The organism is Microvirga aerophila, from assembly GCF_003332305.1.
In the GTDB taxonomy this organism is placed as follows: Bacteria; Pseudomonadota; Alphaproteobacteria; order Rhizobiales; family Beijerinckiaceae; genus Microvirga; species Microvirga aerophila.
Genome location: NZ_QOIO01000012.1, coordinates 1 through 115,343, shown reverse-complemented (window position 1 = coordinate 115,343; position 115,343 = coordinate 1). Strand labels below are relative to the sequence as shown.

Annotated in this window: 101 protein-coding genes, 3 tRNA genes and 2 pseudogenes (1 of these 106 running past the window's edge); 73 read left to right on the top strand and 33 right to left on the bottom strand. The window is 61.9% G+C overall.

Going from position 1 to position 115,343, the window contains the following annotated elements; translation table 11 throughout:
• From DRB19_RS09000 to DRB19_RS08960, 10 genes are all read left to right on the top strand, one after another.
• On the top strand, positions 1 to 681 hold the final stretch of the coding sequence (locus DRB19_RS09000; protein ID WP_114185699.1) for a DUF2793 domain-containing protein. It extends 855 nt beyond the left edge of the window; 681 of the gene's 1,536 nt are visible here — the last part of the coding sequence; the start codon falls outside the window, past its left edge; its stop codon occupies positions 679 to 681.
• On the top strand, positions 681 to 1,238 hold the full coding sequence (locus DRB19_RS08995; protein WP_210207458.1) for a glycoside hydrolase family 108 protein: 558 nt from the start codon (positions 681 to 683) through the stop codon (positions 1,236 to 1,238). The genes DRB19_RS09000 and DRB19_RS08995 overlap by 1 nt, the downstream gene beginning before the upstream one ends.
• Entirely contained in the window at positions 1,235 to 1,444 is a 210-nt protein-coding gene (locus DRB19_RS30745) for a hypothetical protein (RefSeq protein WP_210207457.1), read from the top strand. The genes DRB19_RS08995 and DRB19_RS30745 overlap by 4 nt, the downstream gene beginning before the upstream one ends.
• A 77-nt stretch (positions 1,445 to 1,521) precedes the next feature.
• Positions 1,522 to 1,836, top strand: a complete 315-nt coding sequence (locus tag DRB19_RS08990) for a PepSY domain-containing protein (protein WP_114185698.1) — start codon at positions 1,522 to 1,524, stop codon at positions 1,834 to 1,836.
• Between the two features lie 14 nt (positions 1,837 to 1,850).
• Entirely contained in the window at positions 1,851 to 2,522 is a 672-nt protein-coding gene (locus DRB19_RS08985) for a response regulator transcription factor (protein ID WP_114185697.1), read from the top strand.
• Complete coding sequence (locus DRB19_RS08980; RefSeq protein ID WP_245439351.1) at positions 2,519 to 3,916, top strand: sensor histidine kinase; 1,398 nt, start codon at positions 2,519 to 2,521, stop codon at positions 3,914 to 3,916. The genes DRB19_RS08985 and DRB19_RS08980 overlap by 4 nt, the downstream gene beginning before the upstream one ends.
• Positions 3,917 to 3,985: 69 nt before the next feature.
• Positions 3,986 to 5,083 (top strand): c-type cytochrome biogenesis protein CcmI, encoded by a 1,098-nt coding sequence (gene ccmI / locus DRB19_RS08975; RefSeq protein WP_114185696.1) that lies wholly within the window; start codon positions 3,986 to 3,988, stop codon positions 5,081 to 5,083.
• Positions 5,080 to 5,538, top strand: coding sequence for a cytochrome c maturation protein CcmE (gene ccmE, locus DRB19_RS08970; RefSeq protein WP_114185695.1), 459 nt, complete (start codon positions 5,080 to 5,082; stop codon positions 5,536 to 5,538). The genes ccmI and ccmE overlap by 4 nt, the downstream gene beginning before the upstream one ends.
• A gap of 18 nt (positions 5,539 to 5,556) precedes the next feature.
• Positions 5,557 to 7,539, top strand: a complete 1,983-nt coding sequence (locus DRB19_RS08965) for a heme lyase CcmF/NrfE family subunit (RefSeq protein WP_114185694.1) — start codon at positions 5,557 to 5,559, stop codon at positions 7,537 to 7,539.
• A 3-nt stretch (positions 7,540 to 7,542) separates the two neighbouring features.
• Positions 7,543 to 8,001 (top strand): cytochrome c-type biogenesis protein, encoded by a 459-nt coding sequence (locus DRB19_RS08960; RefSeq protein WP_114185693.1) that lies wholly within the window; start codon positions 7,543 to 7,545, stop codon positions 7,999 to 8,001.
• Between the two features lie 11 nt (positions 8,002 to 8,012).
• Here DRB19_RS08960 and DRB19_RS31475 read toward each other — a convergent pair whose 3' ends face one another.
• Complete coding sequence (locus DRB19_RS31475; RefSeq protein ID WP_276330603.1) at positions 8,013 to 8,138, bottom strand: hypothetical protein; 126 nt, start codon at positions 8,136 to 8,138, stop codon at positions 8,013 to 8,015.
• A gap of 176 nt (positions 8,139 to 8,314) precedes the next feature.
• Here DRB19_RS31475 and DRB19_RS08955 point away from each other — a divergent pair, with 176 nt between their 5' ends.
• From DRB19_RS08955 to DRB19_RS08935, 5 genes are all read left to right on the top strand, one after another.
• Entirely contained in the window at positions 8,315 to 9,532 is a 1,218-nt protein-coding gene (locus DRB19_RS08955) for a S1C family serine protease (protein ID WP_114185692.1), read from the top strand.
• Positions 9,533 to 9,768: 236 nt separating this feature from the next.
• Positions 9,769 to 10,467 carry a winged helix-turn-helix domain-containing protein gene (locus DRB19_RS08950; protein WP_114185715.1) on the top strand — a complete coding sequence of 233 codons (699 nt, stop codon included), beginning with the start codon at positions 9,769 to 9,771 and terminating at the stop codon, positions 10,465 to 10,467.
• Between the two features lie 40 nt (positions 10,468 to 10,507).
• Entirely contained in the window at positions 10,508 to 11,935 is a 1,428-nt protein-coding gene (locus tag DRB19_RS08945) for a HAMP domain-containing sensor histidine kinase (protein WP_114185691.1), read from the top strand.
• An 82-nt stretch (positions 11,936 to 12,017) separates the two neighbouring features.
• The gene (locus DRB19_RS08940; protein ID WP_114185714.1) at positions 12,018 to 14,975 is read left to right on the top strand and encodes a bifunctional [glutamine synthetase] adenylyltransferase/[glutamine synthetase]-adenylyl-L-tyrosine phosphorylase; all 2,958 of its coding nucleotides are present in this window, start codon (positions 12,018 to 12,020) and stop codon (positions 14,973 to 14,975) included.
• A 1,136-nt stretch (positions 14,976 to 16,111) separates the two neighbouring features.
• Entirely contained in the window at positions 16,112 to 19,900 is a 3,789-nt protein-coding gene (locus tag DRB19_RS08935; protein WP_162815629.1) for a beta strand repeat-containing protein, read from the top strand.
• Positions 19,901 to 20,009: 109 nt separating this feature from the next.
• On the opposite strand, the gene DRB19_RS08930 is transcribed toward DRB19_RS08935, so the two are convergent.
• Together DRB19_RS08930 and pepN are read right to left on the bottom strand one after the other, a co-directional pair.
• Positions 20,010 to 22,337: a sensor histidine kinase gene (locus DRB19_RS08930; RefSeq protein ID WP_114185689.1), complete on the bottom strand. Its 2,328-nt coding sequence runs from the start codon at positions 22,335 to 22,337 to the stop codon at positions 20,010 to 20,012.
• A gap of 189 nt (positions 22,338 to 22,526) precedes the next feature.
• The gene (gene pepN, locus DRB19_RS08925; RefSeq protein WP_114185688.1) at positions 22,527 to 25,175 is read right to left on the bottom strand and encodes an aminopeptidase N; all 2,649 of its coding nucleotides are present in this window, start codon (positions 25,173 to 25,175) and stop codon (positions 22,527 to 22,529) included.
• A gap of 196 nt (positions 25,176 to 25,371) precedes the next feature.
• Between pepN and DRB19_RS08920 the strand changes: the two genes are divergently transcribed.
• The 6 genes from DRB19_RS08920 to DRB19_RS08895 all read left to right on the top strand — a co-directional run bounded on the left by DRB19_RS08920 (position 25,372) and on the right by DRB19_RS08895 (position 31,894).
• Complete coding sequence (locus DRB19_RS08920; RefSeq protein ID WP_114185687.1) at positions 25,372 to 25,812, top strand: VOC family protein; 441 nt, start codon at positions 25,372 to 25,374, stop codon at positions 25,810 to 25,812.
• 119 nt (positions 25,813 to 25,931) lie between these two features.
• Positions 25,932 to 27,419, top strand: coding sequence for a xanthine dehydrogenase small subunit (xdhA, locus tag DRB19_RS08915; RefSeq protein ID WP_170148917.1), 1,488 nt, complete (start codon positions 25,932 to 25,934; stop codon positions 27,417 to 27,419).
• A gap of 3 nt (positions 27,420 to 27,422) precedes the next feature.
• Positions 27,423 to 29,750, top strand: coding sequence for a xanthine dehydrogenase molybdopterin binding subunit (gene xdhB / locus DRB19_RS08910; protein ID WP_114185685.1), 2,328 nt, complete (start codon positions 27,423 to 27,425; stop codon positions 29,748 to 29,750).
• Entirely contained in the window at positions 29,747 to 30,718 is a 972-nt protein-coding gene (xdhC, locus tag DRB19_RS08905; protein ID WP_114185684.1) for a xanthine dehydrogenase accessory protein XdhC, read from the top strand. The genes xdhB and xdhC overlap by 4 nt, the downstream gene beginning before the upstream one ends.
• Positions 30,715 to 31,200, top strand: coding sequence for a nucleoside deaminase (locus DRB19_RS08900; RefSeq protein ID WP_114185683.1), 486 nt, complete (start codon positions 30,715 to 30,717; stop codon positions 31,198 to 31,200). The genes xdhC and DRB19_RS08900 overlap by 4 nt, the downstream gene beginning before the upstream one ends.
• A gap of 70 nt (positions 31,201 to 31,270) precedes the next feature.
• Positions 31,271 to 31,894: an urease accessory protein UreE gene (locus DRB19_RS08895; protein ID WP_114185682.1), complete on the top strand. Its 624-nt coding sequence runs from the start codon at positions 31,271 to 31,273 to the stop codon at positions 31,892 to 31,894.
• A 205-nt stretch (positions 31,895 to 32,099) separates the two neighbouring features.
• On the opposite strand, the gene DRB19_RS08890 is transcribed toward DRB19_RS08895, so the two are convergent.
• Positions 32,100 to 32,906, bottom strand: coding sequence for a phospholipase A2 family protein (locus DRB19_RS08890; RefSeq protein WP_114185681.1), 807 nt, complete (start codon positions 32,904 to 32,906; stop codon positions 32,100 to 32,102).
• Between the two features lie 231 nt (positions 32,907 to 33,137).
• Here DRB19_RS08890 and dusA point away from each other — a divergent pair, with 231 nt between their 5' ends.
• The 3 genes from dusA to DRB19_RS08875 all read left to right on the top strand — a co-directional run bounded on the left by dusA (position 33,138) and on the right by DRB19_RS08875 (position 35,547).
• Positions 33,138 to 34,151 (top strand): tRNA dihydrouridine(20/20a) synthase DusA, encoded by a 1,014-nt coding sequence (dusA, locus tag DRB19_RS08885; RefSeq protein WP_114185680.1) that lies wholly within the window; start codon positions 33,138 to 33,140, stop codon positions 34,149 to 34,151.
• Positions 34,152 to 34,409: 258 nt separating this feature from the next.
• A complete protein-coding gene (locus DRB19_RS30740; RefSeq protein WP_210207456.1) occupies positions 34,410 to 34,688 on the top strand; it encodes a hypothetical protein in 279 nt (92 codons plus the stop codon).
• Between the two features lie 52 nt (positions 34,689 to 34,740).
• On the top strand, positions 34,741 to 35,547 hold the full coding sequence (locus tag DRB19_RS08875) for an ADYC domain-containing protein (RefSeq protein ID WP_210207455.1): 807 nt from the start codon (positions 34,741 to 34,743) through the stop codon (positions 35,545 to 35,547).
• Positions 35,548 to 35,556: 9 nt separating this feature from the next.
• On the opposite strand, the gene DRB19_RS08870 is transcribed toward DRB19_RS08875, so the two are convergent.
• Genes DRB19_RS08870 through cobS form a run of 3 tightly spaced genes read right to left on the bottom strand, consistent with a single transcriptional unit; the run spans position 35,557 to position 37,301 of the window.
• Positions 35,557 to 36,270, bottom strand: a complete 714-nt coding sequence (locus DRB19_RS08870; RefSeq protein WP_114185678.1) for a retropepsin-like aspartic protease family protein — start codon at positions 36,268 to 36,270, stop codon at positions 35,557 to 35,559.
• 4 nt (positions 36,271 to 36,274) lie between these two features.
• Positions 36,275 to 36,475, bottom strand: coding sequence for a DUF1289 domain-containing protein (locus tag DRB19_RS08865; RefSeq protein WP_114185677.1), 201 nt, complete (start codon positions 36,473 to 36,475; stop codon positions 36,275 to 36,277).
• Positions 36,476 to 36,491: 16 nt separating this feature from the next.
• Complete coding sequence (gene cobS, locus DRB19_RS08860; RefSeq protein ID WP_114185676.1) at positions 36,492 to 37,301, bottom strand: adenosylcobinamide-GDP ribazoletransferase; 810 nt, start codon at positions 37,299 to 37,301, stop codon at positions 36,492 to 36,494.
• Positions 37,302 to 37,420: 119 nt separating this feature from the next.
• Here cobS and cobT point away from each other — a divergent pair, with 119 nt between their 5' ends.
• The 7 genes from cobT (at position 37,421) to DRB19_RS08825 (ending at position 41,789) form a co-directional block, all read left to right on the top strand.
• Positions 37,421 to 38,446 carry a nicotinate-nucleotide--dimethylbenzimidazole phosphoribosyltransferase gene (gene cobT, locus DRB19_RS08855; protein ID WP_114185713.1) on the top strand — a complete coding sequence of 342 codons (1,026 nt, stop codon included), beginning with the start codon at positions 37,421 to 37,423 and terminating at the stop codon, positions 38,444 to 38,446.
• Between the two features lie 2 nt (positions 38,447 to 38,448).
• On the top strand, positions 38,449 to 38,967 hold the full coding sequence (locus DRB19_RS08850) for a thermonuclease family protein (RefSeq protein WP_114185675.1): 519 nt from the start codon (positions 38,449 to 38,451) through the stop codon (positions 38,965 to 38,967).
• Positions 38,968 to 39,006: 39 nt separating this feature from the next.
• The gene (locus DRB19_RS08845) at positions 39,007 to 39,642 is read left to right on the top strand and encodes a uracil-DNA glycosylase family protein (RefSeq protein ID WP_114185674.1); all 636 of its coding nucleotides are present in this window, start codon (positions 39,007 to 39,009) and stop codon (positions 39,640 to 39,642) included.
• Positions 39,643 to 39,994: 352 nt separating this feature from the next.
• Positions 39,995 to 40,342, top strand: a complete 348-nt coding sequence (locus DRB19_RS08840) for a hypothetical protein (RefSeq protein ID WP_147021693.1) — start codon at positions 39,995 to 39,997, stop codon at positions 40,340 to 40,342.
• 153 nt (positions 40,343 to 40,495) lie between these two features.
• Positions 40,496 to 40,711: a hypothetical protein gene (locus tag DRB19_RS08835; protein ID WP_114185672.1), complete on the top strand. Its 216-nt coding sequence runs from the start codon at positions 40,496 to 40,498 to the stop codon at positions 40,709 to 40,711.
• A 68-nt stretch (positions 40,712 to 40,779) separates the two neighbouring features.
• On the top strand, positions 40,780 to 41,571 hold the full coding sequence (locus DRB19_RS08830) for an enoyl-CoA hydratase-related protein (protein ID WP_114185671.1): 792 nt from the start codon (positions 40,780 to 40,782) through the stop codon (positions 41,569 to 41,571).
• An 11-nt stretch (positions 41,572 to 41,582) separates the two neighbouring features.
• The gene (locus DRB19_RS08825; protein WP_114185670.1) at positions 41,583 to 41,789 is read left to right on the top strand and encodes a hypothetical protein; all 207 of its coding nucleotides are present in this window, start codon (positions 41,583 to 41,585) and stop codon (positions 41,787 to 41,789) included.
• 161 nt (positions 41,790 to 41,950) lie between these two features.
• Here DRB19_RS08825 and DRB19_RS08820 read toward each other — a convergent pair whose 3' ends face one another.
• From DRB19_RS08820 to moaA, 3 genes are all read right to left on the bottom strand, one after another.
• Positions 41,951 to 42,817, bottom strand: a complete 867-nt coding sequence (locus DRB19_RS08820) for an NAD(P)-dependent oxidoreductase (protein WP_114185669.1) — start codon at positions 42,815 to 42,817, stop codon at positions 41,951 to 41,953.
• 117 nt (positions 42,818 to 42,934) lie between these two features.
• Positions 42,935 to 43,738: a transporter substrate-binding domain-containing protein gene (locus tag DRB19_RS08815; protein WP_114185668.1), complete on the bottom strand. Its 804-nt coding sequence runs from the start codon at positions 43,736 to 43,738 to the stop codon at positions 42,935 to 42,937.
• Positions 43,739 to 43,816: 78 nt separating this feature from the next.
• Positions 43,817 to 44,854, bottom strand: coding sequence for a GTP 3',8-cyclase MoaA (gene moaA, locus DRB19_RS08810; protein WP_114185667.1), 1,038 nt, complete (start codon positions 44,852 to 44,854; stop codon positions 43,817 to 43,819).
• Positions 44,855 to 44,942: 88 nt separating this feature from the next.
• Between moaA and DRB19_RS08805 the strand changes: the two genes are divergently transcribed.
• A complete protein-coding gene (locus DRB19_RS08805) occupies positions 44,943 to 45,305 on the top strand; it encodes a gamma-butyrobetaine hydroxylase family protein (protein ID WP_114185666.1) in 363 nt (120 codons plus the stop codon).
• A gap of 178 nt (positions 45,306 to 45,483) precedes the next feature.
• On the opposite strand, the gene DRB19_RS08800 is transcribed toward DRB19_RS08805, so the two are convergent.
• Complete coding sequence (locus DRB19_RS08800; protein WP_114185712.1) at positions 45,484 to 46,068, bottom strand: L,D-transpeptidase; 585 nt, start codon at positions 46,066 to 46,068, stop codon at positions 45,484 to 45,486.
• A gap of 247 nt (positions 46,069 to 46,315) precedes the next feature.
• Between DRB19_RS08800 and DRB19_RS08795 the strand changes: the two genes are divergently transcribed.
• A tRNA-Val gene (locus DRB19_RS08795) sits at positions 46,316 to 46,390 on the top strand.
• 66 nt (positions 46,391 to 46,456) lie between these two features.
• Here the strand turns inward: DRB19_RS08795 and DRB19_RS08790 are convergent.
• Complete coding sequence (locus tag DRB19_RS08790; protein WP_114185665.1) at positions 46,457 to 47,146, bottom strand: HAD family hydrolase; 690 nt, start codon at positions 47,144 to 47,146, stop codon at positions 46,457 to 46,459.
• A 90-nt stretch (positions 47,147 to 47,236) separates the two neighbouring features.
• On the opposite strand from DRB19_RS08790, the gene DRB19_RS08785 reads away from it, so the two are divergent.
• From DRB19_RS08785 to DRB19_RS08775, 3 genes are all read left to right on the top strand, one after another.
• Entirely contained in the window at positions 47,237 to 47,695 is a 459-nt protein-coding gene (locus tag DRB19_RS08785) for a hypothetical protein (RefSeq protein ID WP_114185664.1), read from the top strand.
• A 130-nt stretch (positions 47,696 to 47,825) separates the two neighbouring features.
• Positions 47,826 to 48,521 (top strand): ribose-5-phosphate isomerase RpiA, encoded by a 696-nt coding sequence (rpiA, locus tag DRB19_RS08780; protein WP_114185663.1) that lies wholly within the window; start codon positions 47,826 to 47,828, stop codon positions 48,519 to 48,521.
• Between the two features lie 33 nt (positions 48,522 to 48,554).
• Positions 48,555 to 49,055, top strand: coding sequence for a DUF2059 domain-containing protein (locus DRB19_RS08775; protein WP_114185662.1), 501 nt, complete (start codon positions 48,555 to 48,557; stop codon positions 49,053 to 49,055).
• A 77-nt stretch (positions 49,056 to 49,132) separates the two neighbouring features.
• Here DRB19_RS08775 and DRB19_RS08770 read toward each other — a convergent pair whose 3' ends face one another.
• The 4 genes from DRB19_RS08770 to DRB19_RS08755 all read right to left on the bottom strand — a co-directional run bounded on the left by DRB19_RS08770 (position 49,133) and on the right by DRB19_RS08755 (position 52,741).
• Positions 49,133 to 49,672, bottom strand: a complete 540-nt coding sequence (locus DRB19_RS08770; RefSeq protein ID WP_114185661.1) for a GNAT family N-acetyltransferase — start codon at positions 49,670 to 49,672, stop codon at positions 49,133 to 49,135.
• 48 nt (positions 49,673 to 49,720) lie between these two features.
• Positions 49,721 to 51,220 (bottom strand): tripartite tricarboxylate transporter permease, encoded by a 1,500-nt coding sequence (locus DRB19_RS08765; RefSeq protein ID WP_114185660.1) that lies wholly within the window; start codon positions 51,218 to 51,220, stop codon positions 49,721 to 49,723.
• Between the two features lie 8 nt (positions 51,221 to 51,228).
• Complete coding sequence (locus DRB19_RS08760) at positions 51,229 to 51,702, bottom strand: tripartite tricarboxylate transporter TctB family protein (protein ID WP_114185659.1); 474 nt, start codon at positions 51,700 to 51,702, stop codon at positions 51,229 to 51,231.
• Positions 51,703 to 51,769: 67 nt separating this feature from the next.
• Entirely contained in the window at positions 51,770 to 52,741 is a 972-nt protein-coding gene (locus tag DRB19_RS08755; protein WP_114185658.1) for a Bug family tripartite tricarboxylate transporter substrate binding protein, read from the bottom strand.
• A gap of 138 nt (positions 52,742 to 52,879) precedes the next feature.
• Between DRB19_RS08755 and DRB19_RS08750 the strand changes: the two genes are divergently transcribed.
• From DRB19_RS08750 to gltX, 6 genes are all read left to right on the top strand, one after another.
• The gene (locus DRB19_RS08750; protein WP_114185657.1) at positions 52,880 to 54,139 is read left to right on the top strand and encodes an O-antigen ligase family protein; all 1,260 of its coding nucleotides are present in this window, start codon (positions 52,880 to 52,882) and stop codon (positions 54,137 to 54,139) included.
• Positions 54,136 to 55,521: a glutathione-disulfide reductase gene (gene gor / locus DRB19_RS08745; RefSeq protein WP_114185656.1), complete on the top strand. Its 1,386-nt coding sequence runs from the start codon at positions 54,136 to 54,138 to the stop codon at positions 55,519 to 55,521. The genes DRB19_RS08750 and gor overlap by 4 nt, the downstream gene beginning before the upstream one ends.
• Before the next feature lie 57 nt (positions 55,522 to 55,578).
• On the top strand, positions 55,579 to 55,806 hold the full coding sequence (locus tag DRB19_RS08740) for a hypothetical protein (protein ID WP_114185655.1): 228 nt from the start codon (positions 55,579 to 55,581) through the stop codon (positions 55,804 to 55,806).
• A gap of 253 nt (positions 55,807 to 56,059) precedes the next feature.
• Positions 56,060 to 57,445: a class II 3-deoxy-7-phosphoheptulonate synthase gene (locus DRB19_RS08735; RefSeq protein ID WP_114185654.1), complete on the top strand. Its 1,386-nt coding sequence runs from the start codon at positions 56,060 to 56,062 to the stop codon at positions 57,443 to 57,445.
• 379 nt (positions 57,446 to 57,824) lie between these two features.
• Positions 57,825 to 59,558 (top strand): NAD+ synthase, encoded by a 1,734-nt coding sequence (locus DRB19_RS08730; protein ID WP_114185653.1) that lies wholly within the window; start codon positions 57,825 to 57,827, stop codon positions 59,556 to 59,558.
• 193 nt (positions 59,559 to 59,751) lie between these two features.
• The gene (gltX, locus tag DRB19_RS08725) at positions 59,752 to 61,092 is read left to right on the top strand and encodes a glutamate--tRNA ligase (protein ID WP_114185652.1); all 1,341 of its coding nucleotides are present in this window, start codon (positions 59,752 to 59,754) and stop codon (positions 61,090 to 61,092) included.
• A gap of 237 nt (positions 61,093 to 61,329) precedes the next feature.
• Here the strand turns inward: gltX and DRB19_RS08720 are convergent, their stop codons facing one another.
• The 3 genes from DRB19_RS08720 to DRB19_RS08710 form a co-directional block, all read right to left on the bottom strand.
• Positions 61,330 to 62,091 (bottom strand): ABC transporter permease, encoded by a 762-nt coding sequence (locus DRB19_RS08720; protein WP_114185651.1) that lies wholly within the window; start codon positions 62,089 to 62,091, stop codon positions 61,330 to 61,332.
• Complete coding sequence (locus tag DRB19_RS08715) at positions 62,088 to 63,059, bottom strand: ABC transporter ATP-binding protein (RefSeq protein WP_245439349.1); 972 nt, start codon at positions 63,057 to 63,059, stop codon at positions 62,088 to 62,090. Before DRB19_RS08715 ends, DRB19_RS08720 begins: the two co-directional genes overlap by 4 nt.
• Before the next feature lie 62 nt (positions 63,060 to 63,121).
• Complete coding sequence (locus tag DRB19_RS08710) at positions 63,122 to 64,252, bottom strand: DUF2865 domain-containing protein (protein ID WP_114185650.1); 1,131 nt, start codon at positions 64,250 to 64,252, stop codon at positions 63,122 to 63,124.
• Positions 64,253 to 64,408: 156 nt separating this feature from the next.
• Between DRB19_RS08710 and DRB19_RS08705 the strand changes: the two genes are divergently transcribed.
• Entirely contained in the window at positions 64,409 to 64,792 is a 384-nt protein-coding gene (locus DRB19_RS08705; RefSeq protein ID WP_114185710.1) for a VOC family protein, read from the top strand.
• A 62-nt stretch (positions 64,793 to 64,854) separates the two neighbouring features.
• Entirely contained in the window at positions 64,855 to 65,361 is a 507-nt protein-coding gene (locus DRB19_RS08700; RefSeq protein WP_114185649.1) for a CreA family protein, read from the top strand.
• A 169-nt stretch (positions 65,362 to 65,530) separates the two neighbouring features.
• Here DRB19_RS08700 and DRB19_RS08695 read toward each other — a convergent pair whose 3' ends face one another.
• A complete protein-coding gene (locus DRB19_RS08695) occupies positions 65,531 to 65,857 on the bottom strand; it encodes a hypothetical protein (protein ID WP_114185648.1) in 327 nt (108 codons plus the stop codon).
• Positions 65,858 to 66,149: 292 nt separating this feature from the next.
• Between DRB19_RS08695 and cysS the strand changes: the two genes are divergently transcribed.
• The 5 genes from cysS (at position 66,150) to DRB19_RS08675 (ending at position 70,852) form a co-directional block, all read left to right on the top strand.
• The gene (gene cysS / locus DRB19_RS08690) at positions 66,150 to 67,640 is read left to right on the top strand and encodes a cysteine--tRNA ligase (RefSeq protein WP_114185647.1); all 1,491 of its coding nucleotides are present in this window, start codon (positions 66,150 to 66,152) and stop codon (positions 67,638 to 67,640) included.
• Positions 67,637 to 67,792 carry a hypothetical protein gene (locus DRB19_RS29850; protein ID WP_162815624.1) on the top strand — a complete coding sequence of 52 codons (156 nt, stop codon included), beginning with the start codon at positions 67,637 to 67,639 and terminating at the stop codon, positions 67,790 to 67,792. Before cysS ends, DRB19_RS29850 begins: the two co-directional genes overlap by 4 nt.
• Positions 67,792 to 68,301 carry a GNAT family N-acetyltransferase gene (locus tag DRB19_RS08685; RefSeq protein WP_114185646.1) on the top strand — a complete coding sequence of 170 codons (510 nt, stop codon included), beginning with the start codon at positions 67,792 to 67,794 and terminating at the stop codon, positions 68,299 to 68,301. Before DRB19_RS29850 ends, DRB19_RS08685 begins: the two co-directional genes overlap by 1 nt.
• A complete protein-coding gene (cimA, locus tag DRB19_RS08680; RefSeq protein WP_114185645.1) occupies positions 68,298 to 69,893 on the top strand; it encodes a citramalate synthase in 1,596 nt (531 codons plus the stop codon). The genes DRB19_RS08685 and cimA overlap by 4 nt, the downstream gene beginning before the upstream one ends.
• Before the next feature lie 203 nt (positions 69,894 to 70,096).
• Positions 70,097 to 70,852 (top strand): hypothetical protein, encoded by a 756-nt coding sequence (locus DRB19_RS08675; protein WP_114185644.1) that lies wholly within the window; start codon positions 70,097 to 70,099, stop codon positions 70,850 to 70,852.
• 50 nt (positions 70,853 to 70,902) lie between these two features.
• Here the strand turns inward: DRB19_RS08675 and DRB19_RS08670 are convergent, their stop codons facing one another.
• On the bottom strand, positions 70,903 to 71,502 hold the full coding sequence (locus tag DRB19_RS08670) for an LOG family protein (RefSeq protein WP_114185709.1): 600 nt from the start codon (positions 71,500 to 71,502) through the stop codon (positions 70,903 to 70,905).
• A gap of 131 nt (positions 71,503 to 71,633) precedes the next feature.
• On the opposite strand from DRB19_RS08670, the gene DRB19_RS08665 reads away from it, so the two are divergent.
• The 15 genes and pseudogenes from DRB19_RS08665 (at position 71,634) to DRB19_RS08595 (ending at position 83,919) form a co-directional block, all read left to right on the top strand.
• Positions 71,634 to 72,947 (top strand): LysM peptidoglycan-binding domain-containing protein, encoded by a 1,314-nt coding sequence (locus DRB19_RS08665; RefSeq protein WP_114185643.1) that lies wholly within the window; start codon positions 71,634 to 71,636, stop codon positions 72,945 to 72,947.
• Positions 72,948 to 73,024: 77 nt separating this feature from the next.
• Positions 73,025 to 74,935, top strand: a complete 1,911-nt coding sequence (locus DRB19_RS08660; RefSeq protein WP_114185642.1) for an ABCB family ABC transporter ATP-binding protein/permease — start codon at positions 73,025 to 73,027, stop codon at positions 74,933 to 74,935.
• A 56-nt stretch (positions 74,936 to 74,991) separates the two neighbouring features.
• Positions 74,992 to 75,693 carry a phosphatidylserine decarboxylase gene (locus DRB19_RS08655; RefSeq protein WP_114185708.1) on the top strand — a complete coding sequence of 234 codons (702 nt, stop codon included), beginning with the start codon at positions 74,992 to 74,994 and terminating at the stop codon, positions 75,691 to 75,693.
• 110 nt (positions 75,694 to 75,803) lie between these two features.
• Positions 75,804 to 76,640 (top strand): CDP-alcohol phosphatidyltransferase family protein, encoded by an 837-nt coding sequence (locus tag DRB19_RS08650; RefSeq protein WP_114185641.1) that lies wholly within the window; start codon positions 75,804 to 75,806, stop codon positions 76,638 to 76,640.
• 122 nt (positions 76,641 to 76,762) lie between these two features.
• Entirely contained in the window at positions 76,763 to 77,413 is a 651-nt protein-coding gene (locus DRB19_RS08645; RefSeq protein ID WP_114185707.1) for a Maf-like protein, read from the top strand.
• Positions 77,414 to 77,436: 23 nt separating this feature from the next.
• Positions 77,437 to 77,637, top strand: coding sequence for a DNA gyrase inhibitor YacG (gene yacG / locus DRB19_RS08640; RefSeq protein WP_114185640.1), 201 nt, complete (start codon positions 77,437 to 77,439; stop codon positions 77,635 to 77,637).
• 101 nt (positions 77,638 to 77,738) lie between these two features.
• Positions 77,739 to 77,814 (top strand) — tRNA-Phe (locus DRB19_RS08635).
• A 650-nt stretch (positions 77,815 to 78,464) separates the two neighbouring features.
• Complete coding sequence (gene groES / locus DRB19_RS08630; protein ID WP_114185639.1) at positions 78,465 to 78,779, top strand: co-chaperone GroES; 315 nt, start codon at positions 78,465 to 78,467, stop codon at positions 78,777 to 78,779.
• 45 nt (positions 78,780 to 78,824) lie between these two features.
• A complete protein-coding gene (gene groL, locus DRB19_RS08625) occupies positions 78,825 to 80,471 on the top strand; it encodes a chaperonin GroEL (RefSeq protein ID WP_114185638.1) in 1,647 nt (548 codons plus the stop codon).
• A gap of 143 nt (positions 80,472 to 80,614) precedes the next feature.
• Positions 80,615 to 81,835, top strand: coding sequence for a DUF6161 domain-containing protein (locus tag DRB19_RS08620; protein WP_114185637.1), 1,221 nt, complete (start codon positions 80,615 to 80,617; stop codon positions 81,833 to 81,835).
• A gap of 233 nt (positions 81,836 to 82,068) precedes the next feature.
• A complete protein-coding gene (locus DRB19_RS08615; protein WP_114185636.1) occupies positions 82,069 to 82,500 on the top strand; it encodes a hypothetical protein in 432 nt (143 codons plus the stop codon).
• Between the two features lie 42 nt (positions 82,501 to 82,542).
• Positions 82,543 to 82,755: a hypothetical protein gene (locus DRB19_RS08610; protein WP_114185635.1), complete on the top strand. Its 213-nt coding sequence runs from the start codon at positions 82,543 to 82,545 to the stop codon at positions 82,753 to 82,755.
• 3 nt (positions 82,756 to 82,758) lie between these two features.
• Positions 82,759 to 83,070, top strand: a complete 312-nt coding sequence (locus tag DRB19_RS08605) for a hypothetical protein (protein WP_114185634.1) — start codon at positions 82,759 to 82,761, stop codon at positions 83,068 to 83,070.
• A 20-nt stretch (positions 83,071 to 83,090) separates the two neighbouring features.
• Positions 83,091 to 83,249 (top strand): annotated as a pseudogene (locus tag DRB19_RS31675) (WGR domain-containing protein); the annotation flags it as partial.
• 148 nt (positions 83,250 to 83,397) lie between these two features.
• Positions 83,398 to 83,919: a DpnI domain-containing protein gene (locus DRB19_RS08595; RefSeq protein WP_114185706.1), complete on the top strand. Its 522-nt coding sequence runs from the start codon at positions 83,398 to 83,400 to the stop codon at positions 83,917 to 83,919.
• A 69-nt stretch (positions 83,920 to 83,988) separates the two neighbouring features.
• Here the strand turns inward: DRB19_RS08595 and DRB19_RS08590 are convergent, their stop codons facing one another.
• Positions 83,989 to 84,261, bottom strand: coding sequence for a hypothetical protein (locus DRB19_RS08590; RefSeq protein ID WP_114185633.1), 273 nt, complete (start codon positions 84,259 to 84,261; stop codon positions 83,989 to 83,991).
• A 939-nt stretch (positions 84,262 to 85,200) separates the two neighbouring features.
• Positions 85,201 to 85,614: a hypothetical protein gene (locus DRB19_RS08585; protein WP_114185632.1), complete on the bottom strand. Its 414-nt coding sequence runs from the start codon at positions 85,612 to 85,614 to the stop codon at positions 85,201 to 85,203.
• 272 nt (positions 85,615 to 85,886) lie between these two features.
• On the opposite strand from DRB19_RS08585, the pseudogene DRB19_RS08580 reads away from it, so the two are divergent.
• From DRB19_RS08580 to DRB19_RS08565, 3 genes and pseudogenes are all read left to right on the top strand, one after another.
• Positions 85,887 to 86,129, top strand: a pseudogene (locus DRB19_RS08580) (transposase); the annotation flags it as partial.
• 942 nt (positions 86,130 to 87,071) lie between these two features.
• Positions 87,072 to 87,710, top strand: a complete 639-nt coding sequence (locus DRB19_RS08570) for a hypothetical protein (protein ID WP_147021695.1) — start codon at positions 87,072 to 87,074, stop codon at positions 87,708 to 87,710.
• Positions 87,711 to 87,818: 108 nt separating this feature from the next.
• Entirely contained in the window at positions 87,819 to 96,773 is an 8,955-nt protein-coding gene (locus tag DRB19_RS08565) for a Tc toxin subunit A-related protein (protein ID WP_147021696.1), read from the top strand.
• Between the two features lie 536 nt (positions 96,774 to 97,309).
• Here DRB19_RS08565 and DRB19_RS08560 read toward each other — a convergent pair.
• Positions 97,310 to 104,386 (bottom strand): SpvB/TcaC N-terminal domain-containing protein, encoded by a 7,077-nt coding sequence (locus DRB19_RS08560; protein WP_114185627.1) that lies wholly within the window; start codon positions 104,384 to 104,386, stop codon positions 97,310 to 97,312.
• A gap of 47 nt (positions 104,387 to 104,433) precedes the next feature.
• On the opposite strand from DRB19_RS08560, the gene DRB19_RS29845 reads away from it, so the two are divergent.
• The 3 genes from DRB19_RS29845 (at position 104,434) to DRB19_RS08545 (ending at position 105,730) form a co-directional block, all read left to right on the top strand.
• A complete protein-coding gene (locus DRB19_RS29845; protein WP_147021697.1) occupies positions 104,434 to 104,862 on the top strand; it encodes a hypothetical protein in 429 nt (142 codons plus the stop codon).
• Between the two features lie 69 nt (positions 104,863 to 104,931).
• Positions 104,932 to 105,114, top strand: a complete 183-nt coding sequence (locus DRB19_RS31845) for a WGR domain-containing protein (protein WP_114185625.1) — start codon at positions 104,932 to 104,934, stop codon at positions 105,112 to 105,114.
• Between the two features lie 31 nt (positions 105,115 to 105,145).
• A complete protein-coding gene (locus tag DRB19_RS08545; protein WP_114185624.1) occupies positions 105,146 to 105,730 on the top strand; it encodes a hypothetical protein in 585 nt (194 codons plus the stop codon).
• A 403-nt stretch (positions 105,731 to 106,133) separates the two neighbouring features.
• Here DRB19_RS08545 and DRB19_RS08540 read toward each other — a convergent pair whose 3' ends face one another.
• From DRB19_RS08540 to DRB19_RS08520, 5 genes are all read right to left on the bottom strand, one after another.
• A complete protein-coding gene (locus DRB19_RS08540) occupies positions 106,134 to 106,418 on the bottom strand; it encodes a hypothetical protein (RefSeq protein WP_114185623.1) in 285 nt (94 codons plus the stop codon).
• Positions 106,419 to 106,968: 550 nt separating this feature from the next.
• Positions 106,969 to 108,399 (bottom strand): phage/plasmid primase, P4 family, encoded by a 1,431-nt coding sequence (locus DRB19_RS08535; protein ID WP_114185622.1) that lies wholly within the window; start codon positions 108,397 to 108,399, stop codon positions 106,969 to 106,971.
• A 5-nt stretch (positions 108,400 to 108,404) separates the two neighbouring features.
• Positions 108,405 to 108,590, bottom strand: coding sequence for a helix-turn-helix domain-containing protein (locus tag DRB19_RS08530; protein WP_245439347.1), 186 nt, complete (start codon positions 108,588 to 108,590; stop codon positions 108,405 to 108,407).
• Positions 108,591 to 108,690: 100 nt separating this feature from the next.
• The gene (locus DRB19_RS08525; protein WP_114185621.1) at positions 108,691 to 109,584 is read right to left on the bottom strand and encodes a hypothetical protein; all 894 of its coding nucleotides are present in this window, start codon (positions 109,582 to 109,584) and stop codon (positions 108,691 to 108,693) included.
• The gene (locus DRB19_RS08520; RefSeq protein WP_147021698.1) at positions 109,581 to 110,888 is read right to left on the bottom strand and encodes a tyrosine-type recombinase/integrase; all 1,308 of its coding nucleotides are present in this window, start codon (positions 110,886 to 110,888) and stop codon (positions 109,581 to 109,583) included. The genes DRB19_RS08525 and DRB19_RS08520 overlap by 4 nt, the downstream gene beginning before the upstream one ends.
• Before the next feature lie 159 nt (positions 110,889 to 111,047).
• On the opposite strand from DRB19_RS08520, the gene DRB19_RS29840 reads away from it, so the two are divergent.
• Positions 111,048 to 111,124 (top strand) — tRNA-Ser (locus tag DRB19_RS29840).
• A gap of 239 nt (positions 111,125 to 111,363) precedes the next feature.
• On the opposite strand, the gene DRB19_RS29835 is transcribed toward DRB19_RS29840, so the two are convergent.
• Positions 111,364 to 111,567 carry a hypothetical protein gene (locus DRB19_RS29835; RefSeq protein ID WP_147021699.1) on the bottom strand — a complete coding sequence of 68 codons (204 nt, stop codon included), beginning with the start codon at positions 111,565 to 111,567 and terminating at the stop codon, positions 111,364 to 111,366.
• Between the two features lie 45 nt (positions 111,568 to 111,612).
• Here DRB19_RS29835 and DRB19_RS08510 point away from each other — a divergent pair, with 45 nt between their 5' ends.
• The gene (locus DRB19_RS08510; protein ID WP_114185618.1) at positions 111,613 to 112,149 is read left to right on the top strand and encodes a GNAT family N-acetyltransferase; all 537 of its coding nucleotides are present in this window, start codon (positions 111,613 to 111,615) and stop codon (positions 112,147 to 112,149) included.
• Here DRB19_RS08510 and DRB19_RS08505 read toward each other — a convergent pair.
• The 3 genes from DRB19_RS08505 to DRB19_RS29830 form a co-directional block, all read right to left on the bottom strand.
• Positions 112,146 to 113,378, bottom strand: a complete 1,233-nt coding sequence (locus DRB19_RS08505) for a site-specific integrase (RefSeq protein WP_245439345.1) — start codon at positions 113,376 to 113,378, stop codon at positions 112,146 to 112,148. The two genes, DRB19_RS08510 and DRB19_RS08505, sit on opposite strands and share 4 nt — an antisense overlap.
• A complete protein-coding gene (locus tag DRB19_RS08500; RefSeq protein WP_114185617.1) occupies positions 113,359 to 113,631 on the bottom strand; it encodes a hypothetical protein in 273 nt (90 codons plus the stop codon). The genes DRB19_RS08505 and DRB19_RS08500 overlap by 20 nt, the downstream gene beginning before the upstream one ends.
• A 336-nt stretch (positions 113,632 to 113,967) precedes the next feature.
• Positions 113,968 to 114,636, bottom strand: coding sequence for a helix-turn-helix transcriptional regulator (locus tag DRB19_RS29830; protein WP_147021700.1), 669 nt, complete (start codon positions 114,634 to 114,636; stop codon positions 113,968 to 113,970).
• Positions 114,637 to 115,119: 483 nt separating this feature from the next.
• Between DRB19_RS29830 and DRB19_RS08495 the strand changes: the two genes are divergently transcribed.
• Positions 115,120 to 115,343 (top strand): transposase (locus DRB19_RS08495; RefSeq protein WP_162815625.1); only part of this gene is annotated, 224 nt, incomplete at its 3' end.

Here is a 115,343-nt window from a genome sequence, read left to right as displayed (position 1 = left end):
GTCGAGAGCGCGCAAGCAGCATCCCTGTTCGGGTTCACTAATTTTGCAGGACGCACCTTGACCTTATCGGTCGAGGATCCATCGATCCCACTTCCGGTTTCCGTCGGCACGAAGTCGGCAACGATTCCCGCCGGGGCCGGACGCCGCTCCGCGACGGTGACGCTCGATGCGTCGGAGACAGGCCATCTGACCGCTCGGCTCCAACCGTCGAGCGCCTGCACGTTCAAGCGGGTGAAGCTGGAAACTGGATCGTTGGCAACGCCCTGGATCGGTCAGCCTCTCGACATGGAAGAACTCCGTTGTCGGCGCTTCTATCAAAGGCTTGTGACAACCAGCGGCTCGCTGATCGTGCTGGGAGTGCCCGGACAACGGATTTCGAGCAACCTCATCGACATTCTCTGCCAGTTTCCGGTCCCGATGCGTGCGAGCCCGTCCCTCGTCACGAGCGGCTTTTCATGGTCAAGCGGAGCACCGGTCAATAATCAGATCGGCTTTTTCGACAATACAGGCGGGGTCTGGCTCACGCCGAGCGGCGGCCTCGCGGTCACGGCAAGCGGCACCGGGCCTTCGGCAATGGTGTTGAGGATCCAGGCCGGAACCTCGTTCACGGGCTCGGCCGGAGCCATCGGGTATCTCCATCTCGGCAGTTCGGCCTATACCGCCCTGAGCGCGGAGCTGTGATGCCCATGGTCCTACGCCCAAGGCCTTTCGACCTTCGACTTCCGGTCGTTCTCTCGCACGAAGGCGGTTTCGTCCAGCATCCGCAGGACCCCGGCGGCGCGACGAAGTTCGGCATCACCCGCGAGACCTTGGCCCGGTTCCGGCAGAAGCCCGTTTCGGTCGAGGATGTCAGAAGCCTGACAACCGCCGAGGCCGCCGCGATCTACCGCCGCCTCTACTGGGACCCGATCCGCGCCGACGAGCTGCCCGCAGGGGTCGATCTCACGGTGTTCGACTTCGCGGTCAATTCCGGCCCGTCCCGCGCTGTTCGCGCGCTGCAAAGCGCGCTCGGCGTTCTGGTCGACGGCGTCGTCGGACCGGTCACCCTGGCGGCCGCTCGGGCGGCGGATGCGGCAAGCCTGATCCGGCGGCTGACCCGCGACCGGCTCCGGTTTCTCTCCCGTCTCGCCATCTGGCCCATCTTCGGACGCGGCTGGCGCAGACGGGTGCTCGCGGTCGAGCAGGAGGCCCTCCGGCTCGCCAATTCGACCCCACAAACACAAGAAGGATCCATATGATCGATTCCAAAACCATCCTGGCCAGCCGCACCGTCTGGGCGAACTTCGTCGGCCTCGCGGCGCTGATCCTCGGCTTTCTCGGCTTCGATGCCTCCGCCCTGAACGGCGGGGAGTTCCTTGAGGCGACAGCCCAGCTGATCGCCGCCGCCAGCTTCATGGCCTCCACCATCTTCCGTATCCTGGCCACCAAGCAGATCCTCGACTAGCGACGTGGCGGCAGGCCGGCGACAGCTCTACAGTTACATTCAGACTTCGTTCAGTGCCGGACGGGCATGGTTCTCTCATGCGTCTTGTTTGGCTGATCATTGCGATGTTGGGGTGGACAGGCGCCGCCTATGCCCAGAGCGCGTCGGCTGCTCTTAAAAACTGCCTGCCGCCCCGCGAGATGCAGGAAGCCGTCGCCTCCAAGGGCGTGGTTGCGCCGGCATCCGCCGTGATGACGGCGCGGCGTGAGGTTCCCAATGCCGATGTGGTGCGGGCCAGCCTGTGCCGGAGCAGCGATGCACTGGTCTACGTGATCATGGCCTTGCAAAAGGATGGTCGCGTCGTGCAAGTGATGATCGACGGGTCTTCTGGACGCGTGAAATCGGTCCATTAAGGAAAGCTACAAGCGTGCGTCTTCTTGTTGTCGAGGATGACAATACCCTCAATCGCCAGATCGTAACCGCCCTTGAACAGGCCGGTTACGCGGTTGATGCTGCCTTCGACGGGGAGGAGGGGCAGTTCTTGGGCGACACTGAGCCCTACGACGCCGTGATCCTCGATCTCGGGTTGCCGAAGGTCGACGGGGTGTCGGTCCTCAGCGCCTGGCGGCGCGAGGGGCGCAAGATGCCGGTCATCATACTGACAGCCCGCGACCGCTGGAGCGACAAGGTCCAGGGCTTCGACGCCGGAGCCGACGACTACGTCACCAAGCCGTTCCACATGGAGGAGCTTCTCGCCCGCGTCCGGGCCCTGCTGCGTCGCGCGACCGGGCATGCCACGAGCGAGATCAGCTGCGGGCCGGTCAAGCTCGATACCCGCTCGGGCCGGGTGACGGTGGAGGGCAACCCGGTCAAGCTCACCTCGCATGAATACCGGCTGCTCTCCTACCTGATGCACCATACGGGCCGCATCGTGTCCCGGGGCGAGCTGACCGAGCATCTCTACGACCAGGATTTCGACCGCGACTCCAACACGATCGAGGTTTTCATCGGCCGGCTCCGCAAGAAGCTCGGCGTCGATATCATCCAGACCGTTCGGGGACTGGGCTACCTCCTCGACGCCGGTCAGACCAAGACGTGAGCGCCTTCCGGCCCATCCTCAAAGGATTCGCGGGCCGTTCGATCGCCGTCCGCTTGGCGGCGTCCTCCGTCTTCTGGAGCTTCGCCATCCTGCTGATCGCGGGCCTCATCCTCTCGGCCCTCTACCGGGACAACACCGAGAAGGCCTTCGACCAGCGTCTCCTGGTCTACGCCAATACGCTGGCGTCCAATCTCGTCGCACCGGGAGATCCAGACCGGGACCTCGGGCCCATCGGCGATCCCCGATTCGAGCTGCCCCTGTCCGGCTGGTACTGGCAGGTGGCCCGGCCCAACGCCACCCCGGGCGAGGTGCGCTCGTCGAAATCGCTCTTCGGCGGTCAACTCGCCAGCCTTGCGCCTGCGGACAGCCAGGCCTTCGGACAGATTCGCCGCGGCTACGGCAGGGCCCCTGACGAGCGCGGCCTCCGCCTCGTGGAGCGCGACATCGATCTGGGAGAGGACGGCCGCTTCGTCATCCGGGTCGCCGGTCCGGCAGACGAGATCGAGACGGCCGTGCGGGGGTTCCTGTTCGCCCTGACCGTGACCTTTGCGCTGCTGGGGCTGGCCCTGGGCTTCACAACCCTGCTCCAGATCCGCTTCGGCCTGCGACCCCTGGCGAATCTCCGCAGCGCCCTGGGGGCGATCCGGCGCGGCGAGGCTGAGAGAATCGCAGGCGAGTATCCGCATGACATCGCGCCGCTCGCCAACGAACTGAACCTGCTTCTCGAAACCAACCGGGAGATTCTCGAGCGGGCTAGAACGCAGGTGGGCAACCTCGCACACGCTCTCAAGACACCGCTGAGCATCGTCGTCAACGAGGCAGAGAACGCCCCGGAGGACGTTGCCGCGAAGGTCCGCGAGCAGGCCACCGTGATGCGGGACCAGGTGAACTACTATCTCGACCGCGCCCGGGCGGCGGCCCTTGCCGGCACCCTTGGCACGGTCACGGATGTGGAGCCCGTGATCGCCGGCCTCGCGCGCACCTTCGCGAAGATCTACCGGGACAAGGACCTGGCGGTCGAACTGGCGATTCCAAAGGGGTTGCGATTCCGAGGCGAGAGGCAGGACCTTGAGGAGATGGCCGGCAACCTGATCGACAACGCAGCCAAATGGGCATCGAGGCAGGTGGTGGTGACGGCCCAGGTGATCAGGGATGGGGACGACCGGTCCCGGCTCCGCCTGCTCATCGACGACGATGGTCCGGGTCTCCCGGAGGCGGCCCGAAGCGAAATGATCAAGCGCGGCCGTCGCCTCGACGAGACGAAGCCGGGCTCGGGCCTGGGGCTTTCCATCGTGAGCGACCTCGCGGCGCTCTACCGTGGTTCGCTGAGCCTGGAGGCCTCGCCGATCGGCGGGTTGAGGGCCCTGCTGGAACTGCCAGGGGATAGGAGCTAATACACAACCCAGAGCGCGTGACACCGTGCCACCATCGTGCTTGAGCAGTCCCCGAGGTAAGTAGACGTCATGGTGATCTGGATAATACTCCTGGCAATGACGGCGGCGGCCGTGATGGCGGTTCTCTGGCCGCTGTCGCGCCATTACGCCGTAAGCGGACAGGCGGATCCAAACACCCAGTTCTATCGTGAGCAGATAGACGAGATCGAACGCGACCGGGAGCGGGGCGTGCTGCTGCCCAACGAGGCCGAGGCCGCCAAGGCGGAGGCCGGCCGGCGTCTTCTGCGCGCGACCGGCATGGAGGATGTGGCCGTCGCCGTCGGAGAGCCTGCCCTGCGCCGCAGGCGCGCGGCCTCGACGCTGGCCCTCTCAGTCCTGCCGATTCTCGCCATCGCCATTTATGGAGCCTACGGCTCGCCCCACCTTCTCGGGCAGCCGCCGGTCATGGCGGCCCGGGGACCCGCCACGCCATCGGATCTCGCCACCGCCATTTCGCAGATCGAGAGCCATCTGGCCCAGAATCCGCAGGACGGTCGCGGCTGGGAGGTCATCGCGCCGGTTTATGTACGAATGGGCCGCATGGGTGACGCCGTGAAGGCCTATGAGGCCGCCCTGCGTCATCTCGGCCCCGACGCGAACCGGCTCGCGAATTACGGGGAGGCCATGGTGCTGGCCAAGGACGGGCTCGTCTCGTCCGAGGCCCAAGGCATCTTCGAACAGGCGGTGAAGCTGGATGGCACTTCGCCCAAGGCCCGATTCTATCTTGCCCGCGCGGCGGAGCAGGACGGGCAGATCGACAAGGCCAAGGCGGGATACGCCGCGCTCTTGGCGGGCTCTCCCGCGGACGCGCCCTGGACGGCCGTCGTGGAGGAGCAGCTGGCCCGGCTCGAAGGACCGCAGACGGTCTCCAGGCAGGATGCGGAACCGCAGATGGGCGCGGACGATATCCTGCGCATGGTGTCGGGTCTTGCGAGCCGCCTGGAAGCCCAAGGGGGCAGTGCGGACGAATGGGCGCGGCTGATGCGCTCCTATGCGGTGCTCGGACAGCGTGATAAGGCGGCGGACGCGGCCCAGCGCGCTCGTCAAGCCCTCGCGCAGGACGACGCCGGGCTCAAGACCATCGACATGATGGCCCGTGAACTGAAACTGACCGACGCCCAACCATGACCCGTAAACAACGCCGCCTGACTTTGATCGGTGTCGCCGGCTGCATCCTGGCGATCGCACTTGGCCTGGTGCTCTACGCCATGAACGACACTATCGTGTTCTTCAATTCGCCCGCCGACGTGCAGGCCAAGAACGTGCAGCCGGGAACTCGCTTTCGCCTCGGCGGCCTCGTGAAGGAGGGATCCGTCCAGCGGGGTGACAACCAGCAGGTCGCCTTCGAGATCATGGACGGGCAGGGATCTATCCGGGTCAACTATACGGGCATGCTGCCGGACCTGTTCCGCGAGGGGCAGGGCGTCATCGCCGAGGGCGCGCTGGAGCATTCGGGCGTGTTCCGGGCCGACTCCGTTCTCGCCAAGCATGACGAAAACTATATGCCCCGTGAGGTGGCCGACACCCTGCGGCGTCAAGGCCTTTGGCAGGGCGATTCAAAAGCCTCACAACAGACGCAGTAATTCGAGGGAGTGCCATCCGTGTTGGTCGAGGCCGGACATTTTGCGCTCGCGCTCGCGCTTGGCTTGTCCCTGATTCAGTTCCTGGTACCGCTCTGGGGTGCCCGCACGAATGATCCCGTCCTGATGTCGGTGGGGCCGTCGACCGCCCTGGCGGTGCTGGCCTGTCTCGCCTTTGCGTTCCTTGCGCTCACTGTCGCCTATGTGACGTCCGACTTCTCGGTCCTGAACGTGGTCGAGAATTCGCACTCGGCAAAGCCGCTGATCTACAAGATCTCAGGCGTCTGGGGAAACCATGAGGGCTCGATGCTCCTATGGGTGCTGATTCTGGCCTTGTTTGGAGCCGTCGTGGCGCTCGCGAAGAGCAGCGTGCCCGTGCGGCTGCAGGCGAACACCCTGGCCGTGCAGGCGGCGATCACCATCGCGTTCCTGCTCTTCATTCTCATGACGTCGAATCCCTTTGTCCGCGTGGTTCCGGCCCCCGTCGAGGGACAGGATCTCAACCCACTGCTTCAGGATCTGGGGCTCGCGATCCATCCGCCGCTTCTCTACATCGGCTATGTGGGCTTCTCGATCTCCTTCGCGTTTGCGTGCGCAGCGCTCATCGACGGGCGCATCGATGCGGTCTGGGCCCGGATCGTCCGGCCCTGGACCCTGGGCGCGTGGGCATTCCTCACCCTGGGCATCGCCATGGGGTCCTATTGGGCCTATTACGAACTCGGATGGGGCGGCTGGTGGTTCTGGGATCCGGTCGAGAACGCCTCCCTCATGCCATGGCTTGCCGGAACGGCGCTTCTTCATTCCACCGTCGTCATGGAAAAGCGCGACGCCCTGAAGGTCTGGACGATCCTGCTGGCGATCCTGACCTTCTCCCTGTCGCTGCTCGGCACATTTCTCGTCCGCTCCGGCGTCCTCACCTCGGTCCATTCCTTCGCGGTCGATCCGGAGCGCGGCAGCTTTATCCTTGGCATCCTCACCATCTTCATCGGCGGGTCGCTCGCGCTGTTTGCATGGCGCGCGCCCCTGCTGAAGCAGGGCGGAATCTTCGCGCCCGTCTCGCGAGAGGGGGCTCTCGTTCTCAACAACCTCTTCATCGCGACCGCATGCGCTACCGTCTTCATCGGCACGCTCTATCCGCTGGCGCTCGAGGTGCTGACAGGCGACAAGATTTCGGTAGGCGCACCGTTCTTCAACTTCACGTTCCTGCCGCTGGTCATTCCTCTTCTCATGCTTCTGCCGTTCGGACAGACCCTTGCGTGGAAGCGGGGCAATTTCCTCGGCACGGCGCAGCGCCTCTATGCGGTGTTCGGGGTCGTGATCGTGGCGACGCTTGTCATGCTGGCCTTCACGGCCGGCGGGCCGGTTGGAGCACCGTTGGGCATTGGCCTCGGAGCCTTCCTGGTCCTCGGCTCGCTGAATGAGATCGTGACCCGCTCCTGGTCGAGGGGCAGCCCCTTGTCGGTCACCTGGCGTAAGGCCAGGAACCTGCCGCGGTCGGCTTGGGGTACGGCACTTGCTCACGCAGGCGTCGGCGTGACGGTGATCGGCATCGCGGCCACCGCCTGGGACCTGGAAGGCATGGACACGCTCAAGATCGGCGACAGGATCTCGGCTGGTCCTTACACCGTTCGGCTGGAGCGCGTGGTGCCGCGTCAGGAGGCCAATTTCCGCGAGGATGTGGTGACTCTTCGGGTCTTCCGGAACGGCAATGAGATCGGCATGGTGGACACCATGAAGCGTCTCTACGTGACGCGCGGCATGCCGACCACGGAGGCCGGCATCGTCACCATCGGCCTGAGTCAAATCTACGCCAGCGTGGGGGAGGTTCGGCCCGATGGGTCGATCGGCCTGACCCTTTATTACAAGCCTCTGGTCCTGCTGATCTGGCTCGGCGCCGTCGTGATGGCGGCGGGCGGTGCGCTTTCCCTTACGGACCGACGGCTGCGTATCGCCGCTCCGGCTCCCGCACGGTCGATTCCCGTGGCGTCGGTTCCGGCGGAGTAGAGCATGCGCTACATCCTCGCCCTCCTTGCGGCCTTGTTCCTCGGCGGAGCGGCCTTTGCGGTGCAGCCCGACGAGGTGCTGAAGGATCCGGTGCTGGAAAAGCGGGCCCGCGCAATTTCGGCGGGGCTTCGCTGCATGGTGTGCCAGAACCAGTCCATCGACGACTCGGACGCGCAGCTCGCCAAGGACCTGCGCATCCTCGTGCGCGAGCGCCTTGTGGCTGGCGACACCGACCAGCAGGTCGAGGGCTATCTGGTTCAGCGCTACGGCGAATTCGTGCTGCTCAAGCCGACCTTCGGACGCCACACCATGTTGCTGTGGCTCGCTCCGGCTCTCGTGCTCGTGCTCGGCGGGATTGGAGCCTATGCGGCCCTGCGGCGGCGTCCGCCTTCTGCCTCAACCCTCGACGACGAGGAGCAGAAAGCCCTTGAGGCCTTACTCAAGCGCGACCAAGGCGCCTGAGCCTGTGCGGCTCAGCCCTTCGGGTTGACGCTGTTGCAGAATTGCGGGGTGTTGATGTTCCAGTTCCCGCATTTGTCACAGGCGGTGGCCACAAACCCAATGCCCACCACCAAGCCGATACGAATGAAACGCCTCATCGAAAGCCCCCAAAGGTTGTTGGGCCGGTTGTGACACCTCCGGCACGGTTCTGGCAACTGCCAAACCCGATTGAACCTTACCAACATTTCATCTTTGGGTGAGGGTGCCGTAAGGCGACAGCCCCCATGTTGTTCTCACGATGATCCCACAAGGGTTTCTCGAGGAGAGACAGAACATGTTGGATAAAGTTTCCACACCCGCCCGCAAGCGTATGACCAAATGGCTCGGCGCTGCGGCCGTTGCGGCGCTCGTTGCCGGCGGCGCCGTCGAGAGCGGTCTCGTCGCCCCCAACACTGCCCATGCTGAGCTTCGCTCGGCGGCGCAGCCCATCCAGAACGTCCCGTCCTTTGCGGACGTGATCGACCGTGTGAAGCCCGCCGTCGTGGCCGTGAAGGTCAAGGTGCAGAACGTGGCCGACCGCAGCGATGAGGACGCTGGTCCTCAATTCTCCATGCCCGATCTTCCGCCCGGGCACCCGATGGAGCGCTTCTTCCGGCAGTTCCGGGACGGCGAGCGCGGTGAGCGCGGCGACCGTGGTTCGCGTCAGCAGCGGCCTCGGCAGTTCGGTCAGTCCCTCGGCTCCGGCTTCTTCGTCTCGGCTGACGGCTATGTGGTGACCAACAACCATGTGGTTGACAAGGCCAGCGAAGTGACCGTGACCATGGATGACGGCAAGGAGCTGAGCGCTAAGGTGATCGGCACCGATCCGAAGACCGACCTCGCCCTGCTGAAGGTCGATGGAGGCGACGACTTCCCCTATGTGCGCCTTGCTGGCCAGAAGGCTCGTATCGGCGACTGGGTGGTGGCCATCGGCAACCCGTTCGGCCTCGGCGGTACGGTCACGGCCGGCATCGTGTCGGCGCAGCATCGCGATATCGGCGCAGGCCCCTATGACGACTTCATCCAGATCGACGCGTCGGTCAACAGAGGCAACTCGGGTGGTCCGACCTTCAATCTCGCCGGCGAGGTGGTCGGCGTGAACACGGCGATCTTCTCGCCGTCGGGCGGCAACGTGGGCATCGCCTTCGCAATCCCGGCGAGCACGGTCGATCAGGTCGTGACGTCCTTGAAGGATAGCGGCTCCGTGACCCGTGGCTTCATCGGCGTACAGATGCAGCCGGTCACGAAGGAGATCGCGGAAGCGATTGGCCTCAAGGAGCCGAAGGGCGCTCTCGTTGCGGAAGCCATGAAGGATGGTCCCGCCGCGAAGGCCGGCGTCCGGACGGGCGACACCATCGTGGCGGTGGACGGCCAGCCGATCCAGGAGGCCAAGGACCTGTCGCGCATGATCGCGAACGTGGCCCCCGGCAAGTCGGTGGCGCTCACCCTCTATCGCGACGGCAAGGAGCGCACCGTCACTCTCGAGGTCGCAACTCAGCCGAAGGGTGCTTAAAGCCTTTCGGACAAAGCTGGATACCGGGTTTCATGTCCCCTCGTAGCCCGGCATCCCAGAGCGTGATCAGCAAAAGTGGCGTCCGATAGTACGGCGGATCACGCTCTGTCTTTAGTGGCGCATGGACTTCAGGCCATTCCCCTCGGGCCTGATCATGCGCTGCCCACGGCAGGCCGGCCTCGTTCCCCTCCAGGGCTGGCCTGCCGCTGGGTTTCAGATACGTTAGACCCATGTCCATGCGAATTCTCATCATCGAGGACGACCGAGAGGCGGCCTCCTATATCGTCAAGGCGTTTCGCGAAGCGGGCCATGTAGCAGACCATGCCGACGATGGCCTCGACGGTTACGCCATGGCCGAGGCGGGCGATTATGACGTGCTGGTGGTCGACCGCATGCTTCCCAAGCTCGATGGCCTGTCCCTCATCCGCTCCTTGCGAGAACAGAAGGTGGAGACCCCGGTCCTGATCCTTTCCGCCCTTGGACAGGTGGACGACCGGGTGAAGGGGTTGCGGGCCGGTGGAGACGATTATCTGCCCAAGCCCTATGCCTTCTCTGAGCTGCTCGCCCGCGTCGAAGTTCTCGCCAGGCGGCGCGCCTCAGCGCCCAATGCGGAGCCGACGGTCTACCGCATCGCGGATCTGGAACTCGACCGCCTGTCCCATCGGGTCACGCGTTCCGGTCAAGAGATCATCCTCCAGCCCCGCGAGTTCAGGCTGCTCGAATACCTGATGAAGAACGCCAATCAGGTCGTCACCCGCACCATGCTGTTAGAGCACGTGTGGGACTATCATTTCGATCCGCAGACGAACGTGATCGACGTGCATGTCTCCAGGCTCCGGGCTAAAATCGACAAGGGTTTCGACAAACCACTCATCCACACCATCCGGGGCGCGGGCTACATGGTCCGGGTCGGAGCCCAGGGGGGCGAGGAATGAACCGGCCGAACGATGGACGTGGACAACGCGGGGGCGGATCATGACCGCCCTCGGCAAGCTTTTCCGCACGACAGCCTTTAAGCTGTCGTTTGCGTATCTGCTCATCTTCACCGTCTTCGCTTTCGTGTCGTTAGGGTATGTCGCCTGGAGCGCCCAAAGACTCCTCAATGACCAGTTCGTCTCCACCATTGAGGCCGAGATCAATGGGTTGTCGGAGCAGTATCGCCTTGGCGGTTTGCGCCGCCTGGTGAACATCGTCGAGCGGCGCTCCCGCGCTCCCGGTGCATCGCTCTATCTCGTCACCACGAACAGCGGCGAGCGCATCGCTGGCAATGTGGGAGCCTTGCCTCCGGGTGTGATCGACCAGCCAGGTCAGTTCGAGACGGCCTATAACCGGACGGACGACACGGACGCCGCTCCAAGCCATGCGATCGTGCGGGTCTATATCCTACCCGGAGGTTTTCGCCTTCTGGTCGGGCGGGACGTGGAGGAGCGGGCCCGGCTTCGCGAGGTGATTCAGCGCGCATTCGGATATTCGCTCCTGTTCATCGGTGTGCTCGGCTGTGCGGGCGGCTGGTTCATCACACGCAGGGTGCTCAAGCGCGTCGACGACATGACGGAGACGACCCGCAGCATCATGGCGGGAGACCTCGGAGGCCGCTTGCGCGTTGCGGGCACGGGTGATGAGCTTGACCGCCTTGCCCAGAATCTCAACGACATGCTTGATCGCATCGGCGAACTGATGCGTGGCATGCGGGAGGTCTCGGACAATATCGCGCACGATCTCAAGACCCCTCTGACCCGTCTGCGCAACAAGGCTGATGAGGCGCTGCGCACAGCCAAATCTTCTGACGAGCTGAGGACATCCCTCGAGGCGATCATCGAGGAGAGCGACAACCTTATCCGCATCTTCAACGCACTTCTCATGATCGCAAGGTTGGAGGCTGGAAACGCGCGGGAAGGCCTGGCGGATTTCAACGCGGCCGAGACCGTGCGAGACGTCGCTGAGCTTTACGATGCCTTGGCCGAGGAGGCGGAGATTCCGCTCGAAGTCACGGTCGAGGACGACTTGCCAATCCATGGCAACCGCGAGCTGCTCGGGCAAGCCATGGCGAATCTTCTCGACAATGCGTTGAAATACGGTGCTCGCACGACCTCTAATGGGATTGCTCCTGTCATCACCGTTACGGCAAAGCGGGTCGATGGGGATGTGCGGATCGAGGTGGCAGACCGGGGGCCGGGTATTCCGGAGGCGGATCGCAGCCGTGTTCTCGAACGATTCGTGCGGCTGGAGACCGCTCGTTCGCGCCCCGGTTTCGGCCTCGGCCTCAGCCTCGCGGCGGCGGTGGCGCGGCTGCACGAGGGCACGCTTCGGCTTGAGGACAACGAGCCCGGCCTGCGGGCCGTGCTGATCCTGCCCTTAAGGAGCGTCCCACTTCCGCAAGCACTTTCGCAGGCGGCCGAGTAGGAGCCCCAGGGTTCGATATTTCGGTTGCGTTCGGCAAAGGGCCGTGGACACTCGGGGCCCTCTCGAACGCAATGGATTAGCCGTGCCGGATCAGAACCAGCCCCTCCTCAGCCGCCTGACGCAGGCTCCCCCCGTTTCCGATGCCAAGCGGGCCAAGGCGCAGCTGGCGGATTTCATCGGACGGGCGCAGGAGGTGGCTGAGGCAGCCGCTCTCCTGCCGCACATGGACACTGAGCCGCTTCGGAACCTCCTTCTCTCCATCGCCGATCATTCGACCTTTCTCTGGCAGCTCATCGTGAGCGACCCGGCCCGCATGGCATCCATCTGCTTGCAGTCGCCAGAGGAGACGCATCGTTCAATCGTCGCAAGCCAAGCCGGTCTCTTTCAGGAGTTTCGATCGGGGGATCTGACAAGGGATGCGGTGGTGCGCAAGTTCCGCCGCAACCGCAATACCCATGCGCTTCTGGTTGCTCTTGCGGATATCGGGGGCATCTGGAGCGTCGAGGAGGTCACGGGAGCCCTGTCGGAATTCGCGGATTCTTCCGTGCGCGGCGGCGTTGATCTGATCCTGACCGAGACGGCCCAGTCCGGTCGCATCAAACTCCGGAATCCGGATACACCAGGGGAGGGGGCCGGCATTACGGTCTTGGCGCTCGGCAAGCACGGCGCGGGTGAACTCAATTATTCCAGCGACATCGATCTCGTGGCGTTCTTCGATCCCGAGTGCCCTGCCTTGAAGGAGGGAGCCGAGCCGGCAACCATTTATACGCGCATCGCCCAGCAGCTCGCAAAACTGCTCCAGGAGCGGACTGCCGACGGCTATGTGCACCGGGTCGATTATCGCCTTCGACCGGATCCGGCCTCGACTCCGACAGCGGTGGCTCTACCGTCCGCCTATGTCTACTATGAAACAGTTGGCCAGAACTGGGAGCGCGCCGCTCTCATCAAGGCGCGGCCGGTCGCAGGCGACATCGCCGTCGGCGAAAATTTCCTGAGCGAGCTGCGCCCCTTTATCTGGCGCAAGTATTTTGATTTTGCGTCCATCGCCGACGTTCATGCGATGAAGCGGCAGATTCATGCGGTGCGTGGTCATGACGAGATCGCCGTGGCGGGCCACGACATCAAGCTCGGACGGGGCGGCATTCGCGAGATCGAGTTTTTCGTACAGACTCAACAACTCGTCTTCGGCGGACGCCGTCCGGCGCTGCGAGGCAGGCGAACCCTCGATATGCTCGTGGCTTTGCACGACGAGGGCTGGATCACCGATAAGGCGCGGGATGAACTCTCCGATGCCTACCGCTTCCTGCGCACCATCGAGCATCGGCTGCAAATGGTGGCGGACGAGCAGACGCAGCGTCTGCCCTCCGACGAGGACGAGCTGAAGCGCTTCGCGAAGTTCTGCGGCTATCCGTCTTTGAAGGCTTTCGCCAAGGCCCTGACCGAGCAAGCGCGCATCGTTCAGGGGCACTATGCATTGCTGTTCGAGGAAGGGCCGGAGCTCGCCTCCGACGTGGGCAATCTCGTCTTCACCGGCACAACGGACGATCCCGAGACTCTCGCGACTCTTGAGCGAATGGGCTTTCATAATCCCGCCCAGGCGGCCGAGACGGTCCGCGGATGGCATTTCGGCCGCAGAGCCGCCATCACAAGCCAGCGCGCGCGGGAGGTCCTGACCGAATTGACGCCGGCACTGCTATCCGCGCTGGGAGGGACGGCCGACCCCGATGGCGCACTGGCGGCCCTCGACCGGGCCTTCGGCCGAATGCCGGCCGCCGTGGAGCTTCTCACCATCTTGCAATCGCACGATCGCCTGCGCCTCCGTTTCGCCGACCTGCTTGGCACTGCCCCGCGCCTCGCCGACACGGTGGCCCAGTCCCCGCACGTGCTCGATGCGCTCATCGATCCGGCCTTCGGCATCCCGTTCAGCGATGACGCCGCCATCGGCCAGCAAATCCGTCAGATCATCGGCACGCCGTCCGACCATGAGGACTTCCTCGACAGGGCAAGGGATGCAGCCCGGCAGATGCGTTTCATCACAGGCGCGCGCCTGCTGTCGGACATCCTCTCTCCGGCACAGGCCGGCGAGGCCTATGCGTCCATCGCGGATGCCATCGTTCGCGAATCCCTTGACGCGGTGCGGAAGGTCTTCGAAGCGGAGCACGGCACGGTGCCGGGGGCGCAAGTGGCGATCCTGGGGCTCGGCCGCCTCGGCACCCGCGAGCTGACGGCAGGGTCCGACCTCGACCTCGTGGTCATCTACGATTTCGACGAAGACAGGCGTGAGAGCACCGGGCCCCGCAAGCTCGACGTGGTGGTCTATTACACCCGCCTCACCCAGCGCCTCGTGGCGGCGCTGACCGTACCGACCCGGCGAGGCCTGCTCTACGAGGTTGACCTGCGTCTACGCCCTCAAGGAGGCAAGGGGCCCGTCGCCTCACAGTTCCGCGGCTTCCTGAACTACCAGCAATCGGAGGCGGAATTGTGGGAGCACATGGCTCTCACCCGCGCCCGCGTGCTGCTCGCCGATGGCGATTTCGGGCCGCGAGTTGAAGCCGCCATCAGAGACATCGTCGGCGCTCCCCGCAACCGCCGCAAGGTTTTCACTGAGGTTCGCGAAATGCGCGAGCTCATCGCCAAGGAAAAAGGCGACGACAACCCCTGGGACCTCAAACTCTCCCGAGGTGGCCTCACCGACCTCGACTTCATCGCACAAGCCCTCGTGCTCGCGCATGGGGCCGAGCATCCAGCCTTGATCGGCCTGCCGACGGAGGACGTTTTCGTTCAGGCACAACAGGCAGGCCTGCTTGGCGAGGAGGACGCCCGTACGCTGATTGAGGCACATCACTTGTTCAATACGATTTTCCAGTGGCAGAGGCTGATGGTGGAGGGTTCATTCGATGCCGCCACTGTGCCAAAAGCCGTGCTCCGACGACTATCTGCCGTTGCTGGCCTTCCTGCGGCCGAGTTGACGGTCACGCATCTGATCCATGTGCTTGGACATGTTACGCAACGGTTTAGTGCATTTTACAAGATTGGATAAGGAAGCGGTTTCTTCGATATTTTCATGTGGCAAATAATGATATTAATGCTTGGGATGTTATTATTTTAGCAAGGCGGACACTTTTTTATTTAATCTAATATTATTCATTAATAAGGTTTATTTGTACTTGCATTAATTATTTTACTTAAAGATGTTAAAACGCATCCTGTAACCCTTGATTGAATTTTGAAACAATGTAGCATCATGTGGATGCGAATGAGGCTGTCCATCGGATAAGCGTCCAAGACTCGGTCCAGCACGCGCTAGCCCCTCGCAGAATTGATAAACCAGAGAGGCACAATATGGCGACTTCACTCGAAGCAGAACTGGCTTGGTATTTAACCAAATTCTCTAATCCCCTCATAGCTTATGAGGGGTCTCGGCTCATTTATGGCCCGATTACAAATTTTGATTGGGAAAGCGGATATGAAGGTGAAGAGCCTCAGGACAAAGACGAAGATGGAATTATAGAACCTGAGGAAATTGCGGGCTTTAAGAGCGTAAAAGAGCAGTTCGACGGATACGCAGGACTAGACCCCTTAGTAAAGGACGAAAAGACAGTTCTTGAACAAATCACGATGGAGGATGGGGGCGTCTGGTATCTGGACTCGACAGGGCAGGTATATGTCGTGAACGAGGTCGGCCTCTTCTTCAAGGTCACGTCTGATTTGGGACGCATTCTCGATGGAACCGCTCTCGCAAATGGAGAGTTCGAGACGATAACGACCGATAGAGGAACGTACTACCTGCATTCAAGCGGCGCTCTCTACATAAGAACTTATCTTGGAAACGGTAATTGGACGGATCTGCTCCCAATCGATGACCAAGCTCCCATCCGGGATCAAGATTGGCTGATCATAACAGAACCAGGCAATGGCGATCAGCCCTGGCCAGGGATAGAGACCCAGTGGGACACAATCACCACGGACAGAGGAACATTCTGGGTCAATCAATATGGAGATACCTTCAAAGGGTTGCCTCTCTATTGGCCGCTTCCCGATGGTGAGCCAAACTATTACGAACCTCCCACATTAGTTGGTATCGGGGAAGTTTTTGGGATTGATACTCCACCTGGTGAACGCCTCAATAAGTACAGGATAAAAGGCCAGAACAGTCCGTCTAAGGACACGTTCTTCATGCGTGATCGGTCTGATGGATCAACGGATGACGGCGCAGGTGATGTGATCCGCGAAGGCTACATGATCTATCGCGGCGAATATGCCATCAAAATGATTTACGGCACATCTGCTAGCGATGTGATTGAGGGCGGCGGCTGGGTCTTGGCCGGCCTCGGTAACGATTTAGTCTACGGCAATGAGCAGGATGACACACTCATTGGAGCTGCCGGCGACGACACGCTCCAGGGAGGGGCCGGAAACGACACGCTTGGCGGCGGCGGCGGTTCCGACGAACTGCAAGGCGGCGCAGGTGACGACCTGCTCGAGGGCGAAGGCAATGACGATGTTCTCATCGGCGGCGCTGGCGACGACACGCTCGCGGGCGGCGATGCCCTTGATGACCTTTACGGCGGCGCGGGTGACGACCTGCTCGCGGGCGAAGACGGCGACGACACGCTCGATGGCGGCGCTGGCGCCGACACGCTCAAGGGCGGGGGCGGGTTCGACACTGTAAGCTACGAGAATGCTCAATCCGGTGTGGCCGCGAACCTCAAGACCGGCGGGACCTTGGGTGATGCCGAGGGTGATGTCTATGAAAATATCGAGAAGCTCATCGGCTCGCACTACAGCGACGTGTTGACCGGCGACAGTTCCCACAACGAGCTTCAGGGCGGCTTCGGCGACGATACCCTTGATGGCGGATTCGGCCGGGATACGCTTTATGGCGGCGCCGGCAACGACACGTTGATCTGCCGCACCGGCAACGAGTGGGATCTGGTCTATGTCGGCTTCGATCAGCTCAACGGGGGCGATGGCTTCGACATCGTGTCCTATGTCACGTCATCCTCCCAGGGCGTTCATGCCAGCCTGATGAAGGGTGGACGCGTGGGCCTTGAGGCAGAGACCTATTCGAGCATCGAAGGACTGGCCGGCACCTCGGGCAACGATACTCTGGAGGGTGACGCCGGCGCCAATGGCCTTTACGGCAATGGCGGCAACGACACCGTTTATGGCTATAGCGGCCAGGACACTCTCGAAGGCGGGGACGGCGATGACAGCCTCTCCGGCGGCAATGAAGCAGATACTCTTACCGGCGATGCAGGCAACGACACGCTCCATGGCGGCACCGACAACGACGCGCTGACGGGCGGGCTAGGTGCAGACCTGCTCGACGGTCAGGGTGGCTTCGACATCGCGGCGTATGACGATGCCGCCTCCGGCGTGATTGTCGATCTTGCGACAGGCGGCATGGCCGGCGAGGCGGAAGGCGACATCCTCGTCGACATTGAAGGCCTGTCAGGCTCCGCCCATGGCGACCTGCTCAGCGGCAATGACGGCGCCAACCTGCTCGCCGGCAACGGCGGCAACGACAGCCTAAACGGCGGCGCGGGCGACGACACCCTCGACGGTGGCTTCGGTGACGACAAGCTCTCTGGCGGCGTTGGAGCCGATGCCCTCGATGGCGGCTTCGGCGACGATGTGCTGAATGGCGGCCTCGGAGCCGACACCTTGATCGGCGGCGAAGGCTTCGACGTGGTGTCCTATGAGGATGCGGAAGCAGGGGTCGAGGCAAGTCTTGCTGTCGGCGCCGAGTCTAACGGTGACGCGTTCGTCAGCATCGAAGGCCTATCGGGGTCCGTACATAATGATCACCTCGTGGGTGACGCGGGCGACAATCGGCTCCTTGGCAACGCGGGTGACGACTTCCTGGAAGGCGGCGTCGGCAATGATCTGGTCGATGGCGGCGAAGGCGACGACCTTCTGTCGGGCGGCTTCGGCAACGATACGCTCAATGGCGGAGCCGGTTTCGACGTGGCGACCTATCTCCATGCCACTGGCGGCGTTATGGTCAGTCTGGCTGACGGGGTCGCGGGCGGCCATGCGGCCGGCAACGATAGCCTCACGGGCATCGAGGCCGTGGTTGGATCTCGCTTCGGCGACACCCTGATCGGCGACATGGGCGACAATTCCCTGATGGGCAACGAAGGGTCCGACCGTTTGTTTGGCGGGGCGGGCACCGATTTGCTGAGCGGCGGCACGGGAGACGACATCCTGGCTGGCGGCGCTGGTGCGGATAATCTCGTTGGCGGCTTTGGCTGGGACGTGGCATCCTATGAAGGCGCGCAATCCGGCGTCGCGCTCGATCTTTCCATGGTCGGCACGGGCGGCGATGCCGCAGGCGACAGCTTCAGCGGCATCGAGGCCGTATCCGGCTCCGCCTATGGGGATCAGCTGACAGGCGATGCGAGCGGCAACATGCTGTCCGGCAACGATGGCGATGATCTTCTTGACGGCGCAGACGGCAGCGACACGCTCGACGGGGGTGCCGGCAACGATACCCTTGATGGAGGGTTCGACAACGATACGCTCAATGGGGGCGCGGGCGCGGACATCATGTTCGGCGGGGAGGGCAACGATGCTCTCGGCGGCGGCAATGATGACGATGTTCTCGATGGCGGCAACGGCCGGGATGCTCTCGATGGAGGCTTCGGCAACGATACGCTCATGGGCGCGGCAGGGGCTGATGCCCTGTTCGGCGGCGAAGGACACGACGTTCTCGCTGGGGGTGATGGAGCCGACACGCTTATTGGCGGCGCCGGCAACGATGCTCTCGATGGCGGTGCGGACGACGACCGTCTCGTCGGCGGCGCCGGCGCCGATGCCTATATCGGAGGCGATGGCGAGGACAGCGTGAGCTATGAGGATGCGCAGTCAGGCATCGTGGCGAGCCTCGAGACCGGCGGTGTCAGCGGCGATGCGGCCGGCGACACTTTCACGGGTGTCGAGATCCTGCTCGGCTCCGCCTTCGACGACCGGCTCACCGGCGACGCCGGCAACAACACACTGGTCGGCAATGGCGGCAACGACAGCCTGAGCGGCGGTGCCGGTAACGACGTATTGGACGGCGGCAACGGGGACGATACCTTGGCGGGAGGAGCCGGAGCCGATGGTTTGATTGGCGGCGCCGGCTTCGACATGGCGACCTACCACAGCGCAGGCTCAGGGATCGTAGCCAGCCTCGCGGCGGGCGGCGCAGGCGGCGATGCAGCAGGTGACACATTCAGCCGCATCGAGGCTCTGTCAGGCTCCGCTCATGACGATCAGCTGAGCGGCGACATGGGCAGCAACCTGCTGGCCGGCAATGGCGGTGCAGATCTCCTTGAAGGGTTTGAAGGCAACGATACCCTCGACGGCGGCGCCGGCAACGATACGCTTGCAGGCGGCGCTGGCGCGGACCAGCTCAAGGGCGGCGACGGTCAGGATGTGGCGGATTATTCCTCTGCCGGCACCGGACTGCGCGTGAGCCTCAGGGCACCTTCCAGCAATACGGGCGACGCCGCTGGCGACACGTTCCAGTCGATCGAGAACTTGAACGGATCAGCCTATGACGATCTGTTGACGGGTGATGGATCCGCCAACGATCTGTGGGGCAATGCCAGCAATGACACCCTTGACGGAGCCGGGGGCAACGACACCCTTTGGGGTGATCGCGGGAGCGACGTCTTTGCGTTCGGCACGGCCTTGGACGGCGTGCACAACGTGGACCGGATCATGGAGTTCGATGCGTCCGAGGACATCATCCAGCTTAAGGCTGACATCTTCGCAGGCATCCGCTCGGGCCTACTGGATCACGCTGCCTTCACGGTGGACCGGAACGCCACGCAGACGGATCACCGCATCATCTACAACGCCGACACCGGTGAGCTGTACTATGACGCGGACGGAAGCGGTCGTGAGGAGCAGGTTATGTTCGCGGTGGTGACGCCGGGCACGGCCCTGACCTCGGATCACTTCCTGATGATCTGACGCAAGTCCACAAGAGGACGACCACCAGGACAAAAGGCGTGGCGCTCAAAGCGCCACGCCTTACTTGTTAGGCCTAAAGGCGGATGGACTGATAGCCAGAGGGAGCTGCTTAAGCTGCCGCATCCGCCAGAGCGATATCCGCGTTGGTCGCTTCGGTGAGCGGCAAGTGCACAAGAACGATGGTGCCGATGCCTTCATGGCTCTTGATGCGCAGCGTTCCCCCATGCAGTTCGGTGAGCGAGCGGGCGATCGCGAGGCCCAGTCCCGACCCCTTGTAGCTCTTCGAGAACTCGGTTTCCACCTGCTCGAAGGGGCGTCCGAGCTTCTGCAAAGCATGGGCCGGGATGCCGATGCCGTCGTCCTCGACGTAGATGTTGATGGCGTCTGCGGCCTGACGCGTGCGCACCGTGATGCAGCCGCCTTCGCTTGTGAACTTGGTGGCGTTCTGCAGCAGGTTGACAAGGATCTGATGGATCGCCCGCTCGTCCGCTGGTACGACGATGTCCTCGGGAATGACGTCGACTGACACCGAAAGGTTCTTGGCGCGGATCTGCTCGCTCACCAGCTTGATCGCCCGCTGGATCGACGCATGAACCTCGATCGGCTGCTTGGTCAGGCTGGTACGGCCGGCCTCAATGCGCGACATGTCGAGAATGTCGTTGATCACGGACAGGAGATATTCGCCGCTCGAACGGATGTCCGTGCAGTATTCCTCGTACTTGTCGGAGCCAAGCGAGCCGAAGATGCCGCTTTGCATGACTTCGGCAAAACCGATGATGGCATTGAGCGGCGTACGCAGCTCGTGGCTCATGTTGGCCAGGAACTCGGACTTTGCCCGGTTGGCGCTCTCAGCCTGCGCCTTCTGGTCGAGATAGCGCTCGGCTAGGTCGGCGAGCTGGTGCGTCTGTGCTTCAAGCTTTTGACGTGACTGCTTTAGATCGAGAACAGTCGCGATCAGTTCTTTCTCAGACTCGACCAGACGATGCTCATGGCGTTTGAGCGCCGTAATATCAGTGCCAACGGACACGTAACCACCGTCCTTCGTGCGCCGTTCGTTGATCTGCAGCCAGCGGCCGTCCTGAAGCCGCGCCTCGAACGTACGCGAGCCGACATCCTGGTTCTGCGCGCGGACAAACTGGTGTTGCACTTCCGGAGGACGTCCAAGGGCCATGACTTCGGCATAACTCATCCCCTGAAGGGCGGCATCGGCCGGCAGCTCGTGCAGCTTCTGGAACTTGGAATTGAACAGGACGAGGCGGTTGTTCGCATCCCACAGAACGAAGGCCTCTGAGATGGCTTCGATCGCGTCGTGCAGCCGAGCATCGGCCTTGGCGGTCTTCTCTTCGAGCTTGCGTTGCTCCGTTACGTCGACCGCAATTCCCACGAGATGGCTTGCTGCATCGTCGGGATCGTTCATCAACTCGGCGCGGGCGCGCAGCCATACCCAGTCACCGGTTATGCTGCGAATGCGGAACTCATAGTCGACCAACGAGGTGCTGGCGGAGGCAAGCTGCTCAGCGAGAGTATAAAGATCCTGGTCCTCGGGATGGATCATGCTGTTGACTTCGCCGAAGGACAGGAACTCGTCCTGCCGGTCGTAGCCGAGGAGTTCGTACATGGAATCGGACCAGTAGATGCGTCCGCGTCCGATGTCCCAGTCCCACAACCCGCAACGCCCACGGTTCAGGGCGGAGTCGATCCGGTCGCGCACCTTCTCGCAGACCTCGTCGGCCGCCTGTGCGCGATTCGCCTGCATGACATAGGCAATGCCGATGCCCAAGAGCACCATGATGGTTGCGCCGAGCAGAGAAACGTGACCGATGGTGCGCTTCCACCATCCCGAGAACACCTGCGGCATCGGCTGGATGATGGCGATCTGCCCGGCGGACGCCGCCAATGAGCGTACCGTGGCGATGCCCTCGCCGCCACTGGCGAGCTTGATTGTCATCACGCCGGCCCGATCAGCAAAGAGCATCAGGGGCTGCGCGTCGCCGAGCACATCGCCCAGCGTGCGCGGAGTATCTTCGTGCGCAGGGTAGACGGCCTGGACGGCGCCAACTTGATCGACGAGGAGCACGGTGCGCCCGTTTGCCAAAGCGTTCGACGGCATGCTCTTGGCAAGCTCGTTCAACAAAGCTGCCGCTGCGGCACTGTTGGCTGGCGCTGCGCGTTCCCCGAGCTTTGCCGCCGATAGGGACGCGACAATATCGATATCGCTGATGGCGTCGATGAGGGTGTCCTTGCGGCCTTCGCGAACCTGGATCCAGGCGCTCGCCGCAAGAGTAATAAGGAAGAGTGCGAGAACCGCGGGAACGGCCAGTCGAAGCAGTGGCTCGTATTGCTCAAGTCGCCGATAAGTCGGGTTCGCGTCCGATCGCGCCACCCCTAGAATCGTACCCGCGCGTGCGGGTACGCATGCGGACACCGCCCCCGCCATGCGATTCTTCCTCCGGAATCCGTTTATGTCCCTATTCGGAAGGACGTTGCCGCATCTCTCCGAATCACCATCAATAGAATCACGGGCGAGTGATTTGTCTAGCTATGCGATCATCTAGGTTAACAACTAATTTAAAGCTAGATTTCCGCAGCCCGCAAGCTAGCAATACGCAATAATATCAAATACTTGTCAGACTTGTTGCTCCTCAAGCGAACGTTGCGCAATGTCGCTCACATCGCGGGAAAGATTGGGTTTTCCAGCGATCCGAAGAAGCGCATTTTTCGCGTGTGATCGGCGCATTTTTTCCATCATTCGCCACGTGCCGAACGCCGTGAGGAGGCGCGCCGCGAGTTGAGGGTTGAGTTCATCAACGCGCAGGACAATTTCGGCCAGGAAATCGTACCCTGACCCGTCGGCGCGATTGAACTGCATCTGATTCAACATCGCGAAGCTTCCCACGAGAGAACGCACGCGGTTGGGGTTACTTATCGAAAATCCGGGATGACTCATCAGGCGACGCACGCGCTTGAGCGTTGCGTCCTCAGGAATTGCAGCCTGAAGCGTAAACCATTTGTCGAGCACGAGTGGTTCGTCGCGATACCGCTCCTCGAATGTGTCGATAGCATGTTCGCGGGCGTCGCCAGGCAGCGTCATCAACACGTTCAGCGACGCGAGACGGTCCGTCATGTTGCTCGCCGACTCAAACTGTTCGCGCGCGGTCCTCTCACCCAGATCAGGGTCTGCGCCCGCCAGGAGATCGAGGGTCACGTTGCGCAGGGCGCGGCGGCCAGCGCTGGCTGCATCCGGGCTATAAGCCCCGGTATCAGCGAGCCCTGTATAGAGTTCCTGGAGGTTACCGCGACATGCTTGTCCGATGCGGCGACGCATTTCGATGCGGGCGTGATGGATAGCATCGGGGTCGATGTCCCGACCGATCTCCTGGGCAATATCGGCCTCACTCGGAAGGGTTAGGACCAGAGCAGCGAATGCAGGATCTCGCATAGCGTCGTTGCTGATGAAAGAATTGAGCGCTGAGCTCAATCCCAACATGTCCTCGTCGAGGATCGGATCTCCCTTCGAGAGGCTTACCAACAGACGCATTGCTACGGTTTGGGATGCCTCCCACCGGTTGAACGCATCCGTGTCGTGCCGCAGCAGGACGAGAAGTTCCTCGTTCGACAAATCAAGCGATGTCTTCACAGGAGCCGAGAAACCCCGGAACACGGAAGGCACTGGGGGCGTCGCCACATCCTCGAAGGTCAGGCTGTCGGTCGTCTTGTCCAGCATGAACACGCCATGTCGGCTCACGCGCTCGCCCGTTGCTTGCAGGGGCCGTCCGTCCCGCGCGACTAGACCGAGCACGACCGGAATGGCCATGGGCTCCTTGACGGGCTGCCCGGGCGTGGGCGGCGTGACTTGCTCGAAATCGAGCCGGTATGTCTTGGCGCCCTCGTCATAGGCGCCTCTGACAGTGACCCGCGGGGTTCCCGACTGGACGTACCAGCGCGCGAAATGCGAGAGGTCGCGTCCGGTCACATCCGCGAAAGCTCTTAGGAAATCCTCCACCGTGGCGGCCGTGCCGTCGCAGCGCTCGAAATAGAGGTCCATTCCGCGCCGGAAGTCTTCGTCGCCGATGATCGTCTTGAGCATGCGCACGATCTCGGCGCCCTTCTCATAGACCGTCGCGGTGTAGAAGTTGTTGATCTCGCGATACTGGGCGGGCCGCACGGGGTGGGCGAGGGGGCCCGCGTCCTCGACGAACTGACGGGCTCGAAGGGTCTTCACCTCGGCAATTCGATGCACGGGCCGTGAGCGCTCGTCGGATGAAAATTCCTGGTCGCGGAAGACCGTCAGGCCCTCTTTCAGGCAAAGCTGGAACCAGTCGCGGCATGTGACGCGGTTGCCCGACCAGTTATGGAAATACTCGTGAGCGATGATCGCCTCGATGTTGGCGTAGTCCGCATCGGTCGCCATCTCGGGCGAAGCAAGCACATATTTATCGTTGAAGATGTTGAGGCCCTTGTTCTCCATCGCGCCCATGTTGAAATCGGACACGGCCACTATGTTGAACACGTCGAGATCATATTCCCGGTCGAAGACCCTTTCGTCCCACCGCATGGAACGCTCAAGCGCATCGAGCGCATAATCAGCGCGGTTCTCCTTTCCGGGCTCCACATAAACCGCAAGCTCCACCTCTCGGCCGCTCATGGTTGTGAAGGGCTTCGCAATCTTCCCCAAGCGCCCGCCTACGAGGGCGAACAGATAGGAAGGCTTGGGGTGCGGGTCATGCCAGACCGCAAAGTGTCGGCCGGTACCGTCCACATCTCCGGACTCCACCAGGTTGCCATTCCCGAGAAGGACGGGCGCCTCGTCCCGGCCCGCCTCGATCCGGGTGGTGTAGACCGCCATCACGTCGGGCCGGTCGAGGAAATACGTGATGCGCCTGAAGCCTTCGGCCTCGCATTGCGTGCAGTAGTTGCCGCTGGATCGGTAGAGGCCCATGAGCTTGGTGTTCGACGTGGGGTCGATCTCGGTTTCGATGGTGAGCGTGAAGGGCCGCCGGGGCGGCTGAGCGATCACCAGCTCCTGTGGCGAAGCTTCGAACTCACCGGCTGGCAGGGCCCGGCCGTCGATGGCGAGCGCCTTGAGCTTCAACTCGTCCCCGTCGAGCCTGAGCGGCGCGTCCGCGCGTCCTTCCGGATTCGGCCGCAGGGCGAGAATTGCGGTGATCCGCGTCGCCGTCGGATGCAGCCGCACATCCAGCTCGACACGGTCGATCAGGAAATCGCCGGGCCGGTAATCCTCAAGCCTCACAATCTGGGCCGTATCGGTGCGCATCGGGGAGCTTTCGTCTCGGTGTTACTTTATTTTGATTTATGGTCTGGTCGATGCAGTGCAAGGCTTTCGGATGCAGGGCTTCAAAAACTTAACGCTTATTAAACATCACCAAGCTTTCCTGGTGCTGGTGTCCCGTGGCTCTTGATCTCCTGGCCAAATGCTCCATCACGTAGCATCAGCCAATGGGGAGACCACGATGGAATACCTGCACACGATGGTTCGCGTTTCGAACCTCGACGAATCCCTCGACTTCTTCTGCAACAAATTCGGGCTTGTCGAAGTACGCCGGACGGAGAACGAGAAGGGGCGCTATACCCTTGTGTTCCTCGCGGCCGATGAGGACGTGGAGAAGGCCAAGGACACGAAGGCGCCACTCTTGGAATTGACCCACAATTGGGACGAAAATGAATACGAGGGCGGGCGCAATTTCGGCCACCTCGCTTATCGGGTCGACGATATCTACGCCTTCTGCCAGAAGCTGATGGATGCGGGCGTGACCATCAACCGTCCGCCTCGGGACGGATACATGGCCTTCGTCAAGACGCCGGACAACGTCTCCATCGAGCTCCTCCAGCGTGGCGAGCCCAAGCCGCCCCAGGAGCCCTGGGTCTCGATGCCGAACACGGGAACCTGGTAAGCCTTGCAAACCAAGGGAAAGCACGTTGGCCTCATGCCTTCGCGGCACCGCTGGCGAAAAGGTCTTGCTCCGCCATTCGACCCGGCTCACCATAGGGAGCCGGGTGTAACCGGCGGAGGATGATAGTGACACGAGAAGCGATCCGCTTTTTGCGCCAGGGACGAGTCGTAGAGGTCACGGGCTTTCACCCGCGCACGACGCTTCTGGACTACCTGAGACTTCAGGAACGCAAGGTCGGTACCAAGGAAGGCTGCGCCGAGGGCGATTGCGGCGCATGCACCATTGCGCTCGGCCGCGTGAGGGACGGGCATGTGCATTACGAGCCCGTCAATGCCTGTATCCTCCTGCTGGGCCAGATCGATGGCGCCGAACTCGTGACCGTCGAGGACTTGGCTGCGGAAGGCGATCTGCATCCGGTGCAGGCCGCCATGGTGGCGCACCACGGCTCCCAATGCGGCTTCTGCACCCCTGGCATCGTCATGAGCCTCTTCGCCCTTTACCATGAAGGCCGGCAGCCCTTGGGCCGGGACGCGATCAATGATGCGCTTGCCGGCAACCTTTGCCGCTGCACCGGCTATCGGCCCATCGTGGATGCAGCGCTCGACGCCTGCAGCCGCCCGCCCAACGATACGTTCTCGGCGAATGGCGAAGCTCGGGCGAAAGCGCTGGTGGAGCTTGCGGACGGGCAGGACATCCTGATCGACGGGGAAGACCGGTTTTTCGCAGCTCCCGCCTCCGAGGCACCGCTCGCCGCGCTCTATGAGCGACATCCCGATGCAACCGTGGTGGCAGGCTGCACGGATGTAGGCCTGTGGATCACGAAGGGGATGAAAGAGCTCGATAAGATCATCTGGCTCGGACGGGTGGCGGAGCTGGGCCTGATCGAGGAAAATACAGAGCGTCTCGTCATCGGCGCGACGGTGACCCATGCACAGGCTTATCCGGCCCTCGCACGCATCGATCCCGATCTCGGAGAGATCATGCGCCGGTTCGGCTCCGTGCAGGTTCGCGCCTCGGGCACGATCGGCGGAAGCATCGCCAACGGCTCGCCCATCGGTGATCTTGCGCCGGCTTTCATCGCCCTCGGGGCGGAGCTTGACCTGCGCCAGGGTGACGAAAGCCGCACCATTCCATTGGAGAGCTTCTTCATCGCCTACCGCCAGCAGGATCGCGCCCCGGGCGAATACGTGCGCCGCGTGGGCGTGCCGAAGCTGAAGGCGAACGAGACGTTCCGCGCGTACAAAGTTTCGAAGCGGTTCGACGAAGATATCTCGGCTGTCCTCGGAGCCTTCAGGCTCACGCTCGACGGCCGCCGCATCACGGCGGCGCGCGTTGCGTTCGGCGGCATGGCGGGGATCCCGAAGCGCGCCGCCGAGACCGAGCAGGCGCTCGTCGGATTGTCTTTGGACGACCCCTCCTCCTGGGGCGAGGCCCTTGCCGCCACCAGGCGCGACTACCAGCCCCTCGACGATCATCGGGCCTCGGCCGCCTATCGCGGGACGGTCGCCCGTAATCTCCTGTTCAAGGCCTTGAGCGAAACCGCATCCGGCCAGACCCTTGCCACCCGCATCGTCGGCCGACGCGAGACGCTCGAGGCGGCGGAGTAGGTCATGAACGCGCCGACCAAACCCGCTGACGCTGAAGCGCTCCGTCACGTTCGCCAGCCTCTGCCGCATGATTCAGGGCTCAAGCACGTCCAGGGATCGGCCCAATATATCGACGATATCCGCGAGCCCGACGGGACGCTTCATGTGGCCATCGGGCAGTCTCCGAAGGCCCGCGGACGGCTCCTTTCCCTCGATGTCTCCTCCGTTCGGGCTGTGCCCGGCGTCGTTGCGGTTCTGACGGTCGCGGATGTGCCGGGCAAAAACGATGTGTCGCCCGCCTTCGGCGACGATCCTCTCTTCGTCGAGAGCGACATCGGCTTCGTCGGCCAAGCCGTTTTCGCGGTGGTTGCTACCAGCCGGGACATTGCGCGCCGCGCGGTCAAGTTGGCCGTGATGGAAATCGAGTCGGAGAAGCCCAGCATCACCGTCGAGGACGCCCTGGAGCGGGGCGAGACCGTCTTGCCGGATTATGCCTTCGGACGCGGCGACGCGAACGCCGCCATCGCGGTGGCTCCGCGCAATCTCGAGGGTCAGTTCCATGTGGGCGGACAGGAGCACTTCTATCTCGAAGGGCAGGTTGCGCTTGCGGTCCCGGGCGAGGACGGAGACGTGTACGTCTATTCCTCGACCCAGCATCCCAGCGAAGTGCAGCATGTGGTGGCCCGTGTGCTGAACATTCCGGACGCCTACGTCACCTGCGAAACCCGCCGCATGGGTGGGGGCTTCGGCGGCAAGGAAAGCCAGGCAACCCAGTGGGCCGTCACGGCGGCGCTGGCGGCGCAGGTGACGGGGCGCCCGTGCAAGCTGCGGCTCGACCGGGACGACGACTTCATCCTCACCGGCAAGCGGCACGATTTCCGCTGCGACTGGAAGGTCGGCTTCGACCAGGAGGGATGCATCCAGGGCTATTCGGTCGAGCATCTCGCGCGCTGCGGCTACTCGGCTGATCTCTCGGGCGGCGTCGTCGACCGGGCGATGTTCCATTCGGACAACGCCTATTGGATGCCGGCCGTCCATGTAGGGTCGAAGCGCCTGAAGACCAACACCGTGTCGAACACCGCCTTTCGCGGTTTCGGCGGGCCTCAGGGGATGCTCGCCATCGAGCACGTGATGGACCAGATCGCCTGGGCGACGGGGCGCGACCCGCTCGATGTGCGCTATGCGAATTTCTACACGCGCGACGGCAACCTCACGCCCTTCGGCATGGAGGTGGAGGAGATCGACACCCTGCACGGCCTCGTGCGAACCCTGGAGCGTACCACCGACTACCGCGTCCGGCGCGAGGAGATAGCCGCCTTCAATGCATCCTCGCCCATCATGAAGCGGGGACTGGCGCTGACGCCGGTGAAATTCGGCATCAGCTTCACGCTCACGCATCTCAATCAGGCAGGCGCACTGGTGCACGTCTATCAGGACGGGTCCGTCCACCTGAACCACGGCGGCACCGAGATGGGGCAGGGGCTCTACATCAAGGTCGCGCAAGTGGTGGCCGAGGAGTTCGGTATCTCCATGGATCAGGTCCGGATCACCGCGACGACCACCGCGAAGGTGCCGAACACCTCACCGACGGCGGCCTCGTCAGGCTCCGATCTCAACGGCATGGCGGCGCGCATCGCGGCAGGCGCGATCAAGCGCCGCATGATATCTCATGCGGCCGACGCCTATGGCGTGCCGGAAGAGCAGATCGAATTCCGCGACGATCGGGTCTTCATCGGTAACGAAAGCATCTCGTTCCCGGAGCTCGCCCGCAAATGCATCCAGGCCCGGGTGCAGCTCTCGGAGGCAAGCCACTACAGCACGCCGAAGATCACCTGGAATCGGGAGAAGGCGACGGGCCGCCCGTTCTTCTATTTCGCCTATGGGGCAGCCTGCTCCGAAGTGATCATCGACACGCTGACGGGCGAGAACCGCCTGCTGCGCGCGGATATTCTCCACGATGTTGGCAAGTCCCTGAACCCAGCCATCGACATTGGCCAGATCGAAGGCGGGTTCGTGCAGGGGATGGGTTGGCTCACCACGGAGGAGCTGGTGTTCAACCGCGACGGACGCCTGCTCACGCACGCGCCCTCGACCTATAAGATCCCGGTGTCGTCCGACGTGCCGGCGGATTTCCGCGTTGCTCTTTATCCCAATGCCAATCGGGAAGAGACGATCTACCGTTCGAAGGCGGTGGGCGAGCCGCCGATCATGCTGGCGAACAGCGTGTTCTGCGCGCTGGCCGATGCGGTCCATTCGCTCGATCCATCGAAGCCTGTGCCGCTTGACGCACCGGCCACTCCCGAGGCGATTCTTCGCGCCTGCGAGGCCCTTCGCGGGAGACCGATGGGGTGAGAGTCTGGCGGCAGCTCGCCGATCTTATTGGCCAGCACGGTTCTGCGGCCCTGATTACCGTTCACGAAGTCAAGGGCTCCGCACCCCGGGAAGTCGGGGCGCATATTGTCGTGCGTCCGGATGGGGCCTTCCACGGCACCATCGGGGGTGGGCAACTCGAATTCCGCATGCTCGACATTGCCCGCGACATGCTGCGCGGGGGACGCGGGGCAGCCCGCATCGTGGATCAGGCCCTTGGGCCCGATCTCGGCCAATGCTGCGGCGGGCGCGTCAAGATCCTCATCGAGACGTTCGATGGACGCGACCTGGAAGACATCAAGCCTCTCGTCGACTCGGAGGCGCACGGCGTCTTCGAGGTCGAGTGCCGCCTCGACCAGGGCCGCGTGATCCGTGACCTGTCGTCGGCGGTTGGGGACGACAAGGCGACCCAGTGGCGGGAGACCCATGGCGAAGCCCGCACGCCGGTTCTGATCTTCGGGGCGGGGCATGTCGGGCGCGCTCTTGCTTTGGCGCTCGCGCCCCTGCCGTTCTCGGTTCGCTGGCTCGACGACCGGGAGGATGCGTTTCCTGGCCATGTTCCGGCCAATGTGGCGGCGGTGCGGATGCAGGATCCGGTCGGAGAAATCGCCCAGGCCGACCCTCGGTCGCTCATCCTGGTCATGACCCACGATCATCCTCTCGACATGGCCATTACGGCGGCTGCCTTGGGCCGGGACTTCCCCTATGTGGGCCTCATCGGCAGCGACACGAAGCGGGCTCGCTTCGAGAAGCGCTTTCGCGAATTAGGCCTGAGCGAAGCCCGCATCCGCTCCTTGGTCTGTCCGATCGGGATACCCGGGATCGTCGCCAAGGAGCCGGCCGTGATCGCGGCATCGGTCGTAGCCCAGCTCCTCCAGGTGCGCGAGCGGGGAGCCCTCGATTCAAAATTCTCGCCACCCGTCCCCGCAAACGATAAAACCGCCCCATGACCGATCCCAAATCAGACGATCAGCGCTACCTCGCCCGCGCTGTGGCCCTTTCCCGCGAGCATATGAACGACGGCGCAGGCGGTCCCTTCGGGGCCGTGATCGTGCGCGACGGCGAAGTGCTGGCCGAGGGCTGGAACCGGGTGACCTCCACCAACGATCCGACCGCCCACGCGGAGGTCACGGCAATCCGCCGGGCGTGCGAGGCGGTGGGGGATTTCGCCCTGCACGGGGCGACGCTCTATACGAGCTGCGAACCATGCCCCATGTGCCTCGCCTCGGCCTATTGGGCCCGGGTCTCTCGCATCGTCTACGCCAATACCCGCCAGGACGCCGCCGCCATCGGCTTCGACGACAGCCTGATCTACGACGAGATCCCCAAGGCGGTCGAAGAGCGCATCATCCCCATGGACCACCTGCCGAGCCTGGAGGCTAGGGCCGTCTTCGACGCCTGGGCCGACAAGCCCGACAAGGTCAGCTATTAGCCGTTGGGTTTATCCAACCCGGCTCCCTATCTATAGAATTCGCGATCATCCTTACCCGAGACACAAAGCCATGCCCCGCGTCGCCACCATCGTCCGCAAGCCCGCCGTGAAAGCCGACCGCGTGGTCGATACGGTCACGCTCGATCACGCGACCCGCAACCGCCGTCAGGCGCGGCTGACGGGGGAGGGCGGGACCGAATTCCTGCTCGATCTCGACATGGAAACGACCATCAACGACGGCGATGCCCTGCGGCTCGAGGACGGGCGTCTCGTCCAGGTCAAGGCCGCGGCCGAGCGCCTGCTGGAGGTGCGGGCCGAGAACCCGTTGCGCCTCATGCGGCTGGCCTGGCATCTCGGCAGCCAGCATGGCCTCGTCGAGATCACCGGCGATGCGGTTTACGTGGAGAACAATCCAGCGGTCTCGGAACTGGTGCGCGGGCAGGGCTGCGTCGCCACCCCGGTGGAGCGCCCGTTCCGACCAGAGCGCAGCGCCCATCACTGCGACCACGACCATGGGCATCACCACAGACATGACCACCATCATGGTCATGCCCATGCTCACGCCCATGCTGAGGCCCACACGCATGAGCATCACGATCATGCTCACCACGAACACGACCACCATCATGATCATCATGAGCATGGTCCTGGCTGTGGGTGCGGCCATCACCACGGGCACAAGCACGATCATTAAAGGGGAGTTTTTGCTCTCCGGATTATACTCAGCCTCGCCCTGAGCGTCAGGCTCATAAGAGGGAAAAGCGCGCAGCCCTCATCCTGAGGAGGGCTGCGTCTCGAAGGACGAGGGCGTCTCCAGAGACCACTGAAACCTCCTTCGAGACGCAGCCTCACGGCTGCTCCTCAGGATGAGGGAGAGGTCCCTTTAGGAGAGTGGCTGATCAAACGCCAAAGCAATGGAACTCGCTCAGCTTGTCGGCAAGCACCGCGAGAGGCGCGTGATCCCCGTCGGGTAGTGCATCGACCAGATCAGCGACCCCTTTGCCCCCAAGGAAATCCTCGACGAAATCTCCGAGTTTGCCGAAGTCTGCGATCTTCTCGACGTTGACACCCTTCTGCGCCAACAGGGCAAGCGCCTCTTCGGTGCCGAAATCGAACGAAACGTCCGCCAGAACGATGGGAAAAACCGGTTCCCCATTCGGACCGATGGATTCAACAAGGTCCGCAAGCTCCTCGGCGAGCCGGTCAGTGATGGGGTGGTTGACCGAGGCGAGGGCGACGCTGAGCTCTCCGAGCCAGGACACGAGCCCCGCCACCTCGTTCGGCTCCGGCGTGATGCTGCCCTGGTGAATGAGATCGACGGCATCATTGACGATGCCCTCAATGTCGAGGGTGAGAAGCAACTCCGGGTGCTTGTTGACCACGGCAACCTGATAGAGCATCGCCAGTATGGCGGCTCCGCCATAGGCGTCGCCCTCTCCGGTCACGGCATTCTCATCCAGACCCTGGATACCTTTGATTAGCTTTATGTCCGCGAACGCGCGAAGGAGCTTGTCCGGCTGGTCATAGGCCATGTCATGTTTTCGGAACTTCCTATCCAGCGGGTCTTCGGGTTGGACCGAGTAGTCTCCTGGTTCGGTGTCCGCGACGAACTTCCCGCCCGACCAATTGACGCCGCCATACTTGCCGTAGGTCGGGATAGGAAAGCCTTCGGGACCCTCGAACGGGATGAGCCAGTTGATCTGCATAGATGAGCCCTCTCTCAAGGAAGCTGAATTCTGCTAGGTGTCGGAGTGTCGGGCTCAAATCACAGGCGCAATCGGGCTAGAATGCGGTAGCGCGGCCATATGGTTTCGGCCGGAAAAGCCGCTGTGACACAGGCGACCGCTTATTTTCCTTGTGATCCGCGCCCCCATATTGGAAAAGCCCCTACGGGACGATCCGCACCCAAGGTTTTCTGCTCAAACGACAATTTCTACATGACACAGAAGTTCTTTACCGTTGCGCCCATGATGGATTGGACTGATCGGCACTGCCGCTCGCTCCATCGCGTCCTGTCGCGCCGGGCGCGGCTCTACACCGAAATGGTCACGACGGGTGCGGTGATTCACGGACCGCGCGAGCGGCTTCTGGGTTTCGACGCGGCGGAGCATCCTGTCGCGGTGCAGCTGGGCGGGTCCGATCCCACGGAGCTGGCCGCGGCCGCGCGGATCTGCGCCGATTTCGGTTATGACGAGATCAACCTCAATGTGGGCTGCCCGTCGGACCGGGTACAGAACGGCCGTTTCGGGGCCTGCCTCATGCAGGAGCCCGCTCTCGTGGGCGATTGCGTGGCCGCCATGAAGGCCGCCGTCAGGCTTCCGGTCACGGTAAAGTGCCGTATCGGCGTCGATGATCAGGACACGGAAGAGGCCTTGAATCGTCTGACCGACAGCGTGGTCGCGGCAGGTTGCGACGAGCTGACCGTCCATGCCCGCAAGGCCTGGCTTCAGGGGCTTTCTCCTAAGGAGAACCGTGATATCCCGCCCCTCGACTATCCGCGGGTCTATCGCCTGAAGCAGGCGCGGCCTGACCTCCCGGTCGCCATCAATGGCGGCATCCGCAGCATGGAAGAGGCTCACGAGCACTTGCGGAATGTGGACGGCGTCATGCTGGGCCGCGTCGCCTATCACGAGCCCGAGATCCTCCTATCGGTTGACCGGGAGCTTTACGGCGAAGAACCTCCGGTGGCCGATGCGTTCGAAGCGGTCGAAGCTTACGAGCCCTATGTAGCGGCCCGTCTGGCGGAGGGCGTACGCCTCCACTCGATGACCCGCCACATGCTGGGGCTCTTCACCGGTCGTCCGGGTGCGAGGGCTTATCGCCGCCATCTGGCGACCGAAGCCACGAAGCCGGGCGCGGGCCTGCAAACGCTGCGGGATGCCGTTGCCGATGTGTCGCGTTCGGACGTTCGAGCAAGCCAGTGCGTCGAAGGTCTTGCGGCAGTTGGTTGACCCAACGGCAATGTATTGCGTCTGCCATCTGTGAGTTGTCAGAAGTAGATTTCCGGCAACCTATAGGGCTAATTCTGTAATTTATAGTTGATTTATGCAACTATAGGTTAATGGTGCAGGTGCGTTTCCTCACATTGCTGAATAAAATCACAAAAATTGCGCTGCCAGACCCTTTTTTGTAATATTGTTCGGCCTAAGTTCTAGGCGCGGACGGCCAAGTTCATCGGCTTTCCGCGCAACATGAACATGGAGAAGATGATGTCGACGTGGTCTAGCAAGGCATTTCTCGCCGCTGTGATTGGACTTTCTACCGTTGCGGGCGCCAATGCCTTGGAAGTTGCGAACGGCCTCAGCGCAAATGGCTTGAGCGCTAACGGCCTGAGTGCGAATGGCCTCAGCGCGAACGGCTTGAGCGCCAATGGCCTGAGTGCGAACGGCCTCAGCGCCAATGGGTTGAGCGCGAATGGCAACTCCTCCGTTGCGGCGCAGGTCGAGGCCGTCATCCTGCATGATGGCTCCCGCATCAGCATCAGGTGAGCCGAACTGCACCGATCCTCTTCCGATCTACCCCTCGCTTCGGCGAGGGGTAGTGATTCACGCCTCCATGCGCACCTCCATCTCGGTCATTCTCCTTCGAGCCTCGCTGTTGTGGTTTGTCACCACTGGGGCTGCCTTCGGCGCCAGTGGTCAGCTTCGAGCTCAGGGAGCCGAATTCGTTCTCCAGCTTGAGGATGGAAGAATCCTGAAGCGCGACGCCCTGGTCGGGTTGAAGCTGGTCTTGGCTGGCGAGACCGGAGGGACTGAAATTCGGATCGATGCCGTCGACGAGGACGCGGGGGCCGTGGGCGGACCGATCCCGCTCTACCGCTTGTCCTTGGTCCATCCGGCTGATCCGGCCTCGGCCGATTTCTGCCGGCCCGATGCTTATGGCCGACGTGCAGGCTTTCCGCTTTCCGATGGAGCAGGAGGGTTCCGCCTGACCTGCACCAGCGGCGCCGAGGGCAAATGCGTCCTGATGGGATATCGTCCTTGGGAAGACACTGAGGACATCCCGATGAAGGATCTCCACCGCGCCTGTGTTCACATGCTCCGCGCCGATTATGGGGGTGACGATCATCCCAGCACGAGGAATGGCACCGTCATCGACATTTATGACCGGTTCGGGATCCAGAAGGCCGAACGGGTCGGCGGCATGCGGTTCGAAGCGGCCTGGGGCCGTGATGGAGCCCTATGCGTCGCACATCCGCGCATTGCAGAAAACATCAGCCTTGAGGATATTGGCCGCCGATATCCTGCCCTGGCGGGTTTCCTCGGTCCTGCTTCGTGCGACGAAGATGCCATGAAGGCGGAGCCCAGAGCGCTACTGTTCAATCGATCTCCCGCGCCGTTGCCCTGACGAGAGGCGTCAGCTCGGCCGCTTCTGGCCGTCCTTCGACCGCAGGATCAGGCGGTTGCCGCGCACCTCGTAGGAGGCGAGGCGTTCGAGGAACGTCATGCCTAAGAGATTGGCGTGCAGGACGCCTGATTTGGCGATGAGCGCCCGCACGTTCTTTTCCGTGATCGGACCCACTGACAGGCTCTCAATGATCACGGGAGCCGCCAGCGCCGTGCCGTTGGCGGTCGAGACCGGGATGGAATAGCTCAGGCTGTCCGGCTTGAATCCGAGGGCGGCCGCGTTCTCGGCTCTGAGCACGACCGTGCTGGCGCCCGTATCGAAGATGAAGCGGGCCTCGTGCCCGTTGACGCGGCCGGAAACCACGAAGCTTCCGTCGGTTTTGCGCGCAGTGACCACCTCGCCGCCCGGCGTGACGACGGTCCGGCCCGAGCCGATATCGCCAATCGCGCGATCAAGCGCCGCCGACAGTTCGTCCCGCGAGGCGTAGAGGACGAGGAGGCCCATGAGGATGCCGCCGCTGATGGCGATGGCCTGGACGCCATGGGTCCAATGACGGAGGAAGCCTTCGATGATGGTGCCTGCCATGATCAGGGTAGCGGCGCAGAACCCCAGAAGCAGCGAGGCCTCGACCGGCGTGAGACCAGCGATGGGCGTTTCCCCGAACAGACCCAGCAGGAGCGCGGCTCCCAATAGAAGGCTGCTGACGCCGCCAATGCCCGGCATCGCGTTAAGCCTTATCAGACTTGAGTTCGAGTTCGAAAGCCTTGCGCATACGTTCCGGCAGCTCGGCCATGATGCGCAGGCGCTCCTCCTCGGGGAGCCTGAACCAGCGGGCGATTTCCTCTCGCGTGCGGCCGCAGCCCTCGCACAATCCCGATTCGGGGTCGAGGATGCACACGCGGATGCAAGGGCTGGAAACGCGGCTCATCTGACCTCCATGTCGGTTACGGCCCCGTTATGGTCAAGAGGCCGATGAGCGCGGCGATCTCGGCGACCTGTTGGGCCGCGCCTGCGATGTCTCCTGTCTGGCCCTGGATATGGCGTGCCGAGAGCCGCGTCAGGCCCCAGCCGGAAAGCCCGGACAGGACCAGCATCAGGCTGATCCCTGCGGGAGGCAGGTCCGATATCACGCCGAGCCCGACAGTCATGGCGGCTGAAAGCGCTGCCGCCCACCAGAACGTCTCGCGAGTCGGCTGGCCAACCGCGTAGGAGGCCCCGTCGAGCCTTGCCGGAGGCAGCAGCACCAGCGGCATCAACCCGGCCGTGCGGGACAGGAGCGCCGCGATCAGCACGGCCGCGAATGCTGCTGGCGAATCGACGCGGCTCACGAGAGCCGCCAGCGCTCCGATCCGCAGGGCGAAAGCCAGGATAAGGGCGGCGGTGCCGTAGGAGCCGATCCGGCTGTCGCGCATGATTTCGAGCCGCCGCTCCCGGGTCGCGCCGCCGAAGCTGTCCGCGGTGTCGGCGAGGCCGTCCTCATGGAAGGCCCCTGTGGTCAGGGTCATGGCGGCGACCGACAGGGTGGCGGCGAGCCAGGGTCCAAGGCCGACCCCAAGGGCTCCGATCAGCACGAGGGCCGGAAGAAGGCCGATCACGGCCCCGGCCACCGGAAGAACGCGCGTCAGCCTCGGGAAGTCCGGCAGTCCATGGGGATCGTGCTCCCAGGGCAGGGCGGGCACCGGAAGGCGGGAATAGAAGCGCAGGCAGCAGGCGAGATCGACGCAGAGCGCCTGCCATGCCTCCGCCGGCCGCATCCTGGCCTTTTCCAAATGCTCGGACATGCTTCACCCCGCGTGGATCCCCCGCTATAGGTCACGCCTCTCAGAATTCTTCAATGCCTCTTTCTTCGATGCCCTATGGGGCGGAGCCCTTCATGACCGACGCCGTTTCCTCACCCTACGACGATATCCGCCGCCTGATCACGACCATGCCGGGTCCGGACGAGGCGGCGGTGGAGGCGGTGCGGCTGAGGGAGCGCCAGTTGACCAAACCGGCGGGCAGCCTGGGCCGTCTCGAATGGCTCAGCGAATGGCTTGCCGCCTGGCAGGGCAAGCCCAATCCGACGGCGGATCGCCCGCTGGTCTGCGTGTTCGCCGCAAGCCATGGGGTCACGGCGCGGGGCGTATCGGCCTATCCATCCGAGGTGAACCGGCAGATGCTGGAAAACTTCGCGGCCGGAGGGGCCGCCATCAACCAGATCTGCGCGTCTCTTGGCCTCGGCTTCAAGGTGTTCGATCTCGCCATCGACATGCCCACCCACGACATCACCGAGCGCGAGGCCATGGACGAGAAGTCCTGCGTGGCCACCATGGCGTTCGGCATGGAGGCGATTGCGGGTGGCACCGACCTCCTCGCCGTGGGCGAGATGGGAATCGGCAACACCACCATCGCGGCGGCCATCTACACCGCTCTCTATGGCGGCCCGGCCGGGCACTGGGTCGGCCGGGGCACCGGCGTGGACGACGAGGGCCTTGCGCGCAAGGTGGCCACCGTCGAAGCGGCAATCGAGCGGCACAAGGATCACCTGAAGGACCCGCTTGAAATCCTGAGCCGCCTTGGCGGTCGCGAGATCGCCGCCATCGTGGGCGCGATCCTGGCGGCCAGGATGCAGCGCATCCCGGTGGTTCTCGACGGCTACGTGGCGACAGCCGCTGCGGCCATCCTCCACGCCATCCATCCCTCCACCATCGACCACTGCATCGCCGGGCATCTGTCGGCGGAGGGCGCCCATCAGGACGTGCTGGCGCGACTGGGCAAGATCCCGCTTCTTGCCCTCGGCATGCGCCTCGGGGAGGGGTCTGGCGCGGCGCTGGCCGTCGGGATCGTCAAAAGCGCAGCCGCCGTTCACCGGGACATGGCGACCTTCGGGCAGGCTGGGGTGTCCGAGCGGCTGTCCTAATCATGCGTGGCCGTTATCGCTCCCGCCGGTCGTCCTGGAGCGGGCTGAGCTCGCTTTTCATCGCCTTGGCGCTTGCCGCCGCCGCGTGGTCGTTTCTCAAACCGAGCGGACGCCTTCTGGAAGGGCGGGCCCATGCGACGGACGGCGACACTATCCGGATCGGCGAGAACCGCCTGCGCCTCATGGGCATCGATGCTCCCGAGCTGCGGCAGACCTGCACCCGGGACGGTAGGCCTTATGCCTGCGGTGAGACGGCCCGGGAGGTGCTGATCGGCATGATCCAGCGCGAGCAGGTGGAATGCCGTTCCTCCGGGCGCGACCGGTACAAGCGACTGCTCGTACGATGCACGGCAGACGGCCGTGACATCAACGCCGCCATGGTGGAGGAGGGTTGGGCCGTGTCCTATGGCCGGGATTATGAGACGGAGGAGGCGCGGGCCCGCCGCCGTTCCGCCGGTTTGTGGGCCGGCGAGTTCGACCGCCCGCAGGACTGGCGCAGGCAGAACACGCGGGCGAATTGACGCTTCGCGATCCCAAGCGCCGATCCCTATCTGACAGGGATGAATTCTCCTGCCGACTTTGATGAAATCGTCCAAAGCCTGAGAGCCTGCCGCATCTGCCGCGATGCGCCCCGCTATGGTGGACCGTTGCCCCACGAGCCCCGTCCCATCATCCAGGGCAGCGCCACCGCGCGCCTGTGCATCGCCAGCCAAGCGCCCGGTACGCGCGGCCATGCCATCGGCATCCCGTTCCCGGACCGCTCCGGCGCAAGGCTTCGCGCTTGGCTGGGACTGGACGAGGCGACCTTCTACGATGCCTCCCGGGTGGCCACCGTCCCGATGGGCCACTGTTTTCCGGGCCAGGACGCCAAGGGCGGCGACCTGCCGCCGCGCCGGGAATGCGCCGAAGTCTGGCGAAGGCCCATCCTCAATGCCCTGCCGGACGTCGAGCTGATCCTGCTGATCGGCCAATATGCGCAGGCTTGGCATCTCGGCGACGATTTCCGGGACGGGCTGACCGCGACGGTGAAGCGCTGGCGGGACATTCTCTCGAGTCCACGCCGCCCCCGCATCCTGCCCTTGCCGCATCCGTCCTGGAGAAACAACGGCTGGCTTAAGCAAAACCCCTGGTTCGAGGCCGAGCTTTTGCCGGTGCTGCGGGCCGAAATCCGAACCATGATGAGCCTTGATGGATAAGTATCCGGTCGAAAAGAGTTTAATCTCAGGCTTGTGCGTCTCAAAAATGATTGGATAAAGACTTTACTTTGGAATCGGATGGCTCGGTTAATCAAAATAAAAGAGAAATAATTATTACGCTAATACCTCACACAGTGGGAGGAACGGCCAAGGATATGGTGCGTTGTTCATTGAGGACCCTGGAACTGTTTTGGCCGAATCCCGTCTAAGTCCGCAGGCGCCGGAGCATATCGGGACCTGAGGGCTGAAGCGGCCTTTCCAGGCTGCTCCAGCCAATCTGATCGACCGCATGAAAGCGAACTTTTGTTCGTGTATGGCGGCCTGCACGGACGTTCCTGAAAAGGACGCACCCATGAACACCCATTGCTATTCAGTCGGAGAGCGCGTGCTCTATACGCGGCAGCGCATTTCCCACCTGTCCTGGAAGGCTCCCTACACGGTCACCCGTTGCCTGGCCTCGGACCAGATGGAACCTCAATACGAAATCCGCTCCGCCCACGGCGCGTACCAGCGTCTGGCCTCGGAGCACGAGCTGACCCGGATGGCCGTGCCGGCGCAGGCGTTTCATCCCGCCGAAGCGCTGAGCCCGCTCGACTTCTTCAGTCCGAATGAGGCCGCCAATAACAATCTTCTCCCGGCCGCAGGTCTGCCTCGCAGGGCTTGGCACAAGAACGAGCGACCGTCCTCAAGGCACGGATAAGGGGCCATGTACCGTCCATTGATCGCCCTCAGCGAAACCCAGCGAACGATTTTGTCCCTTGCAGGGCTGGGTGTCGTGTTCGCCTTCGGGATGTTCTGCATTCTTCTGCTTTGATCGAGAATGGGCCTCGTCAGCCCCAGCGAAAGGACGCGAATGTCCCAGCATGTCTACGCCCGTGGGCAGCATGTCAGCTTCACGGATCCCCGTTTCCTGGGCGACGCATGGTCCGGAGCCTTCGTCATCACCGAACTCCTGCCCTTGGGCCAGGGCGATCCGCAATATAGGATCAAAAGCACTGGCGAGACCTACAACCGGGTGGCTTTCGAGCGCCAGCTGAGCGCTCATTTCCGCATCTTCAGGCCTGTGTGAAGCGACCCCTCCTAGCGACCGCCCGAACTCCGCCCTATGCTCAAGCTCGACGAGATGGAGCTTGAAGCATGAACCTGACGACCCTGCGCTGCACGCTAGCTGGCCCTGTCGCGACCATCACCCTTGCGCGGGCCGACAAGCTGAATGCGCTCAATGCGGCCATGCATGCGGAGCTGCGTGAAACCCTCGACCGGGTCGCGCAGGACGATGCGGTCCGCGTGGTGGTGCTGACCGGGGAGGGGCGGGCCTTCTCCTCGGGCCAGGACCTCACGGAGGACCTGCCTCGCGATGCGCAAGGGCGCGTCGATCTCGGGCCGCCGCTCGCGCGCGACTACAATCCCCTGGTGCTCAAGCTCGCCAATTACCCGAAGGTGACGATCGCGGCCCTGAACGGACCCGCTGTCGGCGCGTCGATGAATATCGCGCTTGCCTGCGACATGGTAGTGGCGGCCCGCTCGGCTTACCTGCAAGAGGCCTTCGCCAAGATCGCACTGATTCCGGATGCGGGCGGAACCTGGATCCTGCCGCGTCTCGTCGGCCCCAAACAGGCTCTGGCGCTCATGCTCAGCGCCGAGCCCATTCCGGCCGAGGAGGCGAAAGCCATGGGGCTTGTCTATAAGGTGTTCGAGGACGCGGCCTTCGCGGACGACGTTGCGGTCTTCGCGGCAAATATTGCCGAAGGTCCAGGCCTGGCCTATCGCCTCACCAAGCACGCAGTCGCCCAAAGCCTTTCGAACGATCTGGCGGCGCAGCTCGCCCTTGAGGCGAAGCTCCAGAGCGAGGCGGGCTTCAGCCACGATTTCATGGAGGGCATCATGGCGTTCCGGGAGAAGCGCTCACCCCGGTTCGAGGGACGGTGAGGAGACAAAGCATGCGCCCCGGCTATCTTATTCTTTTCCTTGTCACCCTGAGCGCCGTTATCGGGCTGTTCATGTCGCGGGATCCCGAACGCGCCGAGCGCTTGTCGCAGATGTATCGCGACGCCGCCTTCTCGGGCGAGTCGCGCCAGATCGTGCTCGCCTTGCTCGCCGTCGGCATCGGCGCATTCATCGTCTACCTGACGGTGACGAGGCGGTAGAAAATCCTACCCGACGTCATTCCGGGGCCGCAAAGCGGAGCCCGGAACCCATACACACTAACGGTGCAGAAAGAGGCGAGACGCGTCACGCTTGGTTCTGAAAGGCTGGCGTCTATGGGTTCCGGGCTCTCGCTATCAGTCGCCCCGGAAAGATGTGGCGCTCACTTCTCGAGCCGCGCGAGCAGGCTCGACGTGTCCCAGCGGTTGCCGCCCATGCGCTGGACCTCGGCATAGAACTGGTCGACGAGGGCCGTGATCGGCAGACTTGCGCCGTTCTTGCGCGCTTCGCCCAGGACGATCGACAGGTCCTTGCGCATCCAGTCCACCGCGAAGCCGAAATCGAACTTGCCCTGGTTCATGGTCTTGCCGCGGTTTTCCATCTGCCAGGACCCCGCCGCGCCCTTGGAGATCACGTCGAGGACCGCCTCGATGTCGAGCCCGGCCTTCTTGCCGAAATGGATGCCCTCGGAGAGCCCCTGCACAAGACCCGCGATGCAGATCTGGTTGACCATCTTGGTCAGCTGGCCCGCCCCGGCAGGCCCCATCAGGCGGCAGGCGCGTGCGAAGCTCATGATGACCGGCTCGGCCTTGGCGTAGGCCTCCTCGTCGCCGCCGCACATGACCGTTAGAACGCCGTTTTCGGCACCCGCCTGACCGCCGGAGACCGGCGCGTCCACGAAGGCCGCGCCCTTTTGTTTGGCGGCCGCATGGAGGTCACGCGCGGCTTCGGCCGAAGCGGTGGTGTGGTCCACGAAGAGGCTGCCCGCCGTCAGGTTGTGGAATGCGCCGTCAGGCCCGAGTGTCACTTGGCGCAGGTCGTCGTCGTTGCCGACGCAGGCGAAAACGATCTCCTGTCCCTCGGCGGCCTCGCGCGGGGTGCGGGCTGCCCATCCGCCATTTTCCGATACCCACTTGTCGGCTTTCTCGGCCGTGCGGTTATAGACCGTCACCTCGTGGCCCTTGGCCGCGAGATGCCGCGCCATGGGGTATCCCATCACGCCTAAACCCAGAAAAGCGACCTTCGCCATCACCTGCTCCCTTTGTCGGTGCTTCGGTTCTAGAGCCTGTTCAGCAAAAGTGGAAACCGGTTTTGCGGCTGATCACACGCCTTTACCGAATGGAGCGCAGGCGCGGGTCGAACGCCTCTACTTGATGTCGATCGAAAAATACTTGGCGCGGATGCGGTCATAGGTGCCGTCCGCCATCGCCTTGGCGATGGCGCCGTCAAAGCGCGCTTTAAGGTCCTGATCGTTGAGGCGAAGGCCAATTCCGTAGGCCTGGTAGTGAAAAGCCGGATCGGCGGGCGCATCGGCGATGATGCGGCAGCATGCGCCTTCGCGGCTTTCGAGGAATTTCGACAGCGCCAGCTTGTCGCCGAAAACGGCATCGAGACGCCCGGTCAGCAGGTCGAGATTGGCTTCCTCGATCTTGGAATAGACCTGGATCTCGGAGGAATTGTAGAACTGCTCGAGATAGGCGGCGTGGTCGCTGCGGTCCGTTGTGCCGATCTTCTTCTCGGCGAGGCCCTCCGGAGTGACGCGGTCGATGTCCGTGTCCCTCTGGCCGATGAAGGAGGCCGGGATGCGGTAGTACGGGATCGAGAAGGCGATGCGCTTCCGCCGCCGCTCGTTGATCTCGAGCGAAGACATGATCGCATCGTACTCGCGGTTGATGAGGCCGCGGATGATCCCGTCCCATTCGTGCTGCGTCAGCAAGCATTCGGCCTTCATGGCGTCGCACAGGGCCTTGAGGAGATCGACCTCGAAACCTTGCAGCTCGCCGCTCTGATCCATGTAGTTGAAGGGCGGATAGGCGCCTTCGACGGCAACGCGGATCACCGGCTTTGCCGGCGCGGCCATGTCCTGCGCCGCAGCCGAAAGGCTTGAGCCCAGCCCCAGCGCGAAGCCTGCAAGCAGTGTCAGATGTCGCCCGAAGCTCAACGCGTTCACGAAGGGTGCTGCCTGAATGTCCGGGTCGATATTCCCTTAAAGTCCTTAATAGTCAATCAAATGGCGGCCCGGCCGAGCCTAGCCGCCCGTCACGCTCATGTGGCGGCTCAGGGCGGGCCGCGAGTGACGCCGGTCGATGATGAAATCGTGGCCCTTCGGCTTGCGGGCAATGGCGTCGTTAATGGCCTGCCGAAGCGCCGCATCCCCGTCCGACACCCGGACCGGCGCACGCAGATCGGCCGCGTCTTCCTGGCCCAGACACATGAAGAGCTGGCCTGTGCAGGTCAGCCGCACGCGGTTGCAGCTTTCGCAGAAATTGTGAGTCATTGGCGTGATGAAACCCAGGGTCCCGCCGGTCTCGGCGATGCGAACGTAGCGGGCGGGGCCACCCGTCCGATGATCCATATCCTCCAGGGGATAGCGCGCTCCCAGGCGCGCCCGCACCACCGACAGGGGAAGGAACTGGTCGATGCGCTGGCCGTCGATCTCGCCGAGCGGCATCACCTCGATGAGGGTGAGGTCCATGCCGCGCCCATGGGCCCATTCCAGGAGACGTTCGATCTCATCCTCGTTGACGCCCTTGAGCGCCACCGTGTTGATCTTGATTCGCAGACCGGCTCCTTGAGCGGCGTCGAGGCCCGCCATGACCTTCGAGAGCTCGCCCCACCGGGTGATGCGGCGGAACTTGTCCGGGTCGAGGGTGTCGAGGGAGACGTTGACGCGCTTCACGCCGCAGGCCGCAAGCTCCGCCGCATGACGGGCGAGCTGCGAGCCGTTGGTCGTGACGGTGAGTTCGTCCAGGGCGCCTGAGGACAGGTGGCGGGATAGGGACCGGAACAGGGTCATGATGTCCCGGCGCACCAGCGGTTCGCCGCCGGTGATGCGCAGCTTGCGAACGCCCTGGTCGACGAAGACCGAACAGATCCGATCGAGCTCTTCCAGAGTCAGCAGGTCGCGCTTCGGCAGGAACGCCATGTCCTCCGACATGCAGTAGACGCAGCGAAAATCGCAACGGTCCGTCACCGAGACGCGCAGGTACGTGATGGCGCGACCGAAGGGGTCGAGCAGGGGCGCGCCGGCCTCAGGAGAGGTGAGCTGGATCGAAGGTCCCCGCATCGGGTAAAGCCATCCGTGTGGTGAGTGCTTGCTTTAAGATGGGTTCTCTAGCAGCTACCGTCAAATCACCATTGACGTAGGGGGAATCATGACGCCCGCGCGCTGGCCGACGGAACTTCGCCTGTCCAAGGACAAGCGAACCCTGCGCATTGCCTTCGATGACGGCTCGGCCTTCGACCTGCCGGCCGAATACTTGAGAATCGCAAGTCCATCCGCCGAGGTTCAGGGACACGGCCCGGCGGATCGCAAGACGGTGCCGGGAAAACACCTGGTCGAGATCATCGGCGTCGAGCCGGTGGGCAACTACGCCGTGAAGCTCATCTTCGACGACCTGCACGACACCGGAATTTATGGCTGGGATTATCTCCACAAGCTCGGGGCCGAGCAGGAGGAGCGCTGGCGGGCCTATCTCGACGAATTGGCCGCCAAGGGGCTCTCGCGGGACCGGTAGACGGGAGCGCCGCTCCCATCATGCCCGTCCTTGTGCCGGGTATCCACGCCTTGTAGCGCGACGGTTATAGACGTGGATGGCCGGGACGAGCCCGGCCATGACGACCGATAGGGCGCGCCCAAAATGAAATCACCGGCCAGTGGCCGGTGACGATGTTAAAGAGCCGTGCAGGATGCGATCAGCGCTGGACGATGACGCGGGCGCCGACCCTGGCGCGGTTGTACAGGTCCACCACGTCTTCGTTCGTCATGCGGATGCAGCCCGACGATACGGCCTCGCCGATCGTCTCCGGCTCGTTCGAGCCGTGGATGCGGTAGATGGTGCTGCCGATATACATGGCGCGCGCGCCGAGCGGGTTGTCAGGACCGCCGGCCATGTAGCGCGGCAGGTCGGGACGGCGCTTCAGCATGGCCGCCGGGGGACGCCAATCCGGCCATTCGCGCTTCATGGTGATGGAGTGGCTGCCAGCCCAGGTGAAGCCGGGACGACCGACGCCGACGCCGTATTGGATGGCTTGGCCGTTGCCCAGGACGTAGTAGAGGCGGCGCTCGCTCGTGGAGACGACGATCGTGCCTGGAGCATAGCGTCCGTCGAACGAGACGACCTGGCGCTGAGTCGGCGCAGCCTGGGCCTTCAGGGCCTCATCGGCGCTGTAGAGGGGCTGGCGGGTGAGCGGATCGATAGCCGTAAAAGCTGCAGCCGGCGTCGCAAGAGCGACGAAGGCGCAGGCAAGCCCGTAGAGAGCAGCGCGGTTGCGTCCCATAATTGCCTCGAAATGAACAAGTTTGATGCGGGTTCCGTGATTGCTCAACGCAACAGCCGCGTTTCAGATCCATGCATTATCAGAGGTTTGACAAAGAATCCTAGTGCAACGCTGCCACATTTCGGCCACGTCGTAACCGACTGGTTAAGGCCCCGCTGACACAATTCGCCGACGCGAATTAGTTGAAGGTGTTTCCGATTCTTTGGCTTGACGTCAGGGGTTTAAGGACTCTAGAAGGCCCTTGTCAGGGCGCGTAGCTCAGCGGGAGAGCATTCGCTTCACACGCGAAGGGTCACAGGTTCAATCCCTGTCGCGCCCACCATTCCTTCCTGACAGCCAAGTTCACAATCATGTGTGCGCCCAAGCTTGGGGCGCCTTGTCGTGGCTTTCAGGCGGCGATCGGCTTCAACAGATTCTCCACCGCGTCGAAGAGCTCGTCGAAATGCTCGATCACCAGATCGGGCCCGAGTTCCTGGACCGGAACCTCCGTATAGCCGAACGGCACGGCGATGACCGGGATCCGGGCGTTCTTCGCCGTGACGATATCGGTCCGCGAATCGCCGATCATGATGGCTCTGCTCGGATGTCCGCCCGCCCGCTCGATGGTGAGGGTCAGATGCCGGGGGTCCGGCTTGAAATAGGGGAACGTGTCCCGGCCGCAATTGGCCGCGAAGCGATGGCCGACGCCCAGCTCGTCGAGCAGCTTGACCGAATGCGCCTCCATCTTGTTGGTGCAGACGGCCAGGATGAAACCCGCCTCCTCGAGCCGGTCGAGCGCAGCGTCCACTCCCGGATAGAGCTGTGTCCTGATGCAGATGTTCTGGCTGTAGTGAGTCATGAACTGGCGGAAGAGCTCATCGAGATGCGTGGGCGCCAGCTCCTTGCCGGCAGCCTCGAAGCCCCGCTCGATCAAGGCGCGGGCGCCGATTCCGATCATGTCACGGGCAGCTTCCACCGGCACGGGGGACACGCCCTCCTGCGCCAGGATGACGTTGAGGGTCCCGACGAGATCGCCAGCCGTGTCTGCCAGGGTTCCGTCCAGATCGAAGACGGCGATAGGGGGGGTATGAATGGCCATAGAGGTCGGCTACCTGCTGAAGTCGCGGGAATCAAGCATGACGATGATATGTTGGTCTGGTTGATTCGTTCTTACCGGATGGAGTGATGAATGCGCCTTGTTGGTTCTGCGCGGTATCTTTCGATGGCCCTCGTGCTTGGAGCCCTGGCGTCTCCTGTTCTGGCTGCACCCTATGATTTCGTGCCGGCTCCGCAAAACGACCTCAACCGTATCTATCGGATCGACAGGGTGACCGGGGAGGTCACGTCCTGCCAGTATGGTCTGCAGGAAGGCACAATTGGGGTCACCCTGTGCTTCAGCGGTGGCGAAGGGGCAGGGGCTCAGACGCCCGGCGAGTATGGTCTTGTGGCGTCCCGCCACGAGCGGGAAGGGGGCGTCTTCCGGGTCAATTACCGCACGGGCGAGATGAGCATCTGCTACGTGTTCGACGAGCGCGTGGTCTGCACTCCGCAGACGAGCCCGTCCCCCACGGCAGCGGCGTCCGCGCCTGCGCCCGCTGCGACCCCGAGCGTGCGCCCCGGCACGGGCGCTTCGCCGCAGCGGCCGTGAAAACGGGCTTTTTCAGTCATCCGCGATTCACATGGGATATGAAACGTTCTTTCTTCCCATCCAACTTACGTGCTAGAGGCGTGCCGCCCGGCGCCGCCACTGCGACGAAAATTATCAGAGGTCATCTAAGTTGAGCGACAATCTCAAGCGCGCAGCAGCCGAGCGGGCCGCCTCCCTGGTATCGGACGGCATGAGGCTCGGTCTTGGCACGGGCTCGACGGCGGCGCATTTCGTTGCCGCCATCGGCGAGCGGGTGCGGGGCGGGCTCAAAGTCGTGGGTGTGCCCACCTCCGAGGCGACCCGCGCGCAGGCCGAGCGTGAAGGAATCCCCCTGTCGACCCTCGACGAGACGCCGGAACTCGACCTGACGGTCGATGGTGCGGACGAGCTCGATGACGAGCTGCGCCTCATCAAGGGCGGCGGCGGCGCTCACCTGCGGGAGAAGATCGTTGCGTCCGCAAGCCGGCGGATGATCGTGATCGCGGACGGGTCGAAGCGCGTGGCGAAGCTCGGGCGCTTTCCTCTGCCGATCGAGGTTGCGCCGTTTGGCCTCAAAGTGACCGAGATCGCCATCTCGAAGCTGTTCTCAAGCCTCGACCTGAGCGGGGACCTCCGTCTCAGGCAATCCGCCGACGGAGCGCCCTTCATCACGGATGGGGGACATTTCATCCTCGATGCGCATCTCGGACGCATCGAAAAGCCGAACGTGCTCGCCTCGACGCTCAACTACATCCCGGGCGTCGTCGAACACGGTCTTTTCCTGGGCCTTGCCACCGGTGCGATCCTCGCGACCGATCAGGGGCTCGTCGAACTCGGTCAGATCTGACCGCCCATTCTCTTGCTTGGAGTCGATATTCCCATGATCCGTTCCGCTTCCCGACTGGCCGCGACCTCGGTCGCGCTCTTCATGCTGGCCAGCCCCGCCTTCGCTCAGGGGCAGCCGAGCGCCAACCATCTGGCCCTGGCGCGCGAGGTCGCCGTCAACTCCGGCATGACCCGCTCGTTCGACGCCATGACCGAGCCGCTGCTGGCTCAGCTCCAGCAGATGAACGTCACCCGTCCGGAGATCAAGCAGGACCTCGATCAGGTCGTCACGACGCTGCGGCCCGAGGTCGAGCAGCACAAGCAGAAGATGATCGACAATGCGGCGCGCGCCTTCGCGTCCCGCATGACCGAGGCGGAGCTCAAGGAGGTCGCGGCCTTCTACAAGACGCCCGCGGGCAAGAAATACGTCGAGGTGCAGCCGGTCCTCCTCGACGACATCGTCAAGGATCTCGCGACTTGGACGCAGAACGTGTCGGAATACATCATGATCCGCGCCCGCGCCGAGATGAGCAAGAAGGGCCATCAGCTGCAATAAGGCTGACGCCGCATTCCTAACACGACAAAGGCCCGGCTCGACTGGGCCTTTTGTTTGTCGGGATGACTGGTTTGCCCTCAGTCCTCGCGGACGAGCAGGATCACGGGATGGTCCTTGTAGGTCACGCGGGCGGATTCGGCGTAGCCGCATTTTTCCGCAACGCGCAGCGACGGGGCATTGTCGGGATCGATGATGCAGAAGGAGCGGGCGTTGCCGAAGCGCGTTTCGCCCCATGCGAGGGCCGCGCCCACCGCTTCCGTCGCATGGCCCTTGCCCTGCGCCTCCAGGGCGAAGACCCAGCCGGCCTCGGGAAGATCGGGCGGAGGTGGCTCAATGTCCCGTTTTATGTGGCTCAGGCCGACCAGACCCGCGAAGGCGCCGGTGGTCTTGTCCTCGACCACCCAATAGCCGAAGCCCAGCAACGACCAGTGTCCCGCATTGCGCAGGAACTTGCCCCAGGCTTCTTCCGTTCCGGACGGCTTGCCGGTCCCGATGAAACGGACCGTTTCCGCATCGCCCCACAGGGCCGCGCATGCGGGAAAATCCGCAAGCGTTGGCGCGCGCAGGCGCAGGCGGTTCGTCTCGAGAACCGGCGCGAGGATCGGTCTGTCGTTCACTACGCTACCTCGAATGCATCGGCGCGGCTGTAAGAGCGGCCGGGGCGACTAATCTTCGACGGCCTTGAACCGCCCGAGGCCCTTCAGCACGAACGGGGCGATGAGGGCCACGAGCGCGATGAACAGGAGCGTCGCTGAGATCGGGCTCTGCAGCAGCACCATCGGGTCGCCGAGGCTGATCGAGAGGGCGCGCCGCAGCTGGCTTTCGGCGACGGGTCCGAGGATGAGACCCACCACCACCGGGGCGATCGGGAAGTCGAACCGTCTCATGAGGAAGCCCAGGATGCCGAACACCGTGAGCATGATGAGCTCGACCGGCGACGGATTCGCCGCGATGGTCCCCATGGTGGCGAAGACCAGGATGCCCGCATAGAGCCAGGGCTGCGGGATCGCGAGCAGGCGCACCCAAAGGCCAACCAGCGGCAGGTTCAGCACCAGCAGCATCGCGTTGGCGATGAACAGGCTGGCGATGAGGCCCCAGACCAGATCCGGCCGGTCGGCGAAGAGCAGGGGGCCCGGGTTGAGGCCGTATTGCTGGAAGCCGGCCAGCATCATGGCGGCGGTGGCGGAGGTCGGCAGGCCGAGCGTCAGCAACGGCACCAGGGTGCCGGCCGCCGCTGCGTTGTTGGCGGCCTCGGGGCCCGCCACGCCTTCGATGGCGCCCTTGCCGAAATCCTCCGGGTGCTTCGTCAGGCGCTTCTCGGTCGCATAGGACAGGAAGGTGGGGATCTCTGCGCCGCCGGCGGGAAGCGCCCCGATGGGGAAGCCGTAGGCGGTTCCCCGCAACCAGGGCAGCCACGAGCGCTTCCAGTCCTCCTTGGTCATCCAGAGGGAGCCGCGGACGGGTTCGAGCTTCTCCTCGTGGATATGGCGGCGGGAGGCGACGTAAAGCGCTTCGCCCACGGCGAAGAGGCCGACCGCCAGGGTCGTCACCTCGATGTTGTCGTAGAGCTCAGGAACCCCGAAGCTCAACCGGGACTGGCCGGACAGGATGTCGATGCCCACGAGGCCGAGCAGCAGGCCAATGAACAGGCTGGTAAGGCCTCGGACCGGAGAATCGCCGAAGGTGGCCGAGACGGTGACGAAGGCCACCACCATGAGGGCGAAGTAGTCCTCGGGGCCGAAGCTCACTGCGATATCGACCAAGTAGGGGGCCAGCAGCGAGAGCCCAAGGGTCGCGATGGTGCCGGCCACGAAGGAGCCGATGGCCGCCGTGGCAAGCGCCGGTCCGCCGCGACCGGCCTTGGCCATCAGGTTGCCTTCAAGCGCGGTGGCCATGGAGGCGCTCTCCCCCGGCGTATTGATCAGGATTGCGGTGGTCGAACCGCCGTACATGCCGCCGTAATAGATGCCCGCGAACATGATGATGGAGCCTGCGGGGTCGAGCTTGAACGTGATCGGCAGAAGCAGCGCCACTGTGAGCGCCGGGCCGATGCCCGGCAGTACGCCCACGGCCGTGCCGAGCAGAACGCCGATGAGGGCGAAGAGCAGGTTCATCGGCTGGATCGCGACGGTCAGACCGTGCGCAAGCGAAACAAAGGCATCCATGGCCGGCCTCAGATCAGGCGTTCAAGGGGGCCTGCCGGGAGCGACAGGGCGAGCAGCTTCGAGAAGAGGACGTAGACCAGCACGGCCAGCACGAGGCCGATCAGGAAATCAACCAGGAAGGCCCGGCGGCCAAAGGCCCTGGAGGTGGTCGCGAATAGGATCGCGGTGCCGAGAATGAACCCGCCGCCGAGCCCGATGAGCGCGATCAGGCAGACGAGGCCACCGAGGATCAGGACGATGGGCATCCAGTCAAGGCTGTCTCGGGCCGGAAGGTCGCCCCGGAGGGCACCGATTCCGTTGCCGATGGCAAGCAGAACAAGGCACGTCGAGACCACGATGGGCATGACCTTCGGGCCGAGGTCATAGGGCGACAGGATCTGAAGCTTGGTCATGTCCCACCAGACCAATCCGGCCAGGACAAGGAGAACGAGAGCGATGACGAGGCCTGCCACGTCGACGCGCCGTTGCGGAGATGGGGTCATGGAGCGATCCAAAAGAGAAGCGCCGCGCTCGATGACGCGGCGCTTCTTATGGCATTTATCCGGAAAATCAGGACTTCACCAGTCCTACTGCGGTCAGTACCTCCTTGGTGCGGTTCTGCTCATCAGCCAGATTCTTGGTGAAGGCGTCACCGGACATGTAGGCGTCTTCCCAGCCCTTCTGCTTCAGGAGATCCTGCCATTCCTTGGACTTGGCCATGCGGTCCATGGCATCGGTCAGGGCCTTCTTCTGATCGGCCGAGATGCCGGGAGGAGCCACGACGGCGCGCCAGTTGGCGATTTCCAGATCGATGCCCTGCTCCTTGATGGAGGGCACGTCCACATTCGCGGTCTTCTTAGCGGAGGTCAGGCCGATGAGGCGCAGCTTGCCCGCCTTAACCTGGCTTTCGAACTCGCCGTAGCCGGAAATGCCTGCCGTCACCTTGCCGCCGAGGATGGCCGCCAGGGCCTCGCCGCCGCCCGAGAACGGGATGTAGTTGATCTTGGTCGGATCGGCCCCTGCCGCCTTGGCGAAGAGCGCCGCAGCGATGTGATCGACGCCGCCCGCGGAGCCGCCGGCCCAGGTCACCTTGGCCGGATCGGCCTTGATGGCGGCCGCGAGTTCCCTGGCGTCCTTGATGGGCGAGTTGGCCGGCACCACGATCGCCTCGTACTCCGTCGTCAGACGGGCGATGGGGGTCGTCTGGTCGAGGGTGACGGGGGATTTGTTGGTGAGGAGCGCGCCCACCATGACGTAGCCCATGACCATGAGCTGGTTGCCGTCGCCCTTGGAGTTGTTGACGAACTGGGCGATGCCGATGGAGCCGCCCGCGCCCGGAACGTTGGTGACCTGCACGCTCTTGGCGATGCCGGACTGGCTCAAGACCTGCTGCATGGAGCGCGCGGTCTGGTCCCAGCCGCCGCCAGGGGCTGCCGGAGCCATGATCTTCAGCTCCATCTGGGCCGCTGCCGACGTTACGAAGCCGGCCACGGCGGCCGCCGCGAGCGCGCCGCGCCAAAGGCCTTTGCGATATTGGCTCATCTGTTTCCTCCCGGGAAAACTGTTACGCTTGACCGTGCTTTAAGAGCACGTCCTGCGTCAAAGCGTAAAGTCCCAATTGCAAGGCGGCAAGCGCTTGGTTCTTTATCCCCGCCGAACCTTGGCGTAAGAGCCTTGCGCATGAATGCGATTGGGACAGTATCCATCGGCAGCCCTGCATCGGTCCGCCGGCTCCAGGCGGCGGAGATGTTGTGGCGTGTGGCCCTGGGGGGGCTGGCGGTGATGCCGCTGGCGATGGCGGTGGCGCATCGGTCGACCCCTCTGTTTCTCGGGGTGAGCGCGCTTTCCGCCCTCGGGGCAACGGCTCTCGAAGGACGCTTTCGCCAGCTCGTGCGCGAGAGCGCCTCGGCCCTGTTCCGTCCAACGGGCATAGCTGTGCTGGCCTTTCTGGCCTTGAGCGTGATCTCGATCTCGTGGAGCCAGTTCAACGACATTTCGATCCAGGCTCTCGGGGAATTCTGGCTTCCCATCGCGGGCGCCTTCATTCTATGCCAGGTTCTTCCCAAGCGCATGACGCGCCAGGCCTTCTGGATGCTTGCAGGTTCGGTGGCCGCCGCTTGCCTGCTGATCATCGTTGAACTCGAGACCGGTCTCACCCTGCGGCGAAGCCTCGGGATGCGGGCCGACAGCTTCATCTTCAACCGGCCTAGTCTGACCCTTCTGGTCCTGCTGCCGCCTCTGCTGGTCTGGCTCGTGACCCAGATCCCCCGGGGCTGGGCCGTCGCTCTCGCGATCCTCGTGCTGGTTGGCGCAGCGGTCGCTCGGTCCGACAGCGGCGCGGCGGGGCTTGGCCTGATCGTGATGGGCCTCGCATTCGTGTCGGCTTGGGCGTCGGTTCGGGCGACCGCAATCGTGATGGCGGCGGGGTTCGTGGCCGCCATGGCCATGGCTCCCTTCCTGGGGCCGATCAGCGAAAGCCTGATCCCCCCGGCCGTGCACAAGGCCTTGGCGGGCGGCCACTCCCGGGAGAGGGTTGCGGTTTGGCAGAGCTTCGGCGCTGCGGTGCGGGTCCAGCCTGGCCTCGGGGCAGGTTTCGGCATGAGTCCGCGGATGCGGAAGTCGAAGATCGTGTGGAAGGTCCCGAAGGAGCATCGGCGCTTCCTGGGGATCGGGCACCCCCACAACCTGCCGCTTCAGATCTGGACGGAGCTTGGCATGGTCGGCGCCGTCCTGGCCCTGGCGATTGTCCTTCTGGTCATCCGCGCCATCTGCCGCCAATCCCGTCTTGTCGCGAGCACGTCCCTGGCCCTGCTTGCGGCGGCGGGAGCCGTTGCTCTCGTGGGCCACGGCGCGTGGCAGGGGTGGTGGGCGGCCTCACTCGGAGCCTCTGTCGCATGGATGCTCGCAACTTGCAGAACCCGGCTGGAGACAAGGCCATGAGCCAATTCGACATCGACCTCTTCGTCATCGGCGCCGGGTCCGGCGGCGTTCGCGCGGCCCGCATCGCGGCAGGCTACGGCGCGAAGGTGATGATCGCCGAGGAATACCGGGTCGGCGGCACCTGCGTCATCCGCGGCTGCGTGCCGAAAAAGCTCATGGTCTACGCGAGCCGTTACTCGCACGAGTTTGAAGAGGCTGCGGGATTCGGCTGGGACGTTGGAGAGCCCCGTTTCGACTGGGAGACCCTGATCCGCAACAAGGACAGGGAAATCGACCGCCTGGAAGGGATCTACCGGACCAATCTCGAAAAGGCGGGCGTCGAGATCGTGAACAGCCGCGCGGTGATCGAGGATAACCATACGGTCCACGTCCTGGCGACCGGCGAGCGCATCCGGGCGCGCTATATCCTGGTCGCGGTGGGTGCGCACCCGACCTTGGAGCCGGTCATCCCAGGAGGGGAACTGGGTATCACGTCCAACGAGGTGTTCCACCTGAAGGAGCTGCCCAAGCGCATCATGATCGTGGGCGGCGGCTATATCGCGGTGGAGTTCGCGGGCGTCTTCGCCGGGCTCGGTAGCGAGGTCACGCTCCTGCACCGGGGCGACAAGCTCCTGCGCGGCTTCGACGACGATGTGCGCGAGGCGCTGGGTGCGGCCTATGCCCACCGCGGGATCAATCTGGCGCTGGGCAGGACGGCGACGCGCCTGGACAAGACCCCGGATGGCATCGCCGCCACCCTGTCGGACGGTTCGGTCGTCACGGTCGATCAGGTCCTGGTCGCGACCGGCCGGAGGCCTAACACAGCGGGGCTCGGCCTGGAGACGGTCGGCATCGCCGTCGACGAGGTCGGAGCCATCCCGGTCGACTCCTATTCCCAGACCCTGATTCCGTCGGTCTACGCGGTCGGCGACGTGACGAACCGGGCCAACCTGACTCCCATCGCCATCCGCGAGGGCCACGCCTTCGCCGACACGGTGTTCGGCGACCGGCCGACCATCGTCGACCACGACCTGATCCCCACGGCTGTCTTCTCCACCCCGGAAATCGGCGTCATCGGCTGCAGCGAGGCCGCGGCCTGGTCCCGCTATGGCGACATCGACGTGTACAAGACGGCTTTCCGGCCCATGAAGGCAACCCTGTCAGGCGCTCAGGACCGGGTGCTGATGAAGCTCATCGTCGACAAAGCGACCGACCGGGTGGTGGGCGTCCATATCGTCGGGCATGATGCCGGCGAAATGATCCAGCTCGCCGGCGTCGCCGTGACCATGGGAGCCACGAAGGCTGATTTCGACCGCACCGTCGCGGTCCATCCGACCGCTTCGGAAGAGCTGGTGACGATGCGCACGCCCTACATGGTCAAGAAGCCGGTGGCGGTGGGGTAGGAGTGCTCCTCACCAAGTGAGCGAGCGGCAGCAGAATAGAGTTGCAGGAAGGCGCCATTGAGCCTTGTTCATAACGAGCAGACTAAGCTTACGGCGACTGCGCTCAATAACATCGCGGTCGCCTTCGTGATTGCGGGCTTCGTCGGCCCGGTGGTCGCCCTCGGCTATGGTTCGGACGCCTTGCCGAGAGGTGGAATCGCCATTGCCGTGAGCTTCATTTGGCTTTTCGTTGGGTTCATCCTACATTCTATAGCGAAGCTGATCCTGAGGGACCTGGAGCCATGACCATCCTGGAAGCCTATGTCTATTTTGGCATTCCCGTGATCGCCGTCGCCATGGGCCTTGGCGCCCTGTGGCAATCCCGTCGCGAGAGCCGCCGAGTTCACTCCCGCTGATCCGCCCGCATGGGGTGGCGTCTGTCGCACCCTTATGCCGCACCTCCCTCTCCGCACTCGCCTTTTCTTTTGTGTCGTGTATAGGTGCCGTTTCGTGCCGCTTATTGCGGTGACCGAGGAAACGAGACACGGGGGTAAGTGTCATGACTGAGCGGTGGACGCCTGACAGCTGGAGATCGAAGCCGATCCAGCAGGTCCCAGCCTATCCGGACCTTGAGGTGCTTGGAAACGTCGAGCAGCAGCTCGCCGGCTTTCCGCCGCTGGTTTTTGCAGGCGAGGCCCGCAAGCTGAAGCGTACGCTCGCCAAGGTCGCGGCCGGTGAGGCTTTCCTGCTCCAGGGCGGGGACTGCGCCGAGAGCTTCGCCGAGCATTCGGCGGACAACATCCGCGACTTCTTCCGGCTCTTCCTCCAGATGGCCGTGGTCCTGACCTTCGCGGGCGGCTCGCCCGTGGTGAAGGTTGGCCGTTCCGCCGGCCAGTTCGCCAAGCCGCGCTCCTCCGACACCGAGACGGTGGACGGGGTGGAGCTGCCGAGCTACCGCGGCGACATCATCAACGACATCGCCTTCACGCCGGAAGCGCGTATTCCCGATCCGCGCCGCCAGGTCGAGGCCTATCGCCAGTCGGCCGCGACGCTGAACCTGATCCGCGCCTTCGCGACCGGCGGCTACGCGAACCTCGAGAACGCCCATCGCTGGATGCTGGGTTTCGTGAAGGATTCGCCGCAATCCTCCCGGTACAGCGAGATTGCCGAGCGCATCACCGAGAGCATCGAGTTCATGCGGGCGATCGGCATCGATCCGGAGACGCATCCCGAAATGCGCTCGACGGATTTCTACACCAGCCACGAGGCCCTGCTGCTCGGCTACGAGCAGTCCATGACCCGCGTCGATTCCACCACCGGCGACTGGTACGCCACCTCCGGCCACATGCTCTGGATCGGCGACCGCACCCGCCAGCCCGATCATGCCCATGTGGAATACATGCGCGGCATCAAGAACCCGATCGGCCTCAAGTGCGGCCCGTCCATGACGGCGGACGGCCTGCTCCGGCTCATCGAACAGCTCAACCCCGAAGACGAGGCCGGCCGCCTCACGCTGATCTGCCGCTTCGGCGCCGACAAGGTGTTCGACAACCTGCCGGCCCTGGTGCGCGCCGTGAAGGCGGAGGGCCGCACGGTGGTGTGGTCCTGCGATCCCATGCACGGCAACACCGTCAAGGCGGGCTCCGGCTACAAGACCCGACCGTTCGAGCGGATCATGAGCGAGGTTCGCGACTTCTTTGCTGTCCATCAGGCGGAAGGGACGCACGCGGGCGGCATCCACCTGGAGATGACCGGCAAGAACGTGACGGAATGCACCGGCGGCGCCCGCGCCCTGACCGATGCGGACCTCAGCGACCGCTACCACACCTATTGCGACCCGCGCCTCAACGCGGAGCAGGCCCTCGAGATCGCGTTCCTCACCTCGGAGCTGATCAAGAAGGAACGCCAGGCCCGAGAGCGGCCGACGCCGCTGGCTGCGGAGTAAGAGACAAGAGAAGGGGCGCTCGCGAGCGCCCCTTTTGCTTTAGTCCAGTCGGATCTTCAGCTCAGATAGCCGAGGAAGAACAGAATAAGGATGATCGGCAGAGGAATGCCGATGAGCCAAAGCAAGCCACCTTTTAACATAGCGATCTCCCGTCTGAATTCGTGTTTGAACAACGAACTAGACTGTATCGGGTTCCTCGGAAGCTTGAGCTTTATGCAAAGGCTCCGAATGCACATTGATGGGTCGATCACGTACCTGGTTCGGCCGAGTTCGACGGAGCTCCTTGGCGGATCGAGAGCGTCCGCCCGACATGGCTGGCGCGCCGGTAAAGCTTGTGCGATGCATTGCTCAGTCCGGATGCCGCACTAGATCGCTTGCCATGGCCCAGAACACGCTCAAGATCGCACTCGCTCAGCTCAACCCCATCGTCGGCGATGTGGCCGGCAACGAGCAGAAGGCCCGCGCCGCGCGCGCGGAGGCAGCCAGGCTCGGGGCCGACATCGTGATGTTCACCGAACTTTTCCTCGCCGGCTATCCGACCGAGGATCTGGTGCTCAAGCCCGCCTTCCAGGATGTATGCCGTGCGGCCTGCGAGCGCCTTGCCCGCGAAACGGCCGATGGCGGACCCGCTATGCTGATCGGCTTGCCCTGGCGGGAGGGGGACGCCCTCTACAACGCCTATGCGCTCCTCGACGGCGGCACGATCTCGGTGCGCTACAAGGTCGATCTGCCCAATTACGGCGTCTTTGACGAGAAGCGCATCTTCGAGCCGGGCCCGCTGCCGGGGCCGGTGAATTTCCGCGGCATCCGGCTCGGACTTCCGATCTGCGAGGACATCTGGAGCGAGGACGTCATCGAGTGTCTGGCCGAGACCGGCTCCGAAATGCTGCTGGTCCCCAACGGCTCGCCCTATTGGCGCGGCAAGACCGAGGAGCGGTTCAACATCGCGGCCGCGCGGGTGACGGAGAGCGGCCTGCCGCTGGTCTATCTCAACGAGATCGGCGGCCAGGACGAACTGGTCTTCGACGGCGCGTCCTTCGTGCTCAACGCCGATTGCTCGCTCGCCTGTCAGCTTCCCGCCTTCGAGGAGAGCATTGCGCTCTCGGTCTGGGAAAAGTCGGACCTCGGCTGGGCCTGCGTCGAGGCTCCCATCGTGACCGTGGAGGAGGGGGAGAAGGCGGATTACGCCGCCTGCGTCCTGGGTCTTCGGGACTATGTGGAAAAGAACCGTTTCCCGGGCGTGGTCCTGGGGCTGTCCGGCGGCATCGACTCGGCCATCTGCGCGGCGCTTGCGGTGGATGCCCTCGGGGCGGACCGGGTCCATTGCGTGATGCTGCCCTACCGCTACACCTCGGGCGAATCCTTCAAGGACGCGGAGGAATGCGCAAAGGCGCTCGGCGTCCGCTACGACACTCTGCCGATTGCCCCGGCGGTGGAAGGATTCGAAGCCCTGCTCCAGCCGCTCTTCGCGGGCAAGAAGCCGGACATCACGGAGGAAAACCTCCAGAGCCGCGCCCGCGGCACGATCCTCATGGCGATCTCCAACAAGTTCGGCTCCATGGTGGTGACGACCGGGAACAAGTCCGAGATGTCAGTAGGCTACGCCACCATCTACGGCGACATGAACGGCGGCTTCAACCCGATCAAGGACCTCTACAAGATGGAGGTCTACCGCCTGTCGGCCCTGCGAAATGAGTGGAAGCCGAAAGGCGCGCTCGGGCCCGATGGGATCGTGATTCCGGAGAACATCATCACCAAGGCGCCCACCGCCGAGTTGCGCGAAGGCCAGAAGGATCAGGATTCCCTGCCGCCCTACGAGGTGCTCGACGAGATCCTGCGGGGCCTCGTGGAAGAGGAACTGCGCGTCTGCGAGATCGTCGAGAAGGGCTATGACCTGGAGACGGTCAAGAAGGTGGAGCGGCTGCTGTATCTTGCCGAATACAAGCGCCGCCAAGCTGCCCCCGGGGTCAAGGTGACCCGCAAGAACTTCGGCCGCGACCGCCGCTATCCCATCGTCAACCGCTTCCGCGACCAGGGCATGGTGGCCCACAAGAACGACGAGGCCCTGCAACGGGCCACCGGCCAGCCGCGCATGAGCTCGATGGACGTTTAACGAATTTTCGGCGTTCCTTATCAGTAACGTCATGGCCGGGCCTGTCCCGGCCAGCCACGTCTCAAGTGGCTAAAGGCTCAGGTCTCCGGAACAAGTTCCGCGATGACGGCAGGAGGCGGATCCACTCGATCACTCCTTCGCAGAAACGGTCTCCCCCTTGCGCCGCCCGGCTCCGTTCGCCATAGGGTTTGCTATGTCAAAGCCAATCGTCCGCTTCGCTCCGTCCCCGACCGGGCTCATCCATATCGGCAATGCCCGCCAGGCCCTGATGAACGCGCTCTTCGCCCGGCGCGAGGGGGGCGTGTTCGTGCTCCGCTTCGACGACACCGATCTGGGGCGCTCGAAACGCGAATACGCGGATGCGACGGAAGAGGATCTGGCCTGGCTCGGCATTGCGCCGAACCTCGTGGTGCGCCAGTCCGAACGCTTTGCTCTCTATGACGATGCCGCCGAGCGGCTGCGCATTTCGGGCCGGCTCTACGCCTGCTATGAGACGCCCGAAGAACTGGAGTTCCGCCGCAAGCGGCAACTCGCGCGTGGCCTGCCGCCGATCTATGACCGGGCCTCCTTGAAGCTTTCGCCGGAGGACCGGGAAAAGCTGGAGGCCGAGGGCCGCAAACCCCATTGGCGCTTCAGGCTCGATCACCGCAACGTGGTCTGGCACGACCTCGTGCGCGGCCCCTGCCATGTGGATTGCGCCTCGCTGTCCGATCCGGTTCTGGTGCGCGAGGACGGCACCTATCTCTATACGCTGCCGTCCATCGTGGACGACATCGACCTCAACATCAGCCATGTGATCCGGGGCGAGGATCACGTCACCAACACGGCGGTGCAGATCCAGATTTTCGAGGCCCTTGGGGCTCAGGTCCCGTTCTTCGCCCATATCAACCTGCTGACGACCGCTAGCGGGGAGGGGCTGTCCAAGCGCCTCGGTCACCTGTCCCTGAAGAGCCTGCGCGAGGCCGGGTTGGAGCCGCAGGCGGTGGCGTCGCTCGCGGTCCTCGTCGGCTCGGCCGAGTCGGTGCGGCCGATCGCCGATCTCGACGAGCTCGCCCGCCTGATCGATTTCGATCACATTTCCCGCGCGCCCGCCAAGTTCGACGAGCATGAGCTGGAGCAGCTCAACGCCCGGCTCATCCACGAGATGCCCTATGAGGCCGTTCGCGAACGGCTGGCGGCGCTGGGAGCCGACGCGGGCGAAGCTTTCTGGGCGGCGGTTCGCGGCAACCTGACCAAGGTGGTGGACGCGGCCCAGTGGGCGCAGGTGGTGAACGGTCCCGTGACGCCGGTTATCGAAGATCGGGCTTTCATCGACACCGCCATACAGGCTCTTCCTCCCGCGCCCTGGGATGCTGCAACCTGGAAAGCCTGGACGGAGGCCGTGAAGCAGGCCACCGGCCTCAAAGGCAAGGCCCTGTTCCTGCCCCTGAGGCTTGCCCTGACCGGTCTTGATCACGGCCCTGAGCTTGCAGCGCTCCTGCCGCTGATCGGCCCCGAGCGCGCCAGGGCAAGGCTTGCCGGGCAGGCGGCGTGAGCGGGTTCGTTGATTGAAGCGCTGGCTTGTTCCCTCCCCCTTGCGGGGAGGGTGGCCTCTTCAGCGGCCGGGTGGGGGTGGAACGACTGGGTGACAGACGTTGAGGTGGAGGCTGTAACCGCGTCGCATCTCGACGAACGGGCAAGGAGCTCCGACTTTGCGACCCCCACCCTCGATCCCTCCCCGCAAGGGGGAGGGATCGAGGCAGATGCGCCGCAAAGAAATCTATTGCGGTCGTCACGCCTTGATCTTGTAGCCCGTCCGGAAGATCCACCATACGGCCGCAAGACATGCCAGCATGAAGGCGAGCGTCATGCCGAGGCTGATGCCGACGCCCACGTCGGACACCCCGTAGAAACTCCAGCGGAAGCCGCTCACCAGATACACGACCGGGTTGAACAGGGCGATGGTCTGCCAGAACGGCGGAAGCATGTTGATGGAGTAGAAGCTGCCGCCCAGGAAGGCGAGCGGCGTCACGATCATCAGCGGCACGACCTGAAGCTTCTGGAAGCTGTCGGCCCAGATCCCGATGATGAAGCCGAACAAGCTGAAGGTGACGCTGGTCATAACCAGGAATGCCACCATCCAGAAGGGGTGAAGGATGGTGAAATCCACGAACAGCCGGGCGGTCACCAGAATGATCGTGCCGACGATGACCGATTTGGTGGCGGCCGCCCCCACATAGCCGATGACGGTCTCGATAGCGGAAATCGGCGCCGATAGAAGCTCGTAGATGGTGCCGGTGAATTTCGGCATGTAGATGCCGAAGGACGCGTTGGAGATGCTCTCGGTCAGGATGGACAGCATGATCAGGCCCGGCACGATGAAGGCCCCGTAGCTGACCCCGTCCACATTGGCCATGCGAGAGCCGATGGCCGATCCGAACACGATAAAATACAGCGAGGTCGACAGAACCGGCGAGGCGATGCTCTGCATCAGCGTGCGCCAGGTACGCGCCATCTCGAAGATGTAGATGGCCTTGATGGCATGGATGTTCACGCGCGCCCCCTGACCAGATCGACGAAAATGTCCTCCAGGGAACTCTCGGTGGTGTGGAGATCCTTGAAGTCAATGCCATGTTCGCCGAGCTGCCGCAGCAGGCTGGCGATGCCCGTGTGTTCGCCCTGCGCGTCGAATGTGTAGATTAGTTCGGCACCGTCGGGCGAAAGTTGCAGGTGATCCGCCTGGAGATCGGCCGGCAGGGTCTGGAGCGGGCTTTGCAGGTGCAGGGTGAGCTGCTTCTTGCCGAGCTTGCGCATCAGCGCGGTCTTCTCCTCGACCAGGATGATCTCGCCCTTGCTGATCACCCCGATCCGGTCGGCCATCTCCTCGGCCTCCTCGATATAGTGGGTGGTCAGGATGATGGTCACCCCGCTCTCGCGCAGGCCCCGGACCATCTCCCACATGTCCCGGCGCAGCTCCACGTCGACCCCGGCGGTGGGCTCGTCGAGGAACAGGATGCGCGGCTCGTGCGACAGCGCCTTGGCGATCATGACCCGGCGCTTCATGCCGCCGGACAGGGTCATGATCTTGCTGTCCCGCTTCTCCCAGAGGGAGAGGTCCTTCAGGATCTTCTCGAGATAGGCGGGATTGGGCGGCTTGCCGAACAGGCCGCGGCTGAACTTCACGGTGGCCCACACGCTCTCGAAGGCGTCCGTGGACAGCTCCTGCGGCACGAGGCCGATCTTCTGGCGGGCGGCGCGGTACTCGCCCACGATGTCGTGCCCGTCCGCCTGGACGGTGCCGGTGCTCGGGTTGACGATCCCGCAGATGATGCTGATCAAGGTCGTCTTGCCGGCCCCGTTGGGCCCCAGCAGGGCGAAGATTTCGCCACGGCGGATCTGCAGGTCGACATTTCGAAGGGCTTGGAAGCCCGACGCATAGGTTTTGCTCAGTCCGGACACGGAGATGATCGCATCCGGGGCCACGGCGGAAGAGTGCATCGGCAAAGGGTCGAGAGGTTTCATGCGGGCCTGATAGCACAGGCCCGCCTCAGGCTGAAACTCCGCCCTAATTTGCTAGACGCCGATCAGTTCTTGGCGTTCGGCACAGGGATGAGGTCAGGGGCGACGACCCGGATCGTCCGCTTGGTGCCGTCGCCCGTCACGACCTCTTTCTTCGCGCCTTCTCCCTGGGACACGACGGTCGTGTTCTCGATGGCCTGCGGGCCGATGCCAGCCGATTCCTTGCTAGCGGTCGGGGCGGAGGCGGCGATCTCGGCCGCGGCCTTCTCCTCTTCGTTGGCCTTCTTCTCGGCGGCCTTGCGGGCCTGAACGACCTTCGGGCGGGACATCTCCTCGGCCTTCTCGGCCGTCACGATCACATCGCCCTTGCGCTGTTCCAGCATGCCCTCGGCCTTGCGCAGGATGGTGGACCAGCTCTCGTTGTCCTTCTTGCAGGCGCAGCTTTCGTCGAAGGTCTTGCGGAACTTGAAGGCGTTCGCCAGCGACGTATAGGCCTTGCTGCCGGTGACCGAGACTGCATTGTTGAGGCCGTTGTCACCGCCGGGGGAGCCGAACGCGATGGTCTCGGTGCCTGGGCAAAGCGCTTGGCACATCTCGTCGGCGCTCTCGCGGCCGCCCGGCGCGTTGCTCAAGGGGAAGTACGAACCGTCGCAGGTCTTCACGCAGACGAGCCTGCGCCCGCCGGTGGGTTGATCGTCGGCGATGATCGGCTGGCCCTCAGGCATGATCTCCTGAGGCTGCACCTGCGGCTGCGCGCCGCGGGGCGGGCCGAAGAGGGACTCGAAGAAGCCGCGGGGGGCGTCCGTGCTGCAGGTCTGCTGCACGGCGGCCTGGAGCTGCCGGCGACGGAACTCCACATCCCCGGATTGCGAGGCCTCGGCCGCAAGGCGCGAATAGCCAGCCTCAAGCTGCCTGATCTGCCCCGATATGGAGCCGCACTCCGCCGGCGCCGGTCCCGACAGGAAGCCCAGGGGGCCACGCTCGCAGCCGATGGAGCGGTAATAGCGCAGGAGCCGGTTGAGCTCGTTGCGCTGGGCCTGCATGGCGGCGGCCTGAGGGCTTCCGCCGCCGCGATCGAGCGAGGCGAGCTCCGCGCGGAAACGCTGGCATTCCGGGGATTGGGCGAGGGCTGCTTGGCCGGCGGCCAGGAAGGCCGTCGCGGCGATCAGGGAGCGGAAGAAGGATGTCTTTGTCATAAAGCTCGTCGCAAAAACCGGATTGTCCAGGGCGTGATCGGCCTCGAGTCCGTGGTCACTACGTCCTGAAGTTGGCCCTAATGTGATGACCGCCTTGCCGATCCGAAGGAAACCCCACTAGCCTTCTGAATGCGACAAGACACCCACGGGGCCACCATGTACTCTCATACGACCATCGGGGCAAATGACCTCCTGCGGGCGACGGTGTTCTACGATGCGGTCCTGGCCCCGCTCGGCCTGGAGGTGCGCTTCTCCGGCGACGGAATGGTGGGATATGGCCTGCCGGGAGGACGGCCCCAATTCCTGGTCGTCCGGCCCTTCGATGGCGGCGATCCCTCGGTCGGCAACGGCTCCATGGTGGCTCTACTCGCCCAGCGGCGGGCTCAGGTGGAAGCCTGTTATGCGGCCGCCATGGAGCAGGGCGCCATGGACGAGGGTGCACCGGCCCTGCGGCCCCAATACCATCGCAACTACTATGGGGCCTATTTTCGCGATCTCGACGGCAACAAGATCTGCGTCTGCAGCCATCACGCTGGGTAGTGCCCTCGCCAAACCCCACGGGCCTCCCCACATAACAGCTTAACAGCGGGAGGTTTTATTCGATGTTGAAGCGAATCGCTCTGGCCCTGGTCCTCGCGATGGGCGCCGTCACGGGCGCCGCGGCCCAGGACCCGGACCTGATCTTCAAGAAGTCCACGGTCTGGCGGGCGCTGACTCCCGACGACAAGCTCGCGGTCTACGGGGTTGACGATCCGCTCGTGGAAGGGGTGGCCTGCCATTATACGACCCCGGAGCGGGGCGGCATCGCCGGCACTTTCGGGGTGGCCGAGGAGGTCTCGGACATTTCCCTGTCCTGCCGCCAGATCGGCCCGGTGCGCTTCAAGGAGCGGTTCGGGCAGGGCGACGTGGCCTTCAGTGAGCGCCGGTCCCTGATCTTCAAGAAGATGCAGATCGTCCGGGGCTGCGACGCCAAGCGCAACACCCTGGTCTACATGGTCTATTCGGACCGGCCCATCGAGGGTTCTCCTAAAAACTCCACCTCCAGCGTTCCTCTCATGCCCTGGGGCACGGAAGCGCCCGCGAAATGTGGCGAGTGGCTGAACAAGTAAGGGGTGGTTCGGGGGGTCTGCTTGACGAGTGTCGGAAGTGGGAATTTCTCTCGCCCTTGCGGGGAGGGATCAAGGGCTGCGCCGCCCCGGCGCTTATACCGGCCTGGCTACGTGAAAAAGGCGGCCCCCGGAGGAGCCGCCTTTAAGAATTCCTTTACCTTGAACGTGCTCAGTTCGTGCAGGTGATGGCGACCGGCAGCAGCTCGTTGGACTCGATGGAGACCTTCTGCACCGATCCGGCCATCTCGTTCGGAGTGACCTGCTTGAAGTAGGCCGCCCGGGCATATCCTTGCGCTTCGCACCAGGTGTCTGCCACAACTTGGCCACAAGCTTGGCTTGAGATGAGGCATTCGGCGACGCCGTAGCCGTCGGCCGCAGGGACCATGAAGGTCGCTTCGGTGGATGAGGCCTGGGTTCCGTCCGACAGGAGCGTTAAGGACGCGGCTGCTACGAACAAAGTAGTACCCAACCCGAGCATGGCATATGCACGGCGCATGTAGACCTCACTAAATATTACTCGTGATGCATAATCACGAAGGGGCATGAATAAAGCTCTAACGTAGGTGTGAAAACTGCGTTGCATGCATTCATGCAAATAAAGCATGCTTGATTGACGTGGAACCTTGACGCCGGAGGGCCGAGAGGGCATTGATCTGGGCATGAACACGGCAACGATCCTCATTTCCGGGATTATTTGCGGCTAGCGCATTTCGCTGGCTGGAGCCGTCTCGTTCTCACTCCAAGATCGAAACCATCCTCCGGCCTGCGGCCTGAAGGGACTTGGTTTCATGGCGGCCAGTTTAAGGCTCTACAACACGCTCACTCGATCGAAGGATGGTTTCGTCCCGATCGACGAGGAGAACGTGCGCCTCTACGTCTGCGGGCCGACCGTCTACGACTACGCTCACATCGGGAATGCCCGACCGATCATCGTCTTCGATCTTCTGTTCCGTTTGCTGCGTCATGTGTACGGCAGCGGGGCCGTAACGTATGTGCGAAACATCACGGATGTCGACGACAAGATTAACGCCCGTGCGGCCCGCGATTACCCGGATCTTTCCCACAACGAGGCTATCCGCGCGGTGACCGGCAAGACCGAGGAGCAGTTCCACGCGGACATCCGGGCGCTCGGCGTGCTGATGCCCGAGGACGTGAACGAGCAAGGCCAGCCTCCGCGCTTCGTCGAGCCCCGTGCGACCGAACACATCGCCGAGATGCGCATGATTATCGAGCGGCTGATCGAGCGCGGCGCGGCCTATGTGGCCGAGGAGCACGTGCTGTTCAGCGTCGCGGGGATGCAGAAGCTCCAGGGCGTGCCGCAATATGGAGCCTTCTCCAAACGTTCCCTCGACGAACTCCTGTCCGGAGCCCGCGTGGATGTGGCCCCCTACAAGCGCGACCCCATGGACTTCGTGCTGTGGAAGCCCTCGGGTCCGCAGGACCCGGCTTGGGATTCCCCCGCCGGCATCGCCACCCCCGGACGTCCCGGCTGGCACATCGAGTGCTCCGCCATGGCCTGGAAGCACCTGGTCAAGGCCTTCGAGACCAGGCTTTCCTGCGACGATCCAAAGGATCGCGCGGTCTTCGACATCCACGGCGGCGGCATCGACCTCGTGTTCCCGCACCACGAGAACGAGATCGCCCAGTCCTGCTGCGCGTTCGACATGGCGCGCATGGCCAATGTCTGGATGCATAACGGCTTCCTGCAGGTGGAAAGCGAGAAGATGTCGAAGTCGCTCGGCAACTTCTTCACCATCCGCGAGCTACTGGAATCCGACAGGTTCGGCGGACGCTCCTGGTCCGGCGAGGTCCTGCGGCTTGCCATGCTCCGCACCCATTACCGGCAGCCCATCGACTGGACGGTGAAAGGGCTGGAGGAGAGCGAGAAGACCCTGGATCGCTGGTACGAGCTGGCCGGAAACGGCACGTCTACCGGCCTCTCGGGTCAGATTGTCGAGGCTCTGGCGGACGATCTCAACACGCCGAAGATGCTGGCGGAGCTGCATGCCCTCGACGGGCAGGGCGCGCACGAGGAACTGGGCGCGAACCTGAGGGCCCTCGGCTTCCTGACCGAGGGCGCCGAAGCCTGGGCGGCTCGCAAGAGAGCCTCTCTGAGCGTGGACCCCTCGGTGGTCGAGAACCTGATCGTCGCCCGCAAGGAGGCACGCGCCTCGAAGAACTGGCCCGAGTCAGACCGTATTCGCGACGAACTCGCCAAGCTCAACGTCCTCGTGAAGGACAACAAGGACGGCACCACGACCTGGGAGGTTGCGCGATGAATTGTCGTTTTTCCTCCACCGTCATGGCCGGCCTTGTGCCGGCGATCCACGCCTTCCAAGCGCTGCGGCCCCAAGACATGGATACCCGGGACAAGCCCGGGCATGACGAGCGTATGACGTGCTGCGTATCCGCTGAAGAGAGGGCTCGCTGATGGGACAGTCATTGCCGAAACCGGGCCTGCGCCCGTTCCTTCCGGCCGATGTGCCGGCGCTCGTCGAAATCTATCAGGCGAGCGTCGAGGAATTGACGGGCGAGGACTACAGCGAGAACCAGCAGGAGGCCTGGGCGGCCTTGGCCGAGGACGAATCCTTTCCGGCGCGTCTTGGCCAGGCCCTGACCCTGGTCGCCACCCTGGAGGGCTCGCCGGTCGGATTCATCGCGCTCAAGGACAACGAGCTGATCGACTTCTTCTACGTCCACCCGGCGGCTGCCGGGCAGGGGGTGGGAGCGATGCTCTACGGCGCAGTGGAGAAGCTTGCCAAGGCACGCGGGGCGTCGCGTCTCGTGGCGGATGTGAGCGACACCGCCCGCCTGTTCTTCGAGCAGCGCGGCTTCCAGCCTCAACGCCGCAACACGGTGTCGCTCGGCGACGAGTGGCTCGGCAACACCACCATGGAAAAGCGCCTCTCGGCCCCTGAGGAAGGGAGGCTTCCCTCATGACCCGCGAGCGCATCTATCTCTTCGACACCACCCTGCGCGATGGCGCGCAAACCACGGGCGTCGACTTCTCGCTCGACGACAAGCGCGCAGTGGCGGGCCTCCTCGACAAGCTCGGCATCGACTATGTGGAAGGCGGCTATCCGGGCGCGAACCCGCTCGACACCGCGTTCTTTTCCGAGAAGCGCACCAAGAACGCGAAGTTCACCGCCTTCGGCATGACCAAGCGCGCGGGCCGCTCGGCCTCCAATGATCCCGGCGTCGCAGCCCTGCTGGACGCGCAGGCCGACGCGATCTGTTTCGTCGCGAAGGCGTGGGATTATCACGTCCATGTGGCGCTCGAGATCAGCCTCGAGGACAATCTCTTAGGCATTCGGGAGAGCGTCGCGGCTGCGCGCGAAAAGGGCCGCGAGGTTGCGGTCGATTGCGAGCATTTCTTCGACGGCTACAAGGCCAATCCCGAATATGCCCTTGCGTGCGCGAAGGCGGCGTTCGACGCCGGTGCGCGTTGGGTTGTCCTATGCGACACCAATGGCGGCACCCTGCCGCACGAAGTAGCGGCGATCGTGGCCGAGGTCGGCAAGCTGGTGCCCGGTTCGCATATTGGCATCCACGCCCATGACGATTGCGGCTGCGCGGTCGCCAATTCCCTGGCGGCCGTGGAGGCAGGGGCACGCCAGATCCAGGGCACGCTCAACGGCCTTGGCGAGCGCTGCGGCAACGCCAATCTTGTCACGCTGATCGGCGCGCTGAAACTCAAGGACGGGTACGCAAAGCGTTTCGATCTCGGCGTCACCGACGAGACGTTGAGCCAGCTCACCCATGTGTCGCGGCAGGTGGACGAGATCCTCAACCGCCAGCCGAACCGTCACGCCCCCTTCGTGGGCGCGAGCGCCTTCGCCACCAAGGCGGGCATCCATGCGTCCGCGGTGCTCAAAGATCCGCGCACCTACGAGCATGTGGAGCCGGACGTGGTCGGCAACGTGCGCAAGGTGCTGGTATCCGACCAGGGCGGACAGTCCAATGTGCTGTCCGAACTGAAGCGCCTCGGCTTCCATCTCGAAAAAGGCGATCTGCGCGTATCGCGCCTGCTCGACGAGGTAAAACGCAAGGAGTCGGAGGGCTTCGCGTTCGAAGGCGCCGACGCGTCCTTCTTCGTGCTGGTGAAGCGCATGCTCGGCGAGGTTCCGGCTTTCTTCGAGGTGGAGCGCTTCTCGGTCAATGTGGAGCGCCGCTACAACGCGGTCGGCGAGTTGGTGACCGCGTCGGAAGCCATCGTGAAGGTGCGGGTCGGCGACGAGGTGCTGATCTCGGCGGCCGAAGGCAACGGCCCGGTCAATGCCCTCGATGTGGCCTTGCGCAAGGATCTCGGCAAGTATCAGGACCTGATCCAGGATCTTGAGCTGATCGACTATAAGGTGCGGATCTACCAGGGCGGCTCGGACGCGGTGACCCGTGTCCTGATCGAGTTCGAGGATGGGGCCGGTGACCGCTGGACGACCATCGGCGTGTCCCCCAACATCATCGACGCGTCGTTCCAGGCCCTGACGGATTCCATGATCTACAAGCTGTTGAAGAGCGGGGCGTCCCACTAAACCTTGCCTCGTGAGGGGGATCAGCCCTCCGTAGCCTCATCCTGAGGAGGTCACGCAGTGACCGTCTCGAAGGACGAGGGTGAGGGCTATGGGCCAACCTCAACGAACGGAGGATAAGACAGCGGCTCCTCTACAAACGGCTAGCTTCGCCCGGTCCATGCTGTCAGCTAAACTCTCAATGAAGGGCTGCAGGGGGCTGCACAATGTTGAAGAGGTTGGTCTTCGCCGCAGCAGGCTTGCTGCTCGCCCACCACTCCGCTCAGGCTGAAGGAAATCCTCTGCCGCTCTGCCCGGGAATCGCGCAAGTCATGGCGGCCGATCCCCTCCTTCGGGACGCCTTCAAGGCAGCCTATCCGAACATCGCCGAACGAAAAGGCAAGAAGGCTGTATCCGAACCCTGCGTCTATCCCTTTCAGGCCATCCTCTACGAGAGCGCCGTGGTGCTCCTGACCCTTGGGCAGATCCCGGGCGAGGCCTGTCATAGCTGCGGCGCCAAGATCAGCGCCGTATTCCTCCAGTGGAATGGCTCGGCCCTGACGCCGGTCGGCCGGCATGACGAGTTTACCGAGACCGGAACCTTCGGCTCGGCGCGCGTGGTGACGCCGATCCGGCTCGGGGCCGATGACGGGGTCGTGCTTCAGGAGAGCGGGACCTTCCAGGGCATCACCTCCAGCAGCATCAGGCCCTTCGTGTTCCAGGGCGAGCAGGCGAAACCCCTCGAGCCCCAAGAGGGAATTCCCTCAGGCTTCACAGATTGCGGGGCTAAGGTTGATGGTAAGCGCTGCTCGGACATCGATGCGACGTGGTGGGTGGACCCCGGAGGGCGCCTGCTAGTCACCTACTCGGGCACGTGGGTTGACAAGAGCAAGGCCTTCGGAACCGTCGTCTACAAACGCAAGGGCGATGCCCTGGTCATCGTCTCAGGGGCAAAGATCGCAGCCGATAGGAACGAGCCTTAGAGAACCGTTTTTCGGTGCAAAATATCGAGGCTGCTCTTTCGTACGACGCCCTAGAACCGCTGCTCGATCATTTCCTCGTTCCCCACGAGGCCGAGCCTGCGGGCCGATGCTTCGAGCATGGGGATCACGTCCTCCACGCGCTCGGCTACCAGATAATTGAGTTCGAGGCCCGGGCGGATGAAGCCCTGCTCACGCATATGGGCCAGCAGGGTGAGAAGAGGCCTCCAGAAACCGTTGGTGTTGAGCATCAGGATCGGCTTGGTGTGCCGCCCGAGCTGGGCCCAGGTCATCTGCTCGACCAGCTCCTCCAGAGTGCCGATCCCGCCCGGAAGGGCCACGAAGGCGTCGGCCTTCTCGAACATCAGGCGTTTACGGGTATGCATATCCGGGACGACGATGGTCTCTTGCACGTCGTCGAGAAGCTTTTCGCGCGACTTGAGAAAATCAGGTATAATCCCGGTGACGTAGCCCCCATGATCCAGGGTGGACTGAGCCACCGTGCCCATGAGGCCGACATTGCCGCCGCCATAGACGAGCTTGATGTCCTGCTCGGCCATAGCGCGGCCTAATGCCGCCGCATTTTCGGCAAAAACCGGGGAATCCCCGAAACCGGAGCCGCAATAGACGCAAATAGATTTGATTTCTGACATGGGCATACTGGTAGAGCGGGGAAGCTCCCGCACGGAATCATAGAACATTGTTATTGTCCCTTATGGCCGTAGCCTTTTGAAAGATAAACGGTTTAAATGCAGGAAAGTGCCTGCAGTTGAGAAAAAGCATCATGGCCAGCGAGAAACAGATCACAGGGACGATTGCGCTGCTCGGCGCAGCAGCCGTTGCTGTCGTCACGGTGTTGCTCGGCGTGCTTTACTGGGAAAAGATCGGAGTCCCGTTCTTCGACAACTCTCCGCAGGCCAGCCTTCAGCCGCTCCAAGGGGCAGGAACCCAGGCTCAGGCCCCGGCCACGGCCACGGCTCAACCCGACGCGGCCAACCCCAAGGCGGCGCCTGCCGGGGAGTCTCCCAAGCCTGCCGCGGATGCTCCGGTCACGCCGTCCTTCGACGTGGTCCGGATCGAGCCTGACGGGGAAAGCGTCATTGCGGGACGCGCGGCTCCAGGCGCGACCATCGAACTCCTGCGCGGCGATCACGTCCATGCGCGCGCGGTCGCCGATGCATCGGGCCTCTTCGCCATCGTGCCGCCACCTCTGCCGCCGGGCTCACACCAGATCGTCCTGCAATCCATCGCTCCCGATGGGGCCCGCCAGCGCTCCCGGGAGAGCGTGACGGTGGTCCTGGACACCGGCAAGACCAGGCCCCTCGTGGCCCTTACGGCTCCCGACAAGCCGACGGTGCTGCTCTCGAACCCTCAGCCGCCTGAGGGCAAGCCGGGCCAGGACGGCGCGCTCCCGCAGGAAGCCAAGGCCCCTGCGACGCCTGTCACGCCGGCTCCCCAGGGAACTCAACCCGATCCCGCCGCTCCAAACGCGCCCCGTCCCGAGATCAAGATCGTGACCGTGGAGGCCGAGGACGGACGACTCTTCGTGTCCGGGCTGACGGCTCCGGGGGCGACGATCCGCCTCTATCTCAATGAAAGCTTCGTCGCTCCCGGTGGGGCAGGGGGCGACGGCAAGGTTTCGTTCGCCATCGGCGGCGGCGTGAAGCCGGGAGATTACCGGGTGCGGCTCGACGACGTGGATCCCGTCTCCGGACAGGTGAAGTCCCGGGCCGAGGTCGGCTTCAGCATGCCGGCGCAGGTGGCCAGCGCTCAGGGCAGGCCGTCCGCATCCCCGTCGGGGAGCCAAGCTCCGCAGGCTCCGCTGCTCAATGGCCTGCCGTCCGCCAGCAACCAGACGGCCTCGGCGGCTCCGGACGCGCAGGTGATCCCCTCCGGCACCGTGGTGGTTCCGAACATCACGACGGCCATCGTATCCCGAGGGGACAACCTCTGGCGCATCAGCCACCGCACCTACGGCAAGGGTTACAGGTACACGGTGATCTACGGCGCCAACCAAGAGCAGATCCGCAACCCGAACCTGATCTATCCAGGCCAGGTTTTCGTCCTGCCCAACGGCGAGCCGCAAAAGACCAACTGATCTCCGGTCCGGACGGGGTGAATTCGGCTTCCCGATCATCTATATGCAGGTCCGACAGTTCGATCGGATTCTGAAGTATGTCCCTCAACACCGCCGCCCCGTCGGCAGGCGTCTCCGCGCCGAAGGACCGTGGCTTGGCCGCCACCATCACGAAGCTTTGGCCCTATCTCTGGCCCCACGGGCGGCCGGATCTCCAGCGGCGCGTTTTTCTGGCCTTTGGATTGCTGCTCGTGGCCAAAGCCGCCACCATGGTGACGCCCTTCGCCTTCAAATGGGCGACCGACGCGCTCGTTGCCGTGACAGGCAGCGGAACGGCCACCGAGCAGGCCGCGACCGCCGGATCCTGGATCTGGCGCGCGCCCATCCTCCTGACCATGATCTACGGCTTCACCCGCGTTCTCATGGCGGTGCTGACCCAGGTGCGCGACGGCCTGTTCGCCAAGGTCGCCATGCATGCGGTGCGCAAGCTCGCTATGCAGACCTTCGAGCACATGCACCGACTGTCCCTCCGGTTCCACCTGGAGCGCAAGACCGGCGGCCTCACCCGCGTGCTCGAGCGCGGCCGCGAGGGCATCGAGGAGTTGTCCCGGCTCGTGGTGCTGACGCTTCTGCCCACCATTCTGGAGTTTCTGCTCGTTCTCGGCATCCTGGCCTATGAATTCGACTGGATCTATTCGGCGGTTGTGTTCGTCATGGTGGTCATCTACCTCGTCTATACCTACCAGGCGACGCAATGGCGGATCTCGATCCGCAAGCGGATGAACGAGTCCGACACGGACGCCAACACCAAGGCGGTGGACTCGCTGCTCAACTACGAGACCGTGAAGTATTTCAACGCCGAAGCCCGGGAGGCGGCCCGCTACGACCGTTCCATGGAGCGTTACGAGAAGGCCTCGACCCAGACCTACACGTCGCTCGCCGTGCTCAATGCCGGACAGGCGATTATCTTCTCCATCGGCATGACCATCGTGATGATCCTGGCCGCCCGGGACATCATGGCCGGCCGCGTCTCGATCGGCAGCTTCGTCCTGGTCAATGCGATGCTGGTGCAGCTCTATATCCCGCTGAACTTCATGGGAATGCTCTACCGCGAGATCAAGCAGGCCCTGATCGATATCGACGACATGTTCGACATCATCGAGAAAAACCCGGAGATCGAGGACAAGCCGGGGGCCAAGCCGCTCCAGGTCACGCAGGGCGTCGTGCGCTTCGCGGACGTGCATTTCGCCTATATTCCGGAGCGCCCGATCCTCAAGGGCGTCAGCTTCGAGGTGCCGGCCGGCCATACGGTGGCCATCGTCGGGCCCTCGGGCGCGGGAAAATCCACCATCTCCCGTCTGCTGTTCCGGTTCTACGAACCCACGAGCGGCCGCATCCTCATCGACGGCCAGGACATTGCCGACGTTCAGCAATCGTCCCTGCGCAAGATCATCGGCATGGTTCCGCAGGATACGGTTCTGTTCAACGACACGATCGGCTACAACGTCCAGTACGGACGCTGGGACGCCGATGCCGAAGAGGTGAGGGAGGCCGCGCGCCTGGCCCAGATCGACCGCTTCATCGGCCTGCTGCCGGAGTCCTACGATACCCCGGTCGGAGAGCGTGGCCTCAAGCTGTCGGGCGGCGAGAAGCAGCGGGTGGCCATCGCCCGGACGATCCTGAAAGGCCCGCCAGTCCTGGTGCTGGACGAGGCGACCTCGGCTCTGGACACCTTCACCGAGAAGGAAATCCAGGATGCCCTCGACCGGGTCAGCCGGGGCCGCACGACCCTGGTCATCGCCCATCGCCTGTCCACAATTATCGGCGCGGACGAGATCATCGTTCTCGATCAGGGCCGCATCGTCGAACGCGGCACTCATACGAGCCTTCTGGATCAGGGCGGCGTCTATGCGGCCATGTGGAACCGCCAGCGCCAGGTCGATGAAGCCCGCGAAACCCTGAAAAGGGCCGAAGAGGAAGAGCACGTCACGGAAAGCGTGGCGGGTTGACGGAACCCGCCGCCCCTGCCATCCCCCTTCCGACGAACATCAAGGCTTCAAAGAGTATGTCTGATATCCTGGAATCGATGCGCCGCATCCTCGTCCCGATCCACCGGGAGGGTTATCCCTACATTCTGATCGGGCTGGTGGCGACGATCCTGCTCTCGCTGCTGTGGTCGCCTCTGGGCTGGATCGGCGGCATCCTGACGGTCTGGGTCTGCTACTTCTTCCGCGACCCTCCGCGGGTGACGCCGATCCGCGACGGTCTCGTGGTTTCTCCGGCCGATGGGCGGGTGAGCCTGATCACCACCGCGGTGCCGCCGGCCGATCTCGATCTGCCCCAGGAGCCGATGACCCGCATTTCGGTGTTCATGAATGTGTTCGACTGCCACGTGAACCGCTCGCCTGTCGCGGGGCGCATCACCCAGATCCTCTATACGCCAGGGTTGTTCCTCAACGCGGAGCTCGACAAGGCGAGCGAGGACAATGAGCGCAACGCCCTCGTGATCGAGAGCGCGGGCGTCAAGATCGGCGTGGTCCAGATTGCCGGCCTCGTGGCGCGCCGCATCGTGTCCTTCGTCAAGACGGGCGATTCCTTGGGCGCGGGCGAGCGCTTCGGCCTCATCCGGTTCGGCTCCAGGCTCGATATCTATGTGCCGCTCTCCACTCAGGTTCTCGTCGGCTTGGGCCAGATGGCCGTCGCCGGAGAGACCGTTCTGGCGGATCTGACGGCGAACGAGCCCGCGCGCCAGTTCCGGGCCGGCTAGGATGTCCTGCCACAAGGGAGCCTGCGCGAGGCCGTTGAAAACACGGCATAACCGCAACGCGCCCAAGCCGCATCCTTGCCGCTGACCCTGGCCCCCTCTAGAATCCGCCCATGAGTGACCTGTTTCCTCCCTTTGCCCCCGATCCGGACGAGCCGCGCAGGCGCTTGTTCAAGCCCGTCCCCATCCGGGTCATCATCCCAAACATCATCACGCTGATCGCCCTGTGCCTGGGCCTGACGGCGATCCGGCTGGCCTATGAGGGCCGCTACGAACCCGCCGTCATCGCCATCATCGTGGCGGCGGTGTTGGATGGAGTCGATGGGCGGATCGCCCGCCTTCTGAAGGGAACGTCCCGGTTCGGAGCCGAGCTCGATTCCCTGGCGGACTTCGTGAATTTCGGCGTCACGCCGGCGCTCATCCTCTACAGTTTTCTCCTCCACGAGCTTCGGGCCTTGGGCTGGATCTCGGTGCTGGTCTTCGCCATCGCCATGGCGCTGCGGCTTGCACGCTTCAACGTGATGTTGGACGATCCCGACCGGCCCGAATGGAAGAAAAACTTCTTCACCGGCATGCCGGCCCCGGCCGGGGCCGTGACGTCGCTTCTGCCGCTTTACCTGTATTTCCTCGGCGTGCCTGTCACCGGCTCTGGAGTCGCGCCGGTTGCGCTCGTCTACCTGTTGGGCCTCGCCTTCCTGATGGTGTCCACCATTCCGGTCTATTCCGGCAAGAATGTCGGGAAGGTCCCTCGCCATTGGGTTCTGCCGATCTTCGTGCTGTCGGCCGCGGCCTTCGGGCTTCTGGCGAGCTTCCCGTTCGAAATGCTGACCGCCATCACGATCCTCTTCCTGGCGACTATCCCAGCGGGCGTCCTGCGTTATCGCAGGCTTGAGCGCGAATATGCTGCCCGGCCGCCATCCGTTCCCGAAGCCGAGCCGCCCTCGGCTTGATTCGACCGCTCCCGGTGCCATTTTGTGACCGGGCCGGCACAGGCGGTCCTCATACCGGTATTTTCTTGGCAAACCTGTTCGCATAGGGTCCGCTGAAAGGCCCCAAGAGCGTGGAGATCATCGTGGCGTCTTCCTCCGACGTGTCGACTTCCGGCTGGCGTCCGAAGCTCGTTCTGGCTTCCGCCTCGCCCCGGCGTCTCGCCCTGCTGCAGCAGGCGGGCATCGAGCCCGACAGCCTGCTGCCGGCCGACGTGGACGAGACCCCCCTAAAGGGAGAGACCGCCAAGGACATGGCCAGGCGCCTGTCGCGCCTCAAGGCCGAGATCGCCCGCAGGACCGCCCGAAACCGGGAAGACCTGAAGGGATCCTATATTCTGGCGGCCGACACGGTGGTCTTCGCGGGCGGGCGGATTCTGCCCAAGGCTGAGGTTGTTGACGAGGCGGCCGCCTGCCTGCGCCTGCTCTCCGGGCGGGCGCACCGGGTCTATACCTCCGTGTGCCTTGTGACGCCCAAAGATACGGTTCGCGAGCGGCTGGTGGAGACGAGGGTGCGCTTCAAGCGCCTGTCCCGGGACGAGTTCGAGCGCTATCTCGCCTCTGGCGAATGGCGCGGGAAGGCTGGCGGCTATGCCATCCAGGGTCTTGCGGGCACCTTCGTGATCAAGCTCGTGGGTTCCTATTCAAATGTAGTAGGGTTGCCCCTCTACGAGACGGTCGCCCTTCTGGATGGGGAGGGCTTTCCCGTCCGGTTCACCTGGCTCAACGCAGCCTGAAGACGCGAGGGCAGGAGGGCCGGATGAACCCCGCCAACGAGAACAAGCCCAAGGGCCTGAAGAGCCAGTGCCCGATCTGCGGCAAGCCGGAGGTGACGGAATACAGGCCATTCTGTTCAAAACGCTGCGCCGATGTGGACCTGAACCGCTGGCTTTCCGGCCGCTACGCGATCCCGGCCGTTGAGGACGACGAGGACCGCGATGAGGGCGACCAAGAGGCCTGAAAAAATTTCCTCGAATTTGTTTCTCAAGAAAGCTGGACACGCGCCGCGAGGCTGACTATACAACCGGCCTCGACGCGAACGGCCCACGGCCGACGCCGGATGCCCAGGTAGCTCAGTTGGTAGAGCATGCGACTGAAAATCGCAGTGTCGGTGGTTCGATTCCGCCCCTGGGCACCACTCTAATTGCTTGAAATTTCTGAAAATTTCCGCAAACGCTCCAATCGGGGCGTTTCGTGTTTTTGGCGTCGGGGGCACACTGGGGGCACAAACTCAGGCGGTAGCTTGCAAAAGATGGAGAGGCTTGCTTCATTCTCTCGCATGCGCCTTCTCCTTAGGCATGTCCGTGAATCCCTTGCTCGTCTCTTTAGGCTCCGGTCAACTCGTACTGGTGGTCTAACCGCGACCGAATACGAAGCGGTTTGCCTTATAACCTACGAGGGCAGGACAGCTTATGCCTCCGCCTGTGAGCAAGCATTCTACTGCCGCGCCAGGGGCAGTGAGCAGGGATTCCGATTCTGGTCAGAGGTTGCTGTCGAAGTTGCTCAAAGAACTGAGACGAACGCGTTTAGGACGAAAGAGCGGCCTAAGTGAGCGCTCTCTTGCGATCAGGCAGAGTTCAAACTCGTCATGGATCGCTGTCGTTGGCCTGCTTCCAGTCCAACCTGCTAACAAGACATCGCCCGCGCTAGAACTCATTTTGTCCAACAGGATAAGATTGCGTCCTGGCTCGCGGCAGATTATCTCTCCTTAGCACTCTTCCCCGTCGAGTGCTAACGCTGCCACTCGGCGCAGTTGAGTGTCCCTAAAATGCTTTGGGAGGCACACCCATGACATTCCGTCCCTTATACGACCGCGTTGTCGTCCGCCGTATTGAAGCCGAAGAGAAGACGGCCGGCGGCATCATCATCCCGGATACCGCCAAGGAGAAGCCGCAAGAGGGCGAAGTCGTCGCCGTTGGCCCTGGCGCCCGTGACGAGAACGGCAAGGTGGCTGCTCTCGACGTGAAGGCCGGCGACCGGGTGCTGTTCGGCAAGTGGTCTGGCACCGAGGTGCGGATCGATGGTCAGGACCTCCTGATCATGAAGGAATCCGACATCATGGGCGTGATCGAAGGTTCCACCACCTCGCAGAAGGCCGCCTAAGCACCCGATCCAATCACAAGAACCACCTGAACAGGAGGAACAATCATGGCTGCTAAAGAAGTCAAGTTTGCTGCAGGTGCCCGCGAGAAGATGCTGCGCGGCGTCGATATTCTGGCTGATGCGGTGAAGGTCACCCTTGGTCCCAAGGGCCGCAACGTGGTGCTGGAAAAGAGCTTTGGAGCGCCACGGGTTACGAAGGATGGCGTCACCGTCGCCAAGGAGATCGAACTCTCCGACAAGTTCGAGAACATGGGCGCCCAGATGGTGCGCGAAGTGGCGAGCAAGACCAGCACCGTGGCGGGTGATGGCACCACCACCGCGACCGTTCTCGCCCAAGCCATCGTGCGCGAGGGCGCCAAGTCGGTGGCTGCGGGCATGAACCCCATGGACCTGAAGCGTGGGATCGACATGGCCGTGGCTGAAGCCGTGAAGGACATCCAGGCCCGCGCCAGGAAGGTCGCTTCATCGGAGGAGATCGCCCAGATCGGCACCATCTCGGCCAACGGCGACGCCGAGGTCGGCCGCATGCTGGCGGAGGCGATGCAGAAGGTGGGCAACGAGGGTGTCATCACGGTCGAGGAAGCCAAGACGGCGGCCACGGAACTGGATGTGGTCGAGGGCATGCAGTTCGACCGCGGCTACCTCTCGCCGTACTTCATCACCAACGCCGAGAAGATGGTGGCCGAGCTCGAGGATCCCTACATCCTCATCCACGAGAAGAAGCTCTCGTCGCTCCAGACCATGCTGCCGATCCTCGAGGCGGTGGTGCAGACCGGCAAGCCCTTGCTGATCATCGCCGAGGATGTGGAAGGCGAGGCTCTGGCCACCCTCGTAGTCAACAAGCTCCGTGGCGGCCTGAAGATCGCTGCCGTGAAGGCTCCGGGCTTCGGTGATCGCCGCAAGGCCATGCTCGAGGACATCGCCGTCCTCACGGCTGGTCAGACCATTTCCGAAGACCTCGGCATCAAGCTCGAGAATGTCACCCTCGACATGCTCGGCCGCGCCAAGCGCGTCCGTATCGAGAAGGAGAACACCACCATCATCGATGGCGCCGGCCAGAAGGCCGACATCGAGGCCCGTGTTCAGCAGATCAAGGCACAGATTGAGGAGACCACCTCGGACTACGACCGCGAGAAGCTCCAGGAGCGCCTGGCCAAGCTCGCAGGCGGCGTCGCGGTGATCCGCGTCGGCGGCTCGACCGAGATCGAAGTCAAGGAGAAGAAGGATCGTGTGGACGACGCGCTGAACGCCACCAAGGCGGCGGTCGAGGAAGGCATCGTTCCCGGCGGCGGCACGGCTCTGCTGCGCGCCAAGGCGGCGGCGGCGAAGCTGAAGAGCGACAACCCGGACATTCAGGCCGGCATCAACATCGTGCTGCGAGCGCTTGAGGCTCCGATCCGCCAGATCGTCGAGAACGCCGGTGTCGAGGGCTCGATCGTGGTCGGCAAGATCATCGAGAACAAGTCCGAGACCTTCGGCTTCAACGCTCAGACCGAAGAGTACGTGGACATGCTCCAGGCCGGCATCGTCGACCCGGCCAAGGTTGTCCGCACAGCCCTGCAGGATGCCTCTTCGGTTGCTGGCCTCCTCGTCACCACCGAGGCGATGGTCGCCGAATTGCCGAAGAAGGAATCCACTCCGGCGATGCCGGGCGGCGGTGGCATGGGCAGTATGGGTGGCATGGACTTCTAAGTCCATTTGCTGTGGGGACACTAATGAGGCCGCCCAAAAGGCGGCCTTTTGTTTTGAGCCTGACGGTGCGACCCCGCTGTCGTAGCGTACGAAGATGTATTATTGATACCTGCGCCACAGACGGTGAGCTATGAGAACTCGCCATGTGGGACGCTCTGGGGGCAGCGATGGCAAAGCGTGAACCGATTCTGGAAGTAAAATTGGACGAGAACGGCGGAACTCTGCAGTTCTACGATCATGATGAGGTCCAAGCATTCATCGATCGTGAAAGGGGGATCTACGGCTGGCTGTCACAAGCAGATCATGCTGGCCAGCACATGCACAACATTGTTCATCAGCAAATAAACGCCCTACAGAATGCACTGCACCACTGGCGCTCACATCCTAACAATGCGGGAAACATGGAAAGTGCTTTTGTCCAAGTGTTCCGCAACGTGGGGTTGCCAATTTCAACGACCCCGACAGCAAAATTCATTGGGCGGATTTGTGAGGAGCGTGGCGCTCCTGTAGCTGCAGCTGTTTTAGCGGCTGTCACTAATCAGCTGCCAAATCTAAACATCCAGCAACGAGACGTCCTGAGGGGCGTCCAACTCGCATACAACTTCGAGGAGGGCATTTCGCCCGGAAGTGCCAAAAGCTCAAAGAAGGCATTGGATGCCCTATCTGCCAAATACGGAGACGATATCGAACTCCTGCGGAAGCAGAAAGCTGTAGAGCTGGAACACTTTGAGAAGATGAAAGCGAAGCATGAGCGTTACCTACGTATCATGCAAAAATTCGCCTCGCGGTACGCTAAAAACTTTGAGGAAGCTAAAAGGGCCCAGATCACGGAGGCCATCCAAGAGTTCAAAGCCGTGCAAGCGACGTACGAAGAATTTATGAAGATTAAAGCTCCAGTTGATTACTGGAGGGACAAAGCAAAACAGCACAGAGATACAGCGAAAAATCATCGTACTCTTCTGCTGTGGTTCGCCGTTATTGCTGGCGTATCGCTGCTTATCGGCCTGTTCTTGATCAGCAGCAAAGCAATCAATCTCGCCGAACAAACCAGTTCACAACCTCCAGCGCTCTTCGTCATTCTTGGTGCCATCGGCGTCGTGATGACGACGATGGTGTTCTGGGCAGCTCGACTTATCGTTCGGCTCTTCATGAGCGAGCATCACTTGGCCATTGATGCGGAGGAACGGGCTACGATGGCGATGACCTACTTGGCCCTTACCGAGAAGAAGGGAGCTGAGGAAAAGGATAGGGCAATCGTCCTTGCAGCCTTATTCCGACCCACCACGGACGGGATCGTCAAAGATGATGCCGCTCCGGACCTTGGGCCAGCAGGGATCCTGTCGAAGGTTCTGGAAAAGCGATAATTCGCTGTTGTCGACCAGGTGAATGGATACCTTCTCGCTAAGGACACTGGTCAAGTAGCGACAAGGCCCAAGGTCTGTAAAATCGTATCTCCTCCCACAGTTTTTTGCGCACGCGGAAGCGGCATTCCTCCAAAGGCCTTGCGAAATCCGAAGCGGCGAAGTGCTTTGGAGTGGCTGTTGCAGTGCATCCAACAAAGCGGAGGTGGTTCAGTGCCAATCAAACGGAGAGGCTCGTGAAACTAAAAGGCTGGGTGGCATGTCTGCTCATTGCAGCGGGTGTTATTGGCAGCATTGTCCTTGTCCATGTCCTTGGCCTTGAGGATTCAAGCCGAAGTTGCGGACGCGGCGGATGCGCCAGCGGTACCGCCATTATCGCCTCAGCATTCTTCATGTTCGGGTTGCTGCTTTTCCTAATGCTCAGTGACAAGGTGGCTGATTTTCAGACGCGCCGAGCCGTCAAACGGATCATCGCAGCTAATCCGGAGCTTCAAGATCACCTCAAAGATGCTTCGCCCCAAAAAATGGATCTCACGCAGATAACAGCGCTTCAAAAGGGGATCAAAGCGACGAAAGAAGAGGCGAGGTATCAAGAGTTCCGGCGCAAGGTCGAGGAGGATCGACAGAGGCGACTAAAGGGTGCGCATAACGGGCCGAGCCGGTTTTAATTGCTTTGAGGCAGGTGAGGAGAGGGGCAGAGCGAGATCGTGATGGACGAGCCTACATTATGCTTGTTGGAGGTCGCCGGGACGTGGGTATCCGGTATCGGAGCGCTCCTTGCAGTCGGCGTGTCGCTGCACCTTGCGAGGCAGCAGACTGCTGTGAAGCTCGCTGTCAGGGCAGGGCCTCGGGTCATCGTGCGCCCAGGCGAGCCTGAGATGCCGGAATACATTTCGGTGCATGTCGTGAATCTTGGGCAGTAGCCCGTGACCATCACGAACGTGGGATGGCGGTTCGGACTCTTCCCGAAACGCTACGCGATCCAGATGCTGCACGGGATCCGGCTCTCGCACGTCGCACCGCTGGAACTCGCGACAGGCCAGCAGGCGACGTTCCTTGTGCCGCTCGGGACTACGACGTGGCTCAAGGACATGGCCGGTGAACTCAATGGCACCTTCCCACGCTTGTCGGCGTGGATGATGAAGGTGCAGATCTTCACGAACGTAGGAAAGACCGTTTCTCGCCGATTAGAGGCGGGGTTGAGAAAGAAGTTGGTTGAGGCCCGCGCGGGGGCATGAAGTGACCGATTGGCCTCGCAATGCCTGACGACCTGAGGTCGCCCATCAAGCACCACCTTGTGCTGCTCCGGATCGACCCGGAGCAGGGCATCCGGCGCTTCTACAGCCTGATGATCGAGCGCGACTTATTTGGGACCATGCGCCTGGTGCGCAATTGGGGTCGGATCAGAACCACCGGCCGGGAGTCGGTCGAGGTCTTCAAAAGTGAGGCCGAGGCTGGGAAGGCATTAGAGGTACTCGCAAGGGTCAACGGCGGCGAGGCTACCCTGATCTGTGAGAGAGCACATAATCAAACCGAAGGTGACCGTTCTAGAGATCCGAGCGAGCATGGCGACAAAGCGGACAAGACATCAACAACTCGGAGACCGCGGAGAGGCCCTCGTTGCGGAACGTTGCGAATGCCCCCGATGCAAGCGCGCACGCACTCTCCGGCGGCTCCCGCGCAATACGAAGTGCATCGATATTGTCTGCTCCTTCTGTGGGTATACCGCTCAGATTAAGACTAAAAAGGTAAAAGGATCCTTGGACGTAGTTCCAAGGTCGATCCCGGGCGCATCATGGAAGTCACAGCTTGAACTAATAGAAGATGGTATCTACGTGCCTGTATTCATTGTATTGGAAAAAAAGCTCAAGCTTGATAAAAAACTGGCCTATATTAGTGACAAAATCTTTAAGCTTGTTGCAGACAACATCTATCAATATGCCATCTATTACCTTTCAGAAGACCTTCAACACCCCGAGATGTTCAAGGTGCGCAAACCCCTCTCTCCCACAGCGCGGCGAGCTGGATGGCAGGGCTTCAACTACGACCTTGGGTCCATGCGAGAGGCTATTGTTCGCTTGATGTAAGAGTGAGTTGGAATAACGGGCGAGGCTACAACGATTCACGTACTAATGGATGCCTCAATCCATTTAGCATCAAGCCTGGAAGTATCGACGCGTGGCAGTGCGTGGGCTCTGCCTCCTGATCCTCGACTGGTACTTGTCGTTCCATGGGCTGCTCTCTTCCCAGTCTGGGTTGCTGTTCAGCGTGCTGATCGCGATGTCGAGAGCCTCGAGTTGGCGCGTTATGTGCTGCTTCGTAGTCCGATCATCCGTTTCGCCGTACCAATGCTCCAGCCAGCGCCGCAGTGTGGTCAGCGCGGTCAGCTTGCGCTTCTGTGGATTGGTCAGCCTTGGGTTCTTTTTCATGTGCCCTCTTCCGTTCGATGGTCACGCCCACTGCCAAATTCATGTAGGGCGTTTATGGAAATGGCTGCCGGAGAAGGTCCCCTCCAGCGGTCAGACTGAGCAAACTGTGGCAAGAGTTACGCCGCGTTGCGATGATCACTCCCACTGTAATCCGTGTGAAAGAGGGCGTAACCTGTCCTTGGTCTTAGGCCTAAGGTCGGAAAGCCACCGAGGCCTTTGCTGTTTTTAGATCACAAGTTTCCGACGCCCACAGATTATCTACCATGACCGTGCAGTCTGGATGAGCCCGGCGCGTTGCGTATCAGTCCGGCGCAGTGGGCTCAGCACTGAAAGCGCCCTGGCCGAGAGTTCTACCCTCCTTGGCCGGGGCGTTCGTGTTTCCGGCCACAAATTGCGGAAGCGCGATTACTGAACCGAACGGCTATGGGCTAGGCAGTTTAACGAACCGTCACTCGGTAAACTTTCATTGAGCCGAAATCGCGAATGTGGCCGACCCCACACTCATAGTCTCCGCGTTTCACTCCTACGTCGTTGAAGGAACGAGAAACCCCGTTGATCCAAGTTCTGCATGCGTCGACGGACGAGAGGCCGCTAGAGCGGCGATCTTTTGTGAGGTCGTTGCGGTCGGGGTAGTAAAATGCGTCCACTGTTTCCCATGGGGCAGCCTCATCTCCCCATATCCAGCTTGCAATATCGGACTTCGGGCTTCCGAATATGGCCCAAAGTAACAAGCCAACGATCAAAATCCAGCGCATAACTCGTCCCCGCCCAACTGAACTATTGCAGCGGTCTAAGTGATCGCCAATGCCAGTTCGTTCCATCCATCACTGGACGGTATCGGAGGCTATCGCGAGGGCCAAGCGGCGGCGACCGGAGCAAAGCGCCAATTGGCGCTATGACCGACCGCGAGGCCAGAGAAGTTTCCGCGCTCAGAGATGGTCAGGCTGTTCGTTTGGCTCTGAATCCTGAGAGTACCCAGCCGCAGATCATGCCGACACCCAGCAAAACCAGAGGCGGCAGGAAGAGAGCGCCAACAAGCTCCGTTCCTGTGTCCCATGCAATGCGCAAGTTGGAGCGGAAGCGATTATCACGCTCGCAGGCAATAACGTTTGGCACAGACACCCGTATTGCTTGCGGATACTTCTCTTGGCGTCCGGTTTCGAGGATCTCTTCCAGCTCATAGGCCATCAGGATCTCTTCACCCTGCCTCGTATGCTGGGTGCAGAACTCTGACACGATCAGCCAGTTGCGAGTGTTGTTCAGGTTTATGGTGCTGAACTGTGCAAAGACATAGACGCCCCAGATGAGACTGAGGGCGACCCACAGCCGAAAGAATCCTCGCGTCCAAGTCATTACCTAGCGCCCCCAGAACCGGCTCCTTACGGCCTTTAGGTTGGCGAGCATACAGGCTCGCGCGCATGTGGGAAGGTCCTGCGGATTTCCGGTAAGTCTGTTTATGGAATGAATTGCGGGAAAAGGGCTGGCACTTGTCAATGCCAGCCGCGATGCCGTGGATCAGAATAAGGATCCTACCCACGAACCCGAATGGTTCGAGCCTGCGGCAGCTCAGGAGCGGCTTGTTCCGAAGATTCCTCTCCCCCGGGCGCCGCTGCTTTTGGCCCATCGTCCATGAAGAGGCGCGCGATCAGGCGCGTCAGTTGGCCAGAACGCCGCAGTTTGCGACCTCGCGCAACGAGCGGAAGAAGGTCGAGATGCTGTTTGTTCATCTCATGACTATCCTGCGGTTCGAGCGCATGCGCCTGCGCGGACTGATGGGAGCCAGGGACGAGTTCCATCGGGTAGCCATGATCCAGAACCTGCGCCGCATGGCTCGGCTGACCGCGGCAGCGCCCGCCTGCGCGAGGTGACGGGCTGAGCCCCGCGGCCTCAGATTCCGATCACCTTCACCCCAGCCACTAAGAAGCGAGAGCCGGGCACCCAGTGGCTCAACCGGCAGAGCTTTTCAACGGCATCGATTAACAAGCGGACAATCACCGCAAGCTTCCAAGGGCAGACTTTGACCCGAGCCAGACCTATGAGGAGCAAGGCATTCGCCACCAACGATGCAAGGTGGACCCACTGAGATTCCCAGATCCTCCGTCGGCAATCTCCCAGAGATAAACTTAAGACGGACCGCAAAATTGGGATCTCTGCCTTCTGCAAGCCCGAGGTATGATATTCTACCGTCTGGCCGACGGGCACACAATTCCACGCCTGGAAATTTTCCCTCGCTCATAAGGCAACTTTCAGATACTATACTCACGCCTGATCGCAATTTATGCGTATACGTCCAGAGTCCTAATAGGTTGTTCTCGAATCGGACAGGCTGGCGACTTGTCAGCAGTCATTCGATGAACGTGCAATGCCATGCAAGTTGTGGCCCGCGACGTCAACGGGCCCGTTTCACTTTGGCCATAAGAAGCCAGAGCCTCCAGTAACCTTAGGTGCAGTCTGAGTAACGAGAGTGATTACCCATTCCCGCTATGCTCGCGTGGTTATCCCAGTCGAGGCTCGTGGATGCGGTGAGCGCACTTCCGGTGATACTGATCAGGCTTCTTTGAAGGGAGCGGGAAATGGTTCGGTATCTCTCTCGATGGCGGCTCCGGTGCGACGGAACTGCGCTCCACCATTGCCGCCGTAGTCATCCTTGTGTTGTTCGTCGCACGTCGCCACATTGCACCTCATCTAAGACGTTCTTTCTTTCGGCGGCCCAGATGGGACTAGATGGCAGCCGGGGTCGAGGCAAGACACTCCCTACAGGCCAATATGGCTTCCTTATGCCCGAGGACATCGATGAGGTCGGGTCCTCCATGCAGGTTCCCTCCGGGCTGTGCGCTGTCGTCTACGAGCATGCAGATGATGGAGGGGGCTATGGCATATCCATCGACGTGCTCAACGATTGTCCGAATCTGTCTGTCTGTTGCTTCAATGACAAAGTTTCGTACATAGACGTCTTTCCCACCGCAAAATGCGTGGAACTCCGCGACCACCGGGGAGATTTGAAAAGGCTATCGCCGCTCGAGTTAGTCTCCGGCACATCAAGCGGCGGGAGCCCTTTCAGTCATTACACAACGGGCGGAACGCAGATCTTCATTGTTGGATCAACGATCGAAGATACCTACGCCATTCGCCCCAAAGGCCGTCGCATCACCTACGATACCACCGCACCCGGCAGCCACGGCGCTGTCCGCGCGCACGTAAAGTTTATTAACGAACACCTCACCGAGAGAAGTGCCGATTGGTGGATCGGCACTCATGGCATGCCTGAGGGCGAACTCGGCGGCAAGCATCTAGAGAAGAAATCCTGGAAGCAGGAATGTGCCTATCGACACTACCAAGGATACCACGTGAATAAGTTATACCGAGGGCTTCTGGAGGCAGCGTTGTCCACACCAATCCGGCCAACAGTCTACGCGTGGTGCTTTAGCTCGTCTCGGTTAGTGCCCTGACGTCATTGAAGGTCCAGCTCACATCACAGTTGAGGATTCTTCGACGTGCCACAGCAATTCACGATACAAGGGAAGGTAGTGGGCCCGCGGGGGCAGCCGACAACGGCGATGCGAGTCGAAGCTTTCGACCGCGACCTGCCGAGCTTGGAGCGGCGTGCTGGGCGCCAATACGCTCTATTAGGAGACGCCCCCACTGACGATGAAGGGCACTTCGAGATAACTTACTCGCTCGAAAGCTTCGCGGTTGCCGATGTCCCTCAGCAGGGGCGAAGGCCGAGGCAGAAAGCTGCCGATCTTAGCTTTCGTGTTGTCGGGCCGAACTCCTTCGAACACAAGATCCGAACCGTGCAGGCGCTTGGACGAAGCTTCAGATTCGACGAGATTATCTTCAACGCGCCCTCCGATCTTCAAGTTCTGATCGAGGTGGAAGCCGTTAGGGACAGCGGCTCCTCCGAATACGAGAGGCTCGTAGCACTGATTGCTCCCGCTATCGAACCAGTCGCACTTGCTGAACTGACCGACGACGACACCACATTCCTCGTCCACGAACTTGCGGCCGAGCTCGAGCTTACCCAGAGGATTGAGTGGCTCCGACGCAGCGCTCTGCTTGAGAGGGAGTCGGCACTTCCCGTCGAAGCGTTTTACGGCTGGGGACGAAAGGACCTGCCCGCGCTTTTCGTAGATTTGGCGTCAGTGCCGCTTGACACGCTGACACGAGTGCTCGAGAGGCTAAGTGCTACGCCGCGCGATGTTGTACTGCGTACACTGTTAGCGGCAATCGACGAGAACATCATCCCGGGCAGTTTACGCGATCCGGCCGAGGACATCGCGCGACGCCTGACGCGGCGAGCACAATTGCTGCGCCAGGTGAGCGCGCAGCTCACTGATGACGAGACCGGGGCAGCGCTGGCCGGCTTTACCGTATTGACATTTGACGTTAGCGAGTTGGAGGAGAACCGGGGCCTAGATCTCACGGACCAGAATGGGCAATTCTCGTTCGATTTCTATACGCCGCCCGGCTTAGATGATGGCACGTCCGTACGACGATTCCGGTTCGAAATCCACGCCCCGACTGGAGAAAAACTGGAGCACGACGGCACCCTCGCTCTCGATCCCGGCGCACCCTCGGATGAAGTACGCGTGATCCGTGTCGCCATGCCTCACCCGGAGCAGGACCGCGAGCAGGAGTTGTTCGATGAAGCCCTAAGCGAAGTCCCAGAACAGTTGCGCTCGATCATTGGGGCACACGAGATCCGAACCTTCGCGGAGTTGCGTCATAAGGGCGGTTTGCGTCGGCTCGACAGTCTTCCTGACCTCGAAAGTGCGCCTGTGCGCCGCCTCGACGCCCTTGCCGATCTGAATCGTATTTCGCCCGATCCGACCGTCGCAGGAGCAGTTCTTGCGAAAGGCTTTGATAGCGTCGCCTCAATCGCAGCTGTACAATCCTCCGACTTTGTCACCAAGGTCAGCGGCGACGGGATCAGCGATTCGGATGCATTGAAGCTGCACCTTACCGCCAGAGCGCAGACGCACGTCCTAAACAACGTGGCGATCGCCGAGATAATCGATACAGCGAATGGTTTCCAGCTGCTTGAGGACGAGGCGGGCGAGAAGCAAAGCGTCGCACCCCAGCGCTGCGGTTGTTCCGATTGCGAGGGAGCCGTAAGTCGGGCGGCCTATCTCGCCGCTCTCCTCGATTACGCCGTCAAACACATCACGCACGCTGGAGCGGCGATTGATGTGCCGTTCCTGCGCGCTGAGTTTCACCAGCCATTCGACTCACTGCCCGTCGAATGTCACGCGACCACAAAGCAGCTCCTGCAGATTAGGATCTGCATAGAAGTGTTGCGCGACTACCTCGGTTCGCGACCGCTAACTAATATCTCGAAAGAAGATGCCCTCGCCGTTGGCGAGGAGGCCTATCTCGTCTCGACCTACTTGGAGATCCTCACTCGTCTCGGCTCTTCTTACGAAGAAATCCGCCGCTCTCGGGGTGCGCCGCAGGAGAGCAGGTCGGCCCTCGCCGGGGCTCTCGGTATCGACCTTACGGACCCGCGGCCGGCCGATCCACCCGGCGACGAGTTAGATCGTCTGTTCCTACAGCCGCAAGCTAACCCAACGGCGCCGCATGCATTGACAGAAGATGCTCTTGAAGCTCTGTTCGGCCTGCCAAGTACGATTCGCGATCCGCTCTCGCAGGGCGCCAAGTTCGGCGACGATCAAGCCCAGCTGACGCGCTGGAACCTCGATGGCGTTGTTTGGAATCACAATACCGATGGCGACGGCCAGGTTCATTTCACGCTGGCAAACCCCTCGCCAGGGGTGTTCCGCGTCAACGTTTACCGCGATGCTGCGCGGGCCGTGCTCGTAGCCTCGGGCGAGATCCCAAGCGCAGTCGGACCAGTTCGGCTGACACCCGAGAACAGCAGTCGCTTGTCCGGCGTCGTCGAGATCGCCTACAGCACGGGCAGTGCTTCAACTTCCATTGCCGCTGTTCCGGCGTTCGCGAGTTGGCGACTTAAACGCCTGCGCACAATTTGGCGCGAGCAGGATCATCCCATCGATGAGTACAGCTCGGAAAGCCCGCATCCGTTGCCCATCATCGACCCAGATTTGATCGGTCCCGACGACTTCCGTCATCCTGTCAATAAGGCCGCCGCGAGCGATCCGGATCGTGCTTTCGACCTATGGACGGCACGGCGTCACTGGGTGGACAAAACTCTCGACGACATCAACACTAAGAGACGCACGTCAGGCCTGACTGCGGCCCTGAAACAGGTCTTTGGAGACCCGCTGCCCGACCTGGACAGCTGGTTTGCTGCGCTCTCAAGAGGCGCAACAACTAATGTTAAAGCCGCAACAGAGGAGATTGGTAAGCTCGGCATGACGACCGAAGCCTTCCTGCGTTTGATGTCTATCGGCGAGAACGACCGCCTCGCAGCACTAGATGCTCGCAATCCGAAGCCTACTCCGCAGGAGTGGAGCGAAGTTTCGTCGATCCTCACCCAGGCCGCTAAATTTGCCCGCTTCCCTGTCTGGCGCGGCGAAGAGAACGCAGCCGGCGTCAGGCTCGGCCCGGAAGAGTTCTGGTATTCGCTGACCGAACCGAGGGAAGGCGAGTGGCCCCCGTTGAAGGTTGCGAGTGAGCCCCTCATCGATCCGTCTCGTCTCAAGCGCGCGGACCTCCCCGACTGGTTCGCCGGCAAGGCTGCACTACAAATCTGGGATACGCGTGAGGCGAAACTCCTCCAGATCCGCAAGGGACTTCAGAACAAACGTGAGAGCAGTGGTTTCGGCGCAATGATGCGAATGGCGCTGGGACGTCCCTCACCAGGCAATCCGCTACCGCACAATCTCGACACATTGAACGCGCAACTCAGTGGCGGGGGCGAAGACGATCGGCAGAACGCAATTGACAAAATCCAAAGCGATCTCCTCCTCACCGTGCCGCAGTTTCAGCGCCTCATGGTTGTCAAGTTGAAGAGCGCCCAGTCCGATCCGGCAAGGAAACCCACCGCCGCGGAATGGGCCGAGGTCTATGATATGCTGACTCCGGCCCGCAAAGTCCTGCACGAGTACCCAGGCTGGGTATCCAAAGAGGCGGCTGTTGGTCTGTTTTATTGGCGAGCCCTAAAGGCGCGGCTTCCCCTGTGGCGCGCCGCGATCAACGATCGGAGCCTCTGGCGCCGCGCGCTGCGGCAGCGAAGCCGGATGCCGATTGTCGATCCGAACGTGATCGGTGTCGAGGATCTTGCGCAGCCGCTGCCGGGTACGGCCGCCTTTGACGTCTGGAAAGACCGCCGCGCGAAGTGGACGTCGCTTCGCGATGACCTCAGAGCAGCGCGAGAGGCCAAGGCAAATCCGCTCGCTGGCTTCGACAAAATTGTCACGCGGGAACTCGGCGTCTCCATAGCCGACCTCGAGTTGCTGGAGCAGAGGCGGGAAGCGGGTTTCGCCACGGAAAAGCAACAGGAACAATTTGGCCTCACCAATGCCGCCTTTAATTTCCTGATGCGCATCCGCGCGCTTTTGAAAACAGGACAACCCTTAATCGATTCTGAATGGAGCACCGTCTATGACACGCTGGCCCATGTCACGACCCGGCGAAGGTCCGCAGTCGATGCTGCCGAAGAACGCGTCGCGGGCATACTCCTGTCATCGGACCACTTTGTCCTCGCGACGGTCTTGAAAACGCCACTCGCGTTCATTGAAATCTCAACTCCCCCGTGGCTCGCTGCCTGGAACTACCGGCGCGAGTGGCAGGAAACCCTCCGGTCTAGGCTGGGGTCAGAACAGTCCGTGAGCGAAGCGCTTACCTCGGCAGTTCGTGCCGTAGAAGGCTCAACGCTGCTTGCGCTGCGAGCTGCTCTGATCGCCGCGTCCGACGCTGTCGGCGCTTCGCCGGAGGAGCGCGCAGAGTGGATTACCCAAAGGCTGCTCATCGACGCTAGAGCGGGCGTTTGCCAATCTTCCACGCGCGTCGGCCAGATGATTGAGACCGTCCAGACACTCATCTTTGGGCTGCGTACAGGCCAGTTCAAGCCGCTCGAGCAACTCCCACTCAAGCTCGTTTCCGATGAATTCGATGAGGAATGGAAGTGGCTTGGATCCTACGCGACCTGGCGCGCGGCGATGTTCGTGTTTCTATACCCGGAGAACATTCTGGCACCAGTCCTGCTTCGCCCTCAGACCCCCGCCTTCGCGCAGTTAATTCAAGGCACCCGCGCCACGCGGCTCAGTCCCGACCAGGCGTGCCATCTGGCGCGAAGCTACACCGACTACTTTGCCGACGTCTGTTCGCTCGAAATTGAAGCCACCTGTCAAGCCGAGGCGCAGATGTACGCAGGCGAAGGCTGCGACCGCACTCCGTCGGCGAAACAGTCAATGCTGTTCATGTTTGGCTGCGCGCGCGGCGGAAAAGTGTACTGGTCATCCTTTGATGCGCATTCGTCTCCAGCGCGGGCGCAAACACCTTGGCAGGAAGTCCCAGGGCTTTCGAACATTCGCGTAGTTCGGATCGTCGGCGCCCACGCCTATTACCGCCGCGCGCCCGCCGAAGCTTATGGCGGCACATTCGGCATAGCGATGCCCACTGGCTTTGCGTCGGTGCTGTTTTCGCACATATACCTGTTCTGTATCACATCAGAAGCGGGCCGGCACGCGTTGCGTTTTGCCAAGCTGCGCCTTGACGACTTCGGCGCTTGGGAGGGGGACGCCGCGGAACTCCCGATGCCGCCTGGAGGGTTCTCGTCTTTATCTGAGATCCACGTGGTTCAGACCCAGAACGTTTTCCAGCCGCCGGAATTGGTCTTTCGCCATCGTCCCGAGCGGTTCGTTTACTATCGCCGCCTTAATGTCGATGGGAAGGAGTGGGAGAACAGCGGAACCGACTGGCAGTCGTTCTACTACATGTTCAATCAGTTCAATGGCAGGCTGAGCTTGGATGCAGTCCTGCGTGTGAACAGCGACTATCTGTGGTTCGTCACCACCGCAGAAACCGGCAACCTAGGTCTTGAACTCCAACTCGTCGAACTGCGCCCTGGCAACCAAATCCCCGGCGTGTCGCGGGCGTGGTTCTTCGGCAGTGCAGAGTTCAAGGGAGCGCTCCCCGGACCAGACGATTACGGCGGGGGCATTCACTTGCCAACGTTGAGCGTCAGCTCGATATATTTCTTCTGGCGGGATTCCTCCGGCTCCCGATACCGTCGATTCACCAGCCTGCATGGCGATGAAGTGAACAATCCGATGCGTTACGCGCTGGCGGATCTCATTCAAGTTGTTCGGCATAGTGGAGACGGTCCGGACGGCGCTGAGATGGTTGCCTACAAACGAGAGAGAAACGGCCGCGCATTCTATGCATACAAATATACCGACACAGGCGGCGCAATGGTTGGGTCCAGCACGGTACAGGTCGTTCCTCGTGTCACGTCTCCGTTGTCCATTCCTCAGCACCTGACCGGCCAACAATTGCAGCAGCGCCGGCAGCAGATCGCTACGGGGTTCTCTGGCAACAAAGACGCCCCTCCGCCGGTGCTCATGTACTTGCACGAGGCCTACTATTTCGTTCCCTTGCAACTTGCTCTGTCCCTGCAGTCCGCCGGACAATTCGTCGCCGCACTCGACTGGTTCCGCACCATCTATGACTTTGAGGCGGAAGTGGGACCTCCCAACCTGAGGAACATCTATTTCGGCCTAGAGCTTGATGCCATGCGGCCGCTCAATTCGACCTTTCATTTGGCCGAGGGCTGGCTGCTAGATCCCCTGAACCCACATGCAATCGCTGCGACACGAAGGTACGCCTACACAAGATTTACGATTTGCTCGCTCGTGCAATGTCTGCTCGAGTTTGCAGATTCGGAGTTCTCGCGCGACGATATCGAATCTCTGGCACGATCCCGCACGCTGTACCTTACGGCTCTCGACCTCTTATCTTTACCCGAGTTGAAGCAAAAGCTGGGCATCTGCAATGACCTGATCGGCCAACTTGTTCTCGAACCCGGCATCGAAGTGCCGCCTGAAGTTCCTCCTGCGATCCAGGCGCTTCTCGAAGACCTGACACAGAACGTTGTAATTACGCTCCCCTTCCTTGTCGACGTAGTCACTGACCTGAAAAATGTACTCAGCTCGCCCGGAAGCTGGGACTTGAAACTCCAGCAGGCCAAGAACGTGGTTGGCAACGCCGTGGCCGCCGCTCCCATCCGGCCGAGCCTCGGAGAGCTCATGACGGCTGAGCAGGATGCGGTCAAGGCTAGGGAGAGTATTCTATTGACGCGTCCCGCCCTCGACGCCAGGCTTTTGCGCGCTGTCAATGGCATGGTCAATGGAGTAGACGGGGGCACGCCGCTGAGCGCAGATCCTGCCGCCGCAGTTGCTCCCCTTGCCTCGAGCCCAGCGGCGTTCCAGTTCTGCGTTCCTCCAAATCCAATGCTTACAGCCTTGCGTTTGCATGCCGAACTTAACCTCGCTAAGTTGAGGTCATGCCGTAATATTGCTGGCATTCGGCGCGATCTCGACCCCTACACCGCACCCGTAGCCGTAACCACGAGCCTAGGCACTGATGGGCTTGCAAGCGCGCTGTCGCTACCCGGGATTCGTCAGATCCGCCCGACGTTATACCGCTTCTCAGTCCTCATTGAGCGTGCAAAGCAGTTGATTCAGCTCGCTGCCTATATGGAGACATCGATGCTTGCTGCGCTCGAGAAGCGTGATGCCGAGGCGTACAACTTACTTAGGGCACGACATGACCTCGGTGTTGCCGAGGCGCATGTCCGAGTCCGGAAGGCTGAAGTGATTGAAGCGCGAAACTACGTCACGCTCGCGGAGTTACAGCGGGATCGTGCTCAGATTCAGATCGATACTTATGAAAACTGGATTCAATCCGGCTATCTCGAGAGCGAAACGAACTACCTTAATGCGCTTGAATATATCGGTGATGCAAGGCGGAGACTATTGGGGTACGCATCCTCCGATCAAGTGCTATCGGGCTACAGCATGGACCCAGTTGGTACAATATTCAAAAGCGTCGCGTCGGCAATGACGATTATGACCAATCCGCTGAACCGGACCGTCGTCAACAATGAAATCGCTGCGCAGCGATATGCGTTCCAGGCGAGCCACGAACGGCGCGTGCAGGAATGGCAGTTGCAGCAATCACTGGCGCAGCAGGACTACAGGATCGGCGAGCAGCAGGTTCGTCTGGCTGGAGACGGCGTTACGATCGCTACACAGCAGCAGGTTGTCGCAGAGCTGGAGACAAGCAACGCTGAAGACACGATTGAGTTCCTGAACGGCAAGTTTGCAAATCGAGAGCTTTACGATTGGATGAGTGGAGTGCTTGAGGGTGTTTATCGCTTTTTCCTCCAGCAAGCGACCACTGTTGCCCGGCTCGCCGAGATCCAGCTTGCATTCGAGCGGCAGGAGATTGTTCCGACATTTATCAAGAATGACTATTGGACAGAAACGTTGGACAGCTCCGGCACCCAGGCCACCTCCAAGGATCGTAAGGGACTCACCGGCTCTGCGCGGCTGCTTCAAGACACGTATCAGCTTGATCAGCACGCCTTTGAATCGAATAAGATAAAGCTGCAGCTCACTAAGACGTTGTCGTTGTTTCGCATCGCCCCGCTTGAGTTCCAACGGTTTCTCGAAACAGGCCTTCTGCCCTTCGCCACCACGAATGAGATGTTTGATCGCGACTTCCCGGGGCATTATCTTCGTCTTATCAGACGCGTGCGTGTCTCTGTTATTGCGCTTATTCCGCCCACTCGCGGCGTCTGCGCCACTCTGAGCAACTCGGGACTATCCCGTGCAGTAATCGGTCGCGATGTCTTTCAGTCGATTCCGATACAGCGCGATCCTGAGTCAGTCGCGCTGACCTCCCCAACCAATGCAACCGGGCTTTTCGAACTCGACCCTATCTCCTCCGAAATGCTCCTTCCCTTCGAGGGCATCGGCGTCCACACCAGCTGGGAATTTTGCATGCCGCGAGCTTCCAATGCTGTCGACTATCGAACCATTGCCGACATCTTGGTTACTATCGAATACACCGCGCTAAACAGCGCGGAGTACGGCAAGCAAGTCCGGCAGGCGCTCGGCCGCAACCTAAGCGCAGACCGAACGTTCAGCCTTCGGTCCCAATTTGCTGATCAGTGGTACGACCTGCATAACCCTGCCCAGACTAAGACCCCGATGACTGTTCGCTTCAGGACCGTCCATGACGACTTCCCTCCCAATGTGGAAGGCGTGTTGATACAGCACGTGATCCTTTATTTCGTGCGGCTGGCCGAGCAGCCGGAAGAGGCGCCGGTCGCGACTCTGCGCTACTCTGCTGCAGAAGAGCCCGGCACCGTTGGCGGTCCCGGAACGCCGATTGACGGAGTCATCAGCACACGGCGTGGCAATGCCGGATCCTGGACATCTATGATCGGAAAGCCCCCGATAGGCGAATGGGAGCTCTCGCTGCCGAATACGGAAGCCGTTGCACGTCGTTTCATTAACGAAGATTTCGCCGATATTTTGCTGATTCTCACTTATTCCGGCCAGACGCCGCCGTGGCCGGAGTAGGAGTCAGAGAAAAGACACCCGTCAAGCCAGAGAGTGAGTGGCTTCCGTTCCCGGCGATGCAATAACGAACACCGTGTTCGAATGGCTGCACCGTTGGGTTTGGGTGGTTTCGCTTGCCCAGCAGATGTCGAGTGCAGCTGTGTGTCTAGAGCGTCAGACCTTTAAGTGGACGGACCACCGGCGGCTTCGAGATGGCTCCAGGATTGCTGAGATGCCAAACTCATCGGATCCGACTTCTCGTCCGATGCTCTAGCCCAAAGATGCAATCGTCTGTTCCTCCGATCCGGTCTAGAGCCGCTCCACCAGGTTGTAGTTGCCGTAAACGCAGTCGGAACAGGCTATTGGCTCCTCATTGTGCCTAGCTGAGATCGCAGGAGGAGCGCCTATGGCCTAGATACGCTCACGAAAGGTCTGGGCCGCAAGACCATTTCGGCCCGTCCCCACAGCCGCACATCTGGCAAGCCCGGGAGAACCGGCAGTGCCACCTGCAAGTCGCGCCCCTGCCGTGGCGCGAAGGTTGTGGCTCAAGCGCGCCACTAGGCACCGGGGCCGCTGTTTTTCGGACGTACCAACAGGGCCACGCCTGCGGGGACGAATGCTGCGAGTTTCCAAGGCCCTGGGGCGAACACCACGATAGCTACAGTTGCTACCGCGAGGACCCCAACCACGATCTGCGTGTTTGTTGGTCCTCTTGACGGAGACGAGTACACAGGTGCTGGTGCCGGAGCGGGCGACGGCGCCGGAGCGGGCGCTGGATTTTGGTCGCGCACTGGGGCCGTAGCGAGGGCCGGCTGTGTCGAGGTCGCCGGCCGAGTGGCCCATACCTCAACCTTTACATCCTGTTTGCGCTGAACACGGATGTTGTACTCGATGAACCCTGGTACGGCACCAAGCGTCGCTTTGCTCTTCGGCAGCGACAGTGTGATCGTCACTTTACCCTCCGGTGTGTCCAACTCGATGGGGTCGAGCACCTTCGGATAAGTCTTCTGGATCACCTCCAGCACCGTGCCGACCCTCGCAAGCACGGCACCGCCGTTTTTCGTGGACGACGGGAAGTGATCAACGTAGTTCTGAATCTGCTTCGTGTATTCCTCAAGGTCCGCGCCCCCTGCGGGCTTGAGGTCATAGACGTGCGCCTCGACGCCTTTTGTGCCCGGCGCATAGACAATGAGGTCTATCTCGCCTTCCGTCTTTCCGGATTTTGAGCCACCCGGCAAGGTGTCAGCATCAATCACTGCCTTGTACGGTGTCTGTGTGTTGATCCGCGCAAGAAGTACAGGCAATACGATCAGGTGGACTGGTGTGCCGATCGCCCCTCTGTTCTTGCTATCGGGATGGACCTCAGGGTCGACGGATGGCCCTAAACGTCCGCCGCCTTGTGCGGCCGGTGCCTGACCACCCTGCGCTTCCTCGAGGCCACGTGGGTCGACGAGCGTGAGGGGATTGCCTGCTACGTAGGAGTAAGCATTCGTGCCGGCGGTGAGCGCGAGGGGATCGCAACTCGTCCATCGCGTGAGCCACGGGGAGTAGTACCGCAGCCCGATAGCGTACAGCCCGCTCTCCTCATCGCGCTCGCGTCCCGCGAGGCGGTACCGCTTGCGGGCGTGGCTCCCGAAGCTCGTGGCGCCGTAGGGATAATACTCCTCGCGGCTGATGAAGTTGCTGTGCGATGCCCGCGTACCCCCAAGCACAACATTTGAGTTGTTCAAGTGGTCGGTGAGGTGGTACTGCACAGGAACGGCGGCGAGTGCATCGCCCGCAAATGCCGCACCAATGCGAACACGCGCAACTCGGGTCTGGTTATCCATGATGTGCAGCAAGTCGTGTGACTCGCCGCCCTTCACGCAGCGCTCAAACACGCCATCGATGTAAATCGTTGACTCAATCGGCCCAGCCTGACGCCGCACGACCTTCTTCACACGCTGCCCACCAGAGTCGTATAGATACTGAGCCTCGATTGACGCTGGCCCAGCGCCAGCCTGCGTCTTGTACTGACGTAGCCGGTCCGCATGATCCCATTCGTAATGGCGCGATGAGGCTTCTTTGATCAGGTTACCGCTTTCGTCATACTCGCACACAAACGTCAGCCCATTAGCAATGTGCGCTTCCAGCCTGTTGCTTGTGCTCTCCGGCGTCAGAGTGGTGACCCTAGCGCTGCCGGACGCAGCGCGCCGCAAACGAATGAGATTGCCCGTGAGATCGTAGCGATAGGTCTGTTCATATGGTCGCGATTTATTCCAATCGAGACATCGCACAGAATCACTCCACGGAAACGGCTCTGCGGGGACGTCGCACTCGCGACCGGTAGCGCGCGTGAGCTGGTAGATCGCGTTATAGGCGAACAGACGGTTCAGCGCATTGGGTGAGAGCGGTGTACCGGACGCAGGGGCACGCTCATTGAGACCAATGACGTTACCGACGAGGTCAAATTCGAACCCGGTGTCCTGCAGTGGCACCGACCCACTGGTGTCGTATGCGTAGTCGGCTGCTTGTGCGCACCGGCCAGTCCATGCCCGGGCCAACCGGAACGTTGAAGGATCGTGCGCCTGGATTGACACCACGCCGTTCCCATAGTGAGCGATAGTGCGCTGACCCCGGGCATTGTAGGCGATATGGCGGACGTACGAAGCGCCATTTAGGGCGACGCTCTGGAGCATTCCTGCGCGGTTGTATGTGGGCTCCAGGAGCTTGCGCCCTCCGTTAACGTCACGCGGATAGCGTATGCTTCGATGTCGGCCGAGCGCATCATACGTCATCGACAGTTCAAGTCGACTCTCTTCGAGGATCTCGTCCCCGGATGTGTCCCAGTTGGCCCTCCACGCCGCAGTGACCTCGGCGTCCCGGACGAATCGGCGGGTCTTCGACAGGATCCGACCCTCGATGTCATACGCGTCGAAGACAACCAAGCCTGCCTCGTCGCGATGACGATGGAGCCGGCCGAGCCTGTGCTTTTTGCGTTGGGCGGCACGTTCCGCTGCCGGCTGCGCAGGGGTTCCACCATCGCCGTATTCCATCTGCTCGCTCCGCACGAGCGAGTCAGCTGCCCGAGCGCGAGTCCAGATGCTCGAAGGGCGATTAGCGCGATCAAAGGCATGCAACCGCCGCGCCCCGCGCCCATCGCGCTCTTCGACGAGATTGCCGCTGGCATCAGGAACTGTGAGCTTGATGCCGGCGTCGATGCTCTCGACGCGAAGCAGGCGGTTCAATGAATCGTGGATGCACCGCGTGGCGACGCGGCCAAGGGGATCCGTGATCGTTTGAACGTTGCCGCGGATATCGTAGGTTGTCGCGACATCAACGGTTTCGATCGGATTTGTCGGCGACGTTCGATTTCGGCGTGTTGTCTTCACTGCTCGCCCGAGCGCATCCGACGCGTGGCTGGTCGGCGTATCGAAGTGGTGGCGATAGCTGCCCGTAGTCAAAGGGTGGGTACGGCCCGCGTTGTCGTTCTGATCATAGACGTAAGTCTCCCAACAGGTCGGCGCGAAGATATCCGGCGTATCGAGGCTCGCCGGAACGCCAGGGACCACACGCTGTTCAGAGCCGTCCGAGTGAATAGTGCGCAAAAGGTGCCCGCGCGGGTCGTATTCCATCCGCTGGCTGGCGCCCAGTTGCGCAGCCGTCGGCCGCGAGTAGCTCCAGCCCGCCGCGAAGAATGGCTCGAACTTCCGGATTACACGACCCTTGTTATCGAATACTTCCCAGCCACTCACCACCACGTTCGGTGGGGCGTCCTCCGTCCGATGGCGTCCCACGATCGTGCCAAGCTCTTTGCCCTGGAGCGAAGAGATCACTCCGTCGCCGAACTCGATGTCGCCGAACAAAGTGTCTTCGGCGAGCGACCGTGTCTGCACGATTCGCCCGAAGCCGTCGGAGTACTGTCGTGACTCGATTGTCTGATTGCGCACCGATAGATCAACAGAACCATCTGAGTCGTGGTAGAGGAAGCGGGCGGTATGAACTGAGATCGGCTCACCGCGGAGCTCAAATGCGTTGAAATCGAACACCATCCGAAACCCGTCGCGCAGCTGATCTCCGTTCCCGGTGTCATCGAACATGCGCACGCCCTCCAGCAAACCCATTGGACTGAATGTGTATCGCGTGTGCTTGCCGTTACAGTCCGACAGAAGCTTTGGTTTGAGGACACGATAGTTGTATTCAGCAGTTAAGTGTAGGCCAAGTGGATCGGTCAGCGCGACCGGCAATAACGCAAATGCATCGTAGCGAATTGTCGAGTCGCGCGACGCGTCCTGTCCGAGCGGTGATCGCACAGCCGTCACCAGACCGCGAACCGCTAAACCGGGCTCTTGGAAGTCGTATCTCCGCCTCACTTCAGGTATGTAGCAGCGATCTGGAAGCATCGCGTCTGCCGCGACATGGATGTAACCGGCTCGAGACGGAAGCTGTGTGCGGAAATCTGCTGGATACTCAGGCGACCAGGCTGTCTCGCCGGCTTTAAGATAAGGTGGCCGCTCCCCATCAAATGCAAGTGCCAGGAGCGTTTCGGAGAACGCCATGCGCCAGGTTGCGGTCGCCGCGCCGAACTGCCCGACCTGACCCAAGGGCAAACCGGCGAATGCCGCCCCATCGTAGAAATGCAGGGTATGCGTTGAGAGCGTCCGCTGCACGTTGGCCGATAATGCCGCGAATGCTTGAACTGTCACTGGCGACAGTGCAGAGAGCTCGTAGACTGCGATGGCAGCCGGCCGGTCGTAGATATAGACGCTCGGGTCTATTGGCTGTGCAAACAGCGTATGAGTAGAAGTGGCGAGGAACTCAGACGAGGCGTCGCTGGCTCGGCGCCAGAAGCGTGGGCATGCAAGCGCGGTCTCCTGCCTCGGCTGTCCGAACGGGTCATACTCGTCGACAAACCTGAGCCGTGTCTGCGGGTCATCCCCGCGTTCCCACTGCGTCGTGCGCTCAGCCCGAAGGGATGGAAAGAACACCAGCGGCTGTCCGACGCTCAGATCTGAGGAATCGAGGTGATCGGCAAGTACGGCCGCCAGGCCATTCTGCCGGACAAGCACCACGCTATAGGCGTGCTCCGTCACGCTATACGGCCGTTGCTCGCGGAGCGTTCCGTCGAGCGCATAGGTCTCGGTGCGAACGATGCTCCCCTTCAGCGACCGCAGCGCACTCCGGCGAGCGCGCGACGTGGTGGGTGTAACAGGAAAGGCCGCGACGAACGAACCGACCTGTGTGGAGCCCTGTAGTAGCGGCGGATCCTCTGCCCAGTACTCCTCGCGGTAGTCCATCTCGGACCATCCACCCGATTCATCCTGGACGGCCCCCTGATGGAACCAAGTCCGGGTGAGTAGTGGTGGAGAGAAACGGTTCTGCGGGACCGCCTCGCTGCCTGTATTGCCAAGAAGACCAGGGCTGTTGTATTCTTCAAGCGTTTCGGTGTCCACCTGCTCGACCATACCGAAGCCACGGAACTCGCGCTCTTCACCGTCCCAGTAGCCGTGGTGATACCGAAGTTCGCTGGTCAGCTTGCTGCCGGCGACGCGATCCAGAATCTCCACGCGTTTGACCACGAGAACTGGGAACGGCAGAGTTGTGCGCCACGGCCTTCGCAGATGTGCAAGATCGCTGAGCGCCAACGAACTCGAAGACTCATACGCGATATAGGTCTCTGCACCGATGCCGTTGTTCATGCGGTCCAGAAGGTATGGCTTGAGCCCTCCAGTGAAGTCGAGGAACCAGGAGTGCGGTCGTCCGGTTGATGCGAGTTCGCTACTCCAAAACACGCCTGCCACACCGGTGCCAAGCAGATCCACCAGCGAGACAGTGTCCAGCCCACCATGTGCCCGTGGAGTTCCATGAATAATGATAGGCTCTTCGCTCCAGCCACTGCCGCTCTGATTGATCCACAGCAGCACCTTTCCGTCGTCGACGTACACGAGGTCGGCTAAACCATCGCCGTCCACGTCGCCGAGCAGCAGTCGGGCAGGGTCGTAGCCGTATGGTAGCCTTGGGCTGCTCCGCATATGGACGCGCTTACCCCATCGCGCGCGGCCCAGACTCGGCCAGTACTCGACGTTGCCATCATAGAGGAGCACGACATCATTCAGGCCGTCGCCGGACATGTCAGCCCAGCGAACGCGCGGATCCGCGAAGCTGACATTAGGGAACTCATCGAGCTCCTGTCGCTCGACGAAGCGGGTCTCGAGCCAGCCGCGCTCGGCGTCGTTGAAGAAGCATTCCAGTCGAGTGCCCGAGCGGATCGCGTCCGTCGTCCCATCGCCGTCGAGGTCAACTAGACGCACTTCGGGGTCGTCGAGGTCGAACGTAGGTGCGTTCTGATAAGGCCTAAACGACTTGCGATCCCAGCGACCGCCGAACGCGAGCGGAAAGTAGCCGGCAACGCCGGACCGTGACATTAGAAGATCGCATCTGCCGTCTCCATCGGCGTCTAGCAAGCGCACGCCGGGTTGACCGAGAGATAGCCCGGCCGGTGCCTGGTGCATCTCGCGTGGGGGATCGAACCGGCCGCCCCCACGGTTGCGCCAATAACGCACTACCCCGTTGATTTGCAGCAGGTCAGGCAGCCCCGTGCCGAACAGATCGACGAATGCCACGTCAGGGCTACCAAGTAGTTGCGTCGGAAGATCCACACCGGTGAGCGGCTGGAAGGAGCGACGCTTGGGTTCGAACTGCGTGTATCCGAGCTTGACCCGCGGCATTTCCTGAACCGCAACTCCACTATCGTCAAATCCGACGACGTCGCAGCCAGTCAAGAGCGATATGCCGTTGGCCGGATCTGCCGTGTAGTTGAAGCGGTATTCACGTGTGGGACGAATGGCGTCGTCATGGGTTTCAATCACGATCCGGTGACACCGACGAGTGGTCCGAACCTCGAAGCCGCCCCGGTACTGCGAAAACGGGTCGGGACGAGATTCGTATTCCAACCGGACGTGGATCAGAAACTTCTCCCTCGGGGAAACGCCATAATCTGCGTACAGCACGTCGGTCAGGAGCGGTTGATCCCATGCGTGGGGCCCCTCAGTTCCGGTATCGCGGATGTCATACTGGTACCGGATGAGGTTGCCGAACACGTCGCGCGTTTCCGACAGACGCCATGCGAATGGCGTTGTCGGCGAACCGGGACGCGGCAGGGTTGCGGCGTCGCCGGAGCCTCCGAGTGCTCTGGGTGATCCATATACATGGACGAGACCGTCCTTGGTGCGCACCTCCCAGTGGTTGGTCGTCGGCGAGCTCACGTGCTCGATGAGGGCGAACATGCCCTCAATCCGCGGCCGGTAGCGCACGCGCCCAGGATAGCTACCTGAAACCCGCACGAGATCTTCAACGCCCGACATGATGAAGGTATCGCTCAGATCATCGTAGCGAGGCACCCCCTTCGACGTCTTGCGGCTGATGCTGGGAACGCTGAGCTGCCATCCCAGGCCGAACAAGCCATTGCCATTGCCAGTGCTGTACGTGACGGACAGGCTAGGTTGAAAGCCGTTACGGCCCGGTGGCAGGTCTATTGGCAGCGTGAAGTTACCCGTTCCAGTATGAAGGTCCGGCACAAACTTCTCGCCGATGCCGTGAAGTGCACCGCCGCCCTTTGGGACACTGATGATGGAATCGTCGTTGTGAAGACTCATAGCGGAATCTCCGCATTGTCGGCACTGATTGGGTTGCCGACAGAAGCGTGCGTCCGGAACAAACGCCGGGCGTTATTGCTTGTGAACGCCTAGCATCGCGTGTTTCGCTCCTGCCAGGCACACACGGCTATGCTAACAGTAAACGTCGAATCACCTCAAGAAGCGTATTCCTTGGCAGGCTCGACTGCAAATCCATCTTTGACTATGGTGTCGACACCCTTCGCTTGGATAAGAATGTGGCGCGACTGGTAGGGATTGAACGCGACCGCGTTAGCGCTTGCGAACAGGCGGAATGCGAACGACTGATGCAGGTCTGGACTGTCGAGTGGGAGTTTCCAGAGATTGAAGACTACAATCTGCCGAAGCTCCAATGCAAGATGACCACGCCGGAAGAACGGGAAAAGCAAGAGCGCGAGCGGTTAGGCCGGATCGAGCGGAGAAGAGCAAAGCGGCAACGCCAAGATGGTGGCTACTAGGCGAGCGTGGTGGGCCCGAAGAAGAGCGGCACAAAGTCCAAGATCCAAGGCTGCGCGAGAAATGCTGGAATGGTTTTACTTTTGTCGTACGACTCGATTGGGAGAACAGTGACCTCGCTGACGGGCAAATGGGGCCGGATCGACACCAATGGTCAGGAACTAGTCGAAGCGTTCTCCAGCGGGATCGAGGCCAGGACGGGGCTGAAGGCTGTAGCACCGACCAAACGTCTGCGAGGCTACCGAGCTCTGTGATATTGGCCAGCATCAGTCACAAGGGCTAAATATGAGCGAAACACCCTTGGCATGGTTCAATCTTGCCCATGTTGATCTTTACGATGCCGCGACCCTTCACAACGCTCAGACGCCGTCAGGCGGGTTCTATAGCGCTCCTGTGAGATTCCTGTACTTCCATTCGATTGAGCTGTTCCTGAAGGCCCGTCTGCGGCTCCGCGGGATTGAGGACAAGATTCTTGAACGGAAGCCTTACGGTCGTAACCTAACCTACCTTCTTCGCCTTTGTGAGTTCGCCCAAGCCAACGAAGAGTTCACTTGGTACCAGCTATCGATGTGGGCGGCGAGGCTCGCTCCGAGCATCTTCGAAACGAAGAGCCATGAATGGATGAGGACGCAATGGAGACGATGCGCTGCTGATCCACATCGCTACCGGATCACAGCTGACGACATCGCTTGGCAGCTTCAAGTAACAAACGACGAGCGTCTTGAATCCAAGCTTAAGACAATTGGGGCAATCGACAAGCCGAAACCAGAGCGGGAGCGCGATCGCCGTACCAAAGATGCGGCGCGCAAGCGGGAAGCGAGAGCTGCAAATGGCGCTACGCCAAGCCACGCAACGACGACCAGCTGTTAGAAGTATGGGTGGAGGAGAACGGATCAAAGGAGCAGTTAGCGAGGTGGGGGAGGGGGTCGAATCTGTGGTACTTCGAGGGATACCGACCGCATGGGGGCTCATGCGCAGAATTTTTCCTGGCTAAGCCCGAAATTTCAGCTCTGCTGTCTTAGACAGTTTGGCGATGCTTTCGTCGTCGCGGGGCAGTGGATAGGAACCAGCAACTACGCTCGCCGGAATGTGCTCAGTTCCCCAATTCCGAGCGTTCTGCGTCGTCTGATCATCCCAGTTCTCCATCCCCCAATCCGCGAACGCTGGAGCAAGTCTTCTGGAGCGCAGGACGTAGATAGGGAGGCGCTTGACGGCCTCGTCGGGGCCGACACGCTGAACCCGCCGAGGATCAGTCCTTGTTCTTAAGGAGTTTCTAGTGCAGGGAATCCCTAGTGCAGCGGTGCCAATCGTACTGGTATCCGGCCTCGTTCTTCTTCCCATAGCACCAGCCGAGTTGATTCAGGCGCTTTGAGTAAGCCTCTCGTTCCTCGCAGGGATCGGCGTCGGCCGGCGGGTTGGCCCCGGCGCTGCCACGGCATTCCATGGTCGCCTCAAGCCATAGCTTCATCATGGTTTTCGGATCGTTGCGCGATTGCGCATAGGCTGGTGTCGATAGCGCAGCTACCCCGACAACCAAACAAACGACAAAGCGCTTCATTCTTGTCTCCTTGGACTACGTTTCAGTTGTAGGGGCAGCGAAAGGAGGAGGATATCAAGGCGACGGTTCGGCACACTAGATCAAGCAATCAGTCGACCAGATGATGCTACCATGATCGGCGCTTGGCCGCTGCAGCTCGTAGGTTGATGTTCTGGCAGCCCAAGGGGTGGGGCGGGTCAAATCTCTGGGGGATCGTAGAGGTTCGACCGCATGGGATCTCATTCAAATATTTTTTGGAAGCACGAAATTTTTTAACGCTTAGTATGGGGAGCGAATAAGTGAAATCCTCGTACGTGGACAAGGGTTTACCGGAGCCGATGTAGTAGACAGATTTCTGAATTTCAGTTGTATTGAGCCTTGAATCGGAATGAAGTCTCGTGAGGCCCAAGGTCTATCAAATGCCTCAATCTCCAACTTCGGAGGACGACCCAGTGTTTGACCGACCCTCCCAAGCGGTCATGCCGTGACAGATGTGACAGTTTATTCTTTATAAATGTCATAGACGGGTAACACCTTGTAAGAAGGAACCGTCACATCTGTCACAAGTAGCTCAATCGATGAGGTGCGAAGCTTCTAGCTCGGCTTTGTTTGAGTGCGCTATATCGCGAATGCGAAGCCCTCGGAAGGAACTCCCATTTCGTGTGCGGCACCGTTCAAAGCGCCGCGCCTCAAGATTTTGTGATAACTTTTTCGGGGACCCAGGAGGCTCGCCGTTCTGCTCGGCCCACATCTTCCAGGATGTGAACAACGTCGATAATGCTGTAATAGCGCCAGCATCTTGGACGCATGCCTCGTCAATCCAATGAGCCACGGTATCCTCAGCCGCAAGGTATGCCTGCGTTGCCTCCAATATTGCCGCTGACGGCCGCAGCCCGTTCTGTTGCCAGCGGAGACACCCCTCGATCATCCAAGCCAGAATGCCAGACCATTCAGCTTTTAGCACCTCTGGCAGTCGTCCATCGCGTTCCCTTGGCGGTATCGTTACGGTGAATGGAAGAAGGTTGAAACGCCTGCTGATCGCCTCATCAACCGATCGCAAACTTGGCATGTGGTTGCCGCCGATGAGAAGCTTGAACTGAGGATCGTATTCAAACCAATCCTGCCTCATGCGACGCGCCGTAATCCGGTCGCCTCCGGTCAGCGATTTGATCCGGCTTTCGGCCCACGGCCTGCCTTCCTCTGTCTCAATTGCAGTCACAAGCCGTGCACCTTGGAGGCCTGCCAGACCAGTTGGATGCTGGTCGGTAGTAGTAGCAACAAATGTTTCGACCGCCGCCGTCTTGTGGTAGCTGCCCAAGATCCCCGCCACTGCGTTGATGAAGACGGATTTGCCGTTTGCTCCTTTCCCGAAGAGAAAGAAGAGCGCTTGCTCTTCGGTAGAACCGGTCAGCGCATAGCCACACATGCGCTGCAGGAAGTCCTGGAGACCTCTGTCACCGTCAGTGATTCGGTCCAAAAACTGATGCCAACGGGGACAACTTCCGCAAGGCGCAACCGCTGTGATCTTGGTGACATAGTCGGTCGGCCTAGCCTGCCGCGTCTCTTGGGTACGCAGATCAACCAATCCGCCCGGAGTGTTGAGAAGCCAAGGATCTCTGTCCCACTGTTCCGGGGCTGCCGCCAACCGGCGGTCCGCCCTAGCTAGGCGCTCGACAGCAGAAACGGCCTTCGCACTCGCCAAGGCATTGGCTGCTCGCGGGTCGCCGCACTTTGCCGCGGCTTCGCGGCACACCTTCCGCACGAGATGAACTGCCAAAAGTGTATCGTCCGGCCGCCAGTGCGTTCCTGTCCAGATAAGCCACTTAGACCATGATGCGACAAACCGAAGGTCGTGAGCGTGCTGCTCGGCGAATTGAAGAGCTAAACCGTCCTCGGTGAAGGGCCCCGCCCCTGTGAGAGGGCGGCATGCATGGATTGAGTTTGTTTCAAATTGGAACTTGCCGCAGTCGGTTTGGGCGTCCATGGAATCGTTGTCCATCATTGCCTTCACTTCCCGAGCTTGGGCAGTCGTTCGAGGAATTTTTCGTAATCCGCCTTGAGAATGAGCGTGCTGCGTCCGTGCTTCCGAGCGATCAGCTCACCAGCCCTGATCGCCTCATAAAGTTTGCTGCGCTTGACCGGACCGATCTTAGCCAACTCATTGATAGTATAACCGAATTTATGGATCATCATGTCCTCTTCTACCAACATGCACGCGAGTGCTTGTAGGAGGACATTCGCGGATCGGGCGGGATCAGAAAAGAAGACGCAATGATTTTTGCTGCAACGATTGTCAGCGCGCCGTTTTCCGAGGGCGCCCCGGCATTCCCCAACCAGTTGCACCGGCTGACTCTTTTGCTTGCGTCCACATCGATTCGAAACCGCGAAGTGAGATATTCCCCCACCGCTTCCTCGCCTCCGCGCGGTAGTATTCTTTGGGGTGTGGCTGGGTGTTCGGCGATGCTTGCATCTCGCGGATCAGCCACTTCATGCACTCAGGTTGAAACCCGATGGTCTTCTTGACGGTGTTGTCAGCCGATTTTCTGACTCCCGCAGCGATGTACACCGAGAACAGCTTTTCACCGTTTGGACCCTCCGCCGGCTCACCGGGCGTTCTCGGAAGGGCAAAGTATCGCCATTGATCCGGATGGACTTTAGAGAATGGGGCGAGTGGGCTGTTCCTTCGGGCGAAGACCTCCGCGTGACCATTTGTGATCGCCCATTCGAGGTAACCGAACCGCTGCCGCAGATCGATTGCCAGACAGGTCAGGGCCTCACCGGCATCGGAAAAATGTAGCTTGATCTGGAGTTCCTCAACCGCATCGCAAAAATCCTGCGGGGATTTGGCAAGATCGAAGGCCGTTTCGAAAACCGGCCCATCCTCCCGATTGCTCGGACGCAGCCAGAAGCTGGGCTCTTGCGGATCCACCACAAGTTCAAGGTTCCCAACCCGGACCACGAACACCTCGTCCGCGTAAGGGACAAGGTCCCATTCTTCGAGCCCCCAAAAGCCAAAGTAGTTTTTTGCAAGCTCCACAATCGCGTTGACCCAGTCCTGCCCTGTACCAGTGAAGGCGGGGACGAAATAGAAAGCAGCCCGATCGAGCGGGATCCAGTCCGCCTTCGGCGCATCAGAGGAATTATCCCGCTCACCAAGGCCGCGAGCGGCTCCGGTCTTGTCGCTCATAACCGCCGCTCCCGCAGAGACACCACGTTTGCACTCGGCCGGTCCAAGACCAGATCCTGTAGCGCGGCCGCCCAGCGCTCGAGAGCCATCCGCTTCTCGCGGGACCGGTCATACAAGTCATAGTGTCGGCCGCCAACGTCGCGGGGCGTATGGTTCAGGAGGGCATCCCGATCCTCCCGCGGCACGCCGAGAGCGGACAGACGAGTCGTGAAGCTCCGGCGCAGATCATGCGGGGAGGGCGGTGAGGCCTTCCAGCTCCGGACCACCTCGCCGTCTCCCTTGAGTTCACGCGAAAAGCGCGCCATCGCGACGGCGAGGGCGTGCGCCGTGATCGGAGCCGCCTCGACCGAGGGGGACGGGAACAGGAAGAGCTTGTCCGGTGCGACCAGCGCCAGCGCCTCCCGAACCACCTCGACCGCCAAGCCGGGGAGCGGCACGTAATGCGCCCGCCCGTTCTTGCATCGCTCGGCGGGAATGATCCACGCGGCACGGGACGGATCGTCGAGGTGCTCGAACTCCGCCCGCGCGGCGCCGGCCGCCTCGCCGGCCCGGGCGCCGGTCAGCAGCACCAGGCGGAGGGCCAAGCCGACCCGCCGGGATACCGGCGGAAGCACGATCGCCGGCCAGAAGACTCGCAGCTCGCCGTCGCTCAGGACCCGACGCCCGATGTTCTCGACCCCGCGCTTTTTGAGCCGGTGGCACGGATTGGCCAGGACGAGGTCGGCATCGAGCGCGAAGCTGTAGATTCCACTGATCAGCGCTTGAACCCGGTTCGCCTGCGTGGCCCGGCCGCCGGCGACCATGTCCTCGCACAGTTCGATCACATCACGGCGCTGGATCTCGTCGTAGCGTCTCTTGCCCCACCTCGGCAGGATATGGAGCCTGAGGTTCCGCTCGTCGGCGGTCGCGGAGCGCTTGAACCGGTGGGCGTATTCCCGGAGGTACCGCTCGGCGAGTGCCTCGAAGGTCTTCGTGGTCGCCTCCTCACGGGCCCGCCGCTTCATCTCGTTCGGGTTCTGCCCGGCCGCGACCGCTTTGCGCAGCGTCCCGGCGCGTTCCCTGGCCTCCGAAAGGCTGACGTCCGGATAGGAGCCGATCGTCACCCGCGAGACCGCCGCCGTTTGCGGGTCTCGGAACCGGAACGACCAGGACTTCGCGCCGCCGGAGGTGACCCGAATTGCGAGACCCGGGCAGCGGGCGTCGGTGATTTCGAGGCGGCCGGACGGCGGCGGCGCGAGGCCGCGGACGAGAACATCGGTCAAAGATTTCTGCACGATCGACACCTTCGCGAGAGAGCGTGCCACGCCTCCGGCCCGCGTTGCGTGCTGTGCCCCCGAACCCGCAGGGGAGGGTCTGGGGGCACACCGGGGGCACAACAAGGGTCGGCTGAGGGTGGACGTGGGCGGATGGCAACATCCGAATATGCACGTTAGCTCAAGCGCTTGGCCCGTTCAACAATATCCGCCGGCGTTCGCGGAAATCCGGAATTACGCGACTGAAAATCGCAGTGTCGGTGGTTCGATTCCGCCCCTGGGCACCACTAATTCTCCTTATAGATCAGGGGCTTGAAGAATAGTGGTGTTTCGATAGCGCTCTCGATGTTACCGAGCGTGTTACCGGATCAAATCTTCTGCCCAATACATCGCAATTTCCATCAATGGCTTCAGTCTAGGCTTGATATCCTTCTGGACGAGTCGGAATGCGCGCGATATTGGAATCGGAACCTAAATTTTTAACCTTCGTTAACCCAAGGCTGCGAACTTGCGCTCTCCGTCGATGCTACACCAGCGAGGTGCCGACATGCACATGCTGCAAACGTTTATAGCTTGGCTCTGGCGCAGCAGTGACAAGACGGAGAAGCTTGCTTTCAAGAACCAGCGTGAAGCGGCTGAGTTCGTGCGCCGTCTCTATAACGAGAATGGCGCTCCGAATGCGAAGCTCAAGGAGCTCTATAGGCGTGGGCGTCAGATGCGCGATCGTCACGACCCTTCAGTCTCCCACCACGCCTAATCCTGACGAACCTTGTAGTTGAAAGTCCGCATAGAGCCGTTCGAACGGCACCGCCCGCGCAATTTCTTCGATTGCGGGCGGAAACCTATCGACAATTGGTACAAAAATCATGCCAAGAAGTGCGTCGACCGTGCGGAGGACCGTGTGTTCGAAGCAGTTCTGGAAGCGGATAGTCGCGTCGTAGGCTACTATGCTCTGCAAATCGGCAATGAGAGTATGGATGCGTTGCCGAACAAGCCGAACGACTATACCCAGAATTATCAGGCCTTTCCTGCTGTCCACCTCGGTTTCCTAGGGGTTCATCGTGAATACCAGAGGAAGGGGATAGGGACTGTTCTCCTGACCGATATTTTCGAGAAGGTGTACAGGATCTCTGAAATCGCCGGTATGTACGCGCTCACCCTCCAGTCATACGACGAAGATTCAACGGCCTTCTATAAGGGCCTCGGGTTCGAGGCATACACTGACCACCCAACTTCACCGAAAATGCTGGTCCCAATTCGAATAATTCGGGAACTGGTTGGAGAGGCCAGTGAATTGACTGAGGTCGACTAATCTTCCCTGTCCTTGTTCCTCCGCGCCACTCTCAACTCCGCAACCCGGCTCGTCTGAACGATCTTCCCGCGGTTGTAGCGCATCGTCGTGCTGAGCTGGGTATGCGAGGCGGCCTTCATCACATCCTCAGCCTGAGCGCCCGCCTCAAAGGCCTCTGAGACGGCCCCAGCGCGGCTGTCCATGTTCCAGACATCATCCGGCCATCCGGCCTTGCGGGCAATCTTCCTGAACGTCCGGCTAAAGTGCGACTTCTTCCAAGGCTTGCCTGAGCCCTCATCCAGGATGATCGCGCCAACCCGGTGCTCAGAGGGTACTCGGCCAAGAGCCGCGATCATGTCGGGGTAGAGCTTCAGGTCATGCTCGGCCGTCTCGGATCCATTCGACTTGGAGGTGGGCTTCTTCAGGATCATGCCGCCGTCGATGTGGCGCCAGGTGAGGCCCCATTCCCAGATCCATGCACCATCGGTGATTGCGCCCTTGATGCGCTCCCGCTCCTCCGGCTTTGGCTTCACCCATTCTCCGATGACATCCTTTTGGCGAAGACCTAGATCGAACTGCAGGGTGAGCGCCAGGGCGAGGGAAGGGCGGCTGGCCTCGACCGCGGCTTCCCTGAAAGCAATGATCTGATCGTAAGTGGGACGCTTCTTGCGACCCTTGGGCACGGTGAACTCGGTGTGCTTGAGGACATTCGCCAGTTCGATAGAGTTGGCATCGCGGAGTTCACAGCCATAGCTGACGATGCGGCGAAGGGTTTGAACGCAAGCATAGCCGCTTCGCTCGCCATAGCCATCTACCCAGTTCTTATGCCAGCGCCGAACATCCCGCCCGGTGATCTCGCTCAGAAGGCGCTTACCGACCGTAGCGACAATGATCTTGATGTAGCGGCTATAGAAAATCTGTGTGTCGCGGCGCTTCTCGTGATAGGGGCTATCCTCATCCGTCTCGAAGGCGACTGCCACCCAGGCGATGGTTCCAAGTCCATGCATATTCTTGGATGTCTCGGCGCCTCCAGCCCACTCTAGCATCTCAGCGCTCAGAATACGGCACCGGGCTGCGATTTCTATCGCCTCGTGTGGATTGTTCCAATCGCCGAAAAGCCGGACCGTCTTGGGAGTGTAGCCCTTCTTCACGAGCTGCTCATCTGCAACCCAATACAGATCGATGCGGCCGTTATGCCGCTTCATCCGCTTAAGTCCCGGGGCGTACAGCTCATGATCCTGGCTTGCCATCCCAGTTTTCCTCACCGTCCGGCCTCGTCACAAGGCTAGATTCGATGAGTCCATGCCGCCTGTCGAGGAAAGCTTTCACTGCCGGCCAGTAGCGGCCGCCGAACAATGGGTCGACCTTGGGTAACCCACGCCGCTCGAGCACAGCAGCTATGCCGTCCCATGCGCTCACCCGGTGCGGCGGCAGGACCTCCCGGGCGATCTGCTGTTCCGTAGGATAGAGAGGTAGGTCAGAGGTTTCTTTCTTCTTGCCCATGATCAGAGCGCTTCATCCGCCACAACAACCCACAGGCGCAATGTCAGCCGGCTGGTAGAGCGGGTGAACGGCTTGCCTCAATGCCAACAGTTAAGGAGCCGGCTTCAATTCGGACGTTCATGCACCCGCGTTCGTCACTGAGATCCCCTGCTCAGGACAAGCCACTCAGCTTAGTCAAAACCACGACCACGCGAACAAGGTTGAAAGAGCGAGCTGACATAGCGGCCATCCCTTTTGAGAATAGCCATTACTACGAATCCTGTCAACGCGGCCAGCGCTTTCTGTAAGCCTAGCAGTACTGAGAGTGCCTTACCTTGCCTTGGTGGATGGTTTGGTTCACCCAACGTCTCTAAGCCTTGATGTCTCGGTGAGCGCCTCAATGAACATTCTGATCGTCCTAACGTGTTGCTGCATCTGTCGATTAGCATCCATAAAATCAGATTTACTCCAGACCATCTCCGATGAGCCGGGTCCATGAGGTGCATTAGGCCAAGTAACTTTCACCTTTCGATCGTCGATTCCGTAGAAACGACCATTTACTATCCGATTTTTTATTTCAGCTAAATTTTGGATTTCCTTTAAAGTAGCTATTACTGTTCCGGCTAAATCAGGATTTTTCTCCGAGTGTGCATCCCCTACCGAATTAAGAAGGACGACTTTCGCATCTGCTCCGAGGCAGTTTACAATATCTGCTAGGTCGACGAAGGGTGATTTGAGGAGTGCTGTAATGGCTTCGTCTAAGGAGCGTTCAAGAATTCCCCAATGTGATAGAAACTCACCGACTAGGAGTGCCGGATTCAAGCCCAGATGAGACGAAAATGGCACTTCGTCATTATCCCTTTCTGCAGGCTCCATAGGTTCTACTGAACCCTCTCCAACCAAAAGCCATGCTGGAGAGACGCCAAATCTACGCCCATACCTCTTGGCGTCCTCGACGCTTAAGCTGCGTGCACCGCGCTGCCCAGCTCGTTCATGTGAGTTATAGGTGCTGACGCTTACTCCCATCTCGAGTGCGGCCGCTCTCGCAGAAGCGAGGCCCGCCCTTTGTCGCGCCCACCGTAGGCGTTCGCCTGGAGTTTCCATGTCTCGAAAACTAGACCTCCGATTCTGAAAGAGAAGTTGACAGGTTACCTAAATCCGTAGCAATGTCTCCAACGTCAAGGATGATCTATGGCATCTCCGAACCAGCCCGCGACCTTGGCACTGAGGGGTGAGAGCCATGGGGTATGTAGATGTAGATCCGAGTGCTTATCCGAGTGAGAAACTCGCCAAGACCGATCATGGCGGCCAAGGTCCGCTGAATGCGGGGGACACATATGAACCTCTGGTGGTCGCGGGTGACCTGCGCTGCACACGTACTCTCTCTGCATTTTGAATACTGTTCGCCTCGTTAGGCCGTGTGGACGGATCGAGATGAGTAATGGGTGAGTGGATTCCCAAATCAGTCCTGCGATGGTTCATGGCAGGTCGGCTTCAGGAGGCGCGACCATGCTGACGGGGATGAGAGAGGAAGACTGGGTGACGGTGCTGCGGGTGTTTACCGCCTCATGCTCCCGGCGAGGCGCCAAGGGCCGCAATGACCGCCGCTTCCTCGAGGCTCTGCATTACTTCACCGTCCACAACATCACCTGGCGAGCCCTGCCTGAGTGCTTCGGAAACTGGAACTCGGTGTGGAAACGCTTTTGGCGGCTGAGTCGGGCGGGTGTGTTCGA

Coding starts and splice junctions, on each gene's coding strand:
- pepN (WP_114185688.1), bottom strand. CDS start 25,175: ATGCGCACCGATACGGCCCAGATTGTGAGGCTTGAGGATTACCGGCCC.
- DRB19_RS08665 (WP_114185643.1), top strand. CDS start 71,634: ATGGCCAGCGAGAAACAGATCACAGGGACGATTGCGCTGCTCGGCGCA.
- DRB19_RS08820 (WP_114185669.1), bottom strand. CDS start 42,817: ATGGCGAAGGTCGCTTTTCTGGGTTTAGGCGTGATGGGATACCCCATG.
- DRB19_RS08530 (WP_245439347.1), bottom strand. CDS start 108,590: ATGATGATCCATAAATTCGGTTATACTATCAATGAGTTGGCTAAGATC.
- DRB19_RS08900 (WP_114185683.1), top strand. CDS start 30,715: ATGACCGATCCCAAATCAGACGATCAGCGCTACCTCGCCCGCGCTGTG.
- DRB19_RS08990 (WP_114185698.1), top strand. CDS start 1,522: ATGCGTCTTGTTTGGCTGATCATTGCGATGTTGGGGTGGACAGGCGCC.
- DRB19_RS29830 (WP_147021700.1), bottom strand. CDS start 114,636: ATGGGAGTAAGCGTCAGCACCTATAACTCACATGAACGAGCTGGGCAG.
- DRB19_RS08610 (WP_114185635.1), top strand. CDS start 82,543: ATGGACGAGCCTACATTATGCTTGTTGGAGGTCGCCGGGACGTGGGTA.
- DRB19_RS08865 (WP_114185677.1), bottom strand. CDS start 36,475: ATGAGCCGCGTTTCCAGCCCTTGCATCCGCGTGTGCATCCTCGACCCC.
- DRB19_RS08935 (WP_162815629.1), top strand. CDS start 16,112: ATGCGTGATCGGTCTGATGGATCAACGGATGACGGCGCAGGTGATGTG.
- groL (WP_114185638.1), top strand. CDS start 78,825: ATGGCTGCTAAAGAAGTCAAGTTTGCTGCAGGTGCCCGCGAGAAGATG.
- DRB19_RS08920 (WP_114185687.1), top strand. CDS start 25,372: ATGGAATACCTGCACACGATGGTTCGCGTTTCGAACCTCGACGAATCC.
- DRB19_RS08800 (WP_114185712.1), bottom strand. CDS start 46,068: ATGGGACGCAACCGCGCTGCTCTCTACGGGCTTGCCTGCGCCTTCGTC.
- DRB19_RS08760 (WP_114185659.1), bottom strand. CDS start 51,702: ATGACCCCATCTCCGCAACGGCGCGTCGACGTGGCAGGCCTCGTCATC.
- DRB19_RS08840 (WP_147021693.1), top strand. CDS start 39,995: ATGAACACCCATTGCTATTCAGTCGGAGAGCGCGTGCTCTATACGCGG.
- DRB19_RS08955 (WP_114185692.1), top strand. CDS start 8,315: ATGTTGGATAAAGTTTCCACACCCGCCCGCAAGCGTATGACCAAATGG.
- DRB19_RS08525 (WP_114185621.1), bottom strand. CDS start 109,584: ATGAGCGACAAGACCGGAGCCGCTCGCGGCCTTGGTGAGCGGGATAAT.
- DRB19_RS08565 (WP_147021696.1), top strand. CDS start 87,819: ATGCGAGTCGAAGCTTTCGACCGCGACCTGCCGAGCTTGGAGCGGCGT.
- DRB19_RS30745 (WP_210207457.1), top strand. CDS start 1,235: ATGATCGATTCCAAAACCATCCTGGCCAGCCGCACCGTCTGGGCGAAC.
- DRB19_RS08790 (WP_114185665.1), bottom strand. CDS start 47,146: ATGGCCATTCATACCCCCCCTATCGCCGTCTTCGATCTGGACGGAACC.
- DRB19_RS08825 (WP_114185670.1), top strand. CDS start 41,583: ATGCGCCCCGGCTATCTTATTCTTTTCCTTGTCACCCTGAGCGCCGTT.
- DRB19_RS29850 (WP_162815624.1), top strand. CDS start 67,637: ATGAATTGTCGTTTTTCCTCCACCGTCATGGCCGGCCTTGTGCCGGCG.
- DRB19_RS08595 (WP_114185706.1), top strand. CDS start 83,398: ATGGCGACAAAGCGGACAAGACATCAACAACTCGGAGACCGCGGAGAG.
- DRB19_RS08705 (WP_114185710.1), top strand. CDS start 64,409: ATGTACTCTCATACGACCATCGGGGCAAATGACCTCCTGCGGGCGACG.
- ccmI (WP_114185696.1), top strand. CDS start 3,986: ATGGTGATCTGGATAATACTCCTGGCAATGACGGCGGCGGCCGTGATG.
- DRB19_RS31475 (WP_276330603.1), bottom strand. CDS start 8,138: ATGAGGCGTTTCATTCGTATCGGCTTGGTGGTGGGCATTGGGTTTGTG.
- DRB19_RS08850 (WP_114185675.1), top strand. CDS start 38,449: ATGCGTGGCCGTTATCGCTCCCGCCGGTCGTCCTGGAGCGGGCTGAGC.
- DRB19_RS08505 (WP_245439345.1), bottom strand. CDS start 113,378: ATGGCAAGCCAGGATCATGAGCTGTACGCCCCGGGACTTAAGCGGATG.
- gor (WP_114185656.1), top strand. CDS start 54,136: ATGAGCCAATTCGACATCGACCTCTTCGTCATCGGCGCCGGGTCCGGC.
- DRB19_RS08675 (WP_114185644.1), top strand. CDS start 70,097: ATGTTGAAGAGGTTGGTCTTCGCCGCAGCAGGCTTGCTGCTCGCCCAC.
- DRB19_RS08730 (WP_114185653.1), top strand. CDS start 57,825: ATGGCCCAGAACACGCTCAAGATCGCACTCGCTCAGCTCAACCCCATC.
- cysS (WP_114185647.1), top strand. CDS start 66,150: ATGGCGGCCAGTTTAAGGCTCTACAACACGCTCACTCGATCGAAGGAT.
- DRB19_RS08620 (WP_114185637.1), top strand. CDS start 80,615: ATGTGGGACGCTCTGGGGGCAGCGATGGCAAAGCGTGAACCGATTCTG.
- DRB19_RS08960 (WP_114185693.1), top strand. CDS start 7,543: ATGCGCTACATCCTCGCCCTCCTTGCGGCCTTGTTCCTCGGCGGAGCG.
- DRB19_RS08785 (WP_114185664.1), top strand. CDS start 47,237: ATGCGCCTTGTTGGTTCTGCGCGGTATCTTTCGATGGCCCTCGTGCTT.
- groES (WP_114185639.1), top strand. CDS start 78,465: ATGACATTCCGTCCCTTATACGACCGCGTTGTCGTCCGCCGTATTGAA.
- DRB19_RS08585 (WP_114185632.1), bottom strand. CDS start 85,614: ATGACTTGGACGCGAGGATTCTTTCGGCTGTGGGTCGCCCTCAGTCTC.
- DRB19_RS08775 (WP_114185662.1), top strand. CDS start 48,555: ATGATCCGTTCCGCTTCCCGACTGGCCGCGACCTCGGTCGCGCTCTTC.
- DRB19_RS08590 (WP_114185633.1), bottom strand. CDS start 84,261: ATGAAAAAGAACCCAAGGCTGACCAATCCACAGAAGCGCAAGCTGACC.
- DRB19_RS08835 (WP_114185672.1), top strand. CDS start 40,496: ATGTCCCAGCATGTCTACGCCCGTGGGCAGCATGTCAGCTTCACGGAT.
- DRB19_RS08805 (WP_114185666.1), top strand. CDS start 44,943: ATGACGCCCGCGCGCTGGCCGACGGAACTTCGCCTGTCCAAGGACAAG.
- DRB19_RS08845 (WP_114185674.1), top strand. CDS start 39,007: ATGAATTCTCCTGCCGACTTTGATGAAATCGTCCAAAGCCTGAGAGCC.
- DRB19_RS08750 (WP_114185657.1), top strand. CDS start 52,880: ATGAATGCGATTGGGACAGTATCCATCGGCAGCCCTGCATCGGTCCGC.
- gltX (WP_114185652.1), top strand. CDS start 59,752: ATGTCAAAGCCAATCGTCCGCTTCGCTCCGTCCCCGACCGGGCTCATC.
- DRB19_RS08650 (WP_114185641.1), top strand. CDS start 75,804: ATGAGTGACCTGTTTCCTCCCTTTGCCCCCGATCCGGACGAGCCGCGC.
- DRB19_RS08540 (WP_114185623.1), bottom strand. CDS start 106,418: ATGAAGCGCTTTGTCGTTTGTTTGGTTGTCGGGGTAGCTGCGCTATCG.
- ccmE (WP_114185695.1), top strand. CDS start 5,080: ATGACCCGTAAACAACGCCGCCTGACTTTGATCGGTGTCGCCGGCTGC.
- yacG (WP_114185640.1), top strand. CDS start 77,437: ATGAACCCCGCCAACGAGAACAAGCCCAAGGGCCTGAAGAGCCAGTGC.
- cobT (WP_114185713.1), top strand. CDS start 37,421: ATGACCGACGCCGTTTCCTCACCCTACGACGATATCCGCCGCCTGATC.
- DRB19_RS08660 (WP_114185642.1), top strand. CDS start 73,025: ATGTCCCTCAACACCGCCGCCCCGTCGGCAGGCGTCTCCGCGCCGAAG.
- DRB19_RS08755 (WP_114185658.1), bottom strand. CDS start 52,741: ATGAGCCAATATCGCAAAGGCCTTTGGCGCGGCGCGCTCGCGGCGGCC.
- DRB19_RS08685 (WP_114185646.1), top strand. CDS start 67,792: ATGGGACAGTCATTGCCGAAACCGGGCCTGCGCCCGTTCCTTCCGGCC.
- DRB19_RS08735 (WP_114185654.1), top strand. CDS start 56,060: ATGACTGAGCGGTGGACGCCTGACAGCTGGAGATCGAAGCCGATCCAG.
- DRB19_RS08710 (WP_114185650.1), bottom strand. CDS start 64,252: ATGACAAAGACATCCTTCTTCCGCTCCCTGATCGCCGCGACGGCCTTC.
- DRB19_RS08930 (WP_114185689.1), bottom strand. CDS start 22,337: ATGGCGGGGGCGGTGTCCGCATGCGTACCCGCACGCGCGGGTACGATT.
- DRB19_RS08670 (WP_114185709.1), bottom strand. CDS start 71,502: ATGTCAGAAATCAAATCTATTTGCGTCTATTGCGGCTCCGGTTTCGGG.
- xdhB (WP_114185685.1), top strand. CDS start 27,423: ATGAACGCGCCGACCAAACCCGCTGACGCTGAAGCGCTCCGTCACGTT.
- DRB19_RS08545 (WP_114185624.1), top strand. CDS start 105,146: ATGAGCGAAACACCCTTGGCATGGTTCAATCTTGCCCATGTTGATCTT.
- DRB19_RS08695 (WP_114185648.1), bottom strand. CDS start 65,857: ATGCGCCGTGCATATGCCATGCTCGGGTTGGGTACTACTTTGTTCGTA.
- DRB19_RS08700 (WP_114185649.1), top strand. CDS start 64,855: ATGTTGAAGCGAATCGCTCTGGCCCTGGTCCTCGCGATGGGCGCCGTC.
- DRB19_RS08950 (WP_114185715.1), top strand. CDS start 9,769: ATGCGAATTCTCATCATCGAGGACGACCGAGAGGCGGCCTCCTATATC.
- DRB19_RS08560 (WP_114185627.1), bottom strand. CDS start 104,386: ATGAGTCTTCACAACGACGATTCCATCATCAGTGTCCCAAAGGGCGGC.
- DRB19_RS08995 (WP_210207458.1), top strand. CDS start 681: ATGCCCATGGTCCTACGCCCAAGGCCTTTCGACCTTCGACTTCCGGTC.
- DRB19_RS31845 (WP_114185625.1), top strand. CDS start 104,932: ATGGTTTTACTTTTGTCGTACGACTCGATTGGGAGAACAGTGACCTCG.
- DRB19_RS08535 (WP_114185622.1), bottom strand. CDS start 108,399: ATGATGGACAACGATTCCATGGACGCCCAAACCGACTGCGGCAAGTTC.
- DRB19_RS08830 (WP_114185671.1), top strand. CDS start 40,780: ATGAACCTGACGACCCTGCGCTGCACGCTAGCTGGCCCTGTCGCGACC.
- DRB19_RS08570 (WP_147021695.1), top strand. CDS start 87,072: ATGCAGGTTCCCTCCGGGCTGTGCGCTGTCGTCTACGAGCATGCAGAT.
- DRB19_RS08945 (WP_114185691.1), top strand. CDS start 10,508: ATGACCGCCCTCGGCAAGCTTTTCCGCACGACAGCCTTTAAGCTGTCG.
- DRB19_RS08500 (WP_114185617.1), bottom strand. CDS start 113,631: ATGGGCAAGAAGAAAGAAACCTCTGACCTACCTCTCTATCCTACGGAA.
- moaA (WP_114185667.1), bottom strand. CDS start 44,854: ATGCGGGGACCTTCGATCCAGCTCACCTCTCCTGAGGCCGGCGCGCCC.
- DRB19_RS08715 (WP_245439349.1), bottom strand. CDS start 63,059: ATGAAACCTCTCGACCCTTTGCCGATGCACTCTTCCGCCGTGGCCCCG.
- DRB19_RS08890 (WP_114185681.1), bottom strand. CDS start 32,906: ATGCAGATCAACTGGCTCATCCCGTTCGAGGGTCCCGAAGGCTTTCCT.
- DRB19_RS08765 (WP_114185660.1), bottom strand. CDS start 51,220: ATGGATGCCTTTGTTTCGCTTGCGCACGGTCTGACCGTCGCGATCCAG.
- DRB19_RS08655 (WP_114185708.1), top strand. CDS start 74,992: ATGTCTGATATCCTGGAATCGATGCGCCGCATCCTCGTCCCGATCCAC.
- DRB19_RS30740 (WP_210207456.1), top strand. CDS start 34,410: ATGTCGACGTGGTCTAGCAAGGCATTTCTCGCCGCTGTGATTGGACTT.
- DRB19_RS08895 (WP_114185682.1), top strand. CDS start 31,271: ATGCCCCGCGTCGCCACCATCGTCCGCAAGCCCGCCGTGAAAGCCGAC.
- xdhA (WP_170148917.1), top strand. CDS start 25,932: ATGATAGTGACACGAGAAGCGATCCGCTTTTTGCGCCAGGGACGAGTC.
- cobS (WP_114185676.1), bottom strand. CDS start 37,301: ATGCGGCCGGCGGAGGCATGGCAGGCGCTCTGCGTCGATCTCGCCTGC.
- DRB19_RS08870 (WP_114185678.1), bottom strand. CDS start 36,270: ATGCCGGGCATTGGCGGCGTCAGCAGCCTTCTATTGGGAGCCGCGCTC.
- dusA (WP_114185680.1), top strand. CDS start 33,138: ATGACACAGAAGTTCTTTACCGTTGCGCCCATGATGGATTGGACTGAT.
- cimA (WP_114185645.1), top strand. CDS start 68,298: ATGACCCGCGAGCGCATCTATCTCTTCGACACCACCCTGCGCGATGGC.